This is a genomic window from Nonomuraea sp. AD125B (genome assembly GCF_041402765.1).
GTDB lineage: Bacteria > Actinomycetota > Actinomycetes > Streptosporangiales > Streptosporangiaceae > Nonomuraea > Nonomuraea bangladeshensis.
Window position 1 is genome coordinate 126,759 of record NZ_JBGLOU010000006.1, and the last position, 110,259, is coordinate 237,017.

The 110,259-nt window shown below is 73.1% G+C and carries 115 protein-coding genes (1 of these 115 cut by a window edge); 56 read left to right on the plus strand and 59 right to left on the minus strand.

The annotated features are described in order from the left end of the window. The coding region (locus ACBR40_RS17475) for a PEP-utilizing enzyme (protein ID WP_371249401.1) at positions 1–1,166 on the plus strand (1,166 nt) is incomplete at its 5' end. Here ACBR40_RS17475 and ACBR40_RS17480 read toward each other — a convergent pair. The 6 genes from ACBR40_RS17480 to ACBR40_RS17505 form a co-directional block, all read right to left on the minus strand. Next, positions 1,142–1,984: a sugar phosphate isomerase/epimerase family protein gene (locus tag ACBR40_RS17480; RefSeq protein WP_371249402.1), complete on the minus strand. Its 843-nt coding sequence runs from the start codon at positions 1,982–1,984 to the stop codon at positions 1,142–1,144. The genes ACBR40_RS17475 and ACBR40_RS17480 overlap by 25 nt on opposite strands. Beyond that, positions 1,981–3,132: a dihydrodipicolinate synthase family protein gene (locus ACBR40_RS17485; protein ID WP_371249403.1), complete on the minus strand. Its 1,152-nt coding sequence runs from the start codon at positions 3,130–3,132 to the stop codon at positions 1,981–1,983. The genes ACBR40_RS17480 and ACBR40_RS17485 overlap by 4 nt, the downstream gene beginning before the upstream one ends. Further along, on the minus strand, positions 3,129–4,274 hold the full coding sequence (locus tag ACBR40_RS17490; RefSeq protein ID WP_344212277.1) for a Gfo/Idh/MocA family oxidoreductase: 1,146 nt from the start codon (positions 4,272–4,274) through the stop codon (positions 3,129–3,131). Before ACBR40_RS17490 ends, ACBR40_RS17485 begins: the two co-directional genes overlap by 4 nt. 81 nt (positions 4,275–4,355) lie before the next feature. Further along, a complete protein-coding gene (locus ACBR40_RS17495; protein ID WP_371249404.1) occupies positions 4,356–4,835 on the minus strand; it encodes a DUF5946 family protein in 480 nt (159 codons plus the stop codon). Between the two features lie 113 nt (positions 4,836–4,948). Next, positions 4,949–6,175, minus strand: a complete 1,227-nt coding sequence (locus ACBR40_RS17500; protein ID WP_371249405.1) for an HRDC domain-containing protein — start codon at positions 6,173–6,175, stop codon at positions 4,949–4,951. A 45-nt stretch (positions 6,176–6,220) separates the two neighbouring features. Then, entirely contained in the window at positions 6,221–6,817 is a 597-nt protein-coding gene (locus ACBR40_RS17505) for a DUF3000 domain-containing protein (protein WP_329573918.1), read from the minus strand. A gap of 620 nt (positions 6,818–7,437) precedes the next feature. On the opposite strand from ACBR40_RS17505, the gene hemE reads away from it, so the two are divergent. Further along, positions 7,438–8,436: a uroporphyrinogen decarboxylase gene (gene hemE, locus ACBR40_RS17510; RefSeq protein WP_344212814.1), complete on the plus strand. Its 999-nt coding sequence runs from the start codon at positions 7,438–7,440 to the stop codon at positions 8,434–8,436. 49 nt (positions 8,437–8,485) lie between these two features. Here hemE and ACBR40_RS17515 read toward each other — a convergent pair whose 3' ends face one another. Next, positions 8,486–9,463 (minus strand): DUF4349 domain-containing protein, encoded by a 978-nt coding sequence (locus ACBR40_RS17515; protein WP_371249406.1) that lies wholly within the window; start codon positions 9,461–9,463, stop codon positions 8,486–8,488. A 107-nt stretch (positions 9,464–9,570) separates the two neighbouring features. On the opposite strand from ACBR40_RS17515, the gene hemG reads away from it, so the two are divergent. Then, positions 9,571–10,983 carry a protoporphyrinogen oxidase gene (hemG, locus tag ACBR40_RS17520; protein ID WP_371249407.1) on the plus strand — a complete coding sequence of 471 codons (1,413 nt, stop codon included), beginning with the start codon at positions 9,571–9,573 and terminating at the stop codon, positions 10,981–10,983. Next, complete coding sequence (gene hemQ, locus ACBR40_RS17525; RefSeq protein WP_344212265.1) at positions 10,980–11,681, plus strand: hydrogen peroxide-dependent heme synthase; 702 nt, start codon at positions 10,980–10,982, stop codon at positions 11,679–11,681. Before hemG ends, hemQ begins: the two co-directional genes overlap by 4 nt. 5 nt (positions 11,682–11,686) lie before the next feature. Here hemQ and ACBR40_RS17530 read toward each other — a convergent pair whose 3' ends face one another. From ACBR40_RS17530 to ACBR40_RS17540, 3 genes are read right to left on the minus strand one after another with little or no spacing between them, the layout of a single operon-like run. Continuing rightward, positions 11,687–12,850, minus strand: a complete 1,164-nt coding sequence (locus ACBR40_RS17530) for an ABC transporter permease (protein ID WP_371249408.1) — start codon at positions 12,848–12,850, stop codon at positions 11,687–11,689. Continuing rightward, positions 12,847–13,986 carry an ABC transporter permease gene (locus tag ACBR40_RS17535; protein ID WP_371249409.1) on the minus strand — a complete coding sequence of 380 codons (1,140 nt, stop codon included), beginning with the start codon at positions 13,984–13,986 and terminating at the stop codon, positions 12,847–12,849. Before ACBR40_RS17535 ends, ACBR40_RS17530 begins: the two co-directional genes overlap by 4 nt. Position 13,987: 1 nt before the next feature. Further along, positions 13,988–14,926: an ABC transporter ATP-binding protein gene (locus ACBR40_RS17540; RefSeq protein WP_344212259.1), complete on the minus strand. Its 939-nt coding sequence runs from the start codon at positions 14,924–14,926 to the stop codon at positions 13,988–13,990. 265 nt (positions 14,927–15,191) lie between these two features. Here ACBR40_RS17540 and ACBR40_RS17545 point away from each other — a divergent pair, with 265 nt between their 5' ends. Beyond that, positions 15,192–16,070, plus strand: coding sequence for a hypothetical protein (locus ACBR40_RS17545; RefSeq protein ID WP_371249410.1), 879 nt, complete (start codon positions 15,192–15,194; stop codon positions 16,068–16,070). A 163-nt stretch (positions 16,071–16,233) separates the two neighbouring features. On the opposite strand, the gene msrB is transcribed toward ACBR40_RS17545, so the two are convergent. Continuing rightward, positions 16,234–16,635: a peptide-methionine (R)-S-oxide reductase MsrB gene (gene msrB / locus ACBR40_RS17550; protein ID WP_020542927.1), complete on the minus strand. Its 402-nt coding sequence runs from the start codon at positions 16,633–16,635 to the stop codon at positions 16,234–16,236. A gap of 367 nt (positions 16,636–17,002) precedes the next feature. Here msrB and ligD point away from each other — a divergent pair, with 367 nt between their 5' ends. Continuing rightward, on the plus strand, positions 17,003–18,007 hold the full coding sequence (gene ligD, locus ACBR40_RS17555; RefSeq protein ID WP_371249411.1) for a non-homologous end-joining DNA ligase: 1,005 nt from the start codon (positions 17,003–17,005) through the stop codon (positions 18,005–18,007). Positions 18,008–18,119: 112 nt separating this feature from the next. On the opposite strand, the gene ACBR40_RS17560 is transcribed toward ligD, so the two are convergent. Both ACBR40_RS17560 and ACBR40_RS17565 read right to left on the minus strand, forming a co-directional pair. Continuing rightward, positions 18,120–18,932: an MBL fold metallo-hydrolase gene (locus ACBR40_RS17560; protein WP_344212253.1), complete on the minus strand. Its 813-nt coding sequence runs from the start codon at positions 18,930–18,932 to the stop codon at positions 18,120–18,122. 8 nt (positions 18,933–18,940) lie between these two features. Further along, positions 18,941–19,135, minus strand: a complete 195-nt coding sequence (locus tag ACBR40_RS17565) for a hypothetical protein (protein WP_344212251.1) — start codon at positions 19,133–19,135, stop codon at positions 18,941–18,943. 183 nt (positions 19,136–19,318) lie between these two features. Between ACBR40_RS17565 and ACBR40_RS17570 the strand changes: the two genes are divergently transcribed. Together ACBR40_RS17570 and ACBR40_RS17575 are read left to right on the plus strand one after the other, a co-directional pair. After that, a complete protein-coding gene (locus ACBR40_RS17570; protein ID WP_371249412.1) occupies positions 19,319–19,927 on the plus strand; it encodes a hypothetical protein in 609 nt (202 codons plus the stop codon). After that, complete coding sequence (locus ACBR40_RS17575; RefSeq protein WP_371249413.1) at positions 19,917–20,645, plus strand: class F sortase; 729 nt, start codon at positions 19,917–19,919, stop codon at positions 20,643–20,645. Before ACBR40_RS17570 ends, ACBR40_RS17575 begins: the two co-directional genes overlap by 11 nt. 4 nt (positions 20,646–20,649) lie before the next feature. Here ACBR40_RS17575 and ACBR40_RS17580 read toward each other — a convergent pair whose 3' ends face one another. After that, the gene (locus ACBR40_RS17580; RefSeq protein ID WP_371249414.1) at positions 20,650–22,686 is read right to left on the minus strand and encodes an acyl-CoA dehydrogenase; all 2,037 of its coding nucleotides are present in this window, start codon (positions 22,684–22,686) and stop codon (positions 20,650–20,652) included. Positions 22,687–23,044: 358 nt separating this feature from the next. Between ACBR40_RS17580 and ACBR40_RS17585 the strand changes: the two genes are divergently transcribed. Further along, positions 23,045–23,413: an RNHCP domain-containing protein gene (locus tag ACBR40_RS17585; RefSeq protein WP_344212243.1), complete on the plus strand. Its 369-nt coding sequence runs from the start codon at positions 23,045–23,047 to the stop codon at positions 23,411–23,413. A gap of 1 nt (position 23,414) precedes the next feature. Further along, positions 23,415–23,825 carry an RNHCP domain-containing protein gene (locus ACBR40_RS17590; protein WP_344212241.1) on the plus strand — a complete coding sequence of 137 codons (411 nt, stop codon included), beginning with the start codon at positions 23,415–23,417 and terminating at the stop codon, positions 23,823–23,825. A 115-nt stretch (positions 23,826–23,940) separates the two neighbouring features. On the opposite strand, the gene ACBR40_RS17595 is transcribed toward ACBR40_RS17590, so the two are convergent. Together ACBR40_RS17595 and ACBR40_RS17600 are read right to left on the minus strand one after the other, a co-directional pair. Then, positions 23,941–24,822: a tetratricopeptide repeat protein gene (locus ACBR40_RS17595; RefSeq protein ID WP_371249415.1), complete on the minus strand. Its 882-nt coding sequence runs from the start codon at positions 24,820–24,822 to the stop codon at positions 23,941–23,943. 18 nt (positions 24,823–24,840) lie between these two features. Further along, on the minus strand, positions 24,841–26,274 hold the full coding sequence (locus tag ACBR40_RS17600) for an aldehyde dehydrogenase family protein (RefSeq protein ID WP_371249416.1): 1,434 nt from the start codon (positions 26,272–26,274) through the stop codon (positions 24,841–24,843). A gap of 72 nt (positions 26,275–26,346) precedes the next feature. Here ACBR40_RS17600 and pgeF point away from each other — a divergent pair, with 72 nt between their 5' ends. Continuing rightward, positions 26,347–27,054, plus strand: coding sequence for a peptidoglycan editing factor PgeF (pgeF, locus tag ACBR40_RS17605; RefSeq protein ID WP_329573950.1), 708 nt, complete (start codon positions 26,347–26,349; stop codon positions 27,052–27,054). Positions 27,055–27,073: 19 nt separating this feature from the next. Here the strand turns inward: pgeF and ACBR40_RS17610 are convergent, their stop codons facing one another. Genes ACBR40_RS17610 through ACBR40_RS17620 form a run of 3 tightly spaced genes read right to left on the minus strand, consistent with a single transcriptional unit; the run spans position 27,074 to position 29,327 of the window. After that, positions 27,074–27,415: a hypothetical protein gene (locus ACBR40_RS17610; RefSeq protein WP_344212233.1), complete on the minus strand. Its 342-nt coding sequence runs from the start codon at positions 27,413–27,415 to the stop codon at positions 27,074–27,076. A gap of 26 nt (positions 27,416–27,441) precedes the next feature. Beyond that, positions 27,442–28,602, minus strand: coding sequence for an ATP-dependent DNA ligase (locus ACBR40_RS17615; protein WP_344212231.1), 1,161 nt, complete (start codon positions 28,600–28,602; stop codon positions 27,442–27,444). Next, on the minus strand, positions 28,599–29,327 hold the full coding sequence (locus ACBR40_RS17620) for a pyrimidine reductase family protein (RefSeq protein ID WP_371249417.1): 729 nt from the start codon (positions 29,325–29,327) through the stop codon (positions 28,599–28,601). The genes ACBR40_RS17615 and ACBR40_RS17620 overlap by 4 nt, the downstream gene beginning before the upstream one ends. A gap of 168 nt (positions 29,328–29,495) precedes the next feature. Here ACBR40_RS17620 and ACBR40_RS17625 point away from each other — a divergent pair, with 168 nt between their 5' ends. Further along, complete coding sequence (locus tag ACBR40_RS17625) at positions 29,496–29,891, plus strand: hypothetical protein (protein WP_344212227.1); 396 nt, start codon at positions 29,496–29,498, stop codon at positions 29,889–29,891. Positions 29,892–29,901: 10 nt separating this feature from the next. Here the strand turns inward: ACBR40_RS17625 and glgX are convergent, their stop codons facing one another. Together glgX and ACBR40_RS17635 are read right to left on the minus strand one after the other, a co-directional pair. After that, entirely contained in the window at positions 29,902–32,025 is a 2,124-nt protein-coding gene (gene glgX, locus ACBR40_RS17630; protein WP_371249418.1) for a glycogen debranching protein GlgX, read from the minus strand. A gap of 100 nt (positions 32,026–32,125) precedes the next feature. Next, on the minus strand, positions 32,126–32,551 hold the full coding sequence (locus ACBR40_RS17635) for an OsmC family protein (protein ID WP_329573962.1): 426 nt from the start codon (positions 32,549–32,551) through the stop codon (positions 32,126–32,128). A 174-nt stretch (positions 32,552–32,725) separates the two neighbouring features. Here ACBR40_RS17635 and ACBR40_RS17640 point away from each other — a divergent pair, with 174 nt between their 5' ends. The 3 genes from ACBR40_RS17640 (at position 32,726) to ACBR40_RS17650 (ending at position 34,838) form a co-directional block, all read left to right on the plus strand. Continuing rightward, positions 32,726–33,277 carry a sigma-70 family RNA polymerase sigma factor gene (locus ACBR40_RS17640; protein WP_371249419.1) on the plus strand — a complete coding sequence of 184 codons (552 nt, stop codon included), beginning with the start codon at positions 32,726–32,728 and terminating at the stop codon, positions 33,275–33,277. Continuing rightward, positions 33,277–34,167: a maleylpyruvate isomerase family mycothiol-dependent enzyme gene (locus tag ACBR40_RS17645; RefSeq protein ID WP_371249420.1), complete on the plus strand. Its 891-nt coding sequence runs from the start codon at positions 33,277–33,279 to the stop codon at positions 34,165–34,167. Before ACBR40_RS17640 ends, ACBR40_RS17645 begins: the two co-directional genes overlap by 1 nt. Before the next feature lie 86 nt (positions 34,168–34,253). Continuing rightward, positions 34,254–34,838: an HD domain-containing protein gene (locus tag ACBR40_RS17650; RefSeq protein WP_344212219.1), complete on the plus strand. Its 585-nt coding sequence runs from the start codon at positions 34,254–34,256 to the stop codon at positions 34,836–34,838. Positions 34,839–34,857: 19 nt separating this feature from the next. On the opposite strand, the gene ACBR40_RS17655 is transcribed toward ACBR40_RS17650, so the two are convergent. After that, positions 34,858–36,201 carry an ankyrin repeat domain-containing protein gene (locus tag ACBR40_RS17655; RefSeq protein ID WP_371249421.1) on the minus strand — a complete coding sequence of 448 codons (1,344 nt, stop codon included), beginning with the start codon at positions 36,199–36,201 and terminating at the stop codon, positions 34,858–34,860. A gap of 141 nt (positions 36,202–36,342) precedes the next feature. Between ACBR40_RS17655 and ACBR40_RS17660 the strand changes: the two genes are divergently transcribed. Then, complete coding sequence (locus ACBR40_RS17660; RefSeq protein ID WP_371249422.1) at positions 36,343–37,083, plus strand: DUF1707 domain-containing protein; 741 nt, start codon at positions 36,343–36,345, stop codon at positions 37,081–37,083. Between the two features lie 19 nt (positions 37,084–37,102). Here ACBR40_RS17660 and ACBR40_RS17665 read toward each other — a convergent pair whose 3' ends face one another. The 6 genes from ACBR40_RS17665 to ACBR40_RS17690 form a co-directional block, all read right to left on the minus strand. Continuing rightward, positions 37,103–37,801 carry a sirohydrochlorin chelatase gene (locus ACBR40_RS17665; RefSeq protein ID WP_371249423.1) on the minus strand — a complete coding sequence of 233 codons (699 nt, stop codon included), beginning with the start codon at positions 37,799–37,801 and terminating at the stop codon, positions 37,103–37,105. A gap of 59 nt (positions 37,802–37,860) precedes the next feature. Next, the gene (locus tag ACBR40_RS17670) at positions 37,861–38,589 is read right to left on the minus strand and encodes a phosphoadenylyl-sulfate reductase (RefSeq protein WP_020540752.1); all 729 of its coding nucleotides are present in this window, start codon (positions 38,587–38,589) and stop codon (positions 37,861–37,863) included. Continuing rightward, positions 38,586–38,729 (minus strand): Insertion element protein, encoded by a 144-nt coding sequence (locus ACBR40_RS17675; protein WP_329573976.1) that lies wholly within the window; start codon positions 38,727–38,729, stop codon positions 38,586–38,588. The genes ACBR40_RS17670 and ACBR40_RS17675 overlap by 4 nt, the downstream gene beginning before the upstream one ends. Beyond that, positions 38,726–40,414 (minus strand): nitrite/sulfite reductase, encoded by a 1,689-nt coding sequence (locus ACBR40_RS17680; RefSeq protein ID WP_344212210.1) that lies wholly within the window; start codon positions 40,412–40,414, stop codon positions 38,726–38,728. Before ACBR40_RS17680 ends, ACBR40_RS17675 begins: the two co-directional genes overlap by 4 nt. A gap of 112 nt (positions 40,415–40,526) precedes the next feature. Then, positions 40,527–40,610, minus strand: a complete 84-nt coding sequence (locus ACBR40_RS17685; protein WP_311132608.1) for a putative leader peptide — start codon at positions 40,608–40,610, stop codon at positions 40,527–40,529. Between the two features lie 86 nt (positions 40,611–40,696). Beyond that, positions 40,697–40,822 carry a hypothetical protein gene (locus tag ACBR40_RS17690; RefSeq protein ID WP_344212208.1) on the minus strand — a complete coding sequence of 42 codons (126 nt, stop codon included), beginning with the start codon at positions 40,820–40,822 and terminating at the stop codon, positions 40,697–40,699. A gap of 47 nt (positions 40,823–40,869) precedes the next feature. Between ACBR40_RS17690 and ACBR40_RS17695 the strand changes: the two genes are divergently transcribed. The 5 genes from ACBR40_RS17695 to glyA all read left to right on the plus strand — a co-directional run bounded on the left by ACBR40_RS17695 (position 40,870) and on the right by glyA (position 45,608). Continuing rightward, complete coding sequence (locus ACBR40_RS17695; protein WP_371249424.1) at positions 40,870–41,643, plus strand: TIGR03084 family metal-binding protein; 774 nt, start codon at positions 40,870–40,872, stop codon at positions 41,641–41,643. A gap of 75 nt (positions 41,644–41,718) precedes the next feature. After that, the gene (locus tag ACBR40_RS17700) at positions 41,719–42,093 is read left to right on the plus strand and encodes a YccF domain-containing protein (protein ID WP_371249425.1); all 375 of its coding nucleotides are present in this window, start codon (positions 41,719–41,721) and stop codon (positions 42,091–42,093) included. A 55-nt stretch (positions 42,094–42,148) separates the two neighbouring features. Further along, positions 42,149–43,093 (plus strand): YihY/virulence factor BrkB family protein, encoded by a 945-nt coding sequence (locus ACBR40_RS17705; RefSeq protein ID WP_371249426.1) that lies wholly within the window; start codon positions 42,149–42,151, stop codon positions 43,091–43,093. A 26-nt stretch (positions 43,094–43,119) separates the two neighbouring features. Next, the gene (locus ACBR40_RS17710) at positions 43,120–44,184 is read left to right on the plus strand and encodes a serine/threonine-protein kinase (RefSeq protein WP_371249427.1); all 1,065 of its coding nucleotides are present in this window, start codon (positions 43,120–43,122) and stop codon (positions 44,182–44,184) included. A gap of 173 nt (positions 44,185–44,357) precedes the next feature. Then, the gene (gene glyA / locus ACBR40_RS17715; protein WP_344212198.1) at positions 44,358–45,608 is read left to right on the plus strand and encodes a serine hydroxymethyltransferase; all 1,251 of its coding nucleotides are present in this window, start codon (positions 44,358–44,360) and stop codon (positions 45,606–45,608) included. A 172-nt stretch (positions 45,609–45,780) separates the two neighbouring features. On the opposite strand, the gene ACBR40_RS17720 is transcribed toward glyA, so the two are convergent. Genes ACBR40_RS17720 through ACBR40_RS17730 form a run of 3 tightly spaced genes read right to left on the minus strand, consistent with a single transcriptional unit; the run spans position 45,781 to position 47,916 of the window. Continuing rightward, on the minus strand, positions 45,781–46,683 hold the full coding sequence (locus ACBR40_RS17720; protein ID WP_371249428.1) for a DUF3455 domain-containing protein: 903 nt from the start codon (positions 46,681–46,683) through the stop codon (positions 45,781–45,783). 16 nt (positions 46,684–46,699) lie between these two features. Continuing rightward, positions 46,700–47,431, minus strand: coding sequence for a zf-HC2 domain-containing protein (locus ACBR40_RS17725; protein ID WP_344212194.1), 732 nt, complete (start codon positions 47,429–47,431; stop codon positions 46,700–46,702). Then, positions 47,428–47,916: a sigma-70 family RNA polymerase sigma factor gene (locus tag ACBR40_RS17730; RefSeq protein WP_329592387.1), complete on the minus strand. Its 489-nt coding sequence runs from the start codon at positions 47,914–47,916 to the stop codon at positions 47,428–47,430. The genes ACBR40_RS17725 and ACBR40_RS17730 overlap by 4 nt, the downstream gene beginning before the upstream one ends. Before the next feature lie 371 nt (positions 47,917–48,287). Here ACBR40_RS17730 and rsgA point away from each other — a divergent pair, with 371 nt between their 5' ends. Then, the gene (gene rsgA, locus ACBR40_RS17735) at positions 48,288–49,388 is read left to right on the plus strand and encodes a ribosome small subunit-dependent GTPase A (RefSeq protein ID WP_371249429.1); all 1,101 of its coding nucleotides are present in this window, start codon (positions 48,288–48,290) and stop codon (positions 49,386–49,388) included. 79 nt (positions 49,389–49,467) lie between these two features. Beyond that, on the plus strand, positions 49,468–50,094 hold the full coding sequence (locus ACBR40_RS17740) for a phosphoribosyltransferase (RefSeq protein ID WP_371249430.1): 627 nt from the start codon (positions 49,468–49,470) through the stop codon (positions 50,092–50,094). 13 nt (positions 50,095–50,107) lie between these two features. Here ACBR40_RS17740 and ACBR40_RS17745 read toward each other — a convergent pair whose 3' ends face one another. Next, the gene (locus ACBR40_RS17745; protein WP_344212188.1) at positions 50,108–50,581 is read right to left on the minus strand and encodes an ATP-binding protein; all 474 of its coding nucleotides are present in this window, start codon (positions 50,579–50,581) and stop codon (positions 50,108–50,110) included. A gap of 129 nt (positions 50,582–50,710) precedes the next feature. Between ACBR40_RS17745 and ACBR40_RS17750 the strand changes: the two genes are divergently transcribed. Both ACBR40_RS17750 and ACBR40_RS17755 read left to right on the plus strand, forming a co-directional pair. Continuing rightward, entirely contained in the window at positions 50,711–51,589 is an 879-nt protein-coding gene (locus tag ACBR40_RS17750) for a helix-turn-helix domain-containing protein (RefSeq protein WP_371249431.1), read from the plus strand. 134 nt (positions 51,590–51,723) lie between these two features. Continuing rightward, entirely contained in the window at positions 51,724–51,957 is a 234-nt protein-coding gene (locus ACBR40_RS17755; RefSeq protein WP_091082158.1) for a DUF397 domain-containing protein, read from the plus strand. A 34-nt stretch (positions 51,958–51,991) separates the two neighbouring features. On the opposite strand, the gene ACBR40_RS17760 is transcribed toward ACBR40_RS17755, so the two are convergent. The 5 genes from ACBR40_RS17760 to ACBR40_RS17780 all read right to left on the minus strand — a co-directional run bounded on the left by ACBR40_RS17760 (position 51,992) and on the right by ACBR40_RS17780 (position 56,327). Beyond that, a complete protein-coding gene (locus tag ACBR40_RS17760; protein ID WP_371249432.1) occupies positions 51,992–52,633 on the minus strand; it encodes a maleylpyruvate isomerase N-terminal domain-containing protein in 642 nt (213 codons plus the stop codon). Positions 52,634–52,888: 255 nt separating this feature from the next. Continuing rightward, complete coding sequence (locus ACBR40_RS17765; protein ID WP_080036407.1) at positions 52,889–53,200, minus strand: WhiB family transcriptional regulator; 312 nt, start codon at positions 53,198–53,200, stop codon at positions 52,889–52,891. Between the two features lie 100 nt (positions 53,201–53,300). After that, positions 53,301–54,185, minus strand: coding sequence for a sucrase ferredoxin (locus tag ACBR40_RS17770; protein ID WP_344212181.1), 885 nt, complete (start codon positions 54,183–54,185; stop codon positions 53,301–53,303). 104 nt (positions 54,186–54,289) lie between these two features. Beyond that, positions 54,290–55,825 (minus strand): glycerol-3-phosphate dehydrogenase/oxidase, encoded by a 1,536-nt coding sequence (locus ACBR40_RS17775; protein WP_371249433.1) that lies wholly within the window; start codon positions 55,823–55,825, stop codon positions 54,290–54,292. Then, on the minus strand, positions 55,788–56,327 hold the full coding sequence (locus ACBR40_RS17780) for a TetR/AcrR family transcriptional regulator (RefSeq protein ID WP_371249434.1): 540 nt from the start codon (positions 56,325–56,327) through the stop codon (positions 55,788–55,790). Before ACBR40_RS17780 ends, ACBR40_RS17775 begins: the two co-directional genes overlap by 38 nt. Positions 56,328–56,358: 31 nt before the next feature. Between ACBR40_RS17780 and ACBR40_RS17785 the strand changes: the two genes are divergently transcribed. Next, positions 56,359–57,927, plus strand: coding sequence for an FAD-binding oxidoreductase (locus ACBR40_RS17785; RefSeq protein ID WP_371249621.1), 1,569 nt, complete (start codon positions 56,359–56,361; stop codon positions 57,925–57,927). Positions 57,928–58,018: 91 nt separating this feature from the next. Here ACBR40_RS17785 and ACBR40_RS17790 read toward each other — a convergent pair whose 3' ends face one another. After that, positions 58,019–58,432, minus strand: coding sequence for a hypothetical protein (locus ACBR40_RS17790; RefSeq protein WP_344212175.1), 414 nt, complete (start codon positions 58,430–58,432; stop codon positions 58,019–58,021). Positions 58,433–58,643: 211 nt separating this feature from the next. Between ACBR40_RS17790 and ACBR40_RS17795 the strand changes: the two genes are divergently transcribed. Both ACBR40_RS17795 and ACBR40_RS17800 read left to right on the plus strand, forming a co-directional pair. Next, positions 58,644–60,050 carry a metallophosphoesterase gene (locus ACBR40_RS17795; protein ID WP_344212173.1) on the plus strand — a complete coding sequence of 469 codons (1,407 nt, stop codon included), beginning with the start codon at positions 58,644–58,646 and terminating at the stop codon, positions 60,048–60,050. A gap of 21 nt (positions 60,051–60,071) precedes the next feature. Further along, the gene (locus ACBR40_RS17800) at positions 60,072–61,640 is read left to right on the plus strand and encodes a bifunctional 3'-5' exonuclease/DNA polymerase (protein ID WP_371249435.1); all 1,569 of its coding nucleotides are present in this window, start codon (positions 60,072–60,074) and stop codon (positions 61,638–61,640) included. 28 nt (positions 61,641–61,668) lie between these two features. Here the strand turns inward: ACBR40_RS17800 and ACBR40_RS17805 are convergent, their stop codons facing one another. The 8 genes from ACBR40_RS17805 to ACBR40_RS17840 all read right to left on the minus strand — a co-directional run bounded on the left by ACBR40_RS17805 (position 61,669) and on the right by ACBR40_RS17840 (position 71,526). Next, positions 61,669–62,931 carry an MFS transporter gene (locus ACBR40_RS17805; protein ID WP_371249436.1) on the minus strand — a complete coding sequence of 421 codons (1,263 nt, stop codon included), beginning with the start codon at positions 62,929–62,931 and terminating at the stop codon, positions 61,669–61,671. Positions 62,932–63,034: 103 nt separating this feature from the next. Continuing rightward, positions 63,035–63,847, minus strand: a complete 813-nt coding sequence (locus ACBR40_RS17810) for an MOSC domain-containing protein (RefSeq protein ID WP_371249437.1) — start codon at positions 63,845–63,847, stop codon at positions 63,035–63,037. Then, positions 63,844–65,046: a Cmx/CmrA family chloramphenicol efflux MFS transporter gene (locus ACBR40_RS17815; protein ID WP_371249438.1), complete on the minus strand. Its 1,203-nt coding sequence runs from the start codon at positions 65,044–65,046 to the stop codon at positions 63,844–63,846. Before ACBR40_RS17815 ends, ACBR40_RS17810 begins: the two co-directional genes overlap by 4 nt. Before the next feature lie 52 nt (positions 65,047–65,098). After that, entirely contained in the window at positions 65,099–65,671 is a 573-nt protein-coding gene (locus ACBR40_RS17820; RefSeq protein WP_371249439.1) for a TetR/AcrR family transcriptional regulator, read from the minus strand. A 46-nt stretch (positions 65,672–65,717) separates the two neighbouring features. Beyond that, complete coding sequence (locus ACBR40_RS17825; protein WP_371249440.1) at positions 65,718–67,754, minus strand: protein kinase; 2,037 nt, start codon at positions 67,752–67,754, stop codon at positions 65,718–65,720. A gap of 144 nt (positions 67,755–67,898) precedes the next feature. Next, positions 67,899–69,299: a DUF1116 domain-containing protein gene (locus ACBR40_RS17830; RefSeq protein WP_371249441.1), complete on the minus strand. Its 1,401-nt coding sequence runs from the start codon at positions 69,297–69,299 to the stop codon at positions 67,899–67,901. Then, positions 69,296–70,645 carry an FdrA family protein gene (locus ACBR40_RS17835; protein ID WP_344212159.1) on the minus strand — a complete coding sequence of 450 codons (1,350 nt, stop codon included), beginning with the start codon at positions 70,643–70,645 and terminating at the stop codon, positions 69,296–69,298. The genes ACBR40_RS17830 and ACBR40_RS17835 overlap by 4 nt, the downstream gene beginning before the upstream one ends. Further along, positions 70,642–71,526: a DUF2877 domain-containing protein gene (locus ACBR40_RS17840; RefSeq protein ID WP_371249442.1), complete on the minus strand. Its 885-nt coding sequence runs from the start codon at positions 71,524–71,526 to the stop codon at positions 70,642–70,644. Before ACBR40_RS17840 ends, ACBR40_RS17835 begins: the two co-directional genes overlap by 4 nt. A 131-nt stretch (positions 71,527–71,657) precedes the next feature. Here ACBR40_RS17840 and ACBR40_RS17845 point away from each other — a divergent pair, with 131 nt between their 5' ends. The 9 genes from ACBR40_RS17845 (at position 71,658) to ACBR40_RS17885 (ending at position 80,738) form a co-directional block, all read left to right on the plus strand. Next, positions 71,658–73,334: a PucR family transcriptional regulator ligand-binding domain-containing protein gene (locus ACBR40_RS17845; RefSeq protein ID WP_344212155.1), complete on the plus strand. Its 1,677-nt coding sequence runs from the start codon at positions 71,658–71,660 to the stop codon at positions 73,332–73,334. A gap of 10 nt (positions 73,335–73,344) precedes the next feature. After that, positions 73,345–73,554, plus strand: a complete 210-nt coding sequence (locus ACBR40_RS17850) for an RNA-binding S4 domain-containing protein (RefSeq protein ID WP_020540721.1) — start codon at positions 73,345–73,347, stop codon at positions 73,552–73,554. Positions 73,555–73,693: 139 nt separating this feature from the next. Beyond that, positions 73,694–75,115, plus strand: a complete 1,422-nt coding sequence (locus ACBR40_RS17855; protein ID WP_344212139.1) for a solute carrier family 23 protein — start codon at positions 73,694–73,696, stop codon at positions 75,113–75,115. Further along, on the plus strand, positions 75,112–75,951 hold the full coding sequence (locus ACBR40_RS17860) for a xanthine dehydrogenase family protein subunit M (RefSeq protein WP_371249443.1): 840 nt from the start codon (positions 75,112–75,114) through the stop codon (positions 75,949–75,951). The genes ACBR40_RS17855 and ACBR40_RS17860 overlap by 4 nt, the downstream gene beginning before the upstream one ends. Then, complete coding sequence (locus ACBR40_RS17865; protein ID WP_344212135.1) at positions 75,941–76,417, plus strand: (2Fe-2S)-binding protein; 477 nt, start codon at positions 75,941–75,943, stop codon at positions 76,415–76,417. Before ACBR40_RS17860 ends, ACBR40_RS17865 begins: the two co-directional genes overlap by 11 nt. Continuing rightward, positions 76,414–78,765, plus strand: coding sequence for an aerobic carbon-monoxide dehydrogenase large subunit (cutA, locus tag ACBR40_RS17870; RefSeq protein ID WP_364444489.1), 2,352 nt, complete (start codon positions 76,414–76,416; stop codon positions 78,763–78,765). Before ACBR40_RS17865 ends, cutA begins: the two co-directional genes overlap by 4 nt. A gap of 10 nt (positions 78,766–78,775) precedes the next feature. Next, on the plus strand, positions 78,776–79,792 hold the full coding sequence (locus tag ACBR40_RS17875) for a leucine-rich repeat domain-containing protein (RefSeq protein WP_371249444.1): 1,017 nt from the start codon (positions 78,776–78,778) through the stop codon (positions 79,790–79,792). Positions 79,793–79,824: 32 nt separating this feature from the next. Further along, entirely contained in the window at positions 79,825–80,253 is a 429-nt protein-coding gene (locus ACBR40_RS17880; RefSeq protein WP_344212129.1) for a hypothetical protein, read from the plus strand. 53 nt (positions 80,254–80,306) lie between these two features. Next, positions 80,307–80,738 (plus strand): hypothetical protein, encoded by a 432-nt coding sequence (locus ACBR40_RS17885; protein ID WP_371249445.1) that lies wholly within the window; start codon positions 80,307–80,309, stop codon positions 80,736–80,738. Positions 80,739–80,746: 8 nt separating this feature from the next. Here the strand turns inward: ACBR40_RS17885 and cydB are convergent, their stop codons facing one another. The 3 genes from cydB to ACBR40_RS17900 all read right to left on the minus strand — a co-directional run bounded on the left by cydB (position 80,747) and on the right by ACBR40_RS17900 (position 84,057). Next, the gene (cydB, locus tag ACBR40_RS17890; protein ID WP_364444498.1) at positions 80,747–81,625 is read right to left on the minus strand and encodes a cytochrome d ubiquinol oxidase subunit II; all 879 of its coding nucleotides are present in this window, start codon (positions 81,623–81,625) and stop codon (positions 80,747–80,749) included. Between the two features lie 17 nt (positions 81,626–81,642). Beyond that, a complete protein-coding gene (locus ACBR40_RS17895) occupies positions 81,643–82,989 on the minus strand; it encodes a cytochrome ubiquinol oxidase subunit I (RefSeq protein ID WP_371249446.1) in 1,347 nt (448 codons plus the stop codon). Between the two features lie 204 nt (positions 82,990–83,193). Then, positions 83,194–84,057, minus strand: coding sequence for a polysaccharide deacetylase family protein (locus tag ACBR40_RS17900; RefSeq protein ID WP_371249447.1), 864 nt, complete (start codon positions 84,055–84,057; stop codon positions 83,194–83,196). A 111-nt stretch (positions 84,058–84,168) separates the two neighbouring features. Between ACBR40_RS17900 and ACBR40_RS17905 the strand changes: the two genes are divergently transcribed. The 3 genes from ACBR40_RS17905 (at position 84,169) to ACBR40_RS17915 (ending at position 86,608) form a co-directional block, all read left to right on the plus strand. Then, positions 84,169–84,921 carry a carbon monoxide dehydrogenase subunit G gene (locus ACBR40_RS17905; RefSeq protein WP_371249448.1) on the plus strand — a complete coding sequence of 251 codons (753 nt, stop codon included), beginning with the start codon at positions 84,169–84,171 and terminating at the stop codon, positions 84,919–84,921. Positions 84,922–84,986: 65 nt separating this feature from the next. Further along, the gene (locus tag ACBR40_RS17910; protein ID WP_344212117.1) at positions 84,987–85,883 is read left to right on the plus strand and encodes a hypothetical protein; all 897 of its coding nucleotides are present in this window, start codon (positions 84,987–84,989) and stop codon (positions 85,881–85,883) included. 53 nt (positions 85,884–85,936) lie between these two features. Continuing rightward, positions 85,937–86,608 carry a DsbA family protein gene (locus ACBR40_RS17915; protein ID WP_371249449.1) on the plus strand — a complete coding sequence of 224 codons (672 nt, stop codon included), beginning with the start codon at positions 85,937–85,939 and terminating at the stop codon, positions 86,606–86,608. Between the two features lie 38 nt (positions 86,609–86,646). Here the strand turns inward: ACBR40_RS17915 and ACBR40_RS17920 are convergent, their stop codons facing one another. After that, a complete protein-coding gene (locus ACBR40_RS17920; protein ID WP_371249450.1) occupies positions 86,647–87,384 on the minus strand; it encodes a thymidine kinase in 738 nt (245 codons plus the stop codon). A 75-nt stretch (positions 87,385–87,459) separates the two neighbouring features. Between ACBR40_RS17920 and ACBR40_RS17925 the strand changes: the two genes are divergently transcribed. From ACBR40_RS17925 to ACBR40_RS17940, 4 genes are read left to right on the plus strand one after another with little or no spacing between them, the layout of a single operon-like run. Continuing rightward, complete coding sequence (locus tag ACBR40_RS17925; protein ID WP_344212112.1) at positions 87,460–87,831, plus strand: hypothetical protein; 372 nt, start codon at positions 87,460–87,462, stop codon at positions 87,829–87,831. A gap of 7 nt (positions 87,832–87,838) precedes the next feature. Further along, positions 87,839–89,857, plus strand: a complete 2,019-nt coding sequence (locus ACBR40_RS17930; protein ID WP_371249451.1) for a hydantoinase/oxoprolinase family protein — start codon at positions 87,839–87,841, stop codon at positions 89,855–89,857. Continuing rightward, positions 89,850–91,658, plus strand: a complete 1,809-nt coding sequence (locus ACBR40_RS17935) for a hydantoinase B/oxoprolinase family protein (protein ID WP_371249453.1) — start codon at positions 89,850–89,852, stop codon at positions 91,656–91,658. Before ACBR40_RS17930 ends, ACBR40_RS17935 begins: the two co-directional genes overlap by 8 nt. Before the next feature lie 2 nt (positions 91,659–91,660). Next, the gene (locus ACBR40_RS17940; RefSeq protein WP_371249454.1) at positions 91,661–92,329 is read left to right on the plus strand and encodes a histidine phosphatase family protein; all 669 of its coding nucleotides are present in this window, start codon (positions 91,661–91,663) and stop codon (positions 92,327–92,329) included. A gap of 4 nt (positions 92,330–92,333) precedes the next feature. Here the strand turns inward: ACBR40_RS17940 and ACBR40_RS17945 are convergent, their stop codons facing one another. Beyond that, positions 92,334–92,864 carry an AAA family ATPase gene (locus tag ACBR40_RS17945; RefSeq protein ID WP_344212105.1) on the minus strand — a complete coding sequence of 177 codons (531 nt, stop codon included), beginning with the start codon at positions 92,862–92,864 and terminating at the stop codon, positions 92,334–92,336. Between the two features lie 74 nt (positions 92,865–92,938). On the opposite strand from ACBR40_RS17945, the gene ACBR40_RS17950 reads away from it, so the two are divergent. Together ACBR40_RS17950 and ACBR40_RS17955 are read left to right on the plus strand one after the other, a co-directional pair. Beyond that, positions 92,939–94,096, plus strand: a complete 1,158-nt coding sequence (locus tag ACBR40_RS17950; RefSeq protein WP_344212103.1) for a CoA transferase — start codon at positions 92,939–92,941, stop codon at positions 94,094–94,096. 64 nt (positions 94,097–94,160) lie between these two features. After that, entirely contained in the window at positions 94,161–95,648 is a 1,488-nt protein-coding gene (locus tag ACBR40_RS17955) for a carboxyl transferase domain-containing protein (protein WP_371249455.1), read from the plus strand. Positions 95,649–95,811: 163 nt separating this feature from the next. On the opposite strand, the gene ACBR40_RS17960 is transcribed toward ACBR40_RS17955, so the two are convergent. The 6 genes from ACBR40_RS17960 to ACBR40_RS17985 are packed head-to-tail and all read right to left on the minus strand — an operon-like array spanning position 95,812 to position 100,602. Next, a complete protein-coding gene (locus tag ACBR40_RS17960) occupies positions 95,812–96,372 on the minus strand; it encodes a GNAT family N-acetyltransferase (protein ID WP_371249456.1) in 561 nt (186 codons plus the stop codon). After that, positions 96,369–96,764, minus strand: a complete 396-nt coding sequence (locus ACBR40_RS17965) for a hypothetical protein (protein WP_371249457.1) — start codon at positions 96,762–96,764, stop codon at positions 96,369–96,371. Before ACBR40_RS17965 ends, ACBR40_RS17960 begins: the two co-directional genes overlap by 4 nt. Beyond that, positions 96,761–97,207, minus strand: coding sequence for a hypothetical protein (locus ACBR40_RS17970; RefSeq protein WP_371249458.1), 447 nt, complete (start codon positions 97,205–97,207; stop codon positions 96,761–96,763). Before ACBR40_RS17970 ends, ACBR40_RS17965 begins: the two co-directional genes overlap by 4 nt. 26 nt (positions 97,208–97,233) lie before the next feature. Continuing rightward, positions 97,234–98,010 (minus strand): carbon-nitrogen hydrolase family protein, encoded by a 777-nt coding sequence (locus ACBR40_RS17975; RefSeq protein ID WP_371249459.1) that lies wholly within the window; start codon positions 98,008–98,010, stop codon positions 97,234–97,236. Beyond that, on the minus strand, positions 97,970–98,899 hold the full coding sequence (locus ACBR40_RS17980) for a DUF418 domain-containing protein (RefSeq protein ID WP_344212091.1): 930 nt from the start codon (positions 98,897–98,899) through the stop codon (positions 97,970–97,972). The genes ACBR40_RS17975 and ACBR40_RS17980 overlap by 41 nt, the downstream gene beginning before the upstream one ends. Next, positions 98,896–100,602: an alpha/beta hydrolase gene (locus ACBR40_RS17985; RefSeq protein ID WP_371249460.1), complete on the minus strand. Its 1,707-nt coding sequence runs from the start codon at positions 100,600–100,602 to the stop codon at positions 98,896–98,898. Before ACBR40_RS17985 ends, ACBR40_RS17980 begins: the two co-directional genes overlap by 4 nt. A 25-nt stretch (positions 100,603–100,627) precedes the next feature. Here ACBR40_RS17985 and ACBR40_RS17990 point away from each other — a divergent pair, with 25 nt between their 5' ends. Then, positions 100,628–101,794 (plus strand): pyridoxal phosphate-dependent aminotransferase, encoded by a 1,167-nt coding sequence (locus ACBR40_RS17990; RefSeq protein ID WP_371249461.1) that lies wholly within the window; start codon positions 100,628–100,630, stop codon positions 101,792–101,794. A gap of 66 nt (positions 101,795–101,860) precedes the next feature. Here ACBR40_RS17990 and ACBR40_RS17995 read toward each other — a convergent pair whose 3' ends face one another. Beyond that, entirely contained in the window at positions 101,861–102,943 is a 1,083-nt protein-coding gene (locus ACBR40_RS17995) for an FUSC family protein (protein ID WP_344212085.1), read from the minus strand. A gap of 88 nt (positions 102,944–103,031) precedes the next feature. Continuing rightward, positions 103,032–103,709 carry an alpha/beta fold hydrolase gene (locus ACBR40_RS18000; protein ID WP_371249462.1) on the minus strand — a complete coding sequence of 226 codons (678 nt, stop codon included), beginning with the start codon at positions 103,707–103,709 and terminating at the stop codon, positions 103,032–103,034. 119 nt (positions 103,710–103,828) lie between these two features. Here ACBR40_RS18000 and ACBR40_RS18005 point away from each other — a divergent pair, with 119 nt between their 5' ends. The 9 genes from ACBR40_RS18005 to aroQ form a co-directional block, all read left to right on the plus strand. Continuing rightward, the gene (locus ACBR40_RS18005) at positions 103,829–104,929 is read left to right on the plus strand and encodes a ring-opening amidohydrolase (protein ID WP_329574096.1); all 1,101 of its coding nucleotides are present in this window, start codon (positions 103,829–103,831) and stop codon (positions 104,927–104,929) included. A gap of 63 nt (positions 104,930–104,992) precedes the next feature. After that, positions 104,993–105,334: a PadR family transcriptional regulator gene (locus tag ACBR40_RS18010; protein WP_245774847.1), complete on the plus strand. Its 342-nt coding sequence runs from the start codon at positions 104,993–104,995 to the stop codon at positions 105,332–105,334. Further along, a complete protein-coding gene (locus ACBR40_RS18015) occupies positions 105,331–106,125 on the plus strand; it encodes an HD domain-containing protein (RefSeq protein WP_371249463.1) in 795 nt (264 codons plus the stop codon). Before ACBR40_RS18010 ends, ACBR40_RS18015 begins: the two co-directional genes overlap by 4 nt. Positions 106,126–106,136: 11 nt before the next feature. Further along, positions 106,137–106,664, plus strand: a complete 528-nt coding sequence (locus ACBR40_RS18020) for an SseB family protein (protein WP_344212078.1) — start codon at positions 106,137–106,139, stop codon at positions 106,662–106,664. Positions 106,665–106,775: 111 nt separating this feature from the next. Then, the gene (locus tag ACBR40_RS18025; protein ID WP_371249464.1) at positions 106,776–107,351 is read left to right on the plus strand and encodes a prepilin peptidase; all 576 of its coding nucleotides are present in this window, start codon (positions 106,776–106,778) and stop codon (positions 107,349–107,351) included. 43 nt (positions 107,352–107,394) lie between these two features. After that, on the plus strand, positions 107,395–108,576 hold the full coding sequence (gene aroC / locus ACBR40_RS18030) for a chorismate synthase (protein ID WP_344212074.1): 1,182 nt from the start codon (positions 107,395–107,397) through the stop codon (positions 108,574–108,576). Then, positions 108,573–109,076, plus strand: coding sequence for a shikimate kinase (locus tag ACBR40_RS18035; protein ID WP_344212072.1), 504 nt, complete (start codon positions 108,573–108,575; stop codon positions 109,074–109,076). Before aroC ends, ACBR40_RS18035 begins: the two co-directional genes overlap by 4 nt. Continuing rightward, entirely contained in the window at positions 109,073–110,146 is a 1,074-nt protein-coding gene (gene aroB, locus ACBR40_RS18040) for a 3-dehydroquinate synthase (protein WP_344212071.1), read from the plus strand. The genes ACBR40_RS18035 and aroB overlap by 4 nt, the downstream gene beginning before the upstream one ends. After that, positions 110,143–110,259: the beginning of a type II 3-dehydroquinate dehydratase gene (gene aroQ, locus ACBR40_RS18045; protein WP_371249465.1), read on the plus strand. It continues 318 nt past the right edge of the window; 117 of the gene's 435 nt are visible here — the first part of the coding sequence; its start codon is at positions 110,143–110,145; its stop codon lies beyond the right edge, outside the window. The genes aroB and aroQ overlap by 4 nt, the downstream gene beginning before the upstream one ends.

The following is a 110,259-nucleotide window of genomic DNA, read 5'->3' on the forward strand; positions in this document are numbered from 1 at the left end:
GCCAGCGCGAACAGGCCGTAGCCCGTGAGCACGATCGGCATCACCGAGACGATCGACGGGAACGTGGCGGCCAGCAGCCGCTCGGCGTGGTCCAGGCGTTGCGCGGCCTCCCGGACAACCCCACCACCGAGATGGACCTGAAGCTGTGGGAGCTGGCCACCCGCGTCGAGCCGGAGCCGTTCGCCGAGCTGACGGTCGCCGAGCTGGTGCGCCGCTACGAGGCCGGCGAGCTGCCGCCGGTCGCGCAGCGCGGCGTCGCCGCGTTCCTCGCCGAGTACGGCCACCGCGGCGTCGCCGAGATCGACCTCGGCGTGCCCCGCTGGTCGGAGGAGCCCGCCCACATCCTCGGCGCGCTGGCCAACTATCTGCGCATGGACGCCGGCTCCGACCTCGCGCCCGCCGCGCTGTTCGCCAAGGGCGAGGCCCAGGCGCGGGCGGCCGCCGCCCGCGTGACCGCCGCGGCCCGCGCCAGGGGCCGGTGGCGGGGCCCGGTGACGCGGTTCGCGCTGCGGCGCACCCGTGCCTACGCCGGGCTGCGCGAGCTGCCCAAGTTCTACCTCGTCAAGGCGCTGTCCGGGGTCCGGCACAGCCTGCTCGCCGTCGGGGAGCACCTGACCGATCTGGGCGTGCTCGACGCCCCCGGCGACGTGTTCTTCCTCGACCTGCGCGAGGCCAGGGCCGCGCTGGCCGGCGGCGACCTGCGGGAGCTGGTGGCCCGGCGCAGGGCCGAGCACGAGCGGGAGTCGCGCCGCCGGCACGTGCCCCGGATGCTGCTGTCCGACGGCACCGAGCCCGAGGCGCTGGCCACCCCGGCGGCCGAGGGCGCGCTCGTCGGCACCGCGGCCTCGGCCGGCACGGTCATCGGCCGCGCCCGCGTCGTGCTCGACCCCGTCGGCGCGCACCTGGAGCCGGGCGAGATCCTGGTCTGCCCGTCCACCGACCCGGGCTGGACGCCGCTGTTCCTGACCGCGGGCGGGCTGGTCATGGAGATGGGCGGGGCCATGTCGCACGGCGCGGTGGTGGCCCGTGAGTACGGCATCCCGGCCGTCGTCGGCGTCGCCGACGCCACCCACCGCATCACGACCGGACAGGAGATCGAGCTCGACGGCGCGGCCGGCACGGTCACGCCGTCGTCACCGGATCAGGCCCGTACGACCTCCGCGTAACGGGCCTTCATGGTGGCCAGCACCTCGTCAGGGTCGGCGGCCCAGACGTCGGCGTTGAAGATCTCCACCTCGACGTCGCCGGTGTAACCGGCGTCCAGGACCGCGCGGGTGATCGGCGGGAAGTCGATCACCCCGTCGCCCATCATGCCCCGCCCGAGCAGCACGTCCGCCGGCAGCGGATGCAGGTAGTCGCACACCTGGTAGCTCGCGATCCGGCGGCCGGCCCGCGCCACGCCGGCGAACAGGCGCGGGTCCCACCACACGTGGAAGGTGTCCACCACCACGCCGACCTGCTCCTCCGGGTAGGCCAGGGCCAGGTCGAGCGCCTGGCCCAGCGTGGACAGCACCGCCCGGTCGGGGCAGTAGATCGGGTGCAGCGGCTCCAGGGCGAGCTTGACGCCCCGCTCCCCGGCGTACGGCGCCAGCTCGGCCAGCGCCTCGGCCACCCGCTCCCGCGCGCCCGCCAGGTCCCGCCCTGACGTCTCGGTCAGCGGCTCGCCCGGCCTGATCCCGGGCAGGCCGCCGACCACCAGCACCAGGCAGGCCGCCTCCAGCTCGGCCGCCTCGTCGATGGCCCGCCGGTTGTCGGCCAGCGCGGCGGCGAACGCCTCGCCGCCCGTCGTCAGGAAGCCGCCCCTGCACAGGGACGACACCCGCAGGCCGGCGTCACGTACCAGCTTGGCGCTGGCCGCGAGGCCCTGCTCGGCCACCTTCTCCCGCCACAGCCCGATCGCCTCCAGGCCGTGCCGCGCGCAGCCGTCCACGGCCTCGGCCACGGACCAGCGCCGCGTCGTCCACTGGTTGAGTGACAGGCTCACCGGCCGTTCACCGCCAGCAGCGCCGACATGCGGCGCACCGCGAGCTCCGGATCGGCCAGCAGCCCCGCCTGGTCGGCCAGGCGGAACACCTCGGCCAGGTGGAGCAGCGAGCGGGCCGACTGCGCGCCGTTGACCATGGCGAAGGCGTCCTGGTGGCCGTTCAGCCAGGACAGGAAGACGATGCCGGTCTTGTAGTGGTAGGTCGGCGACTCGAAGATCTTGCGCGACAGCGGGACCGTCGGGGCCAGGATCTCCTCGTAGCGGGCTCTGGCCGCCTCGTCGCCCGCCTCGGCGGCGTCCAGCTCGCGCAGCGCGGCCGCGGCCGCGGGGGCGATGGCGTCGAAGATGCCGAGCAGCGCGTGCGAGCCGCCGGCGATCAGCGACGGATAGTTGAAGTCGTCGCCGGTGTAGAGCCGCACGCCGTCGGGGAGCGCGGCGCGCAGCCGCACCTCGTGCTCCTCGTCCAGCAGCGACACCTTCACGCCGTCCACCATGGCGGCGTGGGCGTGCACCAGCTCCAGGAACGACTCCGTCGCCGCCGCCACGTCCCGCGAGCCCCAGTAGCCGGCCAGCTGCGGGTCGAACATCTCGCCCAGCCAGTGCAGGATCACCGGGCGCTCGGCCAGGCCGAAGAGCTTGCCGTACACCTGGTGGTAGTCGCGGGGGCCGGTCGCGACCCTGGCGAGCTGGCGGGAGGCCATGACGATCACGCCCGCGCCCGCCGACTGGACGGTCTCGATCTGCTCGGCGTAGGCGGCGGTGATCGCGTCCAGGTCGGCGGCGTCCGGCGCGTGGTCGGTGCCCGCGCCGCACGACACCAGCGTGGCCGGGTCGCCGAGCGTCCGCGCCTCGGCGGCGGTGCGCCGGATCAGCTCGGCGGTCGCCGCCCAGTCCAGGCCCATGTTGCGCTGCGCGGTGTCCATCGCGTCGGCGATGCGCAGGCCGTGCGCCCACAGGTGGTGACGGAAGCGGAGGGTGGCGTCCCAGTCCACGGCGGCGGGGGAGCCCGGCGTGTTGTCGCCGAGCGGGTCGGCCACCACGTGGGCGGCGGCGTAGGCGACGCGGCTCGCGGCCGGCGCGGCGGACACCGCCCAGTCCGTACGCTCCCGCACCGTGTACGGGCCGTGCCCCGGCAGGTCGATCCTCACAGCTGCGGCACCTCGATCCTGCGGCCCTCGGCCGACGAGCGCAGCCCCAGCTCGGCGAGCTGGACGCCACGCGCGCCCGAGGCGAAGTCGTTGGGGAAGGGCGCGTCCTCCAGCACGTGCCGGACGAACGCCTCCCACTGGATCTTGAACCCGTTGTCGAACTCCCCGTTGTCCGGCACCTCCTGCCAGTCGTCGCGGAAGCGCGCGGTGACCGGCAGGTCGGGGTTCCAGACCGGCTTCGGCGTGGCCGAGCGGTGCTGGACGCGGCAGTTGCGCAGGCCCGCGACGGCGCTGCCGTGCGTGCCGTCCACCTGGAACTCCACCAGCTCGTCGCGGTTCACGCGGACCGCCCAGGACGAGTTGATCTGCGCGACGATGCCGCCTTCGAGCTCGAACACGCCGTACGCGGCGTCGTCCGCGGTGGCCTGGTAGGTGGCGCCCTGCTCGTCCACCCGGGACGGGATGTGCGTCACGGCGCGGGCGTAGACCGACTCGACCCGGCCGAACAGGTTCTCCAGCACGTAGTGCCAGTGCGGGAACATGTCGAGCACGATGCCGCCGCCGTCCTCGGCGCGGTAGTTCCAGGACGGGCGCTGGGCCTCCTGCCAGTCGCCCTCGAACACCCAGTAGCCGAACTCGCCGCGCACCGACAGGATCCGGCCGAAGAAGCCGCCGTCGATCAGCCGCTTCAGCTTCAGCAGGCCGGGCAGGAACAGCTTGTCCTGCACCACGCCGTTCTTGACGCCCTTGGCGGTGGCGGCCTCGGCCAGCGCGACCGCCTCCTGCGCCGACTCGGCCGTGGGCTTCTCGGCGTAGATGTGCTTGCCCGCCTCGATGGCCTTCAGCACGGCCTTCACGCGGGCGCTGGTCACCTGGGCGTCGAAGTAGATCAGGTTGTCGTCGTCGGCGAGCGCGGCGTCGAGGTCGGTGGTGTGGTCGGGGATCGCGTGCCTGGCCGCGATGTCCGCGAGCTTGCCGGCGCTCCTGCCGACGAGGACGGGCCGCAGCTTCACCCGCTCGCCGTCCGAGAGCGTCACGCCGCCCTGCTCGTTGATGGCCAGGACGGAACGGACCAGGTGCTGGCGGTAGCCCATCCGTCCGGTGACGCCGTTCATCACGACGCCGATGGTGCGCACGCTCATAGGGATCCCTTCAAGGACAATACGGGGAAAGCGCTTTCCCGAACGGTACGGCTGCGCGCCCGAACGCGTCAAGTCCCCTCACTACGCCTGGACGGATCTCCAGGATTCCACTGTCGCCTCGGCGATGAGCTCGATGCGGTGCCCGTACGCCTGATGCCCGTCGAACACGAAGCTGCCGTCCCTGACCGGCAACCCGCAGAACGAGGCCCGGAAGCGCACGGGGGGCCCGCCGGGCGGCAGCGGCTCGTACGCCGCCAGCGGGCTCGCGTCGTAGCCCGCCCGCGCCCGGTGGTTGTTCCTGGCCACCTGATGAGCCGCCACGCGCAGCAGCGCGTCAAGACCCTTGTCCAGGTAGAGCTGCAACTGGCGGAACTGCCCGTCGAGGTACTTCTGGTGCGCTCTGGAGGGATGCTGCAGGAGATAGACGCAGACCACGGGCGCGTGCCACCTGTACATCTGAGTATCGGCCTGCTCTTCGGAGAGGATCGCGTGGTAATAGTCCACGCAAGCGCCCAGCGGGCCGGCGACCGCGCCGCAGTCGCACTCGGGGCTTCCTGCCATGATCCGCAACCTAGGCGGCGGGTGACAGCCTTGTCGACGGAATTTCGGCATCCCCTGACTGCCGCCGTAGCGGGAGCGGTCTCGTGATCACGAGACCGCTCCCGGGCGAGGGGTCAGAGCTCGCCCCGGATCTGCAACCGGGACAAGGCCTTGGCGATGGGGTGGGCCGTGAGGGTGATCTGCCACTCCCGCGCGCCCAGGGCGCGCAGCCGGTCGGCCACGGTCTCGTCGTCGAGATCGTCGGGAGGCTCCCAGGTGAGCCGGCGCACCGCGTCCGGCTGCAACAGGTTCTCGGTCGGCATGTGGTGCTCGTCGGCCAGCGCCGCGATGACGGCCCGCGCCGCGGCCAGGCGCTTGGCGGCGGCCGGGTCGCGGTCGGCCCAGCGGTTGGGCGGCGGCGGTCCGTCGCCCGGCGTGCTCGGGGCGGGGAGCTGGCTGTCGGGCAGGTTGCGGGCGCGGTGGACGGCGGCCAGCCAGTCGCTCATGTGCCGCCGGGCGCTGCGCCCGGTGAAGGCGGAGATCTCGGTCAGCGCCTTCTTGGTGCGCGGTCCTTCGAGCGCCGCCGTGACGATGGCCGCGTCGGGCAGCACCCGGCCCGGCGCGAGGTCGGCCTCGCGGGCGATGCGGTCGCGCATGAGCCACAGCTCGCGCACGATGGCGAGGGCCCGCACGTTGCGTACCTTGTGGATGCCCGAGGTGCGCCGCCACGGGTCGGAGCGCGGCACGGGCGGCGGCGTGCCGAGCACGGCGGCGAACTCCTCGCGCGCCCACTCCAGCTTCCCGCTCTCGGCGAGCTGCGCGTGGAGCACGTCACGGAGCTCGACCAGCACCTCGACGTCGAGCGCCGCGTAGCGCAGCCAGTCTTCCGGCAGCGGCCTGGTGGACCAGTCGGCGGCCGAGTGGCCCTTCTCCAGCCGCAGCCCGAGCACGGTCTCCACCATCGTGCCGAGCCCCACCCGCTCGTAGCCGAGCAGCCGCCCGGCGAGCTCGGTGTCGAACATCTCCCGGGGCCGGAAGCCCACCTCCAGCAGGCACGGCAGGTCCTGCGACGCGGCGTGCAGCACGATCTCCGCCTCGGCCACGGCGGCGTCCAGCGCGGACAGGTCGGGGCAGGCGATCGGGTCGATCAGCGCGGTGCCCGATCCCGCCCGGCGGAGCTGCACGAGGTAGGCGCGGTTGCCGTAGCGGTAGCCCGAGGCGCGTTCGGCGTCCACGGCGACGGGCCCTTCGCCCGCGGCGAAACGCTCGACCATCCTCGCCAGGCCGTCCGCGTCGGCGATCACCGGCGGGATGCCCTCGCGGGGTTCGAGCAGCGGCTCGACGGTTCGTTCTTCTGTCATGAGTTCACCGACCTCATGACGCTCGTGCGGTGTCGACTGGTGCCCTCACTTCGTACGGTCACTCTCCGGATCATCACGTCGCCGGGGCAGCGCGGCCACGTCCGGCGGGAGCGGCGGGATGCCCGCGGCCAGGCACATCAGGTCGCACCAGGCGGCGACATGGCCGGACAGATCCTCCTGTGCGGGAGACCAGGAGGCTCTCAGCTCCAGCTCGGTCGTGACCGGATCCTCGGCCTTGTTGCCGAACCCCTCGGACACGGCTCTAGTCACGGTACCGCCGGCGGCCGAGTAGTCGGCCTGATGGGACTCCAGAGTCTCGGTGAGCCAGCTCCACACGACCGGCCCGAGCAGCGGGTCGGAGGTGATCTCCGGCTCCATGTCGGCCCTGACGTAGGCCACCAGCCGGAACGGCCCCTCCCAGCCGCGCTGTCCGTCGGGGTCGTAGAGGAGGATCAGCCGGCCGACGGCGAGCTCGTCGTCGTCGCGGTAGACGGACGCGCCGATGGCGGCCGAGTAGGGGGCCAGACGCTGGGGCGCGGGCAGGTCCTCCAGCTCGATCTCCGGCCGCACCTCGGACAGCCGGAGGCTCTGGGCCGCGCGGAGGAACGTGGCCGGAGGCGGTGGCTGGTCACCGAGTGGCATAGCCGAAGCGTAGGTCGATGTCGGGCGGAAGGGGACCACGGGGGTGCGCATCCTTGGTGATCAAGCCAAAGCCGTAACAAGCTGGCGAACCGGTCGGGCGGTCTCGGCGGAGCCGAGGACGATCGCGTGGCCGCAGCCGGAGCAGGCCCACTCGGGGCACTCGCCCGGCTCGTGCCCGTCCGGGCACGGGGGCTGCTCGAAGGGCCGATCGCCACCGCAGGAAGCGCAGCGCTCACTACGGCGCTCTGGGGAACTCCACAACGCGGACATCGCAACGGGGCCTTTCTTCGGGTCGTGGCTCCGACGTTGGCACGAGCCGCTGACAATTCCCCGCAACGCGCTCGGCGTGTCCCGAAAGTGGTCGCTGAATCGGTGCCGCGCGGTGGGTTGGCGAACATTTGACGCAGCCGGGACCGGCTCTCTGCCCGGCCGTGGGGTGTGCTCGACCCGCACGGGACGCCGATGTCGAGCAGACCGGTAAACCTTCATCTTGCTATCTGATCATGATTTTGGGTGTCCAATGCATCTTTTTCCGACACCGCGCGTCTCCCAGCACCGATGGCGGGACCGGCGCCCGGACATGGCACCCTTGATGGGTGAATCTCGCCGACTCCGCGTTCCTGCGTGCCTGCCGCCGCCAGCCCGTTCCGCACACCCCGGTCTGGTACATGCGCCAGGCGGGGCGCTCGCTGCCGGAATACCTCAAGGTGCGTGAGGGCGTCCCCATGCTCACCGCGTGCGCGACCCCCGAGCTGATCGTCGAGATCACCATGCAGCCGGTCCGCCGCTACGGCGTCGACGCGGCCATCTACTTCAGCGACATCGTGGTGCCGCTCAAGGCCATCGGCATCGACCTCGACATCAAGCCGGGGGTCGGGCCGGTCGTGGCCGACCCGATCCGCGACGCCAAGGGGCTGGCGGCGCTGCGGCCGCTGGAGCCGGACGACGTGCCGTTCGTGACCGAGTCGATCCGGGCGCTCACCGGCGAGCTGGGCGGCACGCCGCTGATCGGGTTCGCGGGAGCGCCGTTCACGCTCGGGTCCTATCTGATCGAGGGCGGCCCGTCGAAGAACCACGACCGCACCAAGGCCATGATGTACGGCGCCCCCGAGCTCTGGCACGACCTCATGGAGCGGCTGTCCGACATCGTCCTCGCGCACCTGCGCGTCCAGGTGGCGGCCGGCGCCTCGGCCGTGCAGCTCTTCGACTCCTGGGTCGGCGCGGTGGCCCCCGCCGACTACCGCGAGTTCATCCTGCCGCACACCCGGCGCATCTTCGAGGGCCTCACGGACGTCCCGCGCATCCACTTCGGCGTCGGCACCGGCGAGCTGCTCGGCCTGCTCGGCGAGGCGGGCGCCGACGTCGTGGGCGTCGACTGGCGGGTGCCGCTCGACGAGGCGGCCCGCCGCGTGGGGCCGGGCAAGGCGCTGCAGGGCAACCTCGACCCGGCCGTGCTGCTCGCCCCGTGGGAGGTCGTCGAGCGCAAGGCGCGCGAGGTGCTGCGGCAGGGGCGCGCCGCCGAGGGGCACGTGTTCAACCTCGGCCACGGCGTCCTGCCCTCGACCGATCCCGACCAGCTCAAGCGCCTCACCGATCTGGTCCACGAGCACTCCGCCTGACCCGGGCCACCGGGCCCTGGGTCCGGGGGCATGCGGCCTCGGGATCGGGTCACGCGGTCCCGGGGTCAGGGTCGGCCGGGCGGGAGGGCGGGGCGGCGGGCACGCGGCCCTGACCGGCGCGGCGGGCGCGGTCCCGGCGCACCAGATAGACCAGCAGCGCCACCAGCGGCAGCGAGACCAGCAGCCACGGCAGCACCGCGCCGAGCAGCGTGAGCAGCACCACCAGGCTGGAGAGCAGCGCCTTCCAGCCGCTCTTCAGCCCGGCGAGGAACCCGTCGGACTCCTCCTCGGGCTGCGCCGCCTCGGCCACCGGCCCGAGCAGCCGCAGTGTGAGCGTCGCCATCGCGACCTGCGTGGCCAGCTCCTTCTGCTGCGCCTGCAACGACTCCAGATCCGCCTGACGGGAGGCGATCTCGCGCTCGACGTCCAGCACCTGGCCGATGGTGTCGGCCCGCTTGAGCAGCGTACGCAGCGACTCCAGCGACCGCTCGGCCGACTTGAGCCGGCTCTCGACGTCGGCGACCTGGAGCGTGACGTCCTGGGTGGACTGCTTCATGGAGACCTGGGTGCCGAGCTCCTTGCCGAGCCGGCCGAGCGCGGCGTTGTAGCCGGTCGGCGGGATCTTGAACTCCAGCGTCGCGGTCTCCCGCGCCTTGCTGGCCGAGCTGCTCTGCTCGCTGGACAGGTAGCCGCCGGCCGCGGTGACGATCTGCTTGGCCTGCTCGACCGCGTCGCCGACCTGCTTGACCCGGACGGTCATGCTGCCGGTGTAGATGACCTGGCGGTTCTGGCCGGTCACCTTGACGTCGGAGACCAGGCCCGCCTGATCGGCCTTGGCGTCGCGCCGGATCGCCTTCGAGGCCGTGGGCATCGCCGTGGGCATCGGCCGGGCCTCTGCCGCCATGTCCTGCTGCGCCACCGCGGGCGCGGACGCGCTCTGGATCGTGGCTTCGCCCCCTCCGCAGCCCGCCAGGAGCAGAACGGCTGCCGCGAGCGATGACGTGATGCCGTACCGGATTCTCCTCATGCCTTGAAGACGGATCGGCGGGCGGATCGGTTTGATGGCATGAATCACGGTCCGGTCACGCGCCCCGCGCAGGTGGGCGGCCCGCCGAGGCGGTAGCGTCAGGAGGCGTGGAAGGGAATCGGGCGCACGTCGTCGTGATCGGCGGAGGGATCTCCGGCCTCGCCGCCGCGTGGTACCTCCGTCAGGGCGCGGACGAACGGGTCAAGGTCACCGTGCTGGAGTCGAGCCCGCGCATCGGCGGCAAGCTGCACGCCTCCGAGGTCGCCGGGGTGAGCGTGGACGCCGGCGCGGAGGCCATGCTGGCCCGCCGTCCGGAGGGCCCAGAGCTGGCGAGGGCGGTCGGCCTCGGCGACGAGCTGGTCTTCCCCGGCACCACCAGCTCGGCCATCTACTCCAGGGGCGCCCTGCACGCCATGCCGAAGGGCCAGGTCATGGGCGTGCCCGCCGACCTGACCGAGCTGGCGAAGTCCGGCATCATCTCGCCCGCCGGGCTGCTGCGCGTGCCGCTCGACCAGATCCTGCCCGCGACGCTGGTCCGCACCGACGTGTCCGTGGCCGCCTACATCCGCGCCAGGATGGGCGGCGAGATCGTCGACCGGCTGGTCGAGCCGCTGCTCGGCGGCGTCTACGCGGGCCGCGCCGACCTGCTCTCGCTGGAGGCCACGATGCCCCGCGTGGCGGCCGTGGCCCGGGCTGAGCGTTCGCTGTTGTCGGCTGCCCGCCACCTGGTCGAGGAGACCCCGAAGAACGCCGGGCCGGTCTTCACGACGCTGCGCGGCGGCGTCGGCACGCTGCCCGAGGCGGTCGCCAAGGCGTCGGGGGCCGACGTCAGGACCGGCGTCACCGTACGCGAGCTGCGCCGCGCCGGGCAGGGCTGGCGCCTGGTGACCGGGCCGGTGCCGAGGCCCGAGACCGTCGAGGCCGACGCCGTGATCGTCGCCGCGCCGGGCCCCGCCGCCGCCCGCCTGCTCCAGGACGAGGCGCCGAAGGCCGCGGCCGAGCTGGCCAGGATCGAGTACGCCAGCATGGCCGTCGTCACGCTCGCCTACCCGCTGTCGGCGTTCCCGCAGCCGCCCGCCCGCAGCGGCTACCTCGTGCCGCCCGTCGAGCGCCGCCCGGTCAAGGCGGTGACGTTCAGCTCCGTGAAGTGGCCCCACCTGGCCAGGGACCTGGTGATCCTGCGCTGCTCGATCGGCCGCCTGGGCGAGGAGCACCTGCTCCAGCGCGAGGACGCCGAGCTGGTGTCGCTCGCCATCGCCGAGATGGCCGAGGTGATGGGCGCGCGCGGCCTGCCGGTCGACAGCCGGGTCACCCGCTGGGGAGGCGGGCTTCCCCAGTACAACGTGGGCCACCTCGACCGGGTGGCCCGGGTGCGCGCGGCGGTCGCGGTCGAGCCGGGGCTCGCCGTGTGCGGCGCGGCCTACGACGGCATCGGCATCCCGGCCTGCATCGGCACCGCCCGTACGGCGGCCGCCCGGATCTTGGACCAGCTGTCCCAGCGAGGAGAAGAGGAACGATGACAGAAGGAGCTCCGCGGCCGAAGGCCCGCGATCTCAACCAGGTGATCCGCTACACCATGTGGTCGGTCTTCCAGGCGACCGAGCCGTGCCCCGCCGACCGCGACGGCCTGGCGGTCGAGGTCGAGGAGCTGCTGGAGCAGGTCGCGGGCAAGGACGTCGTGACCAGGGGGGTCTACGACGTGTCCGGGCTGCGGGCCGACGCCGACTTCATGTTCTGGTGGCACGCGCCGACGCCGGAGGACCTGCAGGACGTCTACTCCCGCTTCCGCCGCACGGCGCTCGGCCGGCACAGCAGGCCCGTCTGGTCGGCCATGGCGCTGCACCGGCCGGCCGAGTTCAACAAGTCGCACATCCCGGCCTTCCTCGCTGAGGAGGAGCCGCGCGCCTACGTCAGCGTCTACCCGTTCGTCCGCTCCTACGAGTGGTACCTCCTGGAGGACTCCGAGCGGCGGGCGATGCTGGCCGAGCACGGCCGGATGGCGCGCGACTACCCCGACGTGCGGGCCAACACGGTCTCCTGCTTCTCGCTCAACGACTACGAGTGGATGCTCGCCTTCGAGGCCGACGAGCTGCACCGCATCGTCGACCTCATGCGTACGCTGCGCGGCGCCTCGGCCCGGCGTCACACCCGGGTCGAGATCCCGTTCTACACCGGCGCCCGCAAGCCGGTGCGCGAGCTGGTCGAAGCCCTTCCCTAGCGGCTTCATCGCGACAGAGCGGCGCGCAGGCGCCACGCGCCGAGCGCGAGGAGCGCCGCCGCGTAGCCGGTCAGCACGCCGAGCTGCGGCAGGACGCCGGCCAAGCCGGCGTCCCCGTGCAGCAGCCCGGCGAAGCCGTCCAGGGCCCAGGCGTGCGGGGTGACGTGCGCGAGCAGGCGCATGGGCGCGGGGAAGAACTCCAGCGGCGCCATCGCGCCGCCGATCGCGGCCAGGCCCAGGCCGAGCAGCAGGCCCAGCGCGCCCGCCTGCTGCTCGGTGCGCGCCGCCGCCCCGAGCAGCATCGCGGCCCCGCCGCTCACCAGCGCGAACGCCACCAGCAGCAGGGCCGCGCCGGCCGGGTCACCCCAGCGCACCCCGAACAGCAGCGCCGACCCGGCCATGATGACCAGGCCCTGGAGCAGGGCCACGCCCACTCGGCCCGCGGCCTCGCCGAGCAGGATGACGCCGACCGGCACCGGGGCCGCGTACATCCGGCGCGAGATCCCGAGCCGGCGCGTCTCGATGACCGCCGGGGCGGCGTTCAGCGAGGTCAGGAACATGAACAGGAGCAGCTGCGAGGTCGCGGCGACCTCGTAGCCGCCCGGAGGGGACGGGCCGGCCGCCCCGGCGGCGCTCACGGCGACCGTGACGCCGGGCGCGGGAGCGGCCTCCGCCCTCGCCACCAGCTCGTCGAAGCCGCCGGGCAGGCCGGCGCTCCGCGCGTACGCGGCGGCCCGCGCCGGCATCGTCACCCGCGTGACCACGGCGTTCAGCGCGGCGCCGAGCCGGCGGGCCGCAGGCTCGTCCCGGCCGATGAACGCGAGCGTGACGGGGGTGTAGGAGCGCAGGGCGCGATCGTACCCGGCCGGGACGATCAGCGCGCCGGCCAGCCTGCCGCGCTCGACCGCGTCACGGGCCTCGGCGTCGCCGCTCACCGGCACGACGCGGTGCCCGGCCGCCTCCAGTGCCCGTACCAGCTCGGCCGCCCGGGGGCCGCCGTCGGCGTTCACGACGCCGAGCGGGGGACGGAAGCCGGAGCCGAACGACAGCCCTAACACCATGATCAGCACGATCGGGAAGATGACGACGAAGAAGACGTTCGTCCGGTCGCGGAAGAGCCGGACCAGGTTCGCCCAGGCGATCGCCCCGGCGGCGCGCGCGATCGTCATGGCCGCAGCATCCTTCCCGCCCGGAGGAGCGCGAGGCCGGTCGTGACCGCCGCGAAGGCGAGCAGCGCCAGCGTCGGCCCCGGCGCGACCGCCGGCGCGTGCTCCCCGTGCAGGTCGGCGAGGCCCTGCAGGAACCAGCGGTGCGGGGTGAGCAGGCTGAGCGCGGCGAAGGCGCCGCCGAGCTGCTGGACGGGCACGAACACGCCGCCGAGCACCCCGGACAGCACCGCGACGACGCTCTGCAGGTTGCCCGCCTGCTCGGCGGTCCTCGCCGCCGTCGCCACCAGCGCCATGACCCCGGTCGCGGCCAGCACGCCCGCCACGACGAGCAGCCCCACGCCCAGCGGGTGGCCCCAGCGCGCGCCCAGCAGCAGCGCGGCGGCGCTCATGAGGACGGCCGTGGCGGCGACGCCGGCGACGAACCCCGTCAGCAGTTTCGCCAGTGCGATCGCGGTCCGCGGGACCGGCGCGGCCAGCAGCCGGGCCAGGGTGCCGTCGCGGCGCTCGTCCAGGATCGAGCTGAAGCCGAACTGCACGGTGAAGAAGAGGAAGAACACCGTCATCCCGGCCGCGAACCCCTCCGCGAGCGAGAGCTGCCGCCGCTCCGCCCCCAGGTCCTCGACGGTGACCGGGCGGGGGACCAGCGTCGCCCCCTCGAACGTCCCGCCGTCCACGACCGCGAGCGTGACCTGCACGTAGCGGACCTCGGCGGCGAACGACTCGGCGATCGCGCGGGCCACGTACGCGCCCTGGCCGGAGTCGCCGATGATCTGGAGGGTGGCAGGCCGGCCGCCGGTCACCGCGTCGCTGAACCCGGGCGGGACGACGTAGGCGGCGTCCGCCTCGCCCCGCTCCACCGCCGCGCGCGCCTCCCGCTCGTCCGCGACCGGGCGCAGCCTGATGACGCCGTTCCGCTCCAGGGGGCGCAGCGCCTGCTCGGCGAACGCGGTGACGACCGGCCCGCCGTCCCGGTCGGCCAGCGCGAGCGTCGGCGCCGGCTGGGCGTCGATGCCCCTGAACACCAGGCTGAACACGGCCGCCAGGGCGAACGGCACCACCAGCGCGAGCAGGAACAGCGAGCGGTCGCGTACCCGCTGGCGCAGGTCCTTGGCCATGACGAGGAGGGTCGCGCGCATGTCAGTCCCGCAGCGCCTTGCCGGTGAGGTGCAGGAACACCGACTCCAGGTTCGGCTCGTGCACCTCGGCCGCGCGTACGGTCACGCCCGCCTCCGTGGCCGCGCCGAGCACCCGGGGCAGCGCCCGGCCGGCGTCCTCGACCATCACCTCGACGCGGCCCTCGTGCCCGGTGGCCGCGCGCACCTCGGGCAGCGCCAGCAGCGCCGGCACCACCCGCGGGCCCTCGACCGTCAGCGTGATCCGGTCCAGCTCGCCCACCAGGCCGACCAGCTCCCTGCGGGTGCCCTCGGCCCTGATCCGGCCGAGGTCGAGGATGCCGATGCGGTCGCAGAGGCGTTCGGCCTCCTCCATGTAGTGGGTGGTGTAGAGGATCGCGGTGCCCTCGCCGGCGAGCGCGGCGACGCTCTCCAGGATGGCGTTGCGGCTCTGCGGGTCCACGCCCGCGGTGGGCTCGTCCAGGATCAGCAGGGGCGGGCGGTGCAGGAGGCCGACACCGATGTTGAGCCGCCGCTTCATGCCGCCGGAGAACTCCTTGACGGCGTCCTTCGCCCGGTCGGTGAGCCCGACGACGGCCAGCACCTCCTCGATGCGGCGACGGGCCTCGGCGCGGCCCAGGCCGTGGAGGCGGGCGAAGAAGCGCAGGTTCTCGCGGGCGGTGAGGTCGGGGTAGAGGGCGAGCTCCTGGGGGACGTAGCCGATGCGGCGCTTGCCCCAGGTGCTCGACGGGCTGTGCGGACGGCCGCAGACCAGCACCTCGCCGCCGTCGCGGCCGAGGATCCCGGCGATCATCGAGATCGTGGTCGTCTTGCCCGCGCCGTTGGGGCCCAGCAGGCCGTACGTCTCGCCGGCGGTGATGGCGAAGCTGACGTCGGCGACCGCCACGAGATCGCCGAACGTCTTGCGTAACTCATGACATTGCAGGATCTCGTCCTGGGCCACAACCGTAGTGTGATCGTAGGCGTCCTACACCGGCAAGCCCCGACCGACCGGGGCCCACGGGGGTGAGGAGGCCGCCATGCGTCCACCCGGCAAGCCCCGCCGCACGCCGGACCCGGATCCGGCACGGCGGGAAGAGGTCCCGCGGCCGGGGAGCCGCAGGCACGCGAGCGGACGACACGCGGCCCGGCGCCCGCGGCGCGACCTGTGGGGGCGCGGGGCGCGGGAAGATGCGACCCGTCCGGCCTCTCGGCGTCCGGTGGTCGTGATGGTCGTGGGGGCGCTCGTGCTGGCCGGGGGAGTGGCGGGGGCGCTCGCCGGCGGGGTGTTCGGCGGCGCGTTGGCCGGCGGCGGGACGAGCGGGCTGGGACTCGCCGCGCTGCCGGACGGGACGCGGTCGGACGGTCCGGCGTCATCCGGGCGAGCGGACGGTACAGGGCCGCGAGCGGGCGTCCCGTCCGCGGCGAGCGACGCGAACCGGCCGGCGGCCCCAGGGGGTCCGGGCTCGTCCGCCACGTCCGGGAGAACTGCGGCCCCGGGCTCGTCGGCCGCCTCCCGGGGGACCGCCGCTCCCAGACAGACCACCTCCGCGGCGGACGCGCTCAACGGCGGAGCCGCCACGACCGCGCCGGTCCCGGGCACCGGCACCACCGGCCCGGCCGCGATCCCCGGCGCCACCCCACCCCAGGACGAGGGCTTGCTCGCCATCCCCGGTACGGACACGGCCGACGACAACCGCACCGACGGCTACAACGTGGACGGCTACACCATCGACGGCTACCGGGCCGACGACTACCGCACGGACGGCTACCGGGCCGACGGCCCGTCCTCGCACACCGACCACCGCGCGATGGACTACTTCCGCGCGCACTGGACCCCCGCCGACAAGGCACAGAGCCGCGTCACGGACATCCGCTCCGTCGGCGGATATTTACGCATCTACACAAACCTGCCGGAGTCCGCGCGCAACTCCCGCACCGCCGTCGTCCTGTGCGAACGCGGCATGGACTACCTGCGCGCCGCCGGAGCGACCCGCCGCGTGGTGTTCGTGCACGCGCGCCTGGGCGGGAACGGCAACCCCGTCCTCGCCAACATCATCGGCCCCTCCGACCGCAGCTGCACCCTCACCCACCCCGCCCCGGAATGAGGGCTCAACGCACCCGTACGCGCGTCTTCGAGCACACCTCGCACCGCTGGGTGACGACCCGGCCGATGGTCTCGATCGTCACCCACCGGTGGCGGAGATGGATGAACCGCACGCGGGGAGGCTTACCCGTGGCCCAAGATTGGTACGCGGAGTCGCTGGGTGATCACGCCTTGGGTTCGAGGCGCAGCGACACCGAGTTGATGCAGTAGCGATCGTCGGTGGGCGTGGGGTAGCCCTCGCCGTGGAAGACGTGCCCCAGGTGCGAGTCGCACCTCTCGCACCGCACCTCGGTGCGCACCATGCCGAGGCTGCGGTCCTCGATCAGCTTCACCGCGTCCGACTCCGAGGGGGCGTAGAAGCTCGGCCACCCGCAGTGCGACTCGAACTTCGTGTCGGAGCGGAACAACTCGGCGCCGCAGGCGCGGCACGAGTAGACGCCCTCGACCTTGGTGTCGACGTACTCCCCCGTGAACGGGCGCTCGGTCCCGGCCTCCCTGAGGACGTGGTACTCCTCCGGGGAGAGCTGCGACCGCCATTCGGCCTCGCTCTTGACGACCTTTTCCATACCCCCAGAGTACGAGACGGCCGAAGTGCGAGATCCGGCAAAAAGAGATCTCCGCAGGGTGAAGCATCCATTCTGGGGAGAATTCGCGTCTTTGTCGGTAAGGGGGTGTCATCGCCTCCTGCGAAGGGGTGAGATCGTCCGCGGACCCGATGAGCGGCACAGCCCACGCCCGTGCTGGCGCCGCTGAAGGGGTCGGAACGGCCGGCCGGGTGGCGCGCCAGCGCCCGGAACGGCGGTGGACGATCTGCAGGCCCGCCCTGTCGAGCCCTCGGTCCCGCCACCGAGAAGTGCTCCGGGGCGGGCCCACCCTGCTCGCGACCGGCCTGCCACCCGGTTTCTGTCGGAGAAGGGCTGTAGGTTCCTGGGCATGGCATCGCCGTTCATCGAGCTAGAGGTGGGGGAGCGCACCGTCAAGGTGACCAACCCCGACAAGGTCTACTTCCCGCAGCTCGGCGCCACGAAGCGCGAGCTGGTGGAGTATTACGTCAGCGTCGGTGAGGGCGCGCTGCGGGCGCTGCGCGACCGCCCGACCAACATCAAGCGCCATCCCGACGGCGTGCAGACCGACGCCATCTACCAGAAACGCATGCCGCCCAAGCACCCCGACTGGCTCCAGTCGGTCACCGTCACCTTCCCGAGCGGCCGCACGGCGCAGTCCCTGCGCGTCACCGAGGTGGCCGCCCTGGCCTACTGCGCCAATCTCGGCACCATCGACTTCCACCCCTGGCAGGTGCGGGCCGCCGACGTCGAGCACCCCGACGAGCTGCGCATCGACCTCGACCCGCAGCCCGGCCTCGACTTCGACGCCGCGCGCCGGGCCGCCTTCCTGGCCAGGGAGGTCCTCGGCGAGCTGGGCATGACCGGCTTCGTGAAGACCTCGGGCAACCGTGGCGCGCACATCGCCGTACGCATCGAGCCGAGATGGGACTTCATCCAGGTCCGTCACGCCGGCATCGCCCTGGCCAGGGCGGTCGAGGAGCGCGATCCTGGCCTGGTCACCACCGCCTGGTGGAAGGAGGAGCGCGGGGAGCGTGTCTTCATCGACTTCAACCAGAACGCCCGCGACCGCACCGTGGTCAGCGCCTACTCCGTGCGGGCCCAGCCGCACGCGCCCGTCTCCACCCCGCTGACCTGGGACGAGCTGGCCGACGCCGACCCGCGCGACTTCGACATCCGCACCGTGCCCGCCCGCTTCGCCGAGCTGGGCGACGTGCACGCGGCCATCGACGACCACGCCTACTCGATCGAGCCGCTGCTGGAGCTCTATGCCAAGGACGATCGCGGCGACATGCCCTACCCGCCCAACTATCCGAAAATGCCGGGCGAGCCGATGCGCGTGCAGCCCAGCCGCGCCCGCCACCCGGAAGCCTGACGCCGCCGCCGGGTGCCCGGGAGGCACCGGGATGCCGGGGCATGCCGGTGACGAATCGGCGGCGGGTCGATCCATGCCGGGCCAGGTGGCGCATCAGGTTGATGTGTGGCGGTCAGTGGCGGGCGATCTGGTGCGGAGCCAGTTCCCGCGTTTCGCCCCGTTCCAGATAGACCACCCGGTCGCCCAGGCCCGCCTGCTCCACGTGGTGCCGGAAGTCGTCCAGCGGCGAGGTGAAGACGGTGTAGTCGTCGTAGTGGATCGGCACGACCGTGCGCGGATCGAGCAGGTCCACCCACGAGGCGCCCTGGCTGCCGTCCATCGTGACGAGCACGGTCCCGAGCAGCTTGGTCCCGCCCAGATGGACGAGTGCCACGTCGATCTCCGGGAAGCGGCGCGGGATCGCGTCGAGCCGGCGGTCGAGCAGCGTGTCGCCGCTGATGTGCAGGCGCAGCTCCACCCGTTCATCGCGGTCACGGAACTCCAGCATGGTCCCGATGACCGGCGGCAGCAGCCGCTCCAGCGGCCCCGGCGCGTGCCTGGCGGGCAGTGCCGTGATGGTGACGCTGCCCTGCGCGTTCCGCAGCTCGTGCTGCTGCCACTGCCGCAGGCCGACGCTCTGGCGGAAGCCCCGGCGGCGGAGCTTGCCGGCCGCGGAGAGCGTGGTCACGATGGGCGTGTCGCGGTCCAGGCCCCTGCGGGTGACCCGGTCCCAGTGGTCGCCGTGCATGTGCGAGAGCACGACCGCGTCCAGGGTCGGCAGGTCCTCGATCTCCAGGGCGGGGTCCGTACGGCGGCGCGAGACCAGGCCGTGGCCCAGGTAGGCGCGCTGTCCGCGGTGCAGGAAGTTGGGATCCGTCAGCAGCGTGAAGCCGTTGTAGCGGATCAGCGTCGTCGCGTTCCCGATGAACTGGATGCTCCCTTTCACGGCGGCGCTCACTCCGGGTGCGGGGACTGCTGTCCGGGGGGCACGCCGCCGCCCTTGCCGCCGCCTTTGCCGCCCTTGTCGGTGCCGTGCGGTCGCGCCGAGCGCTTCCCGCCGCTCCTCGTCTCGGGGATGGCGTTCGCGGACTTGGACTCGGTGGCAGATTTGCCTGATCTGCGCAGTTCGGGCTGCTGTGGGTTACTCATGGTGCTTCGTCCTCACTTGTACGGCTTGTCCGAGGTCCCCTGCCACCTCGGTCGAGAGCCAAACGCCGCGAACAGAACGTACCGGCCTGTTTCACTTCGGTCACATAACTTGACGCTCGGTCCAATAGTTCGCAAGGCTCGCTAGAGCATCGGGGGCGACAGCCGACTCTTCGGGAGCCTTCCATGGCAAGAGCGCGACGTCTCGCGGCCGCGGGAGCGGTGGCAGCTTTAGCGGTGGCGGGAGTGAGCCTCGCGGCCTCCGCCTCCGCCTCCGCCGTCATCCGCACCGATCCCCAGGTGCCGGGAACGGGATCCGACTGCGTCCTACCGCCGCCGCTCCGCTGCGACGCGCCCGCCGACAGCTCGTGGACGGGCGGCGGCCCCGGGCCGCCCGCCTCCCGGCCGAGCGGCGGGGACGACTCGTGGTCGGGCTCCGGCGACTCCTGGTCGGGCCGGGGCGACTCCTGGTCGCCGGTCCCCGGCGACCCTCGCTCCGACGCCCCGGCCCCCGGCGACACCTGGTCCAGCGTCCCGACCCCCGGCGACACCTGGTCCGGGGGCCCCGCCCCGCAGGACTCCTGGTCCTCGGCGCCCACCCCGCAGCCGTCGGACGCGCCCTGGCGGCCGGCCCGGGAACGCGAGCACCGGGTCCCCCGCGGCCACCCCGAGACGGGCGGCGGCGGGCTCGTCCATGACGGGCCGGTGTGGGCGCTCGCGGTCGGCGGATTCGCCCTGATCACGGGCGCGGGCCTGACCGGCGTCGCGGTACGCCGCCGCCGGGATGCCGACTGACCCTGCGCCCCCCGCGCGAACGGCCGGCAGGGGCGGGCAGTGGGGGATCTGGGCGCTGGCGGCCGTGGTCACGGTGGCGGGGCTGGCGCTGATCGCGTACGGGCTGCGCGGCATGACAGGGGACGGCGGCGAGCCGGCCCCATCGGCGGGAACGCCGGCGGGGACGACGGCGCGGCAGGCGCCGCCCGGCGCCGCGCCCGTCACCGGCCCCCTGCCCGTCGGCGTGGTCGCCCGGCCGATGAAGGCCGCCCGCCCCACCGCCGTCTACATCCCGTCCGTCGGCGTGGCGGCCCCTCTGATGGAGCTGGGCCTGGACGCCGGCGGCGCGATCCAGAACCCGCCGCTCGACCATCCGAACCTGGCCGGCTGGTACCGCTACGCCCCCGTCCCCGGCCAGCGCGGCGCCGCCGTCATCACCGGCCACCTCGACACGAGGAGCGGCCCCGCCGTCTTCGCCCGCCTCAAGGACGTCAGGCGCGGCGACCAGGTGCAGGTGCTGCGCGCGGACCGCTCGGTGGCCGTCTTCGTCGTCGACCGGGTCGAGCACGCGCCGAAGTCCGGCTTCCCCGCGCGGAAGGTCTACGGCAAGCTCTCCTACCCGGGCCTGCGGCTGGTGACCTGCGGCGGGACGTTCGACCGGCGGGCGCACAGCTACCGGGACAACACGATCGTGTACGCCCACCTCGCGGCCCCGTACTATCCCGGAGCCGGCAGCTGACCGGTCACGAATCGCGGGGCAGCCCGAGCGCCCGCTCGGCGATGATGTTGAGCTGCACCTCGGTGGTCCCGCCGCCGATCGTGAACGCCCGGGTCGTCAGGATCATGCGGCTCCAGTAGGGGTCGTCCGGGGCGAGCGACCAGCAGAACTCGGAGATCGCCTGCGAGTGCCGCATACCGAGCAGCTTCCGTACGCTCGCGGCGGCCCCCGCGTCGCCCCCCGACAGCTTCGACAGCGTCACCCGCAGCCCGAGGGCCGAGATGGCCTGCCCCTCCGCCCACAGCCGGCCCGCCTGCTCGCGCCGCGCCTGCCCCAGCGCGGGCAGCCGGGCGATGAGATCGGCCATGTCGGTGTGCTGCGACCCGGGCCCCCAGGAGTCGCCGAGCGCGACCCGTTCGTGGGAGAGGGTGTCCCTGGCGACCCGCCAGCCCTGGTCCACCTCGCCGACGACCAGGTCGTCCGGGACGAAGACGTCGTCGAGGAACACCTCGTTGAAGATCTCGTCGCCGTTGATCTCCTTGAGCGGCCGTACGGTGACGCCGGGGGAGGACATGTCCACCAGGAAGTACGTGATGCCGTCGTGCTTCGGCCGGTCGGGCGAGGTGCGGGCCAGGCAGATGCCCCAGTGGGCGTACTGGGCGAGCGAGGTCCAGATCTTCTGCCCGGTGAGCGACCAGCCGCCCTCCACGCGCACGGCCCTGGTCGTCAGGCCCGCCAGGTCCGAGCCCGCGCCGGGCTCGCTGAAGAGCTGGCACCACACGATCTCGCGGGTGAAGGTCCTCGGCAGGAAACGTTCCCGCTGCTCGGGGGTGCCGTACGCGACGATGGACGGCGCCGCCCAGGCGCCGATGCCGAGGTTCGGCCGCTTGAGTCCGCGGAACTCCTGGTGGATGATCACCTGCTCCAGCGGCGACGCGCCCCGGCCCCACGGCTTCGGCAGGTGCGGCATGATCCATCCCTCCCGGGCGAACCTCGCCTTCCTGGCCTCCGGCTCCTCGGCGTGCAGCGACTCCGCCTCGGCCCGGACGGCGTCCCTGACGGCGGCGGCCTCCTCGGGCAGGTCCGGCTCCATCGCCCGCCGTACGCCGGCCACCGCCAGCCCGGTCACCTCCTCCGCCCACGCGCCGGGGTCGCCGGCGAGCATGCGGTCGGACAGCGCCCGGCGGTAGTAGCGGTGGGCGTCGTGCTCGAAGGTGTAGCCGATGCCGCCGAGCACCTGGATGGCGTCGGCGGCGCACCGTACGCCGGCGTCCGGCCCCAGCACGCCCGCGACGGCCACGGCCAGGCGGGTCTCGTCGTCGAGGGTGGGGCCGTCCAGGGCGCGGGCGGCGTCCCAGACGGCGGCGCGGGCCTGCTCCACGGCCACGAGGGCGGCGGCCACCCGGTGCTTGACGGCCTGGAACTGGCCGATCGGGCGGCCGAACTGCTCGCGGACCTTGGCGTACTCGGCGGCCGTCGCGACCGCCCAGGCGGCGACCCCGCAGGCGTCCGCGCCCAGCAGGACGGCGGCGAGCTCCCGTACGGGGGCGTCGCGCAGCACCGCCTCCGCCGCGGGGGGCCGCTCCAGGGTCAACGTGCAGAGGCTCCGGTCGAGGTCGACGCCGTCGGCGGGGGTGGCGGTGACGGCGTCCCGCCCCAGCAGCGCCCAGGACCCGTCACCGACCGGCACGAGGAAATGGTCGGCGCCGGCCGCCCCGAGCGCGAGCACGGAAAAGCCACCACCGACCGGGCGGAGGGCGACGGCGGCGGTTCTCGACCCGTCCGCCAGGGCGGCCACGACGTCGTCGTGGCCGCCGCTCCGCGCCAGGACGGCCGACGCCACGACGCTCGCCAGGTACGGCCCGCCGGCCCGCCGCTCGGCCAGCGCCTCCAGGGCGACGCACAGCTCCAGCAGCCCGTACCCCTGCCCGCCGCAGCGCTCCGGCAGGTGCAGCCCCAGGAGCCCCTGCGCGGCCAGCGCCGGATGATCGGGGCCGCGCCCGGCGAGCCCGCGCACGGACGCGGCCAGCGCCCGGTGTTCCTCACTCAACCCGATGCTCATGGCACCGAACCTAGAACATTGTTCGGTGTACCTCCAGCCCGGGAAAAATGGTTGGCCCCCCGCCACCCGTCCCGGCTACAGTCCGAATCGTCAGCATCGGATCGAGGAGAAAGCCGGGCAGGCGACCCCGCCGCCCCTGGAGGGAGTGCGTTTATGACCGTCACGCTGCGGCGTGCGCCTCGACGTGCCGCCGGACCCTCCTGCCGCTGACCCGCGTTCACCCGCACCGACCGGCCGGAGGACGACAGCCCACGGCACCGGCGTGCCCGCGCGTCCATACGCGCGACGGCCCGCCAGGCGCACCCTTGCCGCATTCGTCGACGCTCATCGTTCTTCTTCCGGCAAGGAGCAACCCGCGTTGTCCAGCAACGGCAAACCACGATCCACCATCTCCACCGACACGTTCGCCTGCGTGCGCTGCGGCCTCACCGTGACCGCCGCCGCGCCCGACGGCGCCCGCCGCAACCACTGCCCGAGCTGCCTGCACTCGCTGCACGTGCTCGACCGGGTGGAGGGCGGCCCGTCCGAGTGCCGCTCGCGCATGATCCCGATCTCGATCGCGGTCCTGCGCACCGGCGACTGGATGCTCATCCACCGCTGCACCCGCTGCGGCGAGCTGACGTCCAACCCCATCTGCGGGGACGACAACCAGCTCATCCTCATGCGCATGGCGGTACGCCCGCTCGCGCAGCCGCCGTTCCCGCTTGAGGCGTTCGGTGATCTGTGACATGCCCAGGAGGAACCCCGGCCGTGGCGAACGGCCGCAACGGCGCAAGATCGCGGTCCGGCACGGCGAGCGCGGCGACGCGTTCCGCTGTGTCGGCTGCCGGCTGGACGTGCCCATGTCCGCGCCCGGCACCGCGCACCGCAACCACTGCCCGCACTGCCTGACCAGCCTGCACGTCGATCGCCGGGTGCCCGGGGACCGCCGGGCGGGCTGCCGGGGCCGGATGGCGGCGTTCAGCGTCACCGTCCGGCCGGACGGCGAGTGGCTGATCATCCATCACTGCCAGTCGTGCGACGAGCTCAGCGCGAACCGCATCGCCGGCGACGACAACGCGCTGGCGCTGCTCCGGATCGCCATGCGCCCGCTGTCCGCGGGCGGCCGGCTCCCGGCCTCGGCGCTGCTCGCGATCTGAGACAGCACTTCGAAAACAGCGAAGCCCCCGGCGAACGGGAGGGCCACCACAACCACGCCCGTCGATGCCGGGGGCTTCGCTGCTTTTCTATCGTGTCCGCCGCCCGCCGCGAGGCTCAATCGCCGAATTCGAGGTGCAGCGCCCGGGTGAAGTCGGCAACGGCCTCCTCGTGGCGGTCCAGCTCCTGGAGGATCTCGCCCCGCACCCGGTAGGCCCAGACGTACTCGTCGTCCAGTTCGAGGGCCCGGTCCAGGTCGTGCAGGGCCGCCTCGTTGTCGCCCAGCTCGCTCAGCACCGCGCCCCTGCTGCCCAGCGCCCGGTCGTTGTCCGGGTCCAGCTCCAGGGCGCGGTTGAGGTCCTCCAGGGCCTCCTCGTAGCGGTCGATCATGCGCAGGGCCTCGCCGCGCCTGCTCAGGGCGCGTACGTGGCCGGGGTCGATGGCGAGGGCCTTGGCGTAGTCGTCGATGGCCTCGGGGTAGAGGTTGAGCCGCTGGTAGAGGTCGCCGCGGGCCACCCACGGGTACGGCTGCTCGCCGTTGATCCTGATGATCTTGGCGTGCTCGTCCAGGGCCTCGTCGAGACGGTTGAGGTCCACCAGCGCGTCCGCCTTCGCCTCCAGGATCCACAGCGAGTCGGGCGTCAGGGTAAGGGCGTGCTCGAAGTCGGCCATGGCCTCCTCCAGGCGGTCCATCGCCGCGTACGTCTGCCCCCGTGAGCCCAGCGCGTACGCGCTGTCGGGCTCCAGCTTCAGCGACTCGTCGAAGTCCGTCAGCGCGGCGTCGTACCGCTCGATCATCCGGTGGCTCTCGCCGCGCAGCCGCCAGGCGCGGGCGTTGTCGGGCACCAGGGCGATCGACTCGGTGAGGTCCGCGATCGCGGCCTCGTACCGCGACAGGGCGATGTACGACTCGGCGCGGCTGCGCAGCACCGACGCCCGCGACTGAGCCGCCGCCTCGGGCATTCCGGGCTCGGCCCGGTCCTTGATCCCCTCGCTCATGACGCGGAACTCTATCCACTAGATCTGGATAATGGCCGCCTTTTCCCGGGTGAACTCCAGGACCGAATCGTGGCCGTACCCGCTGTCCTTGACGCCGCCGAACGGCAGGCCGGGCGGCATCTGCCGGTAGGTGTTCACCCAGACCGTCCCACTCCGCAGATCCCGGACGAACCGGTGCGCCCGCCCCAGGTCGCGGGTCCAGACGCCGGCCGCCAGCCCGTACGGCGAGTCGTCGGCGATCTCCAGCGCCTCCTCGTCGCTGTCGAACGGCAGCGCCACCGCCACCGGCCCGAAGATCTCCTCCTGGCACACCCGCAGCGCGTTGTCCTCGGTCGCGAACAGCGTCGGCTCCACCCAGTAGCCGCCCGGCAGCTCCGGCACGACCTCGACGCCGCTCCGCCCGCCGAACACCAGCCGGGCGCCCTCCTTCGCGGCCAGCTCCAGGTACGAGGTCACGCGCTCGAACTGCCCGGCCGACACGATCGGCCCCATCGTGGTCCGCAGGTCCTGGGGGTCGCCCAGCACCAGCCCCGCGCAGGCGTCCCTGATCCGGCCGAGCATCTCGTCCCAGATCGAGCGGTGGATGAGGATGCGCGAGCCGGCGACGCACACCTGCCCGGCGTTGCCCGTGTAGATCGAGTCGACGGTGACGCCCCGGGTGGCGGCGTCGAGGTCGGCGTCGGGGAAGACGATGTTGGGCGACTTGCCGCCCAGCTCGAACGTCATCGGCTTCAGCGCGTCCGCCGACGCCCGGGTGATCGCCCGGCCGGTCTCCGTGGAGCCGGTGAGGCTGATCTTGGCGACGTCGCGGTGGCGTACGAGGGCGTCGCCCACCTCCTCGCCGAGCCCGCCGACGATGTTGAGCACGCCGGGCGGGAACACCTCGGCCAGCAGCTCGCCCAGCCGCAGCACCGACGCGCTCGCCTGCTCGGCGGGCTTGACGACCACGGTGTTGCCGGCCGCCAGCGCGTACGCGGCCTTGGCGGAGAAGGTCGAGATGGGGGAGTTCCACGGGATGATGCAGACCACGACCCCGTACGGCTCGCGCCGGGTCAGGCCGAGCGTGTCCGGCCCCAGGATGACGGTGTCGCCGGTGACCGCGTCCAGGCACTGCCCGGCCGCGAGCTGCCACAGGAAGGCCATCCCCGGCAGGTCCCTCCTCAGCGTGTCGCGCAGGATGCGGCCGTTGTCGCGGGTCTCCAGCCGGGCCAGCTCCTCCGCGTGCCGGCCGAAGATCTCCGACACCTTGCGCAGGTGGTGGGCGCGGGCCAGGGCGGGCAGCGCCGCCCAGGCGGGGAAGGCCGCGGCGGCCGCGGCCACCGCCGCCTCGGCCTCCGCCGGGCCGCCGGCCGGGACGCGCGCCCACGCCTCGCCGGTGCTCGGGTCGACCGACTCCATCGTGCGGGACGCGGCGACCAGCTCGCCGCCGATGAGATGACGATAGTCAGGCACGCGACCAAGCATATGCTTGCTTGACAGAAGGGGCCAGGCGAGGCGGGGCCGGGGGCGTTCTAGGATCGGGGTATGCAACTGGCCCCCGGAGTGCACGTCGCCGTCACCGACCGGCACGGGGGCGTCAGCGCCCCGCCCTACGGCTCGCGCAACCTCGGCGGCATGGTCGGCGACGACCCGGCCGCCGTGCGCGCCAACCGCGCCGGTGTCGCGGCCGAGCTGGGCGTGCGGGCCGTGGTCTACATGCGCCAGGTCCACAGCGCCGACGTCGCGTACGTGAGCGAGCCGTTCGGCGACGACCCGCCGCCGCTCGACGGCGTGTTCACCACCGAGCCCCGGCTGGCGCTGGCCTCGCTCGGCGCCGACTGCCCGGCGGTGCTGGTGGCCGACCCGGTCGCGCGCATGGTGGGCGCCGCGCACTCCGGCCGCCCCGGCACCGAGGCGGGCATCGCGACGGCGCTGGTGACGGCGATGGCGGCGAAGGGCGCCGAGCCGGGCCGGATGGTCGCGCTGATCGGCCCCGGCGCGTGCGGCCGCTGCTACGAGGTGCCCGCCGAGCTGCGCGAGCGCGTGGCCGCGAAGGTGCCGGAGACGTGGTCCACGACGTCGTGGCAGACGCCCGCGCTCGACCTGCGGGCCGGCATCGAGGCCCAGCTCAGGGCGGCCGGGCTGGCGGAGATCCGGCACGACGCGCGCTGCACCATCGAGTCGAGGGAGCTCTACTCCCACCGCCGCGAGCAGCCGGGCGGCCGGTTCGCGGGCCTCGTCTGGCTCGACTGACGCCCGCGGCCGGCGGCGCTCAGTCCTTGCCCCGGCCGTTGTTGAAGACCACGTTCACGATGATGATGCCGACCCAGACGGGTATGAGGAGGAATCTCTGCCCCTCGCCCACGAGCGCCAGCGTCAGCGTGGCGACCGTGCCCAGGGACAGGGAGACGATGGCCAGGGCGAGCCGCTGTCCGTCGTTCGACCGGCGCTGGGCCGACGCCTTCGGGCCGGCCTGGGCCAGGCGCTCGTCCACCCGCCGGTCGACCTCCTTGCCCATCTTGTCGAGGAACGACTCCACGATGGCGTCCTCGAAGTCGGGCCCTAAGTCTCGGCGAGCCGAGACAGCGGCCTTCAACTCATCCCCAGTGCTCATGCCTAGAGACTATTGGGGCATTCCGCTCAGTGGGCAAGGATGTCATCGAGGTTGTAACTGACCGGACGCTCCAGCTGCTCGTACGTGCACGACTCCGGCGTGCGGTCCGGCCGCCACCGCCGGAAATGGGCCGTGTGCCGGAACCGGTCGCCCTCCATCTGGTCGTAGGCGACCTCCATCACCCGCTCCGGCCGCAGCGGGATGAACGACAGGTCCTTCTTGGCGTTCCACCGCGACACCGCGCCCGGCACGCGCTGGCCGCCCCTCGACGGCCCGGCGGCCGGCTGCCCCACGTTGGCCTGCGCCGCCTCGGCCCAGTGCCCCCACGGGTGCTCGCCGAGGTCGGCGATGAGCGGCCGCAGCTCCTCCACCAGCTCGGCCCGGCGCGCCATCGGGAACGACGCCGCCACCCCGACGTGGTGCAGCTTGCCGTCGTCGCCGTAGAGGCCGAGCAGCAGCGAGCCGACGATCGGCCCCGACTTGTGCTCGCGGTAGCCGCACACCACGACGTCGGCCGTGCGCTCGTGCTTGACCTTGAACATGGTGCGCTTGTCCGGGACGTACGGCTGGTCGCCGGGCTTGACGATGATCCCGTCGAGCCCCGCCCCCTCGAACGTCTCGAACCACTCGTCCGCCTGCCGGTCGTCGGTCGTCACCGGCGTCAGCCGGATCGAGCCGCCGTCCTTGGTGAACAGCTCGGTCAGCCGGGCCCGGCGCTCGGCGAACGGCGCCTCCATCAGCGACTCCTCGCCGATGGCCAGCAGGTCGAAGGCGATGAACTGGGCGGGCGTCTCCTCCGACAGCAGCTTCACCCGCGACTTGGCCGGATGGATGCGCTGCTGCAGGGCGTCGAAGTCGAGCTGCGAGCCCCTGGGCAGCACGATCTCGCCGTCCATCACCACCTTGTCGGGCAGCTCGGCCTTCACCGCCTCGACGATCTCCGGGAAGTAGCGGGTGAACGGCCGCTCCTTGCGGCTGCCGAGGTAGACCTCGTCGCCGTCGCGGAAGATGATGCAGCGGAAGCCGTCCCACTTGGGCTCGTAGAAGAGGTTGCCGTCCTGCCTGGGCATGGCCTTGACCGGTTTGGCCAGCATGGGCGGCACCGGCGGGCGTACGACCAGGTTGGGCACCGGCTCCGGCTCGGGCTCCTCGGCCGGCGCCGCGTTGACTGTCGGGTCCGTGGTCATGCGTGATCTTCCTTCCCCGTGACGTATCTGCAGAAGAGGGCCCCCTCCTCCTCCAGCACCTGGACGAGGTCCAGGCCGACCAGCGCGGCCTCGCCGTTCTGGATGCGCGCCGCGTCGCCGCCGACCAGCAGCGGGCTGATCGTCAGGCACAGCTCGTCGACCAGCCCGGCGGCCGAGAGCTGGGCGTTGACGAGAGGACCGCCCTCGCACAGGATGCGGCCGAGACCGCGCTCGTGCAGCCGCGCCACGCCCTCGCGCAGGTCGACGCTCTCGTCGCCGGCCACGATGACGTCGCAGCCCTTGGCCAGCTCGGCCCGCCGCTCGCGCGGCGCGGCCTCGCAGGTGATGACGAGGGTGCGGCTGGGCGCGCCGGTGAACAGCGGGTGGCGGGGGTCGAGGTCGAGGGTGCGGGAGACGACCGCGATCGGGGGCACGTCGGGGCGGCCCGCGCGGAGGTCCGCCCAGGAGGCGCGCGGCTCGATCGGGCGGTAGCCCTCGGTGCGCACGGTGGCCGCGCCCGCCATGACGACGTCGGCGAGACCGCGCAGGACCTGGAAGACGCGCTTGTCGCCACGGGTGGACAGGCCGCCGGAGCGGCCCTTGAGCCAGGCGGCGCCGTCGGCGCTGGAGACCATGTTGAGCCGCAGCCACGGCCGGCCCTCGGGATAGGCGTACGCCTGGGCGATGTCCGGATTGTCGTAAATGTCGGGAAGGATGCGCCGCACCCCTCTACCTTGGCACACGCCACCGACAACCGGCCCGGGGGCGTCCGCCGGTCTCGGTCATATCGCACCTTTGTGTATCGGCAGACATAACGCCGACGCTCTGCTTAACGTGACGATTAACGTCAAGTGACGTCAAGGCAGGCATGGGACGACAGGGGGAGAGGGCCCATGGGTCTGGTCACCGCCGGAACGTGGACGATCGCCGCGCTCGCCGGGGCGTACCTGCTGCGCCGCTGGCTGGCGGGCGGCGGAGGCCGCCGGGCCAAGGTCACCCGCTTCCCGCTGGCGCTGATCCTCTCCCACCCCGCGCTCGCGGTGTCGGCGATGGCCTGCTGGGCCGCCGCGCTGGCCACCGGCAGCCGGACCCTCGCCTGGCTGGCCACGGCCGGGCTGGCGGCGACGGCGCTGCTGGGGTTCGTGATGTTCACCAGGTGGCTCGGCAGCGGGAGGCACGGGGACGCCGTGTCCGGGCTGCCCGTGCTGGCGGTGGCGCTGCACGGCCTCGCCGGGGTGACCGTGTTCGCGCTGGTGTTCCTCACGGCCAGCGCCGCCCGCGTCTTCTGACGGCCCCTCGCTACTGGGCCTCGCGCGGGCGGCGGAGCACCTGGAGCGAGCGCGAGGTGACCGTCACCACGCCTCCCGCCGGCTGCCACGGCTCGGCGAAGAGGTCCTCGATCGAGTCGTGGGCGGTGTCGAGCACCGGCAGCCAGCCGCTGCCGCACTCCGGCCCCGGCAGCGTGAACGGCATGTTCTCGTGGTGGGCGTTGATCAGCAGCAGGAACGAGTCGTCCACGATGCGCTCGCCCCGCGGCCCCGGCTCGGTGATCGCCTCGCCGTTGAGATAGACCATGAGCGACTTGGCGTAGCCGATGTGCCAGTCGCCGGCCGTCATCTCGGAGCCGCCCGGCGTGAGCCACACCAGGTCGCGGTCACCGTTGTCGGGATGGCGGCCGTGGAAGAAGCGGCGGCGCTGGAAGACCGGGTGCTCGCGGCGCAGCTTCGCCAGCGCGCGGACGAACTCCAGCAGGTCGGACTCGGTGCGCACCCTCGACCAGTCGACCCAGGCCAGCTCGTTGTCCTGGCAATAGGCGTTGTTGTTGCCGTGCTGGGTGCGGCCGATCTCGTCGCCGTGGGAGAGCATCGGCACGCCCTGCGACAGGAACAGCGTGGCCAGGAAGTTGCGGCGCTGGCGGCGGCGCAGCGCCACGATCTCCGGGTCCTCGACCGGGCCCTCGGCGCCGCAGTTCCAGGAGCGGTTGTCGTTGGTGCCGTCGCGGTTGTCCTCGCCGTTGTCCTCGTTGTGCTTGTGGTCGTAGGAGACCAGGTCGCTCAGCGTGAACCCGTCGTGGCAGGTCACGAAGTTGATGGAGGCGACCGGGCGGCGGCCGGAGGACTCGTAGAGGTCGGCCGAGCCGGTCAGCCGGGAGGCGAACTCGGGCAGCGCCGAGTGCGTCCCCCGCCAGAAATCGCGAACGATATCGCGATATTTGCCGTTCCACTCCGTCCACAGCGGCGGGAAGTTGCCCACCTGGTAGCCGCCCGGCCCGACGTCCCACGGCTCGGCGATCAGCTTGACCTGCGAGATCACCGGGTCCTGCTGGATGAGGTCGAAGAAGGCGCTCAGCCGGTCGACGTCGTGCAGCTCACGGGCCAGCGCCGAGGCCAGGTCGAAGCGGAACCCGTCGACGTGCATCTCGAGCACCCAGTAGCGCAGCGAGTCCATGATGAGCTGCAGGGCGTGCGGGGAGCGCACGTTGAGCGAGTTGCCGCACCCGGTGTAGTCGAGGTAGTAGCGCCGGTCGCCGTCGTGCAGGCGGTAGTAGGCGGCGTTGTCGATGCCGCGGAAGCCCAGCGTCGGGCCCATGTGGTCACCCTCGGCGGTGTGGTTGTAGACCACGTCGAGAATGACCTCGATGCCCGCCTCGTGCAGCGCCCGCACCATGGCCTTGAACTCCAGCACCTGCTGCCCCCGGGTGCCGCTGCTGGAGTAGCGGCCGTGCGGGGCGAGGTAGGCGATGGTGTTGTAGCCCCAGTAGTTGGTGAGCCCGCGGGCGACCAGGAAGTGCTCGGGCACGTAGTGGTGCACCGGCATCAGCTCGACCGCCGTGACCCCCAGCGACAGCAGGTGGTCGATGACCGCCGGATGGCCCATCCCTGCGTAGGTGCCCCGCAGCTCGGGCGGCACGTCGGGATGACGCATCGTCAGCCCGCGCACGTGCGCCTCGTAGATCACCGTCTGGTGGTAGGGGACGCCCGGCGACCGGTCGTTGCCCCACTCGAAGAACGGGTTGATCACCACGTTCTTCGGCATGTAGGGGGCGCTGTCCTCGGTGTTGCGCCGCCCGGGATCGGTGAAGTAGTAGGGGAACAGCGCCTGGTTCCAGGTCAGCTCGCCGTCGATGGCCTTGGCGTAGGGATCGAGCAGCAGCTTGCTCGGGTTGCACCGGTGCCCGTGCTGAGGGGCGTAGGGGCCGTGGACGCGGTAGCCGTACCGCTGGCCCGGCTGGATGCCCGGCAGGTAGCCATGCCAGACGAACCCGTCGACCTCAGGGAGCTCCACCCGATCCTCGGAGCCGTCATCGTGAAAGAGGCAAAGCTCGACCCGCTCGGCGACCTCTGAGAACACCGCAAAGCTCGTGCCAACGCCGTCCCAGGTAGCGCCGAGTGGATAGGGCTGCCCCGGCCAGACCTCGCGCATGTGGCCCAATTGTCGCATGGGAAGCCGGTTTTGGTCTCTCAATGTGCGGATGCCCTCACCTGCACGGCGCCGGAAGGATACCGGCGCCGTGGATGACGTTTCAGAGCAGCTCGGCCTTGAGCGTGATCGTGGTGCCGGCCAGCGCCTTGCTCACCGGGCAGTTGGCCTTGGCCGTCTCGGCGGCCTGCTGGAACTGCTCGGCCGTGATGCCGGGGACCTGCCCCTGCACGCTCAGCACGATGCCGGTGATGCCCTCGCCGGGCTGGAAGGTGACGTCCGCGCTGGTCCGTAGCGACTCCGGCGGCGTGCCCGCGCCGGCCAGGCCGTGCGAGAGCGCCATCGAGAAGCAGGACGAGTGGGCCGCCGCGATCAGCTCCTCGGGGGAGGTCTTGCCGTTGGCCGCCTCCGCCCTCGACGGCCACGAGACCTCGAACGTGCCCACGCCCGAGGTGTCGAGCGAGACGGTGCCCGACCCGTCGAGCAGCGCGCCCTTCCACTGCGTGGTCGCGGTGCGGGTGGTGGCCATTGACGTGCTCCCTCCTGTACGGACTTCCGACCCTACCCTGTCAGGAACCCTGCCCCCGGGAGCGGCGAATCCGGCGAGGCACTCATCCGGCTCTACTTTTGCGGCGAATAATGACATGCTCGGGTCGCGGCGCACCTGCCGCCTGGGTCCGGATACAACGGGAGCGTGGTGCCAGTGGAGGCACCGTACGACGACCGCCTGTTGCACCAGCGGGTGGTCGGCGGCGACGAGTCCGCGCTGGGCGAGGTCTACGATCGGCTCTCCCCGCTGATCTTCGGCCTGTCCCTGCGGGTCACCAGGGACCGGGTGATCGCCGAGGACATCACCCAGGAGGTGTTCCTCGTCTTCTGGGAGCGGCCGCTCGCCTACGACCCCGACCGGGGCACGCTGCGCGCCTGGCTCGCGACCATCGCCCATCGGCGGGCGGTGGACCACGTGCGCGCCGAGGAGCGGCGGCGGGTCTCGGCGCTCGGCCCCCGGCTCTTCGAGCGCGAGCCGGCCCGGCTGGAGGACGGCGTGCTCGCCACCGACGAGGCCGAACGCGTACGCCAGGCGGTGACCGAGCTGCCCGACGGATTACGTCAGGCGGTCGAGCTGGCCTATTACGGCGGCCGGACGTACCGGCAGGTCGGGGAGGAACTGGGCGTGCCCGAGGGCACGGCCAAATCGCGCATCCGGCTGGCACTCAGGCGGCTGGCGGACGCGCTGGCGGAGGAAGAGGTGTGATGGACCCCGTCGAGCGTCTCTACCTGGACGCGCTGATGGAGGAGCCGGCGGTGCCGGCCCACTCGCTGCGGCCCCAGCTCCTGGCCGGGGCCCGGGCACGGCGCAGGCCCGCGGCCGCCACGGCCTCGTGGGCGGCCCCGTACGCGGGCCGGGTGGCCGCCATGGACGCCCTGCTCGCCACGGCAGGGGACGACGACTGGGCGCGCGTCGTCGTCGAAGGATGGACGCTCCAGGAGCTCGTCGCGCACCTCGCCGCGAAGGACGGGCTGCTGGCCGCCTCCGTGGGCGCCCCCGTCCTCGGCCCGCCGCTGCGGGCGCTCGACGCGATGGGGCGCACCGGCGACGTGCAGGCGTACGAGCGGGCGCGCAGCCCCGAGCAGACGCGGCGCGACTGGCGGGCGCAGGCCGACGCCCTCTGCCGGCACCTCGCCGGGCTGCCGGAGACCGCCCCCGCCACCCTGGACGGGCTGGAGGTGCCGGTGCGCGACCACGTGCTCGGGCGCGGCCTGGAGACGTGGATCCACGCCGACGACGCGGCCCGCGCGGCAGGCGTCCGGCTGCCCGACCCGATCCCCGAGCACATCCGGCCGACCGCCGACCTGTGCGCGCGGCTGCTGCCCTGGACGATGCTCTTCGCGGGGCTGGACGGCTCGGGCCGTACGCTGCGGCTCACGCTGACCGGGCCCGGCGGGGGCGAGTGGCTGCTGCCCCTGGGCGTCGAGGAGACCACGCCGGGCGAGCCCGACGCGCATCTGACGGCGGACGTCCGCGCCTTCTGCTTCCTGCTCGGCGGCCGCGGCGATCCCGCCACGTTCCCCGCGACGGTCACCGGCGACCGCGCCCTCGCCGCCGACGTCCTCCGCACCGCCCCCGCGCTCTCCGGCCCCTGACCGGGAGGGTGAGCCGCCGCCTCGCTGGGTACATCTGCACCCCGCGCACGTTCGGGCTCGGGGCGCATGACGAGAGGGGGCTCATCGTGGCGAGCGACGTGACAGGGCTGACGGACCTGCTGTACGAGTTCGGTCTGCTCAAGCGCTACAAGCGCACGGGATGGCTGGTCGCGGGCGTACGCGACCCGGAGAGCGTGGCCGACCACTCCTTCCGCACGGCGGTCATCGCGGCCGTGATCGCCAGGCTGGAGGGCGGCGACCCGCAGCGGGCGGCGTTCATGGCGCTGTTCCACGACTCGCAGGAGACGCGCGTCACCGACATCCCCTACCTCGGCAAGCGCTATCTCAAGGCGGCCTCCAACGAGGAGGTCACCGCCGACCAGACGCGCAACGTCGCCGGGCCGGTGGCCGACATGGTGCGCGACGCGGTCGCCGAGTACGAGGAGAAGACCAGCATCGAGGCCGTCTGCGCGCGCGACGCCGACAAGCTGGAATGCCTCCTCCAGGCCGTCGAGTACCGCGAGCAGGGCAACCACAACACGCAAGGGTGGATCGACAGCTCGCTGGCCGCGATCACGACCACCACCGGCAAGCGGCTCGCGGAGGAGGCGCTGAGCACGGGCACCCTCGACTGGGTGGTGCGCGTGCTCAACGGCGGCGGCGTCCCGTGACCGTCTCCGGCGGCGCCGGTCAGGCCAGGGGCTGGGTGACGAGGTCGCGCGCGTACTCGTCGTCGCTCTCGGCGAGCACCCGCGCGGTGCCCTGGGCGGCGCGGTCGTCGCCGCGCACGGCGAGCCCGCGCGTGGCCTCGGCCACCGTACGCAGGTCGGCGTCGCCCAGCCGGGCCGCCAGCGCCTCGCGGATGCGCGGCGTGTCGGCGTCGAGCCCGGCCAGCCCGGACGTCGCCCAGTCGCGCACCTCGGCGTCGTCGTCCTCGCTCATCTCGATCAGCAGGGCCAGCCCTTCCTCGTGGTCCGGGGGCAGCACGTCGGCCAGCGCGATCGGGTCGGTCATCGTGCGCTTGTGCTCCGGGCGGCCGATGATGTCGAGCACCGCGGGCAGCGCCCGCGGGTCGCCCTGGTGGCCGAGCGCGGCCAGCACCGAGCGCAGCACCTGCCCGTTGCCCTCCGTGGTGACCATCTTGAGCAGCAGCGGCAGCGTACGCTCCAGGTAGGGCTTCTCGCCGTCGGCGAAGCCGAACTGCGCGATCGCGTCCACGCCGAACTCGCGCTCCCTCGCGTCCTCGCTCACGCACAGCCGGGCCAGCGCCTCGTAGGTGTCGTCGTCGGCCCGCTTGGCCAGCATGTCGGCCACGATCCACCAGGTCTCGGCGTCCTCGTCGACGTCGCGGTGCGCCAGCGCCCGCGCCACCAGCCGCTCGACCGGCGTCTCGACGCCCGCGGCGTCCTCCAGCAGGGTCGCGATCGCGGCGTGGCCGCGCTGCGCCTGGACCTGCTCGCTGTGCTCGCCGTCGGGGGAGCGGCCGGCCACGGTGACCAGCTCGGTGCCGTCCTTGGCGTACTGGCGGGCCACGACGTACTCCCAGCCGTCCTGCTCGATCTGGTCGAGCAGCGCGCTCTCCAGGTGCACGCCCACCCAGTCGGCGGCGATGTCCAGCGGCGTGTCGCCGTCGCCGTCGTACTTGCCGGCGTCCGCGCCCGCCTCCAGCAGCACCTGCGTCACGCCGAGCGCGCCGCGCCTGGCGGCCAGGGTGAGCGGGGTGTCGCCGTCGTCGTTGGTCGCGTCGACGTCGGCCCCCGCCTCGACCAGCAGCCGGGCGACGGCGGCCTGGCCGTTGGCGGCCGCCCAGAGCAACGCCGTCCAGCCGCCGGCCTCCCGCCCGTTCACCTCGGCCCCGGCGGCGAGCAGCGTCTCGGCGACCTCCTCGCGGTCCCATGCGGCGGCCGCGCAGAGCGGCAGGCCCTCCTCCTCGCCCTCGCTGGGCCTGTTGGGGTCGGCGCCGGCGGCGAGCAGCTTGGCCACCGTGTCGGTCTCGCCGTTCAACGCCGCGCGGTAGAGCTGTTCCTCATGCATGACACGGACCCTAGCCTGGTGAGGCCGCGCACTGGGCCAAGCCGCGACAGGTCCCCGACGCGGGGGCGTGCATCCTTCGGCGGGCGGCAACTCCTCCTGGGGGAGGAGTCAGCCGCCGACGAAACGCGATATGTTGCGAGTATGACCGATCCTGGTGGGGTCCGCGCGTCCGACGCCGAGCGCGAGGCCGTCGTCGAACAACTCCGCGTCGCCTCGGTGGAGGGCAGGCTCACGCTGGTCGAGCTGACCGACCGCACGGAGGCCGCCTACTCCGCCACCACGCATGCCGAGCTCGCGCTGCTCACCCAGGACCTCCCGGCCGGCGGCGCCGTGCCCGCGCCTGCACCCGTGTCCGGGCGGCCGGAGCGCAAGCGGCGGTGGTTCGTCGGGGTGATGGGCGACACCAAGCGGCGCGGCTCGTGGCGCGTCGACCAGGAGCTCGGCGCGGTCGCCGTGATGGGCGACGTGCTGCTCGACCTGCGCGAGGCCGAGGTGCGCACGGACCTGGTCGAGATCACGGCCGTCTCCGTCATGGGCGACGTGAAGATCATCGTCCCCGACGGCGTCCACGTCGACCTCGACGGCATGGCGATCATGGGCGACAAGAAGATCGACGTGCTGGAGGCCGCGCCCGGCATGAACGTCCCCGTGGTGCGGGTGCACGCCTACGCCGTGATGGGCGACGTCAAGGTGGTCGGCGACTCGCGGGCCAAGCCGCTGCGGCGCGGGTTCGCCGCCTGGCGCGAGCACTGGCGGCAGCTGCACGGCGACGACTGGCGCGAGCTCGGCCGCCAGCTCCGGCACGAGGGCCGCGAGCTGCGCCGCCAGCTCGGCGGCGAGCACGACGGCATGGGGCGTGACGGCATGGGGCGCGGCTACTGACACACCCCAAGGGCGGGGGTCAGCCGACCAGGGACACCGGGTCGCGCTGCGCGCCCTCGTACCGCTCCAGCAGCACGTCCACCAGCTCGGGCGCGGCGCCGAGCACGTCGGCCACCACGGTGGCGCCCGCCTCCAGCGCCTCCCGCCGCACCTTGTCGGCGAAGTAGCCGGGCGCCAGCAGGTACGGCGCCACCACCACGCGGGGCGCGCCCGCCCGCACCAGCTCCGCCACGGCCTGCGCGGGCGTGGGCCCGGCGGCCGAGGCGTACGCGGCCCGGACCGTCCACCATCCGCCGCGCCGCCACTCGCGCGCCATGCGCGAGACGACCGCGTTCGCGCGCGCGTCGCTGGACCCGGCCGACACCAGCACCACGGCGGTGTCCGGGTCGCCGGGCCGCACGCCCGCCTCGGCCAGCCGCCGCTCCAGCGCGGCCCGCAGCAGCGGGTGCGGCCCGAGCGTCGTCCCGTAGTGGACGCGCAGCCGGGGCTGGTGCGCCCGCGCCTCGTTCAGCGCCGCCGGCAGGTCCACCCGGCTGTGGTAGGCCTCGGTGAGCAGCAGCGGCAGCACCACGGCCTCCTCCAGGCCGTGCAGGGCCTGCCCGAGCGTCGGCGCGCAGTGGTCGAGGTACGCCACCCGCACGTCCAGCGGCACCTGGTCGAGCAGCGCGGCCACGGTGGCGGCGGCACGCGGGTCACGCGACCCGTGCGCCACCGCCACCAGTGGCACGCGACCGGGGGCCGTCCCGCCTGCCAACGGGACGAGACCCCTTCCGGGGATCACAGGTGAATGCCGCATTCGACCTTCCCCAGGCCCGCCCAGCGCCCGCTGCGCGGATCCTCCCCCTCGGCGACCTGCCGCGTGCAGGGCGCGCACCCGATCGAGGGGTAGTTGTCGTAGTGCAACGGGTTGATGAGCACCCCGTTGTCGGCGATGTAGTTGTCGACGTCCTCCTGCGTCCAGGCGGCGATCGGGTTGACCTTCACCATCTGGCGCTTGGCGTCCCACTCGACGACCCGCGCGTCCTTGCGGGCCGGCGACTCGTCCCGCCGGATGCCGGAGATCCACGCGAGGTACGGCTCCAGCGCCCGGTTCAGCGGCTCCACCTTGCGCAGGTAGCAGCACAGGTCGGGGTTGCGCCCGAACAGCCGCGGCCCGAGGTCGCGGTCCTGCTCGGCCACCGTGCGCGACGGCTTCACGTCGATCACGTTGACGTCGTAGACCTGGCGCACCGCGTCCCGCGTGCCGACGGTCTCGGCGAAGTGGTAGCCCGTGTCGATGAACAGCACGTCCACGCCCGGCTTCACCCTGCTCACCAGGTCGATCAGCAGCGCGTCGCTCATCGAGGAGGTCAGGCAGAGCCGGTCGCCGAACGTGGCGGCCGCCCAGCGGATGATCTCCCTGGCGGTGGCGCCCTCCAGGAACGTGGCGGCGGACTCGACGATGTCCTGCAGGTCGAGCGTGCCGCGCTGATCTCTTAAACCGACCTCGATGTCCACCAGCGTCATCTCGTCACTCCGATCCCCAGGAACTTCAGCTTGAAAGCGCGGGCGCAGGACCGGCAGTACCAGCCGCCGTCGCCCTCGTAGGGCTCCAGGTCCTCGTCACCGCAGTACGGGCAGTGGAAGGGAACCGCGCGCTCGCTCATCGCAGGTCCGCCTCGTCGGCCCGCTGCACCCAGTCGGCGAACGACTCGCCCTCCTTGCGCTGGGCGTCGAAGTTCTTCACCACCCGCTCGACGTAGTCGGGCAGGGCCTTGGCGGTGGTCTTCAGCCCGCGCACCTTGCGGCCGAAGCCGGCGTTGACGCCGAGCGAGCCGCCCAGGTGGATCTGGTAGCCCTCGACCTGGTCGCCGTTCTCGTCCACGACGAGCTGGCCCTTCAGCCCGATGTCGGCGACCTGGATGCGGGCGCAGGAGTTGGGGCAGCCGTTGACGTTGATGGTCAGCGGCTCGGCGAACTCGGGCAGCCGGCGCTCCAGCTCGTCGATGAGCTGCGCCGCGGTGGCCTTGGTCTCGACGATGGCCAGCTTGCAGTATTCGATGCCGGTGCACGCCATCGTCTGGCGGCGGAAGGTCGAGGGTCGCACCTGGAGGTCGCTCGCCTCCAGCTCGGCCACGATCGAGTCGACCTGGTCGGGCGCGACGTCGAGGATGACCATCTTCTGCTCGACCGTCGTGCGCACCCGGCCGGAGCCGTGCCGCTCGGCGATGTCGGCGATCCTGTGCAGCGCGTCGCCGTCCAGCCGGCCGACCTTGGGGGCGAAGCCGACGTAGAAGTTGCCGTCCTTCTGCGGGAAGACGCCCACGTGGTCGCGGCGGCTGCCGCGCGGCTGCTCGGGGGCGGGCCCGTCGGGCAGCGGCGCCTTCAGGTATTCGGTCTCCAGGATCTCGCGGAACTTCTCCACGCCCCAGTCGTTGACCAGGAACTTGATCCGCGCCCGGTGCCGCAGCCTGCGGTAGCCGTAGTCGCGGAAGATGCCGACCACGCCCTCGTGCACGTCGGCCGCCTGCTCGGGCCGGACGAACACGCCGAGGCGCTTGCCGAGCATCGGGTTGGTGGACAGGCCGCCGCCCACCCACAGGTCGTAGCCGGCCTCGCCGTGCTCGTTGACGACGCCGACGAAGGCCACGTCGTTGATCTCGTGCACCGTGCAGTGCGCCGGGCAGCCGCTCAGCGCGGTCTTGAACTTGCGCGGCAGGTTCGAGTAGGCGGGGTTGCCGACCACCCGGTCCTGGATCTCGCGGATCTGCTCGCTCGCGTCCAGCACCTCGTCCACGTCGATGCCGGCCAGCGGGCAGCCCAGGATCACGCGCGGCGTGTCACCGCACGCCTCCGTCGTCGACAGGCCGACGGCCTCCAGGCGCTCCCAGATGTCCGGCACCGACTCGATCTCCACCCAGTGGAGCTGGATGTTCTGGCGGTCGGTCAGGTCGGCGGTGCCGCGGCCGTACTCGTTGGAGATGTCGGCGATCGCGCGGAGCTGGGCCAGGTCGAGCTGGCCGCCGTCGATGCGCACCCGCAGCATGAAGTAGCGGTCGTCGAGCTCCTCCGGCTCCAGCACCGCGGTCTTGCCGCCGTCGATGCCGGGCCTGCGCTGGGTGTAGAGGCCGTACCAGCGCATCCGGCCGCGCAGGTCGGCCGGGTCGATCGAGTCGAACCCGCGCTTGGAGTAGACGTCGATGATGCGCTGGCGGACGTTGAGCCCGTCGTCGTTCTTCTTGTTCTCCTCGTTCTTGTTCAGCGGCTCCCGGTAGCCGAGAGCCCACTGGCCCTCGCCACGCGGGCGCTTGTGATGCCGGCTTGCGGGTGTGCGGCTGGCAGGGGTGCTCATTGCGCGTCCTTCGATTCATGGGCGCGCGCAAGGGCCCTACCTGGCCTCGTCATCGAGGGGCAGGGAGTTCCAGGAGGGTCGCGACGCGCTCAGCGGCAGAGAAAAAGCGGAGTTAGCGGGCGTCGCAACAGATGGCACTGCGGACACGCTGGAGGTCGACGTGGCGTCGACCGACGAGCATGGGGTCCGCTGGCATGCCTTCGACGATACCTTGGGGGTCCGGGATGTCCAAGACCGGGTCCAGAGTGTGGGACTGTCCGAGTTGGGAGCCGGTTTTCTGGGCTATCCCTGGCGCGGCCAGTCGAGCTCGGACTCCACCGGCCGCTCGGGGCTCTGGTGCTGGCAGTCGCACCAGGAGCCGCCGCGGCAGTCCTCGTGACGCTTGTCCTTGCAGCTCTCGCAGATCACACCTCCGATTATTCTCCCCGAACGTTGTTCGGGTTAGGCTGGCGCGCGTGGACCTCATGGCCGAGTTGCTGGACGACCTGCGCGCCGAGACCGCGTCACTGGAACGGCTGCTGGAGCCGCTGCGGGACGCCGACTGGGAGCTGCCCACGCCCGCCGCGGGCTGGGCCGTCCGCGACCAGGTGAGCCATCTGGCCTGGTTCGACGAGGCCGCCACCCGGGCCGTCACCGACCCCGACGGCTTCACGGCCGGCCTGTCCGCCGTCACCTCCGTGGACGACCTCGCCCGCCAGGCGCGCGGCATGCCGCCGGACGAGCTGCGTGAGTGGTTCCGTGCCGCGCGCGGGCGCAGCATGGAGGTCTTCGCCGGACTGGACGCCCGTGACCGGGTGCCCTGGTTCGGGCCTCCCATGTCGGCCGCCTCCTTCGTCACCGCGCGGCTGATGGAGACCTGGGCGCACGGCCAGGACGTGGCCGACGCGCTCGGGGTCGTCAGGGAGCCCACGGACCGGCTCAGGCACGTCGCCACGATCGGCTACCGCGCCCGCCCGTACGGCTTCGCGGTGCGCGGCCTGCCCCAGCCGGCCGAGCCGGTGCGCGTGGAGCTCGTCATGCCCGGCGGCGACGTCTGGACGGCCGGCCCCGCGGACGCCGCGAGCGTCGTACGCGGCCCCATGCTCGACTTCTGCCTCGTCGTCACCCAGCGCATCCACCTGTCGGACACCGGCCTGGAGGCCGTCGGCGAGCCGGCGCGGGCCTGGATGGAGACCGCCCAGGCGTTCGCGGGTCCGCCGGGGGAGGGACGGCCGCCGCGCTCCTCGTGACGGGGTGCTCCTCAGGGTGCGATCAGGGTGGTTCCCCGATGCCGGTGGCCGCCCGGCGGGTGACATGCTGAAGGCATGCGCACTCTGCTGAACGTCATCTGGCTGGTGTTCGCGGGGATCTGGCTGGCGATCGGTTACGCGCTGGCGGGGATCATCTGCTGCATCCTGATCGTCACCATCCCGTTCGGCATCGCCTCGTTCCGGATCGCGGCGTACGCGCTCTGGCCGTTCGGCCGCACCGTCGTGCGCGATCCGGACGCCGGGGTGTTCTCGTTGATCGGCAACATCATCTGGTTCGTGGTGGCCGGCGTCTGGCTCGCCATCGGGCACGTCGTCACCTCGATCCCGCTGTTCCTCTCCATCATCGGCATCCCGATGGGCGTGGCCAACCTCAAGCTGGTGCCCGTCTCCCTCCTTCCGCTGGGAGCCCGCATCGTGGACCTCGACTAGGGCAGGGGCCAGGGACGTAAGCTGTCCCGAAGAACCACTGCGAACGTTGGGTGCCATGACGTCCACCGATGCGCCTTCCCGGCTGAAGAAGCGGCCGAAAAAAGGCTTGGTCAGGCATGCCCGGGCCAGGCTGAGCTGGGTGCTCGACACCAACGCGTGGGCGATCGTCCGGGCCTCGACCAACGCCGGGGTCGCCTACCGGGTGACGGGGCTGGCGGGGGAGGCGGCGTTCTTCGCGTTGCTGTCGCTGCCGCCGTTCGTGCTCGGCCTGATCGGGGTGCTCGGCAAGATCGGCACCTGGGTGGGCGGCGGCGTGGTCGACGAGGTCAAGACCTGGGTGATCCATCAGGCCGGCCTGCTGTTCACCCAGGAGGCCGTCAACAAGGTCGTCAACCCGCTGATCACCGACGTGCTGAGCGACAACGCGAGCAAGGTGTCCATCATCTCGCTGGGCTTCCTGCTGTCGCTGTGGTCCGGCTCGCGGGCGCTCTACGTCTACGTGGACCTCATCTCCGTCGCCTACGGCCTCGGCGAGGAGCGCGGCATCATCCGCACCCGGCTCATGTCCTTCGGCCTCTACGTCGTGGGCCTGGTCATCGCGATCATCATCATGCCGATCCTGGTCGTCGGCCCGACGCTGCTCAAGGACGCGCTCCCCGCGCAGTACGGCGTCATGATCGACATCCTCTACTGGCCCGTCGTCACCATCGGGTCGGTGCTCTTCCTGACCGTCCTCTACCACGTCAGCGTCCCGGTGCGCACCCGGTGGTTCCGGGAGCTGCCCGGCGCGATCCTCGCCCTGTTCCTCTGGATCGTCTGCGCCGCCGTGCTGCGCGCCGTGCTGGCCGCCTGGTTCTCGCCCGTCTCCGTGTACGGCTCCCTGGCCGCCCCCATCGCGGTGCTGCTGTGGCTCTACATCACGGCCCTCGCCGTGCTCATCGGGGCGATTCTCAACGCCGAGGTCGATCGGCTGTGGCCGGGAGAAAGCCGTACCAAATAGCGGGGATCTTCGCGATAATCCCCCCGATGGACGTCATGCGGCAGCAGGTCGGACCCTTCCGCGTGCTCAGCAAGCTGGGCGAGGGCGGCATGGGCGTGGTGCACCTGGCGGAGGACGCGTCGGGGCGGCGCGTCGCGCTCAAGACCATGCGGCCCGAGCTGGCCGCCCGCGAGGAGTTCCGCCGCAGGTTCGGCAAGGAGGCCGAGGCGGCGAGGAGGGTCGCCAGGTTCTGCACCGCGCCCGTGCTGGACGCCGGGTTCGACGGCGGCGTCGCCTACCTCGCCACCGAGTACGTCGAGGGCCCCGACCTCGCCTCCGTGGTCCGCCAGGCGCCGCTGACCGGCGCGAACCTGGAGGCGCTCGCCATCGGCGTGGCCACCGCGCTCACCGCCATCCACCAGGCGGGCGTCGTGCACCGCGATCTCAAGCCGTCGAACGTGCTGCTCAGCCCCGTCGGGCCCCGGGTCATCGACTTCGGCATCGCCCAGCTCGCCGACACCTCCGGGCACGCGCCCGCGACCCTGGCGCAGGGGATGGGGACGCCCGCGTACATGTCGCCCGAGCAGGCGAGAGGCGAGCAGGCCACCCCCGCGAGCGACGTCTTCTCCTGGGGCTCGCTGGTCGCGTACGCGGGCACCGGCCGGCCGCCGTTCGGCACCGGCGGGGTGGCGGAGGTCGTCTACCGAGTGATCCACCACGCCCCCGCGCTGGACGGGCTGGACGAGCGCGTCCGGCCGCTCGTGGAGCGGGCGCTGGACAAGGACCCGGCCAGACGGCCGAGCGCCCAGCAGCTCATGGACCTGCTCATGGGGCGCTCCGCGGTGCCGGTGGACGCCGCCACGCTCGCGGTGCTCCGCCCCTGGGAGGCGCGGGGAGGCGGGTCCGGCGAGCCCGGCGTCGCGGAACCGATCCGCCCCGCCGTCAAGAACGGCTCCTGCCAGTGCACCGACATGGCCGCCGCGCCGTTCGGCGGCGGCGATCAGATGCGCATGTACGCGATCTTCGAGAACGTCCCCCAGGACGTGGAGACGGTCGACGTCGACCTCAGGGTGCTCGGCGTCCTGCGCGACGTACCGATCACCCCGGCCTGACCGTACGAGCGGGGCGGATGCGCTGATCGGAGCGGGGAAAGCCCACCGCCGCATCCGCTATCGTCTACAGCGAGACGCGACTGGCGCATTGGGTGGGATCGACCACCAGGGAGCGAAAGGAGCGGAGGCCGGGCGCCTGGGTCTTCGCAGTCGTCAACGATGACAGGGGAGTCATGGGTTCTCTCGCTAGCGTCGACCCGCAGATCGCCGACCTCATCAAGGCCGAGGAGCGCCGCCAGGCCGACACGGTCAAGCTGATCGCCTCGGAGAACTACGTCTCCAAGGCCGTGCTGGAGGCCACCGGCACCGTCCTGACCAACAAATACTCCGAGGGCTACGCCGGCAAGCGCTACTACGAGGGTCAGCAGGTCATCGACCAGATCGAGACGCTGGCCATCGAGCGCGCCAAGTCGCTGTTCGGGGTCAACCACGCCAACGTCCAGCCCTACTCGGGCTCGCCCGCCAACCTCGCCATCTACCTGGCGTTCCTGCAGCCGGGCGACACCGTGATGGGCATGGGCCTGCCGTTCGGCGGCCACCTCACCCACGGCTGGTCGGTCTCGGCCACCGGCAAGTGGTTCAACTCCGTCCGCTACGGCGTGCGCAAGGACACCGGCCGCGTCGACCTCGACGAGGTCCGCGAGCTCGCCCTGGAGCACCGGCCCAAGGTCATCTTCTGCGGCGGCACCGCCATCCCGCGCACCATCGACTTCGAGGGCTTCGCGGCCATCGCCCGCGAGGTCGGCGCCGTGCTGGCGGCCGACATCGCGCACATCGCCGGCCTCGTCGCGGGCGGCGCCCACCCCTCCCCGGTGGGCCACGCCGACGTGATCTCCACCACCACCCACAAGACGCTGCGCGGCCCGCGCGGCGCCATGCTCATGGCGACCAGCGACGAGCACGCCACGGCGCTCAACAAGGCCGTCTTCCCCGGCCTCCAGGGCGGCCCGCACAACCACACCACCGCCGCCATCGCCGTCGCGCTGCACGAGGCCGCCCAGCCGGCCTTCCGCGACTACGCCCACCAGATCGTCGCCAACGCCAAGGCGCTGGCCGAGGAGCTGGCGAGCCGCGGGTTCGACCTCGTCTCCGGCGGCACCGACAACCACCTCATCCTGCTCGACCTCACGCCCAAGGGCATCGGCGGCAAGCCGGCCGCCCAGGCGCTCGACCGGGCCGGGCTGGAGACCAACTACAACACGGTGCCGTTCGACCCGCGCAAGCCGTTCGACCCGTCGGGCATCCGCATCGGCACGCCTTCGGTCACCTCGCGCGGCATGGGCGAGGCCGAGATGCGGCAGATCGGCGCCTGGATCGACGAGGTCGTCACCGCCCTCGCCAAGGGCGACGCCGAGGACGTCATCGCCCGCGTTCACCGCGAGGTCAGCGAGCTCACCTCGCAGTTCCCGGCCCCCGGCCTGTAAGCCGAGAGCGCGCGAACGCCCCGCCGCACGGGCTCCGTGTGCGGCGGGGCGCCCGGCGCGAGCGGAGCAGGCCGGATCGCCCCGCTCGCGGTGGCCGCGCGGTGCTCCGGGGAGCGCCGCACGGCCGGGGACGGCCGGGGGGGGACGGGACCGAGTCGCCCCCCGCCGGGCCTCAGCTCAGGAAGACGTAGTCGGCGCCGTACGGCGCCCTGGCCTCCGTCCCGGGCTCGCAGGGCCCCGCCGGGGCCGTGCCGCCCGTGGTGTTGACCCGCAGGATCTGCGCGACCCGCGCGAGCAGGCCGTCGGCCGCGCCCGCCTGGGCGGCGTCCAGCACGAGCTCGGGGATCACGCCGTCGCCGTTCGGCGTCCGGGTGACGACCGAGCCGCGCACCGCGCTGCCGTCGGGCGCGACCCACTGCGGCGGGCCGCTGCCCGGGGTCACGTACGTGTGCTCGATGCCTCGGCGCAGCGTGGCCGCCACGCCGAGCTGGGCGAAGGCGTACGCGCCCGGCGGCTGCCGCGCGCAGGTGTAGATCTGCTCGCCGCGCAGCACCGGCGCCGTGAGGGCGCGCGGGTGCGTGACCGGCCCGCCGCCGAGCCGCGCGCGCACCGGCGGACCCGGCGTCCGCAGCACCGCGTCCCAGCGGTTGGGGGCGGCGGCGATCCGCCGCAGGACCTCGGGCGGGACCGGCGTCACCCCCGAGACGCCGGTCACGTTCCGCGGCAGGGCGCCCGCGAACAGGCTCACCGAGGCCGGTCTGGTGACGCCCTCGCGCGCCACCAGACCGCCGGTCACCGGCGTGGGGGCGCCGGACCAGGACGCGGCGTACGCGAGGGCCGCGCCCGCGGGCCGCAGCCACCACGTCGCCCGTCCCCGCGAAGTCGTCGCCGCGGCGAGGGTGGCCTGGTCGGGGCCGTTGAGCACGCCGTTCAGGTCGACGGGGCGCGACAGGCGGTGCAGGCGGCCGCGGACCGAGCCCCGGGCGTCGCGCACGGCGGCGTGGAAGGCGGCCGGGTCGGCGAGCAGCGCGGCGGCCAGCATCAGGCGGGAAACGGCTGATCTTCGTACCGGCATGGACAACCCCTCGCGTTCAGACCCGGACGGTCAGCAGCCGCTTGCCCGTCGAGGTCACCACCTCGAAGTGGTCGATCTCCTTCAGCGGCGTGGCGCTGCCGCCGTGCATGTAGAGCGGATCGGGCGAGCCCGGCACGCCGTACCCGGCCGTGGGCACGGCCCAGCCGGTCATCACCCGCCGCTCGCCCGCCCGGCCGACCGAGACCAGCTCGCACTGGAGCGGCCCTTTGACGCCGGCCAGCCTGAGCGCGGCGTGCGTGCCCCAGCCCTTGGACTCGACCACGAGCCCGCCGGTGACGCCGTCCACGCCCTTGCCCTCGATGGGCCGCCCGTCGGCGTAGAACTGCTCGGCCGGTCCCATGTGGCTGGCGTGACCGGAATGGTCCCGTGCGAGCTGGGCGGTGCTGCCCCCGGCGAGCTGCGTGCCGACGGTCAGCCCGCCGGCCACCAGCGTGACCGCGGCGGCCATCCCGATGATGAACGTCCCCCTGCGGGTCCGCCGGTCGGCGGCCCGTTTGCGGCGCATCAGGTCGATGGCCGGGCCGGGCGCGGAGTCGTCGCCGGGCGGGAACAGGTCCCGCACGGGAGCGAGGCCGTCCAGCGCGCTGGCGACACCCGCCAGGTCGGAGAGCTCGGCCCGGCAGCCGCCGCAGTGCAGCAGATGGGTCTCGAACGCCGCTTTGTCCTCCTCTTCGAGCAGGCCGAGCGCGTACGCGCCCACGTCCGTGTGCTCGACTCCCGCCGTCATGCCGTCACCCCCCTCTCCTCCAGCGCGATCCGCAGCGCGCGCACGGCGTAGTACACGCGGGACTTGACGGTGCCCACCGGGATGCCGAGCGCCGCGGCGGCGTCGTTCACCGACCGGTCCCGCAGGATCGTCTCGTTGAGGATCTCGCGGTGGGCCGGGGACAGCGCCTTCAGCGCCTCTGTCACGACCACCTGGTGCAGCAGTCCCTCCATCTCGTCCGGCACGGGCATGCTCTCCAGCGGCCCGTCGCCCGACTCCCGCGGGCGCGCGTCCCTGCGGCGCCGGTCGTCGATCACGATCCGCCTGGCCACCGTGGCGAGCCAGGGCATCAGCGAGACCGCGTCGGGGTCGAGCCGCTCGGCGCTGCGCCAGGCCCGGATCATGGTCTCCTGCACCACGTCCTCCGCCCATTGCCGATCGCCCGCCGTCAGCCGGATCACGAAGCCCATCAGCGGGCCGTGATACTCCCGGTAGAGCGCGGACACGGCCACCTCGTCGTCGGGCACCTCGTGCTCCGGTCGCACGCGCCGCATCCAGTGGCGTGCGCGCGGCTTGCCCTGCGCGGTGGCTCCGTCGGCCGAGGGCGGGGGGTACGTGCTCGTCCGCATGTGCTCCCCTTTCTCGTGTCCGTCGCGAGGAGGTACGGGGAGCCGGCCGGGGGCGGTTCAACGACACGCCAGACCAAAAAGGTTTGCCTACCGGGAGCGGGATGCGTAGAGTCGTCCCGTTCCAACGATCGAGGAGGTGAGGACCATGCGGGTCGTCCTGTTCTGCGTTCCGTCAGTCCACCTCCGGGCGCGCGGCTAGACGCCGCCCCGGCTCTTCTCTTCCTTCTCGATCAAAGGTTTCCACTCCAGTGTCTTCTTTTGACCTTTCCCTGCTCGGCTGGACCGATTCGCGTGCCGCCGAGCTGCCCGACGACACCGTTCCCGCCCGGGTGGCCCGGGTGGACCGGGGCGCCGCCGAGGTGATCGCGGCCGACGGCCAGCACCACGTCCGCTACTCCGCGCCCGTACGCCGGGCCTCGGCCGCCGACCCGGTCGCGCTGCCCTGCGTCGGCGACTGGGCGGCGCTGCGGCTGCTGCCCGAGGGCCGCTACGAGCTCGACGCCGTGCTGCCGCGCAGCACCGCGTTCGTCCGTGGCGGAGTGAGCCGCGACTCGGTCGGCGGCCTGTCCGGCGACGGCCAGGGCCAGGTGCTCGCCGCCAACGTGGACGTGGTCTTCGTCGCCGAGCCGTCCATGCACTCCACCGACTTCGCCGACCTCGGCCGCATCGAGCGGCTGGTCGCGCTCGCCTGGGAGTCCGGCGGCACGCCGGTCGTGCTCGTCACCAAGTCCGACCTGTTCGACGACGGCCTCGACGACCTGCTCGCCGACGTCCGCACGGCCGCGCCCGGCGTGGACGTGCACGCCGTCTCGTCGCTGCGCGGCGAGGGGGTCGAGCTGGTCGGCTCCTACCTCGGCGGCTCCCGCACCGCGGTCATCCTCGGCCCGTCCGGGGCCGGCAAGTCCACCCTGGTCAACGCGCTGGCCGGCGCGGAGGTCATGGAGACCCAGCAGGTACGCGCCGCCGACGGCCGCGGCCGCCACACCACCGTGCACCGGGAGCTGATCCCGCTGACCGGCGGCGGCATCGTCATCGACACGCCGGGCATCCGCAGGATCGGCCTGTACGACATGAACCAGGGCGTCGACCTCGTCTTCTCCGACATCGAGGAGCTGGCGGAGCGGTGCAGATTCGGCGACTGCGGGCACGACGGCGAGCCGGGCTGCGCGGTGGTGGCCGCCCTGGAGCGCGGAGAGCTGCCGGAGCGGCGTCTGGAGAGCTGGCGCAAGCTGCAGCGGGAGGCGGCCTGGATGGCGTCCAGGACGGACGCGCGGCTGCGCAAGGAGCAGCAGAACAAGTGGAAGATCATCACGAAGGAGATGCGCCGCTCGGGCCGTAGCCGGCCCTGACGCCGCACGCCCCGTCGCCCCTCCGGCCCTGACCAGGGCCGGAGGGCGAGGGACGGGGGCTGGTGGGTAGGCAGAGAGCATGGAGCTCTTCGCGGACCGGGCCGAGGCCGGCAGGCGCCTGGCCGAGCGGCTGCTGGACGTCCACGATCCCGTGGTGCTGGCGCTGCCGCGCGGCGGCGTGGCGGTGGCGGCGCCCATCGCGCGCCGGCTCGGCGTGCCCCTGGACGTGCTCGTGACCAGGAAGATCGGCTACCCGCGGCAGCCCGAGCTGGGCGTCGGCGCCGTCGCCGAGGGCGGCGAGCCGGTGTTCGACCTGACCTTGCTGCGCCGGCTCGGCATGACGCCGGAGTCGGTCGCGGACGTGGTGGAGCAGGAGCGGCGCGAGCTGGCCCGCCGGGTGCGCGTCTACCGGGGTGACCGGCCGCTGCCCGCGCTGGCGGGCCGCGAGGTGATCGTCGTGGACGACGGCCTGGCCACGGGCGGCACGGCGCGGGCGGCGCTGCGGGCGGTGGCCGCGGCCGGGCCCGCGAGGGTGACGCTGGCGGTGCCGGTGGGGGCGCTCGGCACGGTGGAGTCGCTGCGCCACGAGGCCGACGAGGTGGTGGTGCTGCTCACGCCGGTGGACTTCCGCGCGGTCGGCCAGTGGTACGTGCACTTCGAGCAGCTCAGCGACGCCGACGTGCTGGACCTGCTGGGACAGGTCTGAGCAGAGCCTTCGCTCAGTTGGCGAGCACGGCCCAGACGCACTTGCGGCTGGCGCCGGTCGTGAGCCAGCCCCAGCCGCTGCAGAGGGCGTCGACCAGCCGCAGGCCCCGCCCGTACTCGGAGAACACGTCGGGCGTGGCGGCCACCGGCACGGTGCGACTGTGGTCGGTCACGACGCAGGCGAGCTCGGGGCCGTGGGTCAGCAGCCGGAGCTGGGCGGCGCCGCCGCCGTGCCGGATCGCGTTGGTCACGAGCTCGGAGACCACGAGCTGGCACTCGAAGGCGATGTCGCCGACGCCCCACGTGCCCAGCGTCCGGTCCACGAAGCGGCGGGCGGTGGCGACGCAGGCGGGCTCCAGCGCCGTCCGTTCCTGAAAGGGGAAGACAGCGTCACACTCACCGGCGAGGCCGTCCACCAAGATGGAGAACAGCCAGCCGGGAGGCCGGGAACCGATGGCGGCTTGCGGCCGAGCGTCGAAAGTCGTCATTCTGGCCCCCGAAGCGCGGTCTGGTGATCCAATGCCCATCTTTACGGGGAGCGCTTACCAATGCAAGACTTTTCGTAGTTTACGGATGCGAATCGCATCTGCACGTGCAGATGATCTAGGAGCGGTACGGTGAGCGCAGAGAGCGCGGAGGGGAAGCTTCTCAGCTATGCGCCGGGGAGCCCGACGGTGCTGCGGATCCTCCTCGGAACCCAGCTTCGCCGGCTCCGTACGGAGAAGGGTATCTCGCGGGAGGACGCCGGATACTCGATTCGCGCTTCTCACGCCAAGATCAGCCGGCTGGAGCTCGGTCAGGTGAGCTTCAAGCAGCGTGATGTGGCCGACCTGCTCACCCTGTACGGCGTCACCGACACCGGCGAGCGCCAGCAGCTCCTCGACCTGGCCAAGCAGGCCAACGCCCCGGGCTGGTGGCACAAGTACGGCGACGTGCTGCCGACGTGGTTCGAGGTCTACATCGGCCTGGAGGGCGCCGCGTCGAGCATCCGCACCTACGAGAACCAGTTCGTCCCCGGCCTGCTGCAGACGGCCGGCTACGCGCGGGCGGTCATCGAGCTCGCCCACGAGAAGGCGACGAGGTCCGAGCTGGACCGCCGGGTCGCGCTGCGCACCATGCGGCAGCGGCGGCTGGAGAGCGGCCTCACCCTGTGGGCCGTCATCGACGAGGCGGTGGTGCGGCGCACGCTCGGCGGGCCCGACATCATGCGGGCCCAGATCGCGCACCTGCTGGACGTCACGGCCGAGCGCAACATCACCGTCCAGGTCATGCCGTTCGACCGGGGCGGGCACGCGGCGGCGGGCGGGCCGTTCAGCATCCTGCGCTTCCCGGAGCGCGAGCTGCCCGACGTGGTCTACATGGAACAGCTCACCAGTGCCCTCTACCTGGACAAACCAGCCGACTCCGACCACTACATGGAGGTCATGGACCGGCTCAGCGTCCAGGCGGAGACGCCCAGGGAGACGCGCCGCTTCCTGGAACGTCTCATTTCATGACCTGCTGATATCCCTGTGATCCACTCCATACCGGATTTTTGGTCGTCCGGTATATGGAGGTCTTCGTGCTGCCGTATTGTCCTTTCGCAAACGCGGATGCACGTGCATCCGTAAGATCGCGAGGAGCCGCCCCCATGCACGAGTTCCGGAACGGAACCCCCGCCGGCCGCCTTCCCGTCGTCTGGCGCAAGAGCAAGCGGAGCAACCCCAACGGCAACTGCGTCGAGGTGGCGACCCTGCCCAACGGGGAGATCGCCATGCGCAACTCGCGCTTCCCCGAAGGGCCGGCCCTGGTCTACACCCCCGCGGAGATCGCCGCGTTCGTGCTCGGGGCCAAGGACGGGGAGTTCGACGACCTCATCGTGTGAGGCCGGGCTCATCGTGTGAGGCCGGGGCCGCCGGTCAGTCCCGGGGCGCGCTGTACCAGCGCCATTCCGTGCGGCGCGGGCGCCCAGGAAGCTCGGCGCGTCCCGTCGCCCACAGCAGCGCCGGCCACGGCTCGGCGTCCTCGGGGGCGTCGGGGAAGAGCCGGGCGAGCACCCGCGCGCACACCTCCGCGGGTGGTTCCCACGTCAGGCCGAGCCCCTCGGCCAGGTCGTACGTGTGCACGAGCGTCTCCACGAGCCCCATCGCGGCGAAGCCCTCGGGATCGGCGTCGCCGAACCCGTGATGGGCGAGCACGTCCGGCGGCGCGGTGCGCACCATCGCGGCCAGCAGCGCGCCGCACGCCTCCACCACCTGCAGCAGCCCTTCCGGCCCGGCCTCGGGCTGCGTGCGGATGGTCTCCACGGGCGCGCCCTCCCGGCGGGCGTTCACCGCGAAGGGGACATAGCCATCCAGCGGCGGACGTCGCGGGCCGAGCTGCGCGGCGTAGGCGAACAGGTCGTCGGCCAGGTGGTCGGCGGTCTCGCGGCACGTCCACTCCAGCGAGCCCGCCCTGCGCTCCCACGCGCCCGCGGGCGCGCCGGCGAGCAGGTCGACGGCCAGGTGGACGACCCGCAGCAGATCGTCGGCCGTCACCGGAGTCCGCTTCGTCCGTGCCATGCCGGGCACTCTAACGCGCACGGCCGGCGACCCCCGATCAGGGGTCACCCTCGTCGAAGGCGGAAAACGAGAGGAACCCGAGCGCCCGGCGGCTAGTGGGGGCCGCCGTGCGTCGGGTTCCTCGTGGTTCGTGTGCGCCTGATCAGGCAGTTGTCCCGACCGGGTTCGCCAGAGCCTGGTCGTGGGACGCCAGGCTCCGGTTCATCGGAACAACTACGTGATCACGCGATGATGGCGTTGCTGCCGGGTGAGGTGTCAGGCCGCGGAGATGCCGGCGCTGGCCGCGCGGCGCATGCGACGGCGACGCTCGCTGGCGCGCTCGTCCTCGTTGAGACCGCCCCACGTGCCGTACTTCTCCGGCCGGGACAGCGCGTAGTCAAGGCACTCGTTGCGGACGGGGCACTGGGCGCAGATCGCCTTGGCCTTCCGCTCACGTACGTCACGCTCGGGCTGCCGCTCTCCGTCGGGGCCGAAGAAGAGCACGAGGTCCTCACCCCGGCACGCGGCATCATCCTGCCAACCCCAGCTGGGGCGCGGGCGGGCGAGCTGCCGACGTACCTGAGACATGAGAAAACCACCTTCGTGAGAGGTATTTCGGTAATTGAGCCGCATTGGACGCTTTTGGCGTCACTGTTCCAACGCAAGGAGGAGCCGTGATGTTCCCTGATCAGGCGAGGGCGGGCGTGGCGTACCGCACAGGCGTGAGCCTGTCCAGCGAAACCAGCCGGTAGGTCATGATCGTCTCGGCGCAAGCCGTACCACACGGCGTCGTGAACGCCGATGGCTCAACCACAACCTGGAACCGTACGTCGCCGTGCCGCTTCGTGCGCACCCGCACGATGGCTTCGGTGACGTCGCCGTCCGTCCTGGAGGATTCCACGGCCACCGCGCCGACGGAGCACTCTCCCGTATGGGCTCGGGCGAAGTGCTCGACGGCTTGCAATGGCTCAGGGATGCCTGCGCGTCCCCGGTAGCGGTCGAGGATGACCTCGCCCGACCGGTACGCGTTAGCCGCTGCCAGTGCAGCAGCCTGAGACATGCTGCCGTAGAAAATTCCGTGTGGCAAGCACACGAGGTTGGCGGCGTAGCGATCGCCGCCAACGTGTGACGTTTCCCATACTCTGTCCGGCAAGTTTTCGGCCAGGGACCGAGCGAGGGGTAGTCCAATGCGGGCGCAGCACACATTGCGCTTGGCGTGCGTGCAGACCAGAAATACCGGCTCGTCTTCCAGTATGCAGGACCCTGGGACCACTCCGGCCACCAGCGCGTCCAGGTCAAGATCTTCGGGACCTGCGACGATGCCGCTCGCGAGCCAGGGACGCTCTCCTGCCGCGTACGCGAGTAGCACACGGATCCCCTGCTCCCGCGGGCGGGTCCGGCGGCCTGGACGGCGGATCAGCTGGGGCCTGATACCGCGTTCGAGCGCCCTGCGGACGAGTTCTGAGATTTCTTCAGGAAGTTCGAAGCTTTCCAGGTGGGAGGGCCAGGGGCCGGGATACTCGACGAGCAGCCACAGCCGGGCGCCCACGGTGGCGCTGGCGAGAGTCGGCACCTCCCCGCTGTGGCACCCGAGCGGATGGTCGCAGCCCTTCCCCAACGCCGGTCCTCCTCGTTCGCCTGTGAATTAGGTAAGACTAACCTAACGGATCGGCGACATCAGAGGTGGGGGATTCGCGCCAGCACGTCACGTGTCGCGGGCAGAGCGCGCTCCCTGTCCTCTTTGACCAGGCCGATCCTGGTCCGGCGGTCCAGCAGGTCGCTCGCGTCGAGCGCGCCCTCGTGGCGGACGGACCACAGGAGCTCGCCCACGGTGATGCCGAGGCCGACCTCCTCCGGGTGCGCCCGTACGAGCTCGTGGACGGCGGCCGCCTCGCCGCCGTAGCGCTCCGTCAGCCGGGCGGGGACGCCGTCGGCCGCGAGGGGCTGCGCGCCCACGAGCGGGATGCGCCGGGTGCTGCTCCGTCCTGCCCGCAGGTTTCCGCACGTAACCGCACGATCAACCGCGTCCTCCGCCATGCGACGGTATGTGGTGAGTTTTCCGCCGACGACGGTGACGAGGCCGCCTTCCGACAGCACCGCGTGCCGCCGGGACAGGTCGGCCGTGCGCCCGTCTGCCGCGTCGTCCCCGGCGCCGTCGGCAGCCAGGAGCGGCCTCAGGCCCGCGTACGCGCCCGCGACCGCCTCTCTGGCCACTCGAGTCCCGAGAACCCCGTTCAACACCTCCAGGAGCGCTGTGACGTCCTCCTCGGGGGCCTCGGGCACGTCGGGCACCGGCCCGTCCACGGGCTCGTCGGTGAGGCCGACGTACACGCGGCCGTCGTGCTGGGGGAGCACCAGGGCGAACCGGTTGGTCTCGCCCGGAAGGGGTAGATGTACGCCGGCGATCAGGCCGGGCAGCGTCCCCGGCCGCAGCACGAGGTGCGTGCCACGGGACGGGCGCAGCCGTACGCGGGGGTCCAGGGTCCCGGCCCACACGCCGGTGGCGTTGATCACCGTGCGGGCGCGGAGCTCGAACTCCTCGCCGGTCAGCTCGTCGCGCACGGCGACGGTCGTCCCGCCGCCCGAATGAGTGAGCCGCAGGGCGCGGCAGCGGGTCAGCACGCGGGCCCCGCGCGCGGCGGCGGTCCTCGCGATCGCCACCACCAGGCGGGCGTCGTCGAGCAGCCGGCCGTCCCAGGACAGCAGCGCGCCCCGCAGGCTCCCCGCGGGGGCGACGGGGACGAGCGTGTGCGCCCGCGCCGCGTCCAGCCGGGACGGGCCGGGCAGCAGGCGGCGCGGGGTGCGGGCGGCGGCCCGCAGCGCGTCGCCGAGCCGGTAGCCGGACATCACCAGCGCGGCCTGCTTCCGTGACACGGCGGGGGTCAGCGGCAGCGCGTACGGGTGCGCCCTGACCAGGTGCGGAGCCGTCCTGCGCAGCAGGATCCCGCGCTCGACGGCGCTCTCGTGCGCCACGCCCACCTGGCCCTTCGCCAGGTAGCGCAGCCCGCCGTGGATCAACTTGGAGCTCCACCGCGAGGTGCCGAACGCCAGGTCGTGCGCGTCGATGGCGGCCACGCGCAGGCCGCGGGCGGCGGCGTCCAGCGCGGCTCCCGCACCGGTCGCGCCCAGCCCGACCACCAGCACGTCGAGCCGTTCCTCGGCGACCCTGCGCAGCTCACGGGCGCGGCGGGCGGCGTTGAGCGAACTGTCCAAGATAGGCCTCCAGCAGGGCGGCGAGCTCGGCGTCGAGCTCGTCCATGGTGACGGGGTCGAGCATGGTGGGCGCCGACAGCAGGAACGACTGGGCCACCAGCAGCACGGCCCGCGCCCTGGCCGGGTCGCCGACGGCGGGCTCCAGCAGCTCCAGCACGGCCTCGTGGGTGGCGCCGCGCCGGTCGAGCAGGTAGGGGAGCAGCAGGTCGGGGTCCGCCTCGACGATCTTGCGCCAGAGGGGGTGGGCGCGCAGGCTCCGTACGCCCGCGACGACCGCCGGGACCGGGTCGCCGAGGTCGAGCCCGGACAGCACCCGCACCCACTCCCGCGTCATGAGGTCGGCGACCAGGGTGCGCACGTCGGGCCAGCGGCGGTAGAGCGTCATCCGGGACACGCCGGCCCGCCGCGCCACGTCCGTGAGCGTCGTCCTGCGCACGCCGTAGGCCAGCACGCAGTCGCGGGCCGCGTCCAGAACGCCGTCATTGTGACGATTAGCCGTCATGTGTCACAGTGTACGCATGACCCGAGAACCGATGCTGTGGTGCGGCTGGGGCGACCCCGCCAAGGCCCGCGAGCTGCCCGAACAGGTGCGCGGGCTGCTGCGCGACCTCCTGGGCGTGCGGGCCCCCGACGCGCCGGCCGCCGCCCTGGAGTCGGTACGCCTGCCGCCGGTCGCCCTCACCCCGGCCCAGCTGGAGGCGCTGGCCGGGGTCGTGGGGGCGGAGCACGTACGGACCGGGCACGAGGAGCGGGTCCGCCACACGCGCGGCAAGTCCACGCCCGACCTGCTGCGTATCCGGGCCGGCGACGGCTCCGACGCGCCCGACGCCGTGGTGCTGCCCGGCTCGCACGAGGAGGTCGCCGCCCTGCTCGCCCTCTGCGCCCGCGAGCGCGTGGCGGTCGTGCCCTTCGGCGGCGGCACCTCGGTGGTGGGCGGGCTCGCCGCGAGCGCCCGCGACGGCTTCGCCGGCGTGATCGCGCTCGACCTGGCGCGGCTCGACCGGCTGCGCTCGGTGGACGCCGAGTCGATGACCGCCGAGTTCGAGCCGGGCGTGCGCGCCCCCGACGCCGAGCGGCTGCTCGCCGCGCATGGGCTGACCCTCGGCCACTTCCCCCAGTCCTTCGAGTACGCCACGCTCGGCGGCTTCGCCGCGGCCCGCTCCAGCGGCCAGGCCTCCGCCGGCTACGGCCGCTTCGACGACATGGTGGTCGGCCTCACCCTGGCCACGCCCTCCGGCACGCTCGAACTCGGCCGCGCGCCCAAGTCGGCGGCCGGCCCCGACCTGCGCCAGCTCGTGCTCGGCTCGGAAGGCGCGTTCGGCGTCATCACCGCGCTGCGGCTGCGCGTGCGCAGGGCCCCCGTCGAGCGGGTCTACGAGGGCTGGCGCTTCCCGGACTGGACGGCCGGGTCGGCGGCCGTGCGCGCGCTCGCCCAGGAGGGGCCGACGCCCGCCGTGCTGCGGCTGTCGGACGAGACCGAGACGATGATCGGGCTGGCCAAGCCGGACGCGATCGGCTCGGGCGGCTCGGGCGGGTGCCTGCTGGTCGCGGGCTACGAGGGCGCGTCGGTGTCCGTGCGGCGGGAGGCCGCGGGGGCCGTGCTGGCCCGGCTCGGCGGCGAGCCGCTGGGGGAGGAGCCCGGGCGGGCGTGGGAGCACGGGCGCTTCTCCGCGCCGTACCTGCGGGACTCGCTGCTCGCCGCCGGGGCCACCGTCGAGACGCTGGAGACCGCCGGGTTCTGGGCGGACCTGCCCCGGCTCTACGACGCGGTCCGGCTCGCGCTGCTCGGCGCGCTCGGCTCGCCGCTGGTGATGTGCCACATCTCGCACGTGTACGAGACCGGCGCCTCCCTCTACTTCACCGTCGTCACCCCCCAGGACGGCGACCCGGTGGCGCAGTGGGAGCGGGCCAAGACCGAGGTGAACGCGGCCATCGTGGCCACCGGCGGCACGATCTCCCACCACCACGGGGTCGGCCGCGACCACCGCGACGCCTACGCCGCCGAGATCGGGCCGCTGGGAGTCGCCGTGCTCCAGGCGGTCAAGGCCCGCCTCGACCCCGCCGGGATACTCAACCCGGGCGCGCTGGTCGCCGGCCCGTAGACCCTCAGCCCGCAGGCCGTCAGTCCGGCGCAGGCCGCCAGTTCGGCGGAGGCCGTCAGCCCGGTGAAGGCCGTCAGTTCGGCGGAGGCCGTCAGCCCGGCGGCCGGTTGTCGCGGTCGGCCTCCTCCAGGGTCGCGGCGGCCTCGCTGAAGCGGTTGAGCGCCTCCTCGACGCTCGCCAGGTGGCGCAGCGCCTGCACCAGGGGGGCGCCGCCGCGTTCGCGCGTGAGCGCCACCGCCTCCTGGGCGAGCGGGAGGGCTTCGACGGCCTGGTGCCGGTCGAGCAGCATCAGGGCCGCCGTCCAGAGGCAGCGGGCGAGCAGCGCGTCGTGCTCGCCGGGGAATCTGCGCCGGAGGACCCTGCACTTGGCGATCGCCTCGCTCATGACGTTCAGTGCCGCCCTGCCCCACTTCGGGCGGGTGGCGGCGAGGGCGAGCAGGCCCTCGATCTCGGCCGTCTCCGCGGTTCCCCTCCGGGTCGCGTCGTCCGGGCCGTTACGCGTCATGGGAGCCTCCCCTCGGTGGTCCCAACCGCTTGCTTGGGGGGTGAGGGTACACCATTGTGAACCTTCTGTGTTCTTCACGGCACAGAGCGTCCATGATGCGTGAAGGGTTGAGTGAGGTAAAGATGTGGTCATGGTGGAAGCGGCGGCCGAGCGTGGAAAAAGGCTCTCTTCGCGGGAGTCTGAGGAAGGAGCGGGATGGGCCTGCTCGCAGATGGGCACATTCGCGGCGTTAAGACCGGATGACCGGGGTTTCACCTGGCTCAACGCGAGAACATTGTGGCGCTCGCGCAACGAGATCCTGGCGGGGCTGTTCGGGGATCCGTCGGGCGAGGTGCGGGCGCGGTGGGTGGCGGAACAGGAAGTTCGCGGGGTCGATCCGGAATTTCGCATCAGGCCGCCAGTAAAGGGAAATTTCGATTTCCTCCTGCTGGGTGACACCGGCGAGGGCGACGCCTCCCAGTACGCCGTCGTCCCCCCGATGCTGAAAGTGGGCGCCGGCACCGCTTTCGCCGTCATCGCCAGCGACGTGATCTATCCGACCGGATCCGGCAACGAGTACGGCCCCAAATTCTTCCGCCCGTACAAGGACTACGACGCCCCCATCTACGCGATCCCCGGCAACCACGACTGGTACGACGGCCTCGGCGGCTTCATGCGCGTCTTCTGCGACGCGCCGGCCCTCAAGCCCAAGCCGGACCGCGGCCTGCGCGGGCTGCTCTGGCGCAAGCCGGAGACCATCGACGAGGCCCTGCTGAAGGAGTCCCGCGCGCTGCGCGGCCGGCCGTCCCAGCAGGGAGCCCAGCCGGGGCCCTACTGGGCGATCGAGACCGACAGCCTGCTCATCGTCGGCGTGGACACCGGCATCAAGAACGTCATCGACGAGGGCCAGACCGCCTGGCTGCGCCGGGTCTCGCTCGACCCGCGCCCCAAGATCTTGGTGACCGGCAAGCCGATCTACGTCAACAACGCGTACAAACCGTCGGCGCTGGAGGGCGGCGGCACGATCGACGACATCGTGCGCGACCCGGCCCACCGCTACGTCGCGGCCATCGGCGGCGACGTGCACAACTACCAGCGCTACCCGGTCCGGGTGGGCGACCGGGTCATCCAGTACGTCGTCTCCGGCGGCGGCGGCGCGTTCATGCACGCCACGCACACCATCGACCGGGTCGACGTGGCTGGGGTGGCCGAGGACGACTTCAAGTGCTACCCGCTGCGCGGCGACTCGCTGTCGTACTACAGCCACCTCTACGCCCGCAGGCTCCGGATGAGGTGGCTCTACCTGCGGCCGCGGGAGGCCGTGTGCATCTCGGCGGAGCGCATCGGCAACGAGCCGCCCCGCACGCCCGAGGGTCCGGTCCAGGTCACCCGCCGGATGCGGTGGGCGGCGCGGCTGCTCGGCGCCTGGCCGTGGCCGCTGCGGCTGCCCGTGGGCAAGACCAACCACCGCTTCCTGTCGGAGCTGTCCGACTGGGACGCGCCGCCGTTCTTCAAGCACTTCCTGCACGCCTCGGTGACGCCGCAGGAGCTGACGCTGCGCTGCTTCGCCGTCACCGGCTGCCTCGACCAGGAGCTGGAGCCGCCCGTCGAGGACGAGGTGCGCATCAGTCTGTCGTAGCCGTTTGGCACCCTTGAGCACGTGTACGTGGTGGTCGCCGGAGAGACGGTGCTCCCGGTCGGGGGCGAGGTGAGCCGTCCCGCCGACCTGGCCGCGGCCGTGCGGGAGATCGAGGCGGCCGAGCGGCCCCGGTGGGTGTGGGCCGACACGCGCGAGAGCTATCCGGCGCTCCTGGAGTCAGGGGTGCGGGTCGGCCGCTGCCACGACCTCGCGCTCACCGAGGGCCTGCTGCTGGCGTACGAGGGCCGCCACGGCGAGAGCCGCACGGCGCGGGCCGCCCACGCGCGGCTGCGCGGGCTGCCCGTGCCGGAGGAGGCGCCGAGCCCGCCGGGCACGCTGTTCGCGCCCGAGCCGATGGCGGCGGAGGCGGTGGCCGAGGTGCTGGCCGACCAGCTCCGGCGCGTCGCGGCGCTGCCCGAGCCGGGCAGGTTCCGGCTGCTGGTGGCCGCCGAGTCCGCGGGCGCGCTGGTCGCCGCCGAGATGACGCACGAGGGCATGCCGTGGCGCAAGGACCTGCACGACGAGCTGCTGACCGGCCTGCTCGGGCCGCGTCCCGTGCACGGCATGCGGCCGGCCAGGCTGCAGGCGCTGGCCGACGAGGTGGCCGCGGCGTTCGGCCGCCCGGTCAACCCCGACTCGGTGCGCCAGCTCGTCAAGGCGTTCAAGGACGCGGGGGTCGAGCTCAAGAGCACCCGGTCGTGGGAGCTCAAGCGGGTCGAGCATCCCGCCGTGGCGCCGCTGCTGGCCTACAAGGAGCTGGCCAGGCTGTTCAGCGCGCACGGGTGGGCGTGGGCCGACCAGTGGGTGCGCGGCGGGCGGTTCCGCCCCGAATACGTGGTGGGCGGCGTGGTCTCCGGGCGGTGGGCCACCAGCGGCGGCGGCGCCCTGCAGATCCCCAAGGTCATGCGCCGCGTGGTGGTGGCCGACGAGGGCTGGACGCTGGTCGTGGCCGACGCCGCCCAGCTCGAACCCCGGGTGCTCGCCGCCATGGCCGGTGACGTCGGGCTGGCGAGGGCGGCCGGCGAGATCGACCTCTACTCGGCGCTCGCCACGTCCTTCGGCGGGCAGCGCGACCACGCGAAGATCGCCATGCTGTCGGCGATGTACGGCGGCACCAGCGGCGACGCCTCCAAGCTGCTGCCCGTGATGCGGCAGCGCTTCCCGAAGGCCTACCAGTTCGTGGAGGACGCCGCCAAGGCGGGGGAGGAGGGCCGGCTGGTGCGCTCGTGGCTGGGCCGCACCAGCCCGCCGCCGTCGGCGCGCTGGCGCGAGCTCGTGTCGGGGCCCGAGGGCGGGCGCGCGGCCCGCGACCGGGGCCGCTTCACCCGCAACTTCGTGGTGCAGGGCACCGCGGCGGAGTGGGCGCTCGCGCTGCTCGCGGTGCTGCGGGGGCTGCTGCCCGAGCCGGCCAGGCTGGTGTTCTTCCAGCACGACGAGGTGATGGTGCACTGCCCGCGCGAGCAGGCCGACGAGGCGGTCGCGGCGGTGCAGGCGGCCGCGGCCGAGGCCACCCGCCTGCTGTTCGGCGACACCCCGGTCCGCTTCCCGATGGAGGCGGTGGCCGTCACCTGCTACGGCGATGCCAAATGAGCCTTACGGCGACGCGAAGTGATCCCGGTCATGGCCGGGAGCGCACCGCGAGGAGCCAGAGCCCGGCGAGGGCGACCATGACGCCGACGGCCAGCCCCAGGACGCCGTAGGACAGCACGCCGACGATCGCGCCCGCGACGATCGTGCCGGTCGCGCCGCAGACGTTCATGATCAGGTCGGACAGTCCCTGGACGGAGGGGCGGCGCTCGATCGGCACCGACTCGGTGACCAGCGCCGAGCCGGCGACCAGCCCGCACGACCAGCCGAGGCCGAGCAGGAACAGCGCCGCCGTCACCTGCCCGACCCGGTGCCCGGCGGTGCCGGCGAGCGCGGCGGCGGTCACCAGCAGCGCCGAGCCGAGCAGCAGCACGGGCACCTTGCCCGCCTTGTCCGCCAGCCAGCCGACGAGCGGCGAGAGCATGTACATCCCGGCGATGTGCAGGCTGATCACCAGGCCGATGACGTCCAGCGTGGAGCCGTCGTGGTGGAGCTTGACCGGGGTCATCGACATGACCGACACCATGGCCGTGTGGCTCACCGCGATCATGACCAGGGCGCGGCGGGCGGCCGGGGTGGTGCGCAGGGTGTCCCAGGCGGTGCGGATCGTCCGGTTCCCGGCGGGTCCGTCCTCGGACGTGCCGTCCAGGCGGCGGGCCAGCCGGAGCGGGTCGGGGCGCAGCAGGCCCAGGATGATGATCATCGCCAGGGTGAAGGCGAGCGCCGCGAACGCGAACGGGCCCGCCTTGTGCACCAGCCCCAGCTGGGTGCCGATCAGGTCGGCGGGCTCGGCCAGGTTGGGGCCGGCCACGGAGCCGATGGTCGCGGCCCAGACGACCAGCGACAGGTGCCGGGCCGAGCGGCCCTTCGGCGACAGGTCGGTGGCCGAGTAGCGCGCCGCCAGGCCGCCCGCGCTGCCGCCGCCCACCAGCACCAGCCCGGCGAGGAGCAGCGGCCAGGTGCGCAGGCTGATGGCGGCCACCGAGATCACGCTGCCGGCGAGCGCGGCCGCGTACGCGAGGGTGAGCCCCGCGCGGCGCCCGCCCCTGCCGGAGGCCTTTGCGGTGGGCAGGGCCAGCAGCGCCGCGCCGAGCGTGGTCGCGGTCCCCGCGAAGCCGCTGATCACCGTGGATCCCGACAGCTCGTCCACGACGACCGAGCTGAGCGCGAGCCCGACCGCGACCCCCACGCCGCCCATGATCTGGGCCGCCGACAGCACGCCCAAGGTGCGGCGTTGGATGCTCTGGATCCGGTCAGGCGAGGATTGGGTGGGTTTGGTGGGGGCGCTGGTCACGTGTGAAGTCTCGCATGTACCTCAACAACACCCCAAAGAAGGGCAGCAACCCTTTTCCGCCCGGGAAGACCTTTTCTGCGATATTTCAGGAAAACGGGAGCATTCAGAGGACGGTGACGGCGTCCCCCACCTTGATCCTGCCGGTCGTGTCCGGGATCAGGTTGATGCCGAACCAGACCTTGCCGTCCCACTTGCGGTGCCGGGACAGCGTGCGGATGGGCTCCTTGCCCTTCGTGTGGGTCTCCGGGTCGATGGTCGTGAGCACGCAGCGGTCGCAGCCCTTGGTGACCCGGAAGGCCACGTCGCCGATCCTGAGCCGCTTCCACTCGTCCTCGGCGAAGGCCGTCGCGCCGTCCACGACCACGCTCGGCCGGAAGCGGCGCATGGACAGGGGCGCGGGCGGCTCCTCGCCGCGCTCCAGCGCGCCCTCCGCGACCCACTCGTCGAGCCGCGCCAGCGAGGCGGTCGTGGTGAGCAGCAGCGGGGCGCCGTCGGCCAGGCTCACGCTGTCGCCCGGCCTCCCGTACGGCGGGTCGATGCGGCGGCGCGTGGGGTCGTCGAGCCACTTGAGCCGGACCGGCCGGCCGGCCAGCTCCGACAGCCAGCGCGCGGCAGCGTCGCCGCAGTCGGTCAGCTCCACCGGGGTGCCCCACACGTCCACGGTGGACAGCGTGCCGTCGGGGACCACGGGGAACGGATCGGCGTGCGGCCCGGTCAGGGTGAGCCGGTCGCCGTCGAGCCGGGCCGCGCAGGACAGCAGCCGGGGCTCGTCGCGGGCGGTGAGGAGGTCGCCGCGCTCGTCGATGATGAGGTAGCGGCGGTCGCCCGCCAGGCCCCAGGGCTGCACCTCGGCCTCGGTGAGGTCGTGCCCGGCAGTCGATTTGATGGGGTATCGGTGGATGCTGGCCAGCCTCATATCGCTGACCGTACCGCACCGGGCACGGCCTGGTCCTGGGTCGCGGAAGCCTCTCCGCGGGACAGGCGCGCCGCCAGCGCGACCGCGGCGAGGGCCGCGAGACCGATCGCCGCGCCGAGCCACGAGACCGACGGGTAGCCGAGGCCCGCGTCGATGACCAGGCCGCCCAGCCAGGGGCCTATCGTGATGCCGGCGTTGAAGGCGGCGACGTTGCCCGCGGCGGCGAGCGTCGGCGCGCCCTCAGCCAGCGCGAAGGCGCGGGTGTTGAGCGCCGGGTTGGTGGCGAAGCCGAACCCGCCGAGCAGGACCACCAGCACGACGGCGAGCACCGGGACCGGGGCGGCCAGGGCCAGCGCCGCCGAGACGATGATCACGCCCGCGACGCCGACGAACAGGGTCGGGAACGGCCGGGCGTCGGCGGTCCTGCCGCCGGCCGTGATGCCGGCGAGCGCCCCGAGTCCGTATCCGGCCAGCACGGCGGGCACCCAGGCGGGGGCCAGCCCGGTGGTGACGGTGAGCAGCGCGCTCAGGTAGCTGAAGGTGGCCAGCAGTGCGGCGGTGGCGAGCGCGGTGGTGCCGTACGCGAGCCAGAGCCGGGGGTTGACCAGCGCGCGCAGCTCCGCCCCGACCCGCGGCGCCGAGTCACCGCGCCCGCCGCCGCCCGGGATGGTGGTGAGCACGCCCACGCCCGCGAGCAGCGTCATCGCGGCCACCGCCCAGAAGGCCGCCCGCCAGCCGAGATGCTGCCCGAGCACGGTGCCCAGGGACAGCCCGAGCACGGTCGCGACGGTCAGCCCGCCCGCGAGCACGCTCATGGCCCGGCCGCGGGCCCCGGCGGGCACGAGGCCGATGACGGTGCCCGCCGCCACGGCCCAGAACCCGGCGTACACGAACGCGCCGGCCACCCTGGTGACGAAGAGGGTGGTGTAGTCGCTGGTCAGCGCGCCGACCACGTGGGAGAGCGCGAAGATCACCAGGAACGTCAGCAACGCCGTACGGCGGGGCCAGCGCAGCGTCACCACGGCCAGCACCGGGGCGCCCACCAGCATCCCCATCGCGAACGCCGAGATCAGCAGCCCGGCCCGCGGCACGGACACCCCGAGGTCGGCGGCCAGCTCGGGCAGCAGCCCGGCCAGCATCAGCTCCGAGGTGCCCTGCGCGAAGATCGACAGGCCCAGTACGTAAACCGCCAAGGGCATGGCGGTCTCCCTTCTTTTAGATCGGTCAGTCCAAAATTCGGGCACGAAAAAATCAGAGCACGCCCAGCGCGGTCCGCACGACGGATTCCAGCGCGGCCCGGTCGGCCCCGCCGCGCCCCAGCACGCGCAGCCCGGAGACGGTGGCGGTCACGAACCTGGCGAGCTCCAGCGGGTCCTTATCCGGCGCGAGCTCGCCCCGCGCCCTGGCGTGCTCGAACGCCGCGCGCATGATCCCCACCCGCAGCTCGGTGTCGCGCCGCAGCATCTCGGCGACCTCCGCGTCGCGCGGCCCCAGCTCGATCATCGAGTTGACCACGAGGCAGCCGTCCGGGTCGTCGGGGTCGGGCGCGACCGCCCAGCCCAGCACCGTGGCCACCTTCTCCCTGATCGGCAGCTCGCCGTCCATCAGCTCGATGAGCGCGGCGTCGCGCTGGTCCATGTAGCGGCGCAGCGCCCTGCGGAACAGGTCGTGCTTGCCGGCGAAGGCGTTGTAGACGCTGCTGCGCCCGAGCCCGGTGGCCGCGCAGAGGTCCTGCGTCGAGGTGGCCTCGTAACCCGCCCGCCAGAACGCGCGCATCGCCGCCTCGACGGCGGCCTCCTCGTCGAACGTCCTCGGTCGTGCCATGGCGGCCACGCTAGCACGTTCTGGAACGGTCAGTGCAAAACGGGGGTCAGGTGGTCTGGCGGAAGGTGTTGAGGAACACCTTGCGCATGTCGGCCTGCTCGTCCCACTTCAGCTCGGGCACGTCGAAGGTGATCGTGAAGGCGGTGGTGTCGTCCACGGTGACGTACCGGGTCAGCGCGTGCATGGGGACGCCGGCCGCGGTCGTGTACGTGTACTCCCAGTCGGCCGCCTTCCAGCCCCGGTAGTTCACGCCCTGGAGCTGCACCTGGATGTAGCTCTCCTTCCCGCCCTCGGACTCCCGGTGGCTCAGCTCCGCCAGGCCGCCGTCGGCCTCCGGGCTCGCGTCCTCGACCACCGCGCGCAGGCCGGAGTCCTTGGGCCCCGTGAACGTCGCCACGCCGCCCGCCGCCGCCAGCTTCCAGCCCTCGGGCACCGCGACCGTGAACCCGGCCGCCGTCTGCTCCCGGTAGCCGTCGGGCGCCGCCGACGGCTCGCTCTGCAGGGTGCGTGCGGTGGCCGTGGCGGCGGGCTGCCCGGCCACCGGCGTGGGGGAGCCGCCGCTCGACAGGCCGAGTACGGCCGCGACGATGGCGCCGCCCACCACCACCAGGGAGCCCGCGATCGTGAGCGGCGTGGGCCGGCCGTCGCGCATCCACAGGCCGTCGTCGTCCTCGGTCCGCCGCCGGCTCCTGCCCGTGCGCGGCGCGGCGGAGGGCAGCCGGGTCAGGCGGCCGGGGCGCAGGTCGTCGGTCAGGCCGCGCGAGTGCTCGCGCAGGTCGTCGGGGGAGGCCAGCGGCCACGGGGTGTCCGCCGGGCCGGCGGAGCGGCTGTCCGTGGTCAGCGGCAGGATCGGGCGCGGATGCGGGCCGGACCCGCCGATCAGGTCCTCGTCCGGTTCCCTGTTCAGCCCAGGGGACAGGCCGGGGGGCGGCCCGCCGGGGTAGGCGGGGTCGCCGAAGCCCTGCGGGCGCGGGATCTGGTCGGTGCGGTGACTGCCGGACGGCGAGCCCAGCCCGTCGTACGGCATCGCGTGCCCGCCCGACGGGCTGGTGAGCGGGTCGTACGGGATCCGCACCGGCCCCGAGGGCGTCTCCACGATCCGCGAGGGCATCGGCCCCGACGGCGGGTCCAGCGGCGGCAGCAGGTCGGCGGGCACCGGCTCCACCGGGCTCGGCAGCGGCTCGGGCGTGCGCGGCCGGACCGAGCCGTGCGCCCGCAGCACCGCCTCCAGCATCTCGACGACCTGCGGGGCGGTCAGCCGCTCCTCGGGGTTCTTGCGCAGCAGGCCCTCGATCACCGGCATGAGCGAGCCGGCGCGCTGCGGCGTGATCGGGGGCTGGGTGAGCACCTGGCCGAGCACCGCGACCGGGTCAGGACCCTCGTACGGCGGCCGCCCCTCGACGGCGGCGTACAGGGTGGCGCCGAACGACCACAGGTCGGCCGCCTGCGTGATCGTCTGCCCCGACAGCCGCTCCGGCGGGATGTACGCCGGCGACCCCATGAGCAGCCCGGTCTGGGTGATCGTCACGTCGCCCTCGATGGCCGCGATGCCGAAGTCGGTCAGCACGACGCGGTCGGAGGTCAGCAGCACGTTGCCGGGCTTGATGTCGCGGTGCAGGATGCCGGCGGCGTGCGCGTGCATGAGCGCGTCGAGCACCCGGATGGCGATCTCGGCCGCCTGGATCACCGGCAGCGGCCCGCTCTGGCGCACCGCCTGCTCCAGCGACCACGCGCGGACCAGCTCCATGACGATCCAGGGCCGCCCGTCCTCCTCGACCACGTCGTGGACGGTCACGATGCCGGGGTGCTGCAGGCGGGCGGCCGATCTCGCCTCGCGCAGCATCCGCCGGTGCGCGAGCTCCTTGCCCGCCTGGTCGAGCCCGTAGGGCAGCATGAGCTCCTTGACCGCCACGTCCCGGTCGAGCAGCACGTCGTGGGCGTGCCACACCATGCCCATGCCGCCCCTGCCGACCGGGGACATCAGGCGGTAGCGCCGGCCGACCAGCCGGCCCTGGCCCTGGGCGGCGCCGCTCACGGCGTCCCCTGCCTGGCCGGATCCGCCGAGCAAGCGGTCGGCTGCCATGATCCCGCCCCCATCTCCCTCATCCGTCACGTGCGTTCATCACGCTACTTGCAGATTATGAGGTTCGTTACGATAACGGCGGCGAATGCGCAAGGGAAGCTGATACGTCGTTACAACGCCCTTGACGTGCAGATATGGCGAATTTCAAGAAATTGGATCATTTACCGCTGCGGCCAATGCCAGCAAAGCGGCCACGAACGCCTGTGCGGGTGGTTCGACCAGACCCGCCCCGACCTGCCCGGTTCCCGCCACGCGGCCCGCGATACCGGTGTTGACCACCGGCAGCACGCCCGTCCTGGCCACCAGGGCCACGTCGACGCCGACCGGCGTGCCGCGGAAGCCGAGCCCGGGAATCTGGTACGCCGGATGTTCGGCGAGCGTGATCTCGTACATCGAGCGGGTGGCCCGTACGGCGTCGGCCACCTCGCCGCCCACGAAACGCACGATCGCGGGCGCGGCCGCCATCGCGAAACCGCCGAGGCCCGCGGTTTCGGTGATCGTGGAATCGCCGATGTCGGGATTGGCGTCGTCGGGGCCGTACGAGCCGAGGTAGAGCCCGTCGGGCACCCCCGCCGGGCCGGTGAACCAGCGCCCGCCGAGCCCCGACACCTGCACCCCGAACTCGGTGCCGTTGCGGGCCATCGCCACGACCATGGACGAGCCGGGCACGTCGCGGGCGGCGTCCGTGGCGGCCTTGGCCGCGGCCATGCCCGCGTTGAGGAAGAAGTGGTCGTTGCCGCCCATGAAGCGCAGCACCTCCGCCGCCCGGCCCGGCGCGGCCTCGACCACGGCCGGGGCCAGCTCGCGCAGCAGCAGCGAGGTGGCCGCGCGGTTGCGGTTGTGCAGCTCGTCGCCCATCTGCAGCGCCTGCGCGACGAGCGCGCGCAGGTCGAGCGGCCCGGTCGCGGCCAGCGCCGCGGCGAGCACGGGGCCGAGCACCTCGTCCATCCAGCGCAGCCGCTCCAGCACCTCGGGGCCGTACGCGCCGTACCGCAGGACCTTGCCCAGGCCCTCGTTCAGCGAGCAGTACGCGAGCCCGCCGTGCTCCTCGTCGCGCACCTCGAACATCCACATCGACGGGCTCACCACGCCCGCCATCGGCCCCACCGCGCCGTGCTCGTGGCAGGGCCGCAGCGCCGCCTCGCCGGCCGCCAGCCCGCGCTCCGCGTCGCGCTCGTCGCCCGCCCGGCCCTCCAGCAGCATCGCGCCGATGAGCGCGCCGCGCAGCGGCCCTGACGCCCGCTCCCAGGTGATCGGCGGCCCCGCGTGCAGGAACGCGCCGCCCCCCAGCGCCTCGCCCAGCACCTCCGAGGCACGCCGGACGCCCACGAGATGCGGCCTGGCGGACGTCAGGCGGCGGGCGGCCAGCTCGTTCGCGGCCTGCCTGCGCGGGTCGGACAGCACCCTGACCAGCGCCTCGGCGGTGCCCGGCAGCGGCGGGCGCCAGTCCACGGGCGTGGTGGCCACGGCCTGCGCGGCCAAGGACTCGTCGAGCAGACCGGCCCCGGTCGTGACGACGCGGGACGGGGCGGACAGGAAGGTCATAGGAGACTCCTGGCGTGCCGGGCGGCCTGGGCGTTCGAGAGGTAGACGGCCGCGCCCGCCTCCCGCAGGGCCGCGGCCTGGCGGTGCAGGTCCTGCGGGTCGCCCTGGGTGCCGACGAGCGCCACGACCACGGTGGCCGGCGTACGGGCGATGGCGGGAGCGAGCGTCACGGCGGGATCGGGGTCGGCCGCGTGGCCGAGGACGACGTCCATGAGCACCACGTCCGTCTCCGCCGCCCGCGCCAGCGCCTCCACGCGCAGCGCCGGGTCGATCATCGGGTGCGCGCGGCCCCGCGTGTAGGCGTCGTCGCCGTAGTCCACGAAGTCGCCCTGCCCGGCGACCAGCGCGGCCTCCGTGCTCAGCGTCCCGCCGGAGTAGAGGCCCTTGAGCGCCTTGCGCGCGCCGCCGCGTACCGGGCCGGGCCAGGACGGCCACTCCGGCACCGGCCGGCCGAGCGCCCGCAGCGCGGCCTCGGCCGTGTCGGTCAGGTCGGTGGCGTCCCGCCCGAGCAACGCGCTGATCACCGGGGTGCGCAGCCCCGCCACGGCCTCCGCCACCGCCCCCGCCACCTCCGGCGCGGGCGGCTTCGAGATCAGCACGATCAGCTCGGTGGCCGGGTCGTCGTCCAGCAGGCGCAGCGCGCGCAGCGTGGACAGGCCGCCGACCTCGGCCGACAGGTCCCTGCCTCCCACGCCCAGGATGTGGCTGACCCCCGCCCCCGCCCAGTCGAGCAGCGAGGTGACCTGCTGCGCGCCGGTGCCGGATGCCGCCACCACGCCGACGGGCCCCGGCGCGAGCACGTTCGCGAACCCGAGCCCCACCCCGCCGATCGAGGCGGTGCCGCAGTCGGGGCCCATGACCAGGACGTCCCGCTCCTCGGCCAGCTCCTTCAGCCGCCGCTCCAGCGCGACCGGCACGCCGTCACTGAAGATCATGACCGGCAGCCCGGCCGCCACCGCGTCGTACGCCTCGCAGAACGCGTGCTCGCCCGGCACCGAGACGACCGCCAGCCCGGCGGGCTCGCGGCGGATCGCCGACCCGGTCGTCAGCGGCGGCTGCCCGTCCGCCCCCGCCTCACCGGGCCGTTCGAGCTCGCCGAGCCGCCGGTCCGCCTCCGCCACGGCCGCGCCGGGGTCGTCGGCCCGTACGGCGATCAGCAGGTCGCCGGGACCGGCCGGCGGCACGGTGAAGCCGAGGTCGCCGAGCACCGCCACGTTCAGCTCCGTCGCCATGGCGACCATGGCCGTCTCGACGCCCGGCGTCGCCGACAGCGCCCTGCTCACCCGCATGAGCCGTACCGAGTCGTGATAGGCGCCCTTGCGGACGAGGACGACCTCCCCGCTCACGGACGCCCGCCGAGTGAGAGCACGGCGTCCACGCCGATCGCGATCCCCTGCGCGAGGTCGGCCCCCGAGGTGTGGCCGACCCGGCGCAGCCGCCGCAGCGCCGGTTCGAGCGGCTGCGCGCCGGCGACGCCGCGCAGCACCGCCGTCACCTCCGGGCTCGCCTCGCCACGGGCCGCGCAGTGCAGGAGCGTCGCCGACAGGGGAGTGGTACGGGTGCGCGCGTCGAACGTCACGGTCGCCGCCAGCCAGCCGGCCAGCCACACCGCCCGCTCCGCCCCCGTCGCCGTCCCGAGGTGCCGCAGCGTCACCAGCAGCCCGGCCAGCACGTCGTCACCGCTCGGCGTGAGCCCCGGCCCGAGCCCGACCAGTTGCTCGGCCGCCGTCGCCATGCCCAGCAGCCAGCCGCGCCCGCAGGCCGCCGCGAGCGCGGCGACCGCGCCGTTGCCCGGCAGCCCGGGAGCGGGCTCCGCCGGCCGGGCGAGGACCGTGGCGGCCCCCTCCAGGCCCGCCAGGTCCACCTGCCCCAGCGGCGGCGCGGGATCCCACCAGCGCCGGACGCGCAGGCTCAGCGGCCCGAGGTCCACGCCCCGGTCGCCCACCCACGCCTCCTCGCCCACCTCGACCCTGGGCAGCCCGCCGGCCAGCAGCACGGAGTTGGGGAGCCGGACCGCCTCGCCGGTGATAACCGCGATCACCGTCGGCTCCAGCTCCGTCCGCACCTCCAGGTAGACCCCGGCGGGGAACGCCGCGAGCACCCGGGCGGGCCGCCGCGACGCCTCCAGGAGCGGACGGACCGCGGTGCTGGCCGCTCCCGGGACGTGAGCCGAGGCACGGACGCGGGTGCGCCGCGCGGACGTGCTGACATGGACACCGACGGGCAACGGACCTCCCTGACCGACCTTGGACCTGACCGTAGAACGGCCGGCGAACCCTCCGTACGGAGAAATTTGCCAACAGTGCGCGGGAAGGTTGGCTCTTCCTGACAGACCGTTCCGGGGGTCACAATCTCCCCATGGAGCCCCCAGTCCGTCTCGCCAGCACCGGCACCATCATTCACGGTGTCTCCGTCGGGGAGGTGCTGGGCGTGTCGACCCTCGCGGAGGCCAGGCTCATCGCGGGCGAGAGCGGGCTCGGCCGCATCGTGCAGCGGCTCAACGTCATGGAGGTCCCCGACATCCTGGCCTGGGTCAAGCCGCACGAGCTGCTGCTCACCACCGGCTACCCGCTGCGCAACACCCCGCAGTCGCTCGGCCGGCTGGTCGCCGACCTCGACGAGCGCGGCCTCGCCGCCCTGGCGATCAAGCTCGGCAGGTATGTCGACGAGCTGCCGGGCGACATGGTGGAGCAGGCCGACCGGCTCGGCTTCCCGCTCATCCTGCTGCCCAACGACGTGGGCTTCGACGACATCCTGAACCAGGTGCTCACCGACATTCTCAACCGGCAGGCCGCCGTGCTGGCCCGCGCCGAGGAGGCGCACCGCGCGCTGGTGCAGGTCGTGCTGGCCGGTGGCGGGCTGGGCGAGGTGGCCGCCGAGGTGGCGCAGCTCCTCGACGTGTCGGTGGCGGTCGTGGACGGCGCCGGTGCCGTGCTGGCCACCGCCGGTCCGGCCGAGCACGTGGCCGCGCTGCGCGAGTCGATCTCCCGCGAGGGGCCGCCCACCACGGCCGCCCGCGCGCCCGCGAGGGCCGGGACCGGCGGGGCCGCGAAGTCCGGAACCGGCGGGGCCGCCAGGACCGGGGCAGGGGGGCGCGGCGGCCGGGAGTTCGCCTCGGTGCCCGTGCTGGCCGGCGGGCATCACCACGGCCGCATCGTCGCCTACAGCGCCTCGACCGCGATCAGGGACAGCGACGTCGGCATCCTGGAGCGGGCCGCCACCGTGGCCGCGCTCGTCGTCACCCGGCAGGAGGCGGTCAACGCCGTCGAGAGCAAATACCGCGCCGACTTCCTGCGCGACGTGCTCACCGGCCGGGCCGGCACGGCCGAACGGGTCAACGGCCGCGCGCGGGCGTTCGGATGGGACCTGTCGCGGCCGGTGACCGTGCTCGTGGCCGAGCTCGACCCCGAAGGCGACGAACGCAGCGCCCAGGACCGGCTCGTCGCCTGCTGGACGGCGGCCGTCAGGCGGCACGACCCGCGCGGCGCGGTGGCCGGGTTCTCGCACGAGGTGGTGGCGGTGATCGACGCCGGGCTCGACGCGGCGCGGGTGGCCAAGGACGCCGCCGCGGCCTTCGCCGACCTGCCGCCCGCGACGTTCTCCACCGGCACCTCCCGGCCGAGCCCGGGAGCGGACGCGCTGCCCGAGGCGTACGCGCAGGCGCTCAAGGCGGCCCGCGTCGGCCGCCAGCTCCACGGCCCCGGCGCGGTCGCCCACTTCGACCAGCTCGGCGTCTACCGGCTGCTGTCGCTGGTCAACGACACCGACGAGCTGCACGCGTTCGTCCGCGAGACGCTCGGCCCGCTGGCCGCCGACGACGACGCCGAGAACGCCGACCTCCGCCGCACCCTCCACGTGCTGCTGGAGACCAACCTCAACGTGGCCGAGACCGCGCGCCGGCTGCACTTCCACTACAACACGCTGCGCTACCGCATCGGCAAGCTGGAGCGGATGCTGGGCAACTTCACCGACGACCCGCACCTGCGGCTCAACCTGACGCTGGCCCTGCACGTCCTGCGCATGAGAGGTATCTAGGCTTGTCCCCGTGGACCTCGACTTCGAACTGCGCTCCGATTTCATCCCGCTCTGCGACCTGCTGAAGTACTGCGGCGTCACCGAGACCGGCGGCATGGCCAAGCACCTCATCGCCGAGGGCCTGGTCCTCGTGGACGGGGAGGTGGAGCTGCGCAAGACCGCCAAGATCCGGGCCGGCCAGGTCGTGAGCGGCGACGGTTTCTCCATTCACGTCGCCTGAATCGGCATGTGCGCGAGGTTCCCACTGGTGGGCCGGGCAGATTTGGCAGATCATGCCCGTGTAGGACTACCGGGGCGGGCCTAATGTGCCCGCAACGGTAAACGGGTCGCCGGCAAGGCCCAGCGCAAAAGGGGCGCTCATGGTTTGGGGATGGACCAGACACGGTGACGGCAAGCATCTGGCGCCCGGCGAGGTGGTCAGGCCCGACGAGCGGCTGAGCTGGCCCAGGATGGTCGGGTTCGGCGCGCAGCACGTGATCGCGATGTTCGGCGCGACGTTCGTCTTCCCCCTCGTCATGGGGCTGGACCCCAACGTCGCGGTGATGATGTCGGGCGTGGCGACGATCCTGTTCCTGCTGATCGTCAAGGGCAGGGTGCCCAGCTACCTCGGCACCAGCGCCTCGTTCGTGGGCGGCGTGCTCGCCATCCGCGCGGTCGCCGGCGGCGACACGGCGGGCGCGGACGCCGTCGTGACCGGCGCGATCCTGGTCGTCGGCTTCGTGCTGGCGCTCATCGGGGTCGCCATCCACTTCCTCGGCGTGCAGATCATCCACCGGGTGTTCCCGCCCGTCGTGACCGGCGCGGTGGTCATGCTCATCGGGTTCGGGCTCGCCTACGTGGTCGCCGACGTCTACTGGCCGCAGGACCACTGGGTGGCGCTGCTCACGATGCTCATCACGTTCGTGGTGATCGTGGCCTTCAAGGGCTTCATCGGGCGGATCGGGGTGCTGGTCGGGCTGGTCTCGGGGTTCGTGCTGTCGTGGGTGCTGGACCGCCTGGCCGGGCCGGTCACCTCCGTGCTGCCCGGCGCCAACCTGCGCGACGCGGCCGGCAACGCGTGCGCCCCCGAGGGCCCGTACTGCCTGGCGACGGCCTTCCCGCACGACCGGGTGAGCTTCGACAGCGTCGCCAAGGCCGACTGGTTCGGACTGCCGAGCTTCCACGGGCCGGACTTCCGCTTCTCGGCGGTGCTGCTGGTGCTGCCCGCGGTCATCGCGCTCGTCGCGGAGAACGTCGGGCACGTGAAGGCCGTCGGCGAGATGACCGGGACGGACGTCGACCCCTACGTCGGCCGCGCGGTCGCCGCCGACGGCGTGGCCACCGTGGTCGCCAGCGCGGTCGGCGGCTCGCCCACCACCACCTACGCCGAGAACATCGGCGTCATGGCCGCCACCAAGGTCTACTCGACCGCCGCCTACTACATCGCCGCCGTGATCGCGATCCTGTTCGGGCTGTGCCCCAAGTTCGGCCAGCTCGTCGCGGCCACGCCGGGCGGCGTGCTCGGCGGCGTCACCGTCATCCTCTACGGCATGATCGGACTGCTCGGAGCCAAGATCTGGATCGAGAACCGGGTGGACTTCGCCGACCCCGTCAACATGGTGCCGACCGGCGCCGGCATCATCCTCGCCATCGGGCCGGTCAGCCACTTCGTCGGCGGCGACCTCACCCTGGAGGGCATCGCGCTCGGCACCATCGTCGTGCTCGGCGGCTACCACCTGCTGCGGGCCATCGCCGGGCGGCCGCTCCAACCGGCCACGCCGGCGGGGAACGAGGCCGGGTGAAGCCGCCGCCGTTCGACTACCACGCACCGCGCGACCTCGCCGCGGCGCTCCGCACCCTCGCGGAGGTCGGGGCGGAGGGCAAGGTGCTGGCCGGCGGGCAGAGCCTCATCCCCATGCTCAACATGCGCCTGGTCGCGCCCGCGCACCTCGTGGACGTCAACCGCGTGGCCGGGCTCGGCGGCATCGGGCGCGAGCCCGGCGGCGTACGCGTCGGGGCGCTGGCCCGGCACGCCGAGGCCGAGCGCTCCGGCGCGCACCCGCTGCTCACCCGGGCGCTCAAACTGGTCGCCCACCCGGTGATCCGCAACCGCGGCACCGTGGTGGGCAGCCTCGTCCACGCCGACCCGGCCGCCGAGCTGCCCGCCGTGCTGGCGGTGCTCGGCGGGTCCGTACGGGTGGCCCGCCGGCACGACGGGGCCGTGGTGCAGCGCGACATCCCGGCCGCCGCCTTCTTCACCGGCCCCATGGAGTCGGCGGTGCTGCCGGGCGAGCTGGCCGTGTCGGCCTGGTTCCCCGACCTCGCGCCGGGCGCGGGATGCGCCTTCGCCGAGGTGTCCCGCAGGCACGGCGACTACGCGCTCGCCGGGGCGTGCGCCGTCGTGAGCCCGGACGGCGCCGCCCGGGTGGCCTGCGTCGGCGTCGGCGCCGTCCCCGTCGTGGTGGACGTGAGCGCCCTCGCCCCCGACTGGGCGGCGGCGGCGCGTGCCGTGCGGGAGGAGACCGAACCCGACGACGACATCCACGCCACGGCCGCCTACCGCCGCCACCTCGTGGGCGTGCTGGCCGAGCGGGCCCTGCGCGAGGCCGCACAGGAGGCGGAGACCCTTGGAGCATGAGATCACGCTCGTGGTGAACGGCGCCGCCCGGCGGGTGAGCGTCCCGGCCAGGCGGCTGCTGTCCGACTGCCTGCGCCACGACCTCGGGCTGACCGGCACCCACGTCGGCTGCGAGCACGGCGTCTGCGGCTGCTGCACGGTGCTGCTCGACGGCGAGCCGGTGCGCTCGTGCCTGACGTTCGCCGTCACCGTGGACGGCCGCGAGATCACCACTGTCGAGGGGCTGGCCGGGCCGGGAGGGCTGTCGCCGGTGCAGCGGGCCTTCGCCGAGTGCCACGGCCTGCAGTGCGGCTTCTGCACCCCCGGCTTCCTGTGCACGGTGACCGCGTTCCTGGAGGCGAACCCCGCCCCCACCGAGGAGGAGGTGCTGGAGGGCATCTCCGGCAACCTGTGCCGCTGCACCGGCTACCAGAACATCGTCAAGGCCGTCCACCGGGCCGCCGAGCTGCTGGCGGAGGAAGCATGACGACGAAGCTGTTCGGGGAGCCGGTCCAGCGGCGCGAGGACCCCCGGCTGCTGACCGGGGGCGGCCGCTACCTCGACGACCTCGGCCCCGACGCGCTCGCCGCCGCGTTCGTCCGCGCCCCGCACGCGCACGCCCGCATCCGTGACATCGACGTCGGCCCGGCGCTCGACGTCGAGGGCCTGGTCGCCATTTACACGTGGGAGGACCTGCCCGAACGGGTCGGCCGGCCGCTGCCGCTGCTCATCCCGCACCCGGCGCTCACCCACGGCCGGACCGCGTACCCGCTGGCCAGGGACGTCGTCAGGCACGTGGGCGAGCCGGTGGTCATGGTGGTGGCCGCCGACCGCTACGCCGCCGAGGACGCCTGCGCGCTCATCGAGGTCGACTACGAGGTGCTGAAGCCGGTCGTCGGCCTGGAGGAGGCGGTGCAGGGGGCGGCGCTCGTCCACGAGGACGTGCCCGGCAACGTCGGCGCGCACCTGGTCCAGGAGGTGCCCGGCGCGGACGGGCGCGGCGCCCGCGAGGCCATCGAGACCGCGCCGCACACGCTCGCCTTCCGGCTCGACATCGAGCGCAGCGCCAGCATGCCGCTGGAGGGCCGGGGCGTCCACGCCCGCTGGGACGGCCGCGACCTGCGCGTCCACTCCAGCACCCAGACCTCCACCAGCGTGCGCATGGCGGTCGCCGCCGCGCTCGGCCTGCCGCTGCCGCAGGTCGAGGTCATCGCGCCGGACGTCGGCGGCGGCTTCGGCGTCAAGATCGTGCACCCGTGGCCGGAGGAGATCCTGGTGCCGTGGGCGGCGATGACGCTCGGCCGCGAGGTCAAGTGGACCGAGGACCGCAGGGAGCACTTCATCTCCTCGGCGCACGAACGCGGGCAGGTGCAGTACGTGCGCGTCGGGTTCGACGACGACGGGCGCGTGCTCGGCCTGGACGTGACGATCCTGCACGACCACGGGGCCTACACCCCCTACGGGATCATCGTCCCGATCGTCACCTCGACGCAGCTGCTCGGTCCCTACAAGATCGGGGCGTACCGGGTCGAGTTCAGCTCCGTCTACACCAACACCGTGCAGGTCACGCCGTACCGGGGGGCGGGCCGCCCGCAGGGCGTGTTCTGCATGGAGCGCACCATGGACAAGATCGCCCGCCACCTGGGGCGCGACCGCACCGAGGTGCGCGCGGCCAACTTCATCGGGCCCGGCGAGTTCCCGTACGACCAGGGGATGACCTTCCAGGACGGCCGGCCGCTCATCTACGACAGCGGTGATTACCCCGAGATGCTGCGCCTGCTGAAGGAGCTCATCGGCTGGGACTCCTTCGAGCGCGTGCCGGGGCGCGGCATCGGCATCGGCTGCTACGTCGAGGGCACGGGCGTGGGGCCGTACGAGGGCGGGCACGTGCAGATCACCTCCGACGGGCGGGTGCACGTCTCGACTGGGCTCACCTCCCAGGGGCAGGGCCACGAGACGGCCTTCGCCCAGATCGCCGCGACCGAGCTGGGCGTGCCCATCGAGCGGATCAGCGTGGTCACCGGCGACACCCGCAGGTTCGGCTACGCGGTCGGCACCTTCGCCTCCCGCGCCGCCGTCGTCAGCGGCAACGCCATCGCGCTCGCCTGCCGCAAGGTGCGCGAGAAGGCGCTGCGCATCGCCGCCGACGCGCTGGAGGCCGACCCCGCCGACCTGGAGATCACCGACGGGATCGTGCACGTGGCAGGGGCGCCGCACGCGGCCGTCCCCCTGTCCACGGTCGCCGTGCTGGCCAACCCGCTGCGCTACGCCTTCGACGAGGAGACCGCCAAGGCCACCCAGTTCGCGGGTGCCGCCGCGCCCGACCGGCCGCCGGTGGCCGAGGGCGAGGAGCCGGGGCTGGAGGGGCGCGACTACTACTCGCCGATCCGCTCCACGTTCGCGGCCGGGATGCACGCCGCCGTCGTCGAGACCGACCCCGACACGGCCGAGATCCGCGTGCTGCGCTACGCCGTGGTGCACGACTGCGGGCGACTCATCAACCCCATGATCGTGGAGGGGCAGATCCACGGGGGAGTGGCGCAGGGCATCGGGGGCGCGCTCTACGAGCGGATGGTCTACGACCCGCACGGGCAGCTGCTCAACGCCTCCTTCATGGACTTCCTCATGCCGTACGCCACCGAGGTGCCGCACGTCGAGACCGCCCACCTGGAGACGCCGTCGCCGCTCAACCCGCTCGGCATCAAGGGCGCGGGTGAGGCGGGCGTGATCCCGGTCTCCGCCGTCATCGCCTCGGCGATCGAGGACGCCGAGGGCTTCCCCATCGACCGGATGCCCATCTCTCCCTCCGACCTGTTCCATCTGCGCGGCACGTAAGATCGGCGGCATGCGTGCGCCTGCCTCCGGGCTGACCGTGTTCCCCGAGGTGCCGGACGACGTCCGGGTGGTCGATCTGGCGTGGAACGACCTCGCCGAGGTGCCCGACCGGGTGGGCGGGCTCGCGGCGCTGGAGGAGCTGCGGCTCGACGGCAACGCCCTCACCGCCCTGCCCGACCTGTCCGGGCTCGGCGCGCTGCGGGCGCTGCACCTGGACGGCAACCGGCTCACGGCCTTCCCCTCCTGCCCGCCGGGCCTGGAGACGCTCTTCCTGTACGGCAACCGCGTCCGCGAGCTCCCGGACCGCCTGCCGCCCACTCTCCGCCACCTGGCCGCCGGCGCCAACGGCCTGACCGACGTCCCCGCCGCCCTGTGGAAGCTGACCGGGCTGCGCTCGCTCAACCTGGCCGAGAACGCCCTGACGGACCTCCCCGCGGCCGTCGGCGGCCTGACCCGGCTGCGCATGCTGGACCTCGGCCACAACCGCCTCACCACGATCCCGCCCGAGCTCGGCGACCTGCCGCTCACCGACTACCTCTACCTCAGCGACAACGCCTTTACGGAGGTGCCGGCGGCCCTCGGACGGCTGGACCGGCTCGCCTACCTCAACCTCACCGACAACCGGCTGACCCGCCTCCCCGACGCGCTCGGCGACATGGCCGCGCTGGTCGAGCTGCGCCTCTACAACAACCGGCTGGAGGCGCTGCCGGAGTCGTTCGGCCGGCTGAGCAGGCTGCGCGAGCTGCACCTGCGGGGCAACCGGCTCACCCGCCTGCCCGCGGCCCTCGCCGGCTGCGCGGAGCTGCGCGTGCTCGACCTGCGCGGCAACCACCTCCGCGCGCTGCCGGACGCCCTGCCGCCCCGCCTCACCCATCTCGACCTGCGGGCCAACCGGCTGCGGGAGCTGCCCGACGGTCTCGCCGGGCTGACCGCGCTGGAGAAGCTGGACCTGCGCTGGAACAAACTCGACGGCGACCCCGAGGTGCTGCGGGTGCTCGAAGGGCGCGGCTGCGTCGTGCTGCGCTGAACCGGACCCCGCGTCCCTGCGTACCTCCGCACATGACGACATTTCCACGTCTGGCCGCTTTCGCGCTGCTGGCCGGACTGGTCGCCGGATGCTCCTCCTCGGGGGGCTGGGGCGGCTACGTCGCAGCGGGCAACGACCAGCAACAGGCGAACGCCACCCCGCTCTCCGTCGAACAGCTCTCCGCCAAGGTGGGCTGCACGCCGAAGATGCAGGTCGACAGCGAGGAGATCCGCACCGGCCACTGCAAGACCGAGGCCGGCGAGTTCTTCGTCAACACCTTCAAGTCCGAGAAGCTGAAGGACCAGTGGATGGACCAGGCGCCGGAGTACAACCCGCACCTGGTCGGCCCGCGCTGGACCGTGCTCGGCCCGCTGGAGGTGCTGGAGCAGCTCAAGTCCCCGCTCAGCGGGGACCTGCATCTCATGGACCACCGGGTCTCGCAGACGCCGTCCCCGAAGTAGCCCGAACCGGTATGGGGCCGAACCGGAGCCGGAAGGGCTGCGTACCTCCGCACATGACGACATTTCCACGTCTGGCGGCCGTCGTGCTGCTGGCCGGGCTGGCCGCCGCCTGCTCCCAGGGCAGCGGGAGCGGCGGCGGTCCTTCCGGCCCGGCCGGCGCGGGCGGCCGGGCCGGCGCCGCCCCGCCCTCCGTCGAGCAGCTCGCCGCCAAGGTCGGCTGCAAGCCGCGCATCCAGGTCGACGCCGCCGAACTCCGTACGGGGTACTGCCGGACCCCCGACGGCGAGTTCTTCGTGACCACGTTCGCGTCCCAGGCGGGCAAGGACGCCTGGATGGACGCCGCACCCGAGTACAACCCGCACCTGGTCGGCAACCTGTGGACGGTGCTGTCCGGCCGCCAGGTGCTCGACCTGCTGCGCGAACGCCTCGGCGGTGACCTCCACCTGACCGACCACCGCACGAAGCAGATGAAGGTGGTCGGCTGAGCCGCCTTTCAGGCGGCCACGCGGACCCGCTTCCTGAACACGTAGTACGTCCAGCCCTGGTAGACCAGGACGAACGGGAGCGCGATCAGCCCGATCCAGCTCAGCATCGTCAGCGTGTACGCCCCGGAGGCCGCCTCCGCCAGGGTCAGCCCCGGCAGCGGCCGCACCCGCAGCTCCATGAAGACCGCGAGCGTGGACAGCACGATGGCGGCGGCCGTGGCCGTGAACGCCCAGCCCTCCCTGCGCCGCCAGATCAGCGCCGCCGCCGCGGCGAGCGCCGCCATCGCGGCGAGGGCGGGGAACGTCCCCAGGTTGGACAGCGCGAGCACGGCGACCGGGATGACCGCGGCGCCGGCCGCCATGGCGGCGAGGCGGGCCCGGTGGCGGATCGGGCCGGTGGTCCTGAGCGCCAGGAACACCGCGCCGTGCAGGACGCACACGGCCAGCGTGAACGCGCCGCCCAGCACCGCCGCGACCGGGCTGCCGAACAGCAGGTCGGCGAAGACCGCGCCCCACAGGAACGCCGGCAGCCCGCTGCCCACCATGACCGCCATGTCGCACCAGGCCGGGTTGCGCACCTTGCCGCGCCACTCCAGGCCCACGCCACGCAGGATCAGCCCCACCAGGATCAGCGTGACCTGGAGGTAGAACGCGCTGAACACCCCCGAGTACCAGGCGGGGAACGCGGCGAACATCGCGCCCACCGCGGTGATCAGCCACACCTCGTTGCCGTCCCACACGGGGCCGATGGTCTGCAGGCTCTGCCGCTGCTCGGCGTCGTTCCTGCTGAGGAGGGGCGCCAGCAGGCCGACGCCGAAGTCGAAGCCCTCCAGCACGAAGTAACCCGTCCAGAGGAAGGCGATGATGACGAACCAGAGATCGATCATGGTCGGTGTGCCTCTGCTCAGTACATGAGCGACGGCTCGCGCCGCTGCTCGGCCAGGGGGGCGGGCTGGGGCTCGGGGACGCCCTCGCGTACGTGCCGGGTCAGCAGCACGGCCTCGGCCACGGCGAGCGCGCCGTACAGGAGGGTGAAGACGGCGAGCGAGATCGCCACCTCGGCCAGGGACACGCCGGGGGAGACGCTGGCGGCGGTCAGCAGCTCGCCGGCCACCGTCCACGGCTGGCGGCCGATCTCGCTCAGCAGCCAGCCGGCGATCACCGCGAGCAGCGGCAGCGGCAGGGCCGCGACCAGCGCCCGCGACAGCCACCGGGGGAACTCGCGCCGGCGGCGGGTCAGCCAGAGCCCGAGCACCGACAGGCCCACGGTGGCCATCCCGAAGCCGATCATCAGGCGGAACGACCAGAAGACGACGGTCCGGTCCGGGCGGTAGTCGCCGGGGCCGAACTGCTGCTCGAAGCGGCGCTGCAGGTCCTCGGTGCCCTGGACGGTGGCGTTGGGGTCGTTGGTGGCGAGGAAGCTGAGGACGTGGGGGATCTCGATGCCGGGGACGATGCTGAACCCGGCACCCGCGGTGTCGTGCCGGAGACCTTCGGCGGCGGCCAGCTTCATGGGCTGCTGCTCGTACAGCAGCTTGCCCGACATGTCGCCCGTGCCGGCCACGACCGCCCCCGCGATCGCCGTCATGACCAGCGCGCCGCGCGCCGCGCTGCGCCACATGGGCGCGTTGCGCCGCAGCATCCAGTAGCCGCACACGGCCAGCACGAACCCGCCCGCCACGATGAACGCCGCCCCGACCACGTGCGGGACCTGGGCGAGCGCCGTGGAGTTGGTCAGCACCGCCCACAGGTCGGTCATGCGGGCCTTGCCGTCCACGACCTCGTACCCGACCGGGTGCTTCATCCAGGCGTTGGCGGCCAGGATGAAGTACGCCGACAGGTTGGAGCCGATGGCCGCGGCCCAGATGCAGGCCAGGTGCACCTTCTTCGGCAGCCGGTCCCAGCCGAAGATCCACAGGCCCAGGAACGTGGACTCCATGAAGAAGGCCAGCAGCGCCTCCATCGCCAGCGGCGCCCCGAAGACGTCGCCGACGAAGGTGGAGTACTCGCTCCAGTTCATCCCGAACTGGAACTCCTGCACGATGCCCGTGACCACGCCCATGGCGAAGTTGATCAGGAACAGCTTGCCGAAGAACTTCGTGAGCTTCAGGTAGTGCTCTTTGCCGGTGCGGTGCCAGGCGGTCTGCAGCCCGGCCACGAAGATCCCCAGACCGATGGTCAGGGGCACGAACAGAAAGTGGTACACGGTGGTGACCCCGAACTGCCACCGTGCCAGGTCAAGTGCGTCCATCTTCCCCGTCGACTCCTGAGCTCTACAAGCTGTAGTACATCTACTCTTAGTAGTACTACAGGCCGTAGAGCAACGCGATGCGACGTTGGTCACATCCGCTTACGTACGTGCTGGTTGCCGGGTATCGAGAATGCCGCCGAAGGGCGGCCCGGGGCGTCACCCGCCGGGCTGATTCCGGGGTACCCCGCCCGGCGGACCCTGGAGTCAGCGGGCCAAAGTGGCGTCCAGGTAGGCCTGGAGGTTGCCGAGCTCGTAGCCACGGCGCTTGATCTTCTTCACCAGGACGCGGAAGTCGCGCGCCAGGTTGGGGCGGAAGTGCAGCAGGAGGATGTCGCCCGGGCGCAGCTGCTTGTCGGGCACCTGGTAGGCGATCTTGCCGCCGGGCTGGACGGTGGCGGTCCAGAGGAGCACGGCGGACATGCCGCAGCTCTTCGCGGCCCGCAGGGTGTCGGTGTTGTAGGAGCCGTACGGCGGGCGGAACAGGGTCGGGCGGGCTCCCAGCTCCTTCCCGATCAGCCGGGAAGCGCCGCACAGCTCGCGGCGCTGGGCGGCGTAGGGGAGGGTGCGCAGGTCGGGGTGGGTGAGGGTGTGGTTCTCGACGGGGGAGCCCGCCTCGCGCAGCTCGCGGAAGTAGTCCCACTTGCCGGCGCCGACGTAGCGGGCCTGGCCGCCCGACTGGTCGGGGGTGCCCTTCGCCTCCACCGCGTCGCGCATCGCGAAGACGGTGAGGGGGATGCGCTGGTCGCGTACCTGGCGGACGAGGCCCGGGTCCTGCTCCCAGCCGTCGTCGATGGTGAGGAAGACGACCTTGCGCTTGGTGGGGATCGAGCTGATCACCGGGGGGAGCGCGCCGGTGCGGAGGGGGCGCACCTCGCCCGGCCGGGGGAGCGCCCCCGGCGGGCCCTGCGGGCGGGGCGGGGTGGACGAGCGCGGCGCGGATCCCGTCGGCGCCGCGGAGGGCCCGGCTTGGTCGGGCGTGGCGTCGCCGCCCGGCGCGCAGGCGGCGGCCAGCAGCGCGAGCGCGACGCAGGCGGGCCTGAGCGCTTCTAACGGGGATCTTGGACGCACGAGGGACCATCCTGCCATCTCTCCGGAGGACCACCCTTGTCGGTGCGACACCGCCGCCGTCTGGCAGGTGTTGCCCTTATCCGGCGGGCCCGCGCTGCCTAGAGTGGCGGCATGCGAGTGGCGGGCAGCGCCGTGATCGGCGTGCAGAAGGAACGACTGTGGGCGGCGCTCCAGGACCCGGCGGTGCTGGTACGCACCATCCCCGGCTGCGAACGGCTGGAGGAGACCGGGCCCGGGGCGTACCGGATGACGGTCAACGCGGGGGTGGCCTCGATCAAGGGCGTCTACCAGGGGGAGGTCGTGCTGACCGAGCCCGTGCCGGGCGAGGGCTTCACGCTCAGGGCGCGGGGGCAGGGCGCGCCCGGCACCGTGGAGGCGACCGTACAGCTCCGGCTGAGCGAGGCGGACGGCGCGGGCGGCACCCGCGTGGACTACGACGCCGAGGCGGTGATCGGCGGGATGATCGGCGGGGTCGGGCAGCGCATGCTCGGCTCGGTGGCCAAGCGGACGGCGGGGGAGTTCTTCTCGGCCGTCGAACAGCACCTCTGCCCAGCTCCCGCCGGAGCCGCAGCCCCCGTCCCCGCAGAAGCCGCAGCCTCCGCCGGAGCCCCAGCCTCCGCCGAAGCGCCCGCCTCCGCCTTCGCCCCCGCCCCCGTGCTCGCCGAGACGGCTCCGGCCGAGACGGCGGCCGGGGTTCCACGGGCCGGGGCCGTCTACGAGCGGCCGCCCAAGCCCGGCGCCGCCCACACCACCACCCGTCCGTGGGTGATGCTCGCCTCCTTCGGTACGGGCGCGGGCGTGGCGCTCGCGGGCGTCGCGGTGGGCTGGCTGCTCGCCAGGTCAGGCCGCCGCTCCCGCCCCTGAGAGATCGCTCTCCGGGAGGGCCACGGCCTCTCGCGGAAAAGGATCTCCCGGCGTAACGTGGCGATATGCGGCAGGAACACGCTGAAGACGCACGGACCGAAGCCAGGAGAATCGTACGTGACCTGCTGGGCGAGGAGCGGCCGTCCGCCCGGACCCTGATCGCCGACGTGCGTCCGGTGCTGGGGGACGAGCGCACCGGCCGCGCGCTCGATCTGGCACTCGGCGCCGCGCTGACCCGGCGCTCGGCCGAGCTGGCCGCCCTCGCCGCGCTGCTGGTCGGCACCCGCGAGCTGGGCGCCGCCTGGTGGACCCGCGCCCGGGGCGGCAAGCTGCCGCCGCCCGACGAGGTGATCCGCACGGCCGTGGCGATCGAGCCGTGGACCGACCTGACCGCGCTGGAGATGCTCGCCGCCTGGATCGCCGACGACGCCGCCGACCAGCTCTGGGGCGCGCCGGTCGCCCAGGTCGACCTCAACTCCTGGCAGGCGGAGGACCGCTTCGCGCTGCCGCCGGGCGTCCGGCCGGGGCAGCGGCTCGTCGTGCACTTCGACGCCGGCGGCCGGCTCGACGCGGTCGTCACCCGGCGGGCCGACGAGGAGCTGGGCTCCAACCTGGACTTCCAGTCCCTGCGCTACTCCCGTCCGGCCGAGGCCCAGTGGAGCTGGGGCGTGGCGGCCGGGCTCGGGCCGCACCGGCTGCCCGGCGAGCACCCCGACCCGTACGCCCGCGAGGTCCCCGCGCGGGCCTCCGGCATCCTGCGCGCCTGGGCGCTGCGTCACGGGGCCACTCGCGACCAGCTCGGCGAGACCTGGGAGACGGTCGGCGACGTGGTGGCGGCCATCGAGCGGGTCGACTGGATGTGGCGCAGCGGCGAGTGGTTCGGCTGGTGGCGGGGGGTGTCGGCGCTGGTGGACGACTCGGCGTACCTGCCGTACCGGCTGGAGGAGCTGGCCGCCGGCTGACGCCCCGCCGGCGGGCAGGAATCGGTCGCGGGCCGCCGGGGTTGTCCCCTGGCGTGAAGGTGGAAATATTCTCCGATGTCGCGTGTCCCTGGTGTTACATCGGGCATGCCAGGTTCCTCAAGTCGGCCGAGCGGTTCCGGGCCAGGGGCGGCACGATCGAGGTGACGATGCGCCCGTTCCAGCTCGATCCGGACGCCTCGCACGAGGGCGAGCCGATGATCCCGATGCTGGAGCGCAAGTTCGGGCCGAACGCCTCCCAGATGGTGCAGCGGGTGGCCGGCGTGGCCGCCGCCGACGGCCTGGCCATGGACTACGACAAGGGCGTGAGCGCGAACACGTTCGAGGCGCACCGCCTCATCGAGCTGGCCACCCGGCAGGGCCGCGGCGGCGAGATGGCCGAGCGGCTGTTCCGCGCGCACTTCGCCGAGGGCCGCAACGTGGCCGACCCCGCGGTGCTCGCCGAGCTGGCCGCGGAGACCGGCGTCGAGGACACCGGGGAAGGCGCCGAGCAGGTACGCGAGCAGATCGCGCGGGCGCGGTCGCTCGGCATCACGGGCGTGCCGCTGTTCCTGTTCGAGGGCAAGTTCGCGGTGTCGGGCGCGCAGCCGCAGGAGGCGTTCGACGCGGCCATCGACGAGATGGCCGAGCGCACCGGACAGCAGCCGATCATGCAGCTGGCCGCGCCCGCGGAGGGCTGCGACGACGACGGCTACTGCGCCGTCTGAGGCCGTCTGAGGCCGTCTGAGACGGCGGGCTTGACGGGCTACTGCGCGGTCTGAGCGGCCGGCGCGAGGACGTCGTCAAGCCGGCCGGACCGGCCGGGCCGGTCGGCGGGGGAGGCCTCTTCGATCGGTCCGGGCCGGTCGGCGGGGGTGCCCTCGCCGAGCTGCCCGGACCGGTGGTGGCGGCGGCAGAGCACCTGGTAGCGCACCGGCGAGTCGTCGGTGTCGCCGATGACCACCTGCTCCCCGGTCCGCGCCATCACGCCGCCCACCACCCGCGCGTTGAGCTGCCCGGGCCGCCCGCACCAGCACAGCACCTCGACCTGCAGCCGGCACACCTCGTCGGCCAGCTCGAACAGCCGCTGCGCGGCCGGGAACATCACCGAACGGAAGTCGGAGGCGAGCCCGAAGGCGTAGACGTCCACGCCGTGCTCGTCCACCAGGTCGGCGAGCTGCTCGATCTGCTCGACGCTGTAGAAGCACGCCTCGTCGCAGATGAGGTAGTCGACGCGGTCGTACGAGGTCACCAGCCGGACGAGGTCGAGACCGTCCTCCACCTCGACGGCCTCCAGCCCGAGCCCGATGCGGCTGGTCACCTGGGGTCCGCCCGAGCGGTCGTGCTTGGTGAGCACCAGGCCGCGCCGGCCCTGTCTCGCGTGGTTGTAGTTCATCTGAAGCGCGAGGGTGGACTTCCCGCAGTCCATGGGGCCGAAGTAGAACTTCAGCACGGCATCCCGCGCCCCGGACGGCACCGGCGACAAGGCAGACGATTGGGTCACGGGCCGCCAGCTTAGTGGCTTGGCTTGTTCCATGACCTCGTGGGACATTTTCCCCCTGAGGTTTCAGGAGGAACTGTGGTCACCGACAAACCGTCCCCGCTCGACGCGATGTTGCAGCAGGACGACCTTACCGCCGCGCAGGCCGACGCCACCCGATGGCGCTACGGCTTCTACGTGGTCGTGGCGGGAATCGTGGCGGTCCTGGTCGCCTTCGCGGCGGCGGTGTTCGCCACGCGAGAGTTCGCCTCGCTTTTCGCCGGGGTGGCGGGGGTGATCGGTACGATCGTCGGCGCGTACTTCGGAGTGCAGGCCGGCCAGTCGGGCAAGGCCAGGGTGGAGGCGGAGCTGGCCAGGACACAGGAGCTGGCGATCCGCCTGGCCGCGCACGTCGGCACGGCCAACGCGCCCAGGGTCGTCGACGAAGTGCTCGGCCGGCGCCGAAGCTAGAGGAGCCATGCGAAGCGTACGAATCGGAGTGGACACCGGGGGGACGTTCACCGACGTCGTCGCGGTGGACGAGCAGACCGGTGAGATCCTCACCACCAAGACCCCCTCGACGCCCGCGAACCCGGCCGACGGGTTCCTCGCGGGCATCGCCAAGCTGAGCGAGCTCGACGGCGGCGGCGGCTTCGACGTGGGCGGCATCGTGCACGGCACGACCGTCGCCACGAACCAGCTCCTGGAGGACCGCATCTCCGGCCTCGGCTTCATCACGACCGAGGGGTTCGAGTTCATCCTGGAGATCGCCCGGCAGAGCGTCCCCGACGGCTACGGCAACTCCTACTTCTGGGTCAAACCGCCGCGGATCGTCCCAGTGCATCACGTACGCACCGTCGGCGGCCGGCTCGACCACCTGGGCGCGGAGGTGCGGCCGTTCTCGGAGGAGCAGGCCGTCGAGGCGGCCCGCTGGTTCCGCGCGAAGGGCATCAACGCGATCGGCGTCTGCTTCCTGCACTCCTACGCCAACCCGGAGCACGAGCGGCGCATGCGCGAGGTGCTGTGGCGTGAGCACCCGGAGGCGGTGATCTCGCTCTCCAGCGACGTGCTGCGCGAGTACCGCGAGTACGAGCGTTCGGTCACCACGCTGGTGGACGCCGCCGTCAAGCCCGCGATGCGCGGCTACCTCGCCAACCTGTCCACCCGGCTCGGCCGCCCGTTCTCGGTGATGAAGTCCAACGGCGGCATCCTGTCGGCCCGCGAGGTCGTCAACCAGCCGATCACCACCGTCCTGTCGGGCCCGGCGGCCGGGGCGCTCGGCGCGGCGCTCATCGCCTCCACCGCCGGCCACAAGTCCGTGATCACGCTGGACGGCGGCGGGACCTCCACCGACGTGTCGGTGGTGATCGACGGCGAGCCATCGATCACCACCGAGGGCACGATCGGGCGCTACCCGTGCAAGATCCCGATGATCGACATCGTGACGGTCGGCGCGGGCGGCGGCTCGGTCGCGTGGATCTCGCCGGAGGGCACGCTCAAGGTCGGCCCGCGCTCCGCCGGCGCCGACCCCGGCCCGATCTGCTACGGCAGGGGCGGCACCGAGGTCACGGTCACCGACGCGCACGTCTTCCTCGGCCGGGTGCCGCCGCACCTGCTGGGCGGCGAGATCCCGCTGGACGCCGGGGCGGCCCGCGCCGGCATCGAGGCCCTGGCCGACAAGCTCGGCCTCACCCCCGAGCGCACCGCGACGGGCATCCTGGAGATCAGCGCGTTCAACCAGAGCAACGCGATCCGCCAGCTCACGGTCAAGCGGGGGCTGGACGTGCGGGACTTCCCGCTGGTGACGTTCGGCGGTTCCGGGCCGCTGCTGGCCTGCCGGCTCATCGACATCCTGGGGCTGCCCTCGGTCGTCGTCCCGCGCGACCCCGGCAACGTCTCGGCGTTCGGGCTGCTCACGGTGGACGTCAAGAACGACTACGTACGCACGTACGTCACCCGCGACCTGTCACTCGGCAAGGCCGCGGAGATCTTCGACGACCTGGAGCATCAGGCGGCGGAGGCGCTGGAGCGCGAGGGCTTCACCGACCCCGTCCACATCCGCAGCGCCGACCTGCGCTACTACGGCCAGGGCTACGAGGTCAGGGTCCCCGCCCCGGCGGGGGAGATCGACGCCGAATGGCGGGCCCAGGTCGTCGAGCGCTTCCACGAGGCGCACGAGAAGCTGTACGGCTACGCCTACCGCGACGACCCCCGCCACGCGGTCGAATGGGTCAACCTGCGCGTCTCGGGCGTCGGGCCCATCACCCGCCCGGCCCTGCGTCCCCTGGACAAGCCGGGCGCGGGCGCGACCTCCGTACGGGCCGTGCACTTCGACGAGACCCGCGACACGCCGATCCACCAGCGCGCCGCGCTCGGCCCCGGCGCGACGGTGAGCGGCCCCGCCGTCATCGAGGAGTACGGCTCGACCATCCCCATCCATCCGGGCTTCACCGCGACCGTGGACGCGTACGGCAACGTGGAGGTCAAGCGTGACTGATCCCATCCTCATCGAGATCGTCGAGGGCACACTGGCGTCGGTCGAGAAGGAGGTCGAGACCGCGATCGCGCGCACGGCCCGCTCGCCGATGATCCGCGACGCGCACGACTTCCGCGCCGGCATCCACGACGCCCGCCTGCGCAAGCTGACCGGCCGCTCCTACAGCGCGCTGGTCCAGCCGGTCGTGCGCGACTTCCCGATCGAGACGATGCGGCCCGGCGACGTCTACTTCCACAACGACGTCTACCTGTCCGAGGGCGGCATCGGCCACCTGCCCGACCTGTGCGTGACCGTTCCGGTCTTCCACGACGGCGAGGTGGTGGCGTTCGTGCAGGCGTTCGGCCACCACGACGACATCGGCGGCAGCGTGCCGGGGTCGATGCCCTCGCACGCGCGCTCGGTGTTCGAGGAGGGCCTGATGGTCCCCCCGATCAAGCTGTGGGACCAGGGCGTGCCGAACGAGGCCGCGCTGCGCATCATGACCCGCAACTCCCGCATGCCCGACTCGCTGGCCGGCGACCTCGACGCCGAGTGCTCGGCCTGTCTGATGGGCGCGCGGCGGCTGGGCGAGCTGTTCGAGCGCTATGGCCGCGAGGCGGTCCAGGGGTGCTTCGACGCGATCATCGGCAAGACCACCGAGACCTTCCGCCGCGAGCTGCTGTCGAAGATCCCCGAGGGGACGTACGTGTGGGAGGACTACGCCGAGCACGACGGCGTGGACGAGCCCCGCCTGCACGCCCAGCGGATCACGTTGACCGTGGACCACGCCGCCGAGTCGCCGCTGACCATCGACTTCACCGGCACCTCGCCGCAGGCCAAGGGCCCGATCAACCACGCGGGCGACTACGCGGACGGCGTTTTCCTCAAGAAGTGGCTGGCCCCGATCCTGCGCAACCTGGCCGACACGCCCGAGCGGATGGCCGAGCTGGACGTCAACGAAGGCGTCGTGCCCCTCATCAAGATGATCTTCCCGGAGAAGGGCACGCTGCTCACGCCCGTCTTCCCCGCCCCGACCAACGCCCGCACGTTCGTCATCCTGCGCCTGCTCGGCGTGCTCGCCGGCGTGCTCGCCAAGGCCACCGGCGGGCGGATGCCGGCCGACCAGGAGACGATCCGCTACACCGGCGTGTACGGCGCGGACGCCGAAGGGCAGCCCTACCTCATGCGCGAGGTCCTGGGCGGCGGCTCAGGCGGACGCTGGTACGCCGACGGCGAGGACACCATCCACGTCGTGCCCGACTCGCGCAACATCCCGGTCGAGTTCGCCGAGGCCCGCTGGCCGTTCCGGGTCGAGCGGCTGGGGCTCGCCTGCGACTCCGGCGGGCCGGGCACGTTCCGCGGCGGGCTCGGCTACGACAAGCACATCAGGATGCTGCGCGACGCCTCGTACATGTCGATCGCCGACCGTTCGATCCTGTCGTGCTGGGGCGTCAACGGCGGCCTGGCCGGGCGGCCGTTCCGGGTCGAGGTCAACGGCAAGGAGATGGACGGCCTGGTGGACGACTTCCCGGTGCACGCCGGCGAGATCATCCGCATCCGCACCACCGGGGGCGGAGGCTGGGGCTCCCCCTACGACCGCGACCCGCGCGCCGTCGCCGCCGACGTCCGCGACGGGAAGGTCTCGATCGCGGGCGCGCTCGGCGACTACGGCGTGGTGCTGGACGGCGACCGCATCGACGAGCGGGGCACCGCCGAGCTGCGCGCCACGCTGCGGCCCCCGTCCAACCGCTTCTTCGACCGCGGGCCGGGCTTCGCCAGGCTGTCGGGCGGCCGGACCCAGGCGGACGTGGACGAGCTCTGACCATGGCCGGCGCCGGACCTTCGCGGATCATCGCGGTACGCCACGGCGAGAGCGAGGCCAACCTCGCGCACCGGGAGGCGGGCGACCGGCCGCTGGTCTACGGGCTGGGCGACGACGAGGTGCGCCTCACCGCCCTCGGCCGGCGGCAGTCGGCGGCGCTCGGGCGGCTGCTCGCGGCGCTGCCCGCCGGCGAGCGGCCCGAGGCGGTGTGGTGCTCGCCCTACCTGCGGGCGCGCGAGACCTGGGAGGTCGCGGGGGACGGCTGGGGTGACACGCTGCCGGTCACCGTGGACGAGCGGCTCAGGGACCAGGAGCAGGGGGCCTTCGACCGGCTCAACCCGGCGGCCGTCCGCGAGCGCTTCCCTGAGGAGGCGGCGCGGCGCGAGGCGGCGGGCGTCTACGCCTTCCGCCCGCCCGGCGGTGAGTCGCTGACGGACGTGGTGGCGCGGGTGCGGGCGTTCGTACGGGACCTGGACGGGCAGGCCGGCGGCCGGCCGGTGCTGATCGTCGCGCACGACTCGGTGGTGCTGGCGCTCCGCCACGTCCTGGAGGGCGTCCAGAGCACCGGCCCGCCCCTCGCGCCGGTGCTCAACGCCTCGGTGTCGGTCTGGCGCGCGGGGGAGCGGTCCTTCGCGCCGGTGCGCTTCAACGACGTGGGGCACCTGGCGTGAGCGCTCAGGTGCGCACGACGAGGTCGGCGCGCTCGCGGGTGCCGTCCGCGGCGAACCACGCGCGCTCGGCCGCGAACCACTCCCGCCAGCGCGGGGCCAGCTCGGGCCCGTCCCGCGCCAGCACGCGGGCCAGCCGCACCGGCTCGGCGGCCTCCACCCACACCGTGTACGCCACCAGGTGCGCGGCCGAGGCGCGGGCGGTGCCGACGCCCTCGACGACGAGCACCGGCGCGGGCGGCACGGCCACCTGCTCGGCATAGGCGCCCCGCACCCAGTCGTAGCGCCGGAACCCGCCGGGCCGCCCGTCGCGCAGCGGCCGCAGCACCTGCTCCTCCAGCGCGTGGAACCAGCCGCCGGGGCCCTCCTCCCACGGCACGGGGAAGTCGTCGCTGTGGACGACCTGGCAGCCCAGCGCCTCCGCGAGCCGCCCGGCGAACGTCGTCTTGCCCGACCCGGCCGGCCCGTCCACGGCGACCAGGCGGACGGGGCCGCAGGAGGGCGGCAGGTCCCGGATGCGGGCGGCCAGCGAATTCACCGACCCAGGGTAGGTGACGGATCACCCGCAACTGAGAGAATGTTCTTTCACCCGACGCAAGCAGGAGGTTGACCGTGCTCGGACCCCTCGGCGACATCGTCGTGCTGGATCTGTCCAGGGCGCTGGCCGGGCCGCACGCCGCGCAGATGCTGGGCGACCTCGGCGCACGGGTGATCAAGGTGGAGCATCCTGACGGCGGCGACGAGTCGCGGGGCTGGGGCCCGCCGTTCGTAGGCCCTGATCACGAAATATCGACATATTTCCTGGCAGCCAATCGCAACAAGCAGTCCATCGCCCTCGACCTCAAGTCCGCCGAGGGCAAAGCCGTCATCGAACGCCTCGTCCGCCAGAGCGACGTCCTCGTCGAGAACTTCCGCCCCGGCGTGCTCGACCGCCTCGGCTTCTCCGTCGAGCGCCTGCACGAGCTCAACCCGCGCCTGGTCGTCCTGTCGATCACCGGCTTCGGCCACGACGGCCCCGAGGGCGGGCGGCCGGGCTACGACCAGATCGCCCAGGGCGAGGCCGGGCTGATGTCGCTGACCGGCCCCTCGCCCGAGGAGCCCTACCGCGTGGGCGCCTCGATCGCCGACCTGCTGGCCGGCATCCACGGCGCGTACGGCGTCGCCGCCGCACTCTACGAGCGCGAGCACACCGGCAAGGGCCGCGTCGTGCGCACGTCCCTGCTGGCCGCCGTCACCGGCGTCCACTCCTACCACGGCACCGCCTGGACGGTCGGCGGCCAGGTGTCCCGCGCCGCCGGCAACCACCACGCCTCGATCACCCCCTACGGCTCGTTCCGCTGCGCCGACGGCATGCTGCAGATCGCCGCCGCCAACGACGGCCAGTGGCGCAAGGTCGCCGGGCTGCTCGGCATCGACCCCGACACCCCGCGCTACCGCACCAACCGCGACCGCCGCGCCCACCGCGACGAGCTGGTCGCCGAGATGGAGAAGGCGCTGGCCGCCCACGACCGCGCCCACTGGCTGGCCGAACTCGGCGCGGCCGGTGTGCCGGCGGGCGCGATCCGCTCCATCGACGAGGTCTACACGTGGGAGCAGACCCGCTCCCAGGGACTGGTCGTGGAGGTCGACCACCCGGTGCTCGGCCGGGTCGAGCTGCCGGGGCCGCCGCTGCGCTTCGACGGCCTGCCCGCCCGCGAGCACACCGCGCCCCCGATGCTCGGCCAGGACGGCGAGACGGTGCTCGCCTGGCTGGAGGAGCGCGAACGATGACCGCCACGCGACGCCACCGGCGCTCGCGCGTCAACACCGCAGGGCCGACCACGAGGGAGCGAGAGTGAGCCGTCCGGACGCGCGCACACTGATCGAAACGGTCCTCGACAGGGGGTCGTGGAAGTCGTGGGACGCGCCGCCCGCCGACCCGGCCGAGCCGGGCTCTCCCTACGCCGACGAGCTGGCCGCCGCCCGGGTCAAGTCCGGCTACGACGAGGCCGTGATCACCGGCGAGGGGCTGCTCGATGGCCGCAGGGTGGCGGTGGTGGCCTCGGAGTTCTCGTTCATGGCGGGCTCCATCGGGGTGGCCGCGGCCGAGCGGATCACCGCCGCGATCGAGCGGGCCGGCCGCGAGCGCCTGCCGCTGCTGGCCGCCCCCGCCTCGGGCGGCACCCGCATGCAGGAGGGCGCGCAGGCGTTCGTGCAGATGGTGAAGATCACCGCGGCGATCCAGGGGCACCGCGCGCTCGGTCTGCCCTACCTGGTCTACCTCCGCCACCCGACGACCGGCGGCGTGCTGGCCTCGTGGGGGTCGCTCGCGCACGTCACGGCCGCCGAGCCGGGCGCGCTCATCGGGTTCATGGGGCCGCGGGTGTTCGAGGCGCTGCACGGCTACCCGTTCCCCGAGGGCGTCCAGGTCGCCGAGAACCTCTTCCACAAGGGCCTGCTCGACGCCGTGGTGTCGGCCGACGCCCTGCGCCCGGTCGCGATCCGCGCGCTCGGCGTGCTCGCCGCCGACCTGGGCGCGGTCGAGGCGGGCGAGCCGCCGGAGGAGGACCTGCGCCCGGCCGAGGCGTGGGAGGCGATCACCCGCTCGCGGCGCGACGACCGGCCCGGCGTACGCAGTCTGCTCAAGCTCGCCGCCACCGAGGCCACCCCGCTGAGCGGCACCGGCACCGGCGACAACGAGCCAGGACTGCTGCTCGCGCTGGCCAGGTTCGGCAGCGCGCCGGCCGTGGTGCTCGGCCAGGACCGGCGCATCCAGCGGGTCAGCGCGCCGCTCGGCCCGGCCGCGCTGCGGGTCGCCAGGCGCGGCGTACGGCTGGCCGGCGAGCTGGGCCTGCCGCTGGTCACCGTCATCGACACCGGAGGGGCCGACCTGTCCAAGGCTGCCGAGGAGGGCGGCCTCGCCGCCGAGATCGCCCGCTGCCTGGCCGAGCTGGTCATGCTCGACGTGCCGACCGTCTGCCTGCTGCTCGGCGAGGGCGCGGGCGGCGCGGCGCTGGCCCTGCTGCCCGCCGACCGGGTGCTGTGCGCCCAGCACGCCTGGCTGTCGCCGCTGCCGCCGGAGGGGGCCTCGGCGATCCTCTACCGCTCGGTCGACTTCGCCCCCGAGATCGCCCGGCTGCAGCGCGTCCGCGCCACCGACCTGCGGCGCGACGGCATCGTGGACCGGGTCATCCCGGAGCTGCCCGACGCCGCCTACGAGCCGCGGCAGTTCTGCGAGCGGGTGGGGCGGGCGCTGGAGCACGAGATCGCGATGCTGCTGCGCCAGAACCCGGCCGACCGCCTCGCCACCCGCCTGTCCCGCTACCGCAACCTGGGCACCTGACCGCCGCCGCAAACTTGGCGGTCCGACCGCTACCGAGTCCTCGCGCCTGACCACTGCCGCAACTTTGGCGTGTGACCGCGCCGCGACCTCGGGACCTGAACGCTACCGCGACCTCGGCGCCTGACCGCCGCTGCCCGGGCGCTGGAGGCGCCGGCCTCTGGGCTCAGCGGGCGGCGCGCCACTCCGGGGCGAGCACCGACCAGATCTCCATGTCGAGCCGCCGCCCCCGATGCGAATAGTGCTCCCGCAGCACCCCGTCGCGGGTCATCCCGAGCCGCCGGGCCACCGCGATGCTGGCGGCGTTGTCGGCCGCCACCCACCACTCCACGCGATGGATGCCGCGCTCCTCGACCGCCCAGTCGATGATCACCCGCACCGCCCGCGTGACCAGCCCCTTGCCCACGGCCGCGGGCTCCAGCCAGCAGCCTGCCTCGGCGACGCCCTGGGCGACGTCCATCGTGCGGAACAGCACCCCGCCGACCAGCAGCCCGTCCAGCCAGATGCCGTAGAGCCGGCCGCTGTCGGCGGCGGCCTTGTCGGCGTAGGACACCAGGTAGGACCGGGCGGACTCCAGGTCCGTCACGACGTCGGCGAGGCCGGTGTAGCGCCCGATGTGCTCCCTGCCGCGCTCCATGTGCGCCAGGAACTCCTCCGCCCGCCACGGCTCCAGGGCCGCCAGCAGCGCGCCGTCGTCACCGAGCTCCACCGCGAAGAGGTGCTTCACGGGACCGGGATCCGCTCGACCCTGATGGAGAAGACCTCCTCGCGGGGCACCACGACCTCGTAGGCCCCGTGATCCACCATCCAGTAACCCAACGCCTCCGCCTTCATCCCGCTGTGCCCCGTGTAGGCGACGTGCAGGCCGTCCTCGTCCTCGTCGAGGATGACGCACGGCTCGCCGCCGAACGCCCCCACGGTGCGGACGAGCACCAGCCACTCGACCTCGGCCCGCGCCACCTGCCGCCGCCAGTAGCCGCTGGCCGGCTCGAAGCCCGGCAGCTCGACCTCGCTGAACAGCACCACCTGGCCGTCGTCAGGCCCCACGGCGGCGGGCAGGGTGTGCTCACCGAAACGGGCGACGAAACCGGAGGCGACCGGCGTGATCTCCTCGCTCATGCGGCGGGCCGCCAGGTCAGCCCGTCGTAATCGGCGAAGGGCCGCTCGCCGTCGCGCGTGACGTGCACGATCTCCGCCCCGGCGGGGATCGGCATCGGCACGGTGTGGAACTGCGGCACGACGTGGTCGGGCGAGGTGGTGAAGCCGTTGCCGGCGAACGGCGGGGCGTCGCTCCAGTCACCGCCCATGTGCGGACCGTACGGCACCGCGTAGGTGTCGACGTCGCGGGCGTACCAGCGCATGACATACACCTCGGGGACCTCCGCGAACAGCTCCGAGCCGTCGAACGACAGATCGAGGCCCCAGTAGAGCGCCTCGGGGGTGGTCAGCCTGACGCAGTCCTGCACCCGGTAGACATATCCGGAGATCACCGTCCGCTTGCCCGACAGATAGGGGACGAGCAGACGCGGCGGGATCACTTTCTGCATCTGCGTTCCGCTCACGCTACTACTTTACGGTCGGTTGACCCCTACAAGACCCGGTGTTGAAGGCAGGGCAGCGTCGCCCGCGCCGCCTCGGCGTACGCGCGGTCGATCTCGACCACCTGCACCCCCGGCGCGGTGCCCAGGTCGGCGCGGACCACGCCGAGCGGGTCGACCAGCATGCTGCGGCCCACGCCGTAGCCGTCGGACGACTCGCCCGGGTTGGGCGCCTGGCCGACGGCGGCGGTCCACATGGTGTTCTCCAGGGCCCGCGCGCGGACCAGGGTCGTCCAGTGGTCCTCCTTGAGCGGACCCGATCCCCAGGCGGCGATCACCGCGAACAGCTCGGCCCCCCGGTCGACGAGCGCCCGGCCCAGCTCGGGGAAGCGTACGTCGTAGCAGGTGATCAGCCCGATCCTGAGTCCGGCCAGCTCGACCACCGCCGGCTCGGCGCCCGGCTCGACCAGGTCGGACTCCTTCGCGCCGAAGGAGTCGAACAGGTGGATCTTGCGGTAGGCCGCCCGCAGCTCCCCCTGGGCGTCGAGCGCCACGGCCGTGTTGCGGACCCGGCCGTCGCCCGGCTCGAACGTCCCGGCGATCACCGCCAGGCCGTGCTCGCGGGCCGCCTCGGCGAGGCCCGACACGAACGGCCCGTCCAGCGGCTCGGCGAGGTCCGTGATGCGCCGGCCGTAGCGGGTCAGCGTCGCCTCGGGGAAGATCGCGAGGTCGGCCCCCTCGGCGCGGGACAGCGCCTCCCTGGCCCTCTTGAGGTTGGTCGAGGGGTCAGGGGAGACCGGAATCTGGCAGAGGGCGATTGTGGTCACGGCCCGACTCTAACCGGTTGGGCACCCGCCGAAACCAGGTCAGGCACCGCCAGACCCACTCCAGTGGCCCGTACCGGTAGCGGGCCAGCCACCACCGGCTCCCCAGCGCCTGCGCGGCGATGGTGACGGCGGCGAGGCCCACGACCGCCCAGCGGGTCGGGTCGGCGCTGACCAGCGGCAGCGTCAGCACGATCAACGCGGTGCCGGTCACGTAGTTGGTCAGCGCCATCCGGCCGAGCGGCTCCAGCACCGCCGACAGCCACGGCCGCAGCACGAGGAGCAGCCCCAGCGAGTACGCCAGCGCCCCCGCCAGCGCGGCCACGCTGTAGGCGTTCCAGTCACCGGTGGTGAAGGCGACGTAGCCGAGCAGCGCCGAGACGAGGGCGCTCGCCGCGAACCCCGGCAGCAGCAACGACCGGGGCGGATTCAGCCGCCACAGCCCCATGCCCACCAGGAGCAGGCCGGGGATCAGCCACGAGCCGCCGCCCTTGGCGAGCAGCCCCCACGCCAGCCCCGCCACGCCGAGCGCGAGCTGCGCCCAGCCGCCGGGGATGAACGAGGCGGGCAGCAGCGCCACCGCCCCCCAGAGCGCGTAGTCGGTCAGCACCTCGCCCTCGTAGAACAGCCCCTGCGCCAGCCCGAAGCAGTAGAGCCAGAACAACCGGCTGAGCAGCGCCCACCTGCTGTTGCCGCGCAGGAACAGCATGAAGCTGATGCCGAACAGCGCCGAGAAGATCGGGTAGAACCGGCTCTGGAAGAGCTGGTCCACGACGAGGTCCACGGAGGTGGCCGGCGCGTTGGGGACGCGCGTGTGCTGCCAGGTGTTGACCAGCATGATGCCGCACACCGCGAACCCGCGGAGCGCGTCGAGCTCTCTGATGCGCGTCACGTCACCCAGAGCATCCACCATACGAGGAATCCGGCGCCCACCGCGGTCGCGGCCCAGCCGGGCCACCGGCGCCACCGCAGCAGCGCGCCGGCCGCCGTGAGCACGACCGAGGCCACCGCGATCCACGTGTAGGGCACGACGTCGGCGGGCAGTCCGACGGCCAGCGCCGTCGCGTTGCGTGCCGCGAGGCCGTAGACCGCCTGGGCGGTCAGCCCGGCGAAGGCCACCCCGCACAGCCCGCCGTACGCCGCGAGCGCCCGGCCCTTCAACGCGGCCGCCACGAGCTGCGCGAGCGCCGTCAGCGCGAAGATCGCGAACGGCGCGGCCAGCCAGGGCGCCCGCGCGATCGCGTACGGCGCCGCGGTCACCCGCAGGTCCTCCCGCCGGCCGCCGTCCGCGTCCTGGCAGGAGGCGGCGGTCCCGGCGGCCGGGTCGGCGACGAACTCGACGATCATGCGGCGGGCGCACGCGCTGGACAGGAAGACGGCGTGGGAGGCGCCCGGGATCTCGGCGAAGCGGCCGTCCGGCAGCGCCTCGGCGGCCGGCCTGCTGGTCCTGACGGGCGTGGTGGGGTCGTACTGGCCGCCGAGCACGAACGCGGGCGCGCGCGGTGCCGCCGCGCTGGGCTGCGAGCGCGGCAGGGCCCAGGCGTCGCAGACCGCCTTGTCGGCGTTGTGGGTGAACAGCCGGGAACGACCTGCGGAGGCGTTGAACGGCAGCTCGTCCTGGCACTGCACCGCGTGGTAGAGCCCGAACTCGTGCGAGACCAGCCCCTCACCGGCGGCGTCGGCGAGCGGCCGCAGCAGCTCGTCGCGGCCCTCCGCGAGCGCGGGCAGCAGCGCCGGGGCCACCGCCGCGACGTCCGCCCCTGCCAGCCCCTCGAACAGCACGGCGGCCACGTCGTCGCCGCTCAGCCGCGCGGTGAACTCCTGCCCCAGCAGCGGATCGGTGGCCGGCACGCGGGCGGGGGAGGCGTTGAGCCGGGCGGTCACGGCCTCGAAGGCGTCCTTCACGCCGAGCTTCGCCATCGTGTCGGCCAGGTTGCGCTCGGCGTCGTCGTACCAGTTGACCCCCTCCGGCAGGAACGAGTCCAGCACCAGCGACCGGGTGCCCTCGGGGTCGGCGGCGGCGGCCTCCGCCATGACGCGGGTGGAGTAGCTGACGCCGAACAGGTTCCAGCTCGGGTAGCCGAGCTCGCGGCGCAGCGCGACGACGTCGGCCGCCATCTCCTTGGTGGTGTAGCCGCGCAGGTCCACGCCCTGCTCGCGGAGCCGGTCGCGGCAGGTGACGGCGGCGGCGGCCACGTCGGCGGGCGGGCGGCGGAGCTGCCCGAGCAGCGCCTCGGCGGTCTCGGGGCAGTCCAGCGCCGGCTCGGAGTAGCGGCCACCGCGCTGTTCGAGCGCCACCACGTCCCGGTCGGGGAACATCTGGGCGAGAAAGCCGGTGAGCTGCAGCGACGCCGAGCCGGGGCCGCCGCTCATGTAGACCACGGGGTCCGGCCTGCGCTCGCGTACGGCCGAGCGGTGGACGGCGTAGCCCACCCGGATCGTCCGTCCGGGGGCGTCCCTGCGCTCGGGGACGAGCAGGAAACCGCACGTGGTGCCGGCGGGGACGGCGACCGGACAGGGCCGCGCGGGCGGCGCTGAGGGGCTCATGACCGGCGGCGCGGACAGGACGAGAGCGAGCACGACCCGAAGGATCACCCGACGAGACTAATAGTCTGGGACCGTGACGGAACCACTAGTGTCCAGGATGCGTGCTTTTGGCACGACCATCTTCGCGGAGATGAGCGCGCTCGCCGTACAGACCGGCTCGATCAACCTCGGCCAGGGGTTCCCCGACACCGACGGACCGGCCGCCATGCTCGACCGGGCGGTCCAGGCCGTCGGCTCCGGCGCCAACCAGTACCCTCCGGGGCCCGGCGTGCCCGAGCTGCGCCGCGCGGTCGCCGAGCACCGGGCCGACCACTACCGGCTCGACTACGACCCCGCCCGCGAGGTCCTGGTCACGGTGGGCGCGACCGAGGCCATCGCGGCGAGCGTGCTGGCGCTGTGCGAGCCCGGCGACGAGGTGATCGCCTTCGAGCCCTACTACGACTCCTACGCCGCCTCCATCGCCCTCGCCCAGGCCCGCCTGGTGCCCGTCACCCTGCGGCCGGTCGAGGGTCGCTTCACCTTCGACCCCGACGAGTTGCGCGCCGCCGTCACGCCGCGCACCCGCGCCGTCCTGGTCAACTCGCCGCACAACCCGACCGGCACCGTCTTCACCCGGGAGGAGCTGGAGGTCGTCGCCGAGCTCTGCCGCGAGCGCGACCTGATCGCGATCACCGACGAGGTGTACGAGCACCTGACCTTCGACGGCGTCGCGCACGTCCCGATGGCCACGCTGCCCGGCATGCGCGAGCGGACGGTGATGATCTCCTCCGCCGGCAAGACGTTCTCGGTCACCGGCTGGAAGACCGGCTGGGTGTGCGCGCCGGCGCCGCTGGTCACGGCGGTGCAGACGGTCAAGCAGTTCCTCACGTTCACGGCGAGCGCGCCGTGGCAGCTCGCGGTGGCCCACGGGCTGCGGCACGAGCTGGAGTGGGTGTCCGCGCTGCGTTCCGGGCTCCAGGACAAGCGCGACCGGCTGATGGAGGGGCTGGCGGCGGCCGGGTTCGAGGTGCTGCGGCCGGCCGGCACCTACTTCGTGCAGACCGACATCAGGCCGCTCGGCTTCACCGACGGCCTGGAGCTGACCCGGCGGCTGCCGGAGCTGGCCGGGGTGGTCGCCATCCCGACCCAGGTCTTCTACGACCGCCCCGAGCGCGGCAGGCACTACGTGCGTTTCGCCTTCTGCAAGAAGGACGAGGTCATCGACGAGGCGGCGGCGAGGCTCAAGCGCCTGTCGGCCTGAGGCTCAGGCGCCTGTCGGCCTGAGGCTCAGGCGCCTGTCGGCCTGGGGCTCAGGCGCCCGTGCCCGTCAGGCCGCGCTCCCGTCGAGCGGCGTCAGCGTGGCGCTGGCCGCCTCGTGGTCCATGCCGGTGGCCTCCAGCAGGTCCACCACGACGGACCGGAGCTGCGCGATGATCACGTGCGCGGAGAACCCCAGGTGCTCCGGCCGCTCGCGGCCCGCCACGGCGAGCAGCGCCTGCCTGGCCAGCGTCGGCTCCCGGCCCGCGCCGAGTTCGAGCTGGAGCAGCAGGGCCGCCTCCGACACCTCGCGCATGGCCTCGGCCAGCGCCGCTGGGGGAGGGCTCGCCTCGCCGAGCGAGGCCAGCGTCCGCCGGCACAGCACCCGTACGTTGCGCATCGCCAGGTCCACCGGGAGCACGGCGGCCTCGTAGCGGGCCAGGCGGGCGCGCCGGTGCCAGTGCAGCGGCGAGATGGTGGTGATCTCCTTGCTGGTCTCCAGCGCCTTCTCCAGCTCCTCCACCAGCGCCTGGGTGCCGCGCGCCGCCTCCAGGGCCTCGGCCGCGAGGTCCACGTCCCGCCTCTCGATGGCCTCGGCGGCCCGCTCCAGCGCGGTGGACAGCGCGTCCAGCACGTCGGACAGGTGCTTGCCCGCGATGGTGAACGGGCTCGCGGGCATCAGCGCGACCGCCGCGATGCCGATGACGCCGCCGGTCAGCGCGTCGGCCATGCGGTCCAGGCCGCCGGCCCCCTCGACGGGGACGAGCGTGGCCACCAGCACCGCCGACGAGCCGGCCTGTGCCACGAACAGCGCCCCGCCGTCCAGCAGCACCGCGATGGCCATGGCGAGGGCCACCACGAGCGCGATCTGCCAGGGCCCCGAGCCGATCCAGGCCACCAGCAGGTCGCCCACCCCGACGCCGAGGCTGACCCCGACGATCAGCTCCGCCACCCGGCGCAGCCGCTGCCCGAGTCCCACGCCCACGCAGATGAGCACGGAGATCGGGGCGAAGAAGGGCCGCGGGTGGCCGAGCAGCCGGACGGCGACGATCCAGGCCAGCGCCGCGCCGACCGCGCACTGCGCGATGGACGGCCACGCCAGGGCGAACGTGCCCAGCCGCTCCCTGACATGCTCGCTGAGCCTCGTACGCACCTTTTCACCTTGGCGGATCTTTATGACATTCGGATCACTTCAGCCCGTTCTAGCCGATTTGCACGACCCGCGTCCAATGAGCGACGTCTCACACCGGCAGGAAGCCGTCCACGGCGCGCAGGAACCCCGCCCGGTCGCCGGTGTGGATGAGGTGTCCCGCCTCGATCGTCACCAGTTCGGCCCCAGGGACGCGCGCCGCGAGACCCGCGGCGTCGAACGGGCTGGCCGCCCCGCCCGACAGCACCAGCGTGGGCGCCGTGATCCTGGCCAGCCCGTCGAGCCAGGCCGGGTCGGGGTCGAGCATCTGCCGTTCGGTGTCGTGCATCATCCGCCAGTCGAAGCCGGTGGAGTCCGTGGAGTCGTCCTCGACGAGGGGCGAGCGGCCCTGGAGCGGCAGCGGCGGCGGGACGTCCTCCAGCACGAGCCTGGCGACCCGCTCGGGATGGTTCGCGGCGAGCAGGTACGCGACCATGCCCCCCAGGGAGTGCCCGATCACCGTGGCCCGCGCCGCCCCCGCGTGGTCGAGCAGGCCGGCCAGGTCCTCGGCCATGGTGGGCAGCGGGTAGTCGCCCGGCCGGTCGCTCCTCCCGTGACCCCGCAGGTCGGGCGCGAGCACGTGGTAGCGGGCGGCGAAGTGCTGGGTGATGCCGTTCCAGTCGTTGTGGTCGGCCGTCCGGCCGTGGACCAGCAGCAGCGGCGGAGCCTCCGCGTGCCCTTCCTCCCGGTACACGAGCTTGATCCCGTTCACGTGTGCTTCGCGAATCACGCGGATCAGCGTACGGCGCGCCTTGACATGGCGGACGGCCTTCATGGGCAGACATTGCCCATGAAGGCCGGTGGCGGGCTCGGCTAGCGTCGCCAGGGGTGCACAGAAAGGGTGGTCGCATGCCGGAACCGATCGAGGTCCGCAAGGTGCCGATCGAGAGCGTGACCGACGCCTCCGGGCTGTCACGTCTCATCGCCGAGGGCGTGATCGAGGCCGAACGGGTGCTCGCCGTCGTCGGCAAGACCGAGGGCAACGGCGGCGTCAACGACTACACCCGCATCCTGGCCGACCGCGCCTTCCGCGAGGTGCTGGCCAGGCACGGGCATCCGGCGCCGGAGAACGTCCCCCTGGTGTGGTCGGGCGGCACCGACGGCATCCTGAGCCCGCACGCGACCGTCTTCGCCACCACCCCGGCCGAGCGCGCCCCCGTCACCGACGAGCCGCGCCTGTCGGTCGGCGTCGCGATGAGCGAGGTCATCCTGCCCGAGGACATCGGCCGCCCCGCCATGGTGGAGAAGGTCGCCGCCGGGGTCCGCGAGGCCATGAAGATCGCCGGCATCGACGACCCGCGCGACGTCCACTACGTACAGACCAAGACGCCCCTGCTCACCCTGGCCACCATCACCGACGCGCGCAGCCGCGGCAAGGACACCGCCATCGAGGAGACCGGCCCCTCCATGGACCTGTCCAACTCGACCACGGCGCTCGGCATCGCGGTGGCGCTCGGCGAGATCGACATGCCGCGCGCCGAGCAGATCCACAAGGACCTGTCGCTCTACTCGTCCGTGGCCTCGTGTTCGTCGGGGGTCGAGCTGGACCGGGCGCAGATCGTGCTGGTCGGCAACGTACGCGGCATCGGCGGGCGCTACCGCATCGGCCACAGCGTCATGAAGGACGCCCTCGACGCCGACGGCATCTGGGCCGCCATCCGCGACTCCGGCCTGCCGCTGCCCGAGCGCCCGCACCCGTCGGACCTCGGCGGGCGGCTGGTCAACGTCTTCATGAAGTGCGAGGCCGACCCGTCCGGTCGGGTACGCGGCCGGCGCAACATCATGCTCGACGACTCCGACGTGCACTGGCACCGGCAGATCAAGGCGGCCGTGGGCGGCGTCGCGGCGTCGGTGACCGGCGACCCCGCGGTGTTCGTGTCGGTGGCGGCCGTACACCAGGGCCCGTCGGGCGGCGGCCCGGTCGCCGCCATCGCCGACCTGGGCGAGTAGGTAAGGGCAGAGTGGCTTCCGCCGCTCTGCCCCACGCTCTTCTAGCTATGTAGAGTACGAGCTATGAAGAGCAACGCACCCCGGATGACCCTGCCGACCCAGGCCGTCCTGCGCGCCCTGCTCGCCGACCCCGCCCGCGAGCGGTACGGGCTGGAGCTCTGCGACCTCGCCGGGCTGCCCGGGGGCACCGTCTACCCCATCCTGGCCAGGCTGGAGCGGCTCGGCTGGGTGGAGAGCCGCTGGGAGGAGCCCAGCGCCCACGAGGAGGCGGGCCGCCCCCGCCGCCGCTACTACCGCATCACCCCCGACGGGGCCGAGCGCGGACGGGACGCCGTCGCCCGCGCCTACCGCTCCCGCCGCCAGCCCGTCCCGGCCTGGCTGCTCCACCCGGGAGGCACCTCATGAACCGCGGCGACCCCCTCGGACCTCTGCTCCGAGCCACCGGCGAATGGCTGGACGGCGAACGGCTGCGGCTGGTGCGCCGCGCCTACGAGGTGGCCGCCCACTGGCACGACGGGCAGCGGCGCCACAGCGGCGACCCCTACGTCACGCACCCGCTCGCGGTCGCCGTCATCCTCGCCGAGCAGGGCGTACGCGACCACGAGATCCTGTGCGCGGCCCTGCTGCACGACGTGCTCGACGACACGGCGTGCCCCGAGGCGGAGCTGGCCGAGTTCGGCGAGGACGTCATGGCGCTGCTGCGCGGGCTCTCCGCGCTCGACGACCCCCGCGGCCTGCCGCCGGACCGGCGCGACCTCGCCGACGAGCGCGTCCTGGCGCTCAAGCTCGCCGACCGCCTGCACAACCTGCGCACCGCCCGCTTCCTCCCGAAGGCCAAACGGGCCCGCAAGGCGCGGGAGACCCTGGAGCTGTACGTGCCCGCCGCCGGAAGGGCGGGTCTGGAACGGGTGGGGGAGGAGCTGCGGCGGCTGGCCACCGCCAACCTGCCGGGGAACGGGCCGTACCGGCTCGTCAGGGCGGGCGCGGTCCTGCTCCCGCCGCACGCCCGAGCCCGCTACCTGGAGGAATGGCTGGCCGAACTGCACACCATTCCCGGCCGCCGGGAGCGGAACCGGTTCGCCGCCGGCCTGCTGCTCGGAATGCCGAGCCTGGCCGCGGCCCTCGGCCGCTGGGACGTCGCGGGATGGGCGCGGGCACTGCGGGGCAGGATCGGGGCCGGGCGCAGGCGCAGGTAGTCTCGGGTGCTGTGCCGAGCATCCCGCGACCCCTCGACCCCACCGACGACGGCGGCGCCCCGCCCGCCGTGGCCGCCGCCCTCGCCGCCCACCGCGACGGCACGGGCGACGTCGCCGCCGTGCTCAACGCCCTCGCCGGGGCGCGGCTGCTGGTGCCCGTGGTGGCGCTGCTGACCCAGTCCGAGGTGGGCGAGCACGGGCTGCGGCAGGAGAAGGAGAGCGAGATGGCCCTGCCCAAGCTCGTCGGGCAGGACGGCAGGCACGCGGTCCCCGCCTTTACCGGCACCGACGCGCTGACCAGGTGGCGGCCGGACGCCCGCCCGATCCAGAGCACCACACTCCAGGTGTGCCGGGCCGCCGCCCAGGAGGGCGCGGCGGCGGTCGTGATCGACGTGGCGGGGCCGGTGCCGTTCGTGATCGAGGGTGCGGTGCTGGAGGCCCTGGCGGCCGTCGAGTCCGGCACCGCCGCCCAACTCGACCGGGCCACTGTCGCCCGCGTCGAGCCCACCCCGAAACGCCGCTGGTTCTCCCGCCGCTGACCCGCCAGGCCGCCTGGCGGGGGGCGACCCTTGCTCCCCTGATCCATCCACAGCTGGACCGGTGCCGGTGAACGGGGCGCCGGACGGCGTGTCGCGCACTAGGGTCGGCTCGTGGTCGCACTCATGGCGCTGGCCGGCCTGGTCTGCGGACATCGCATCAGGGCGCTGGCCGACACCTACACCCCCGCGCCCCCCACCCCCGGAACAGGGATCGAGCTGCTGACCGCCGCCGTGGCGGCGCTGACCGCGTGGCGCATGGGCATGCCGTACGTGCCGTTCGCCGTGATCGGGGTCGCCCTGGCCGTGATCGACTGGCGCACCACGATCCTCCCCGACGCGCTCACGCTCCCCGCGTACCCGATCACCGCCCTGGCGCTCTGGCCGACAGGGGAGCTGCCGCGGGCGCTGGCCGGAGCGGCGGCGCTGACGGCGCTCTACGGGCTGCTCTGGTTCGCCCGCCCCGAGGCCATGGGGCTCGGCGACGTCAAGCTGGCCGGGCTCATCGGGCTCAACGCCGCCGCGGCCGGCTGGCCCGCGTGGGTCGCCGCGGCCTTCGCCGGGCAGGCGCTCGGCGCGCTCTACGCACTCGCGCTGCTCGCCACGCGGAAAGGCACACGGCACACACAGTTCCCGTTCGGCCCGTTCATGCTGATGGGCGCGTTCATCGTGCTGTGTCTCGACGGGTGAACGTGGGTCAGCCCACTCGGCGGCACGTGGAAGACTTGTACGCATGTTGCGCTGGTTGACCGCCGGAGAGTCCCACGGGCCCGAACTCGTCGCCGTCATGGAGGGCCTGCCGGCCGGGGTCGAGGTGACCACGGCCGCCATCGACGAGGCGCTGCGCCGCCGCAGGCTCGGCTACGGCCGCGGCGCGCGGATGAAGTTCGAGGAGGACAAGGTCACGATCGTGGGCGGCGTCCGCCACGGCCGCACCATGGGCAGCCCGGTCGCCATCCGCGTCGGCAACACCGAGTGGCCCAAGTGGGAGAAGGTCATGGCGGCCGACCCGGTCGACCCGGCCGAGCTGGAGGGCCTGGCGCGCAACGCGCCCCGCTCGCGCCCGCGCCCCGGCCACGCCGACCTGTCCGGCATGCAGAAATACGGCTTCGACGACGCCCGCCCCGTGCTCGACCGCGCCAGCGCCCGCGAGACGGCGGCCAGGGTCGCGCTCGGCGAGGTCGCCCGCCGCTTCCTCAAGCAGGCGCTAGGCGTCGACATCGTCAGCCACGTGACCTCGATCGGCGGCGCCGAGAGCCCGTCGGACACCCTTCCAGGCCCCGGCGACCTGGCCCGCATCGACGCCGACCCGGTCCGCTGCCACGACCCCGAGGGCAGCGCCGCCATGGTCGAGGTCATCGACAGGGCACACAAGGACGGCGACACGCTCGGCGGCGTCGTCGAGGTCCTCGCCTACAACCTGCCGCCCGGCCTCGGCAGCTACACCCACTGGGACCGCAGGCTCGACTCCCGGCTGGCCGGCGCGCTCATGGGCATCCAGGCGATCAAGGGCGTGGCGGTCGGCGACGGCTTCGAGACCGCGAGGCGGCCCGGCTCCCGCGCCCACGACGAGATCGCCTACACCACCGACGACGGCGTACGCCGCCTCACCAACCGCGCGGGCGGCGTCGAGGGCGGCATGACCAACGGCGAGATCCTGCGCGTCAGCGCCGCGATGAAGCCGATCTCCACGGTTCCGCGGGCCCTCGCCACCATCGACGTCAAGACCGGCGAGGCGGCCAAGGCCCACCACGAGCGCTCCGACGTCTGCGCCGTCCCGGCGGCCGGCGTCGTGGCCGAGGCCATGGTCGCGCTGGTCCTGGCCGACGCGGCCCTGGAGAAGTTCGGCGGCGACTCCGTCGAGGAGGTCGCGCGCAACCTGTCCGGCTACCTCTCTTCGATGGTGATCAAATGACGGCCAAGGCAGTGCTGATCGGGCCTCCCGGCTCCGGCAAGACCACACTCGGGCGCCTGCTCGCCGAGCGGCTCGGCGTCGGCTTCCGCGACACCGACGCCGACGTCGAGGCGGTCGCGGGCAAGCCCGTCTCCGACATCTTCGTCGAGGACGGCGAGGCCCGCTTCCGCGAGCTGGAGCACGAGGCCGTACGCCGGGCCCTGGCCGAGCACGACGGCGTCCTGTCCCTGGGCGGCGGCGCCGTGCTGCACCCCGAGACCCAGGCCCTGCTCGCCGGCCACCACGTGGTCTACCTCCAGGTGGGGCTGGCCGACGCGGTTCAGCGGGTCGGCCTCGCCTCGGCCCGGCCGCTGCTGGTGCTCAGCCCGCGCAGCCAGCTCAAGAAGCTCATGGAGGAGCGGCGGCCGGTCTACGAGCGGCTCGCGGCGGTCACCGTGACGACCGACCAGCGCGAGCCGGCGGAGCTCGCCGAGGAGATCCTGAAGGGGCTGCCGGCATGAGCGCCGCGACCAGGATCACCGTACGCGGCGACAGCCCCTACGACGTGGTCGTCGGCACCGGGGTGCTGGCCGAGCTGCCCACCCTGTTCAGGCCCGGCGTCAGCACCGTCGCCGTCATCCATCCTGAGACCCTGCCGGAGATCTCCCGCCCCGTGTGCGAGGCGATCGCGGCGGCCGGGCACGAGGTCGTCGCCCTGCCGGTGCCCGACGGCGAGCAGGCCAAGACCGTCGAGGTGGCCGCCCGGCTCTGGTCGGAGCTCGGCCGGCACGGCGTGACCCGTTCCGACGCCGTCGTCGGCGTGGGCGGCGGCGCCACCACCGACCTCGCCGGGTTCGTGGCCGGCACCTGGCTGCGCGGCGTACAGGTCGTGCTCGTGCCCACGACGCTGCTGGCCATGGTCGACGCCGCGGTCGGCGGCAAGAACGGCATCGACACCCCCGAGGGGAAGAACCTCGTCGGCACGTTCCTGCCGCCCGCGGGCGTGCTGTGCGAGCTGTCGACGCTCGACGGCATGCCGCGCGACGACTACCGCGCCGGCCTCGCCGAGGTCATCAAGGGCGGCTTCATCGCCGACCCCGAGATCCTGCGCCTCATCGAGGCCGACCCCGAGGGCGCGACCCGGCCCGGCGGCCCGCACACCCGCGAGCTCATCGAGCGCAAGATCCGCGTCAAGGCCGACGTCGTGGGCGCCGACCTGCGCGAGGCGGGCCTGCGCGAGATCCTCAACTACGGCCACACGCTGGCCCACGCCATCGAACGCGACGAGCACTACCGCATCCGCCACGGCGAGGCCGTCGCCATCGGCATGGTCTACGCCGCCGAGCTGTCCAGGCTCGCCGGGCGGGCCGACCTCGTGGCGCGCACCCGGGCCGTGCTCACCTCGGTCGGGCTGCCCGTCTCCTACCGGGCCGACGCCTGGCCGCGGCTGCGCGACCACATGCGGCTCGACAAGAAGAACCGCGGCGCCAAGCAGCGGTTCGTGGTCCTCGACGGCCTGGCCGAGCCCGGCCGGCTCGAAGGCCCCCCGGAAGAGCTGCTCGAAGCGGCCTACAAGGAGATCTCGGCATGATCCTCGTGCTCAACGGGCCCAACCTGGGCCGGCTCGGCACCCGCGAGCCCGACGTCTACGGCGCCGACACCTTCGAGGACGTCGCCGCGCTCTGCCGCGACACCGGCAAGAAG

What these genes read in the sequence shown, in the direction of transcription:
- ACBR40_RS17490 (WP_344212277.1), bottom strand. Translation starts at nt 4,274, where the DNA reads ATGAGCGTGCGCACCATCGGCGTCGTGATGAACGGCGTCACCGGACGG.
- ACBR40_RS17495 (WP_371249404.1), bottom strand. Translation starts at nt 4,835, where the DNA reads ATGGCAGGAAGCCCCGAGTGCGACTGCGGCGCGGTCGCCGGCCCGCTG.
- ACBR40_RS17500 (WP_371249405.1), bottom strand. Translation starts at nt 6,175, where the DNA reads ATGACAGAAGAACGAACCGTCGAGCCGCTGCTCGAACCCCGCGAGGGC.
- ACBR40_RS17505 (WP_329573918.1), bottom strand. Translation starts at nt 6,817, where the DNA reads ATGCCACTCGGTGACCAGCCACCGCCTCCGGCCACGTTCCTCCGCGCG.
- ACBR40_RS17515 (WP_371249406.1), bottom strand. Translation starts at nt 9,463, where the DNA reads ATGAGGAGAATCCGGTACGGCATCACGTCATCGCTCGCGGCAGCCGTT.
- hemQ (WP_344212265.1), top strand. Translation starts at nt 10,980, where the DNA reads ATGACAGAAGGAGCTCCGCGGCCGAAGGCCCGCGATCTCAACCAGGTG.
- ACBR40_RS17530 (WP_371249408.1), bottom strand. Translation starts at nt 12,850, where the DNA reads ATGACGATCGCGCGCGCCGCCGGGGCGATCGCCTGGGCGAACCTGGTC.
- ACBR40_RS17535 (WP_371249409.1), bottom strand. Translation starts at nt 13,986, where the DNA reads ATGCGCGCGACCCTCCTCGTCATGGCCAAGGACCTGCGCCAGCGGGTA.
- ACBR40_RS17545 (WP_371249410.1), top strand. Translation starts at nt 15,192, where the DNA reads ATGGTCGTGGGGGCGCTCGTGCTGGCCGGGGGAGTGGCGGGGGCGCTC.
- msrB (WP_020542927.1), bottom strand. Translation starts at nt 16,635, where the DNA reads ATGGAAAAGGTCGTCAAGAGCGAGGCCGAATGGCGGTCGCAGCTCTCC.
- ligD (WP_371249411.1), top strand. Translation starts at nt 17,003, where the DNA reads ATGGCATCGCCGTTCATCGAGCTAGAGGTGGGGGAGCGCACCGTCAAG.
- ACBR40_RS17565 (WP_344212251.1), bottom strand. Translation starts at nt 19,135, where the DNA reads ATGAGTAACCCACAGCAGCCCGAACTGCGCAGATCAGGCAAATCTGCC.
- ACBR40_RS17570 (WP_371249412.1), top strand. Translation starts at nt 19,319, where the DNA reads ATGGCAAGAGCGCGACGTCTCGCGGCCGCGGGAGCGGTGGCAGCTTTA.
- ACBR40_RS17575 (WP_371249413.1), top strand. Translation starts at nt 19,917, where the DNA reads ATGCCGACTGACCCTGCGCCCCCCGCGCGAACGGCCGGCAGGGGCGGG.
- ACBR40_RS17580 (WP_371249414.1), bottom strand. Translation starts at nt 22,686, where the DNA reads ATGAGCATCGGGTTGAGTGAGGAACACCGGGCGCTGGCCGCGTCCGTG.
- ACBR40_RS17590 (WP_344212241.1), top strand. Translation starts at nt 23,415, where the DNA reads ATGCCCAGGAGGAACCCCGGCCGTGGCGAACGGCCGCAACGGCGCAAG.
- ACBR40_RS17595 (WP_371249415.1), bottom strand. Translation starts at nt 24,822, where the DNA reads ATGAGCGAGGGGATCAAGGACCGGGCCGAGCCCGGAATGCCCGAGGCG.
- pgeF (WP_329573950.1), top strand. Translation starts at nt 26,347, where the DNA reads ATGCAACTGGCCCCCGGAGTGCACGTCGCCGTCACCGACCGGCACGGG.
- ACBR40_RS17610 (WP_344212233.1), bottom strand. Translation starts at nt 27,415, where the DNA reads ATGAGCACTGGGGATGAGTTGAAGGCCGCTGTCTCGGCTCGCCGAGAC.
- ACBR40_RS17615 (WP_344212231.1), bottom strand. Translation starts at nt 28,602, where the DNA reads ATGACCACGGACCCGACAGTCAACGCGGCGCCGGCCGAGGAGCCCGAG.
- ACBR40_RS17625 (WP_344212227.1), top strand. Translation starts at nt 29,496, where the DNA reads ATGGGTCTGGTCACCGCCGGAACGTGGACGATCGCCGCGCTCGCCGGG.
- glgX (WP_371249418.1), bottom strand. Translation starts at nt 32,025, where the DNA reads ATGCGCGAGGTCTGGCCGGGGCAGCCCTATCCACTCGGCGCTACCTGG.
- ACBR40_RS17635 (WP_329573962.1), bottom strand. Translation starts at nt 32,551, where the DNA reads ATGGCCACCACCCGCACCGCGACCACGCAGTGGAAGGGCGCGCTGCTC.
- ACBR40_RS17645 (WP_371249420.1), top strand. Translation starts at nt 33,277, where the DNA reads ATGGACCCCGTCGAGCGTCTCTACCTGGACGCGCTGATGGAGGAGCCG.
- ACBR40_RS17655 (WP_371249421.1), bottom strand. Translation starts at nt 36,201, where the DNA reads ATGCATGAGGAACAGCTCTACCGCGCGGCGTTGAACGGCGAGACCGAC.
- ACBR40_RS17660 (WP_371249422.1), top strand. Translation starts at nt 36,343, where the DNA reads ATGACCGATCCTGGTGGGGTCCGCGCGTCCGACGCCGAGCGCGAGGCC.
- ACBR40_RS17670 (WP_020540752.1), bottom strand. Translation starts at nt 38,589, where the DNA reads ATGACGCTGGTGGACATCGAGGTCGGTTTAAGAGATCAGCGCGGCACG.
- ACBR40_RS17675 (WP_329573976.1), bottom strand. Translation starts at nt 38,729, where the DNA reads ATGAGCGAGCGCGCGGTTCCCTTCCACTGCCCGTACTGCGGTGACGAG.
- ACBR40_RS17680 (WP_344212210.1), bottom strand. Translation starts at nt 40,414, where the DNA reads ATGAGCACCCCTGCCAGCCGCACACCCGCAAGCCGGCATCACAAGCGC.
- ACBR40_RS17685 (WP_311132608.1), bottom strand. Translation starts at nt 40,610, where the DNA reads ATGCCAGCGGACCCCATGCTCGTCGGTCGACGCCACGTCGACCTCCAG.
- ACBR40_RS17700 (WP_371249425.1), top strand. Translation starts at nt 41,719, where the DNA reads ATGCGCACTCTGCTGAACGTCATCTGGCTGGTGTTCGCGGGGATCTGG.
- ACBR40_RS17705 (WP_371249426.1), top strand. Translation starts at nt 42,149, where the DNA reads ATGACGTCCACCGATGCGCCTTCCCGGCTGAAGAAGCGGCCGAAAAAA.
- ACBR40_RS17710 (WP_371249427.1), top strand. Translation starts at nt 43,120, where the DNA reads ATGGACGTCATGCGGCAGCAGGTCGGACCCTTCCGCGTGCTCAGCAAG.
- glyA (WP_344212198.1), top strand. Translation starts at nt 44,358, where the DNA reads ATGGGTTCTCTCGCTAGCGTCGACCCGCAGATCGCCGACCTCATCAAG.
- ACBR40_RS17720 (WP_371249428.1), bottom strand. Translation starts at nt 46,683, where the DNA reads ATGCCGGTACGAAGATCAGCCGTTTCCCGCCTGATGCTGGCCGCCGCG.
- ACBR40_RS17725 (WP_344212194.1), bottom strand. Translation starts at nt 47,431, where the DNA reads ATGACGGCGGGAGTCGAGCACACGGACGTGGGCGCGTACGCGCTCGGC.
- ACBR40_RS17740 (WP_371249430.1), top strand. Translation starts at nt 49,468, where the DNA reads ATGGAGCTCTTCGCGGACCGGGCCGAGGCCGGCAGGCGCCTGGCCGAG.
- ACBR40_RS17745 (WP_344212188.1), bottom strand. Translation starts at nt 50,581, where the DNA reads ATGACGACTTTCGACGCTCGGCCGCAAGCCGCCATCGGTTCCCGGCCT.
- ACBR40_RS17755 (WP_091082158.1), top strand. Translation starts at nt 51,724, where the DNA reads ATGCACGAGTTCCGGAACGGAACCCCCGCCGGCCGCCTTCCCGTCGTC.
- ACBR40_RS17760 (WP_371249432.1), bottom strand. Translation starts at nt 52,633, where the DNA reads ATGGCACGGACGAAGCGGACTCCGGTGACGGCCGACGATCTGCTGCGG.
- ACBR40_RS17765 (WP_080036407.1), bottom strand. Translation starts at nt 53,200, where the DNA reads ATGTCTCAGGTACGTCGGCAGCTCGCCCGCCCGCGCCCCAGCTGGGGT.
- ACBR40_RS17780 (WP_371249434.1), bottom strand. Translation starts at nt 56,327, where the DNA reads ATGACGGCTAATCGTCACAATGACGGCGTTCTGGACGCGGCCCGCGAC.
- ACBR40_RS17785 (WP_371249621.1), top strand. Translation starts at nt 56,359, where the DNA reads ATGCTGTGGTGCGGCTGGGGCGACCCCGCCAAGGCCCGCGAGCTGCCC.
- ACBR40_RS17790 (WP_344212175.1), bottom strand. Translation starts at nt 58,432, where the DNA reads ATGACGCGTAACGGCCCGGACGACGCGACCCGGAGGGGAACCGCGGAG.
- ACBR40_RS17795 (WP_344212173.1), top strand. Translation starts at nt 58,644, where the DNA reads ATGGGCACATTCGCGGCGTTAAGACCGGATGACCGGGGTTTCACCTGG.
- ACBR40_RS17810 (WP_371249437.1), bottom strand. Translation starts at nt 63,847, where the DNA reads ATGAGGCTGGCCAGCATCCACCGATACCCCATCAAATCGACTGCCGGG.
- ACBR40_RS17815 (WP_371249438.1), bottom strand. Translation starts at nt 65,046, where the DNA reads ATGCCCTTGGCGGTTTACGTACTGGGCCTGTCGATCTTCGCGCAGGGC.
- ACBR40_RS17820 (WP_371249439.1), bottom strand. Translation starts at nt 65,671, where the DNA reads ATGGCACGACCGAGGACGTTCGACGAGGAGGCCGCCGTCGAGGCGGCG.
- ACBR40_RS17825 (WP_371249440.1), bottom strand. Translation starts at nt 67,754, where the DNA reads ATGGCAGCCGACCGCTTGCTCGGCGGATCCGGCCAGGCAGGGGACGCC.
- ACBR40_RS17830 (WP_371249441.1), bottom strand. Translation starts at nt 69,299, where the DNA reads ATGACCTTCCTGTCCGCCCCGTCCCGCGTCGTCACGACCGGGGCCGGT.
- ACBR40_RS17845 (WP_344212155.1), top strand. Translation starts at nt 71,658, where the DNA reads ATGGAGCCCCCAGTCCGTCTCGCCAGCACCGGCACCATCATTCACGGT.
- ACBR40_RS17855 (WP_344212139.1), top strand. Translation starts at nt 73,694, where the DNA reads ATGGTTTGGGGATGGACCAGACACGGTGACGGCAAGCATCTGGCGCCC.
- cutA (WP_364444489.1), top strand. Translation starts at nt 76,414, where the DNA reads ATGACGACGAAGCTGTTCGGGGAGCCGGTCCAGCGGCGCGAGGACCCC.
- ACBR40_RS17875 (WP_371249444.1), top strand. Translation starts at nt 78,776, where the DNA reads ATGCGTGCGCCTGCCTCCGGGCTGACCGTGTTCCCCGAGGTGCCGGAC.
- ACBR40_RS17880 (WP_344212129.1), top strand. Translation starts at nt 79,825, where the DNA reads ATGACGACATTTCCACGTCTGGCCGCTTTCGCGCTGCTGGCCGGACTG.
- ACBR40_RS17885 (WP_371249445.1), top strand. Translation starts at nt 80,307, where the DNA reads ATGACGACATTTCCACGTCTGGCGGCCGTCGTGCTGCTGGCCGGGCTG.
- cydB (WP_364444498.1), bottom strand. Translation starts at nt 81,625, where the DNA reads ATGATCGATCTCTGGTTCGTCATCATCGCCTTCCTCTGGACGGGTTAC.
- ACBR40_RS17895 (WP_371249446.1), bottom strand. Translation starts at nt 82,989, where the DNA reads ATGGACGCACTTGACCTGGCACGGTGGCAGTTCGGGGTCACCACCGTG.
- ACBR40_RS17905 (WP_371249448.1), top strand. Translation starts at nt 84,169, where the DNA reads ATGCGAGTGGCGGGCAGCGCCGTGATCGGCGTGCAGAAGGAACGACTG.
- ACBR40_RS17910 (WP_344212117.1), top strand. Translation starts at nt 84,987, where the DNA reads ATGCGGCAGGAACACGCTGAAGACGCACGGACCGAAGCCAGGAGAATC.
- ACBR40_RS17930 (WP_371249451.1), top strand. Translation starts at nt 87,839, where the DNA reads ATGCGAAGCGTACGAATCGGAGTGGACACCGGGGGGACGTTCACCGAC.
- ACBR40_RS17940 (WP_371249454.1), top strand. Translation starts at nt 91,661, where the DNA reads ATGGCCGGCGCCGGACCTTCGCGGATCATCGCGGTACGCCACGGCGAG.
- ACBR40_RS17965 (WP_371249457.1), bottom strand. Translation starts at nt 96,764, where the DNA reads ATGAGCGAGGAGATCACGCCGGTCGCCTCCGGTTTCGTCGCCCGTTTC.
- ACBR40_RS18005 (WP_329574096.1), top strand. Translation starts at nt 103,829, where the DNA reads ATGCCGGAACCGATCGAGGTCCGCAAGGTGCCGATCGAGAGCGTGACC.
- ACBR40_RS18010 (WP_245774847.1), top strand. Translation starts at nt 104,993, where the DNA reads ATGAAGAGCAACGCACCCCGGATGACCCTGCCGACCCAGGCCGTCCTG.
- ACBR40_RS18015 (WP_371249463.1), top strand. Translation starts at nt 105,331, where the DNA reads ATGAACCGCGGCGACCCCCTCGGACCTCTGCTCCGAGCCACCGGCGAA.
- aroC (WP_344212074.1), top strand. Translation starts at nt 107,395, where the DNA reads ATGTTGCGCTGGTTGACCGCCGGAGAGTCCCACGGGCCCGAACTCGTC.
- ACBR40_RS18035 (WP_344212072.1), top strand. Translation starts at nt 108,573, where the DNA reads ATGACGGCCAAGGCAGTGCTGATCGGGCCTCCCGGCTCCGGCAAGACC.
- aroB (WP_344212071.1), top strand. Translation starts at nt 109,073, where the DNA reads ATGAGCGCCGCGACCAGGATCACCGTACGCGGCGACAGCCCCTACGAC.